At 64.4% G+C, this 88,751-nt stretch carries 62 protein-coding genes; 18 read left to right on the top strand and 44 right to left on the bottom strand.

Going from position 1 to position 88,751, the window contains the following annotated elements; translation table 11 throughout:
* Position 1 precedes the first annotated feature (1 nt).
* From glgA to F759_RS0114790, 4 genes are all read left to right on the top strand, one after another.
* Positions 2–1,462 (top strand): glycogen synthase GlgA, encoded by a 1,461-nt coding sequence (glgA, locus tag F759_RS0114775; RefSeq protein WP_027800533.1) that lies wholly within the window; start codon positions 2–4, stop codon positions 1,460–1,462.
* 345 nt (positions 1,463–1,807) lie between these two features.
* On the top strand, positions 1,808–2,674 hold the full coding sequence (pdxY, locus tag F759_RS0114780; protein ID WP_027800534.1) for a pyridoxal kinase PdxY: 867 nt from the start codon (positions 1,808–1,810) through the stop codon (positions 2,672–2,674).
* A gap of 170 nt (positions 2,675–2,844) precedes the next feature.
* Positions 2,845–3,306 carry a hypothetical protein gene (locus F759_RS0114785; RefSeq protein ID WP_027800535.1) on the top strand — a complete coding sequence of 154 codons (462 nt, stop codon included), beginning with the start codon at positions 2,845–2,847 and terminating at the stop codon, positions 3,304–3,306.
* Positions 3,307–3,751: 445 nt separating this feature from the next.
* A complete protein-coding gene (locus F759_RS0114790; RefSeq protein ID WP_027800536.1) occupies positions 3,752–4,903 on the top strand; it encodes a branched-chain amino acid ABC transporter substrate-binding protein in 1,152 nt (383 codons plus the stop codon).
* 6 nt (positions 4,904–4,909) lie between these two features.
* Here the strand turns inward: F759_RS0114790 and F759_RS0114795 are convergent, their stop codons facing one another.
* Together F759_RS0114795 and F759_RS0114800 are read right to left on the bottom strand one after the other, a co-directional pair.
* Entirely contained in the window at positions 4,910–6,838 is a 1,929-nt protein-coding gene (locus F759_RS0114795) for a DUF3857 domain-containing transglutaminase family protein (RefSeq protein WP_027800537.1), read from the bottom strand.
* Positions 6,839–7,025: 187 nt separating this feature from the next.
* Positions 7,026–7,691, bottom strand: a complete 666-nt coding sequence (locus F759_RS0114800; protein ID WP_027800538.1) for a hypothetical protein — start codon at positions 7,689–7,691, stop codon at positions 7,026–7,028.
* A gap of 311 nt (positions 7,692–8,002) precedes the next feature.
* Between F759_RS0114800 and F759_RS43320 the strand changes: the two genes are divergently transcribed.
* Complete coding sequence (locus F759_RS43320) at positions 8,003–8,140, top strand: hypothetical protein (protein ID WP_167334025.1); 138 nt, start codon at positions 8,003–8,005, stop codon at positions 8,138–8,140.
* Positions 8,141–8,449: 309 nt separating this feature from the next.
* On the opposite strand, the gene hutG is transcribed toward F759_RS43320, so the two are convergent.
* The 8 genes from hutG to F759_RS0114845 all read right to left on the bottom strand — a co-directional run bounded on the left by hutG (position 8,450) and on the right by F759_RS0114845 (position 18,010).
* The gene (hutG, locus tag F759_RS0114810) at positions 8,450–9,262 is read right to left on the bottom strand and encodes an N-formylglutamate deformylase (protein ID WP_027800539.1); all 813 of its coding nucleotides are present in this window, start codon (positions 9,260–9,262) and stop codon (positions 8,450–8,452) included.
* A 72-nt stretch (positions 9,263–9,334) separates the two neighbouring features.
* Positions 9,335–10,732: a formimidoylglutamate deiminase gene (locus F759_RS0114815; protein WP_027800540.1), complete on the bottom strand. Its 1,398-nt coding sequence runs from the start codon at positions 10,730–10,732 to the stop codon at positions 9,335–9,337.
* Positions 10,733–10,747: 15 nt separating this feature from the next.
* A complete protein-coding gene (gene hutI, locus F759_RS0114820; RefSeq protein ID WP_027800541.1) occupies positions 10,748–11,977 on the bottom strand; it encodes an imidazolonepropionase in 1,230 nt (409 codons plus the stop codon).
* Between the two features lie 85 nt (positions 11,978–12,062).
* The gene (locus tag F759_RS37775) at positions 12,063–12,734 is read right to left on the bottom strand and encodes a HutD/Ves family protein (protein WP_036024427.1); all 672 of its coding nucleotides are present in this window, start codon (positions 12,732–12,734) and stop codon (positions 12,063–12,065) included.
* 2 nt (positions 12,735–12,736) lie between these two features.
* Entirely contained in the window at positions 12,737–14,425 is a 1,689-nt protein-coding gene (gene hutU / locus F759_RS0114830) for a urocanate hydratase (protein WP_027800542.1), read from the bottom strand.
* Between the two features lie 64 nt (positions 14,426–14,489).
* Positions 14,490–15,185 (bottom strand): histidine utilization repressor, encoded by a 696-nt coding sequence (gene hutC / locus F759_RS0114835; RefSeq protein ID WP_027800543.1) that lies wholly within the window; start codon positions 15,183–15,185, stop codon positions 14,490–14,492.
* A 22-nt stretch (positions 15,186–15,207) separates the two neighbouring features.
* Positions 15,208–16,731 carry a histidine ammonia-lyase gene (hutH, locus tag F759_RS0114840; protein WP_027800544.1) on the bottom strand — a complete coding sequence of 508 codons (1,524 nt, stop codon included), beginning with the start codon at positions 16,729–16,731 and terminating at the stop codon, positions 15,208–15,210.
* 358 nt (positions 16,732–17,089) lie between these two features.
* The gene (locus F759_RS0114845) at positions 17,090–18,010 is read right to left on the bottom strand and encodes a LysR family transcriptional regulator (protein ID WP_027800545.1); all 921 of its coding nucleotides are present in this window, start codon (positions 18,008–18,010) and stop codon (positions 17,090–17,092) included.
* A gap of 105 nt (positions 18,011–18,115) precedes the next feature.
* Between F759_RS0114845 and F759_RS0114850 the strand changes: the two genes are divergently transcribed.
* Both F759_RS0114850 and F759_RS0114855 read left to right on the top strand, forming a co-directional pair.
* Positions 18,116–19,027, top strand: a complete 912-nt coding sequence (locus F759_RS0114850) for an NAD-dependent epimerase/dehydratase family protein (protein ID WP_027800546.1) — start codon at positions 18,116–18,118, stop codon at positions 19,025–19,027.
* Between the two features lie 128 nt (positions 19,028–19,155).
* Positions 19,156–19,338 carry a hypothetical protein gene (locus F759_RS0114855; protein WP_020069888.1) on the top strand — a complete coding sequence of 61 codons (183 nt, stop codon included), beginning with the start codon at positions 19,156–19,158 and terminating at the stop codon, positions 19,336–19,338.
* 47 nt (positions 19,339–19,385) lie between these two features.
* On the opposite strand, the gene F759_RS0114860 is transcribed toward F759_RS0114855, so the two are convergent.
* The 3 genes from F759_RS0114860 to F759_RS0114870 all read right to left on the bottom strand — a co-directional run bounded on the left by F759_RS0114860 (position 19,386) and on the right by F759_RS0114870 (position 22,306).
* On the bottom strand, positions 19,386–20,168 hold the full coding sequence (locus tag F759_RS0114860; RefSeq protein WP_051377275.1) for a DUF899 domain-containing protein: 783 nt from the start codon (positions 20,166–20,168) through the stop codon (positions 19,386–19,388).
* A gap of 76 nt (positions 20,169–20,244) precedes the next feature.
* Positions 20,245–20,673 carry an ArsR/SmtB family transcription factor gene (locus F759_RS37780; RefSeq protein ID WP_036024440.1) on the bottom strand — a complete coding sequence of 143 codons (429 nt, stop codon included), beginning with the start codon at positions 20,671–20,673 and terminating at the stop codon, positions 20,245–20,247.
* Positions 20,674–20,923: 250 nt separating this feature from the next.
* Entirely contained in the window at positions 20,924–22,306 is a 1,383-nt protein-coding gene (locus F759_RS0114870) for an NCS2 family permease (protein WP_027800548.1), read from the bottom strand.
* A 463-nt stretch (positions 22,307–22,769) separates the two neighbouring features.
* Here F759_RS0114870 and F759_RS0114875 point away from each other — a divergent pair, with 463 nt between their 5' ends.
* On the top strand, positions 22,770–23,735 hold the full coding sequence (locus F759_RS0114875) for a PRC-barrel domain-containing protein (RefSeq protein ID WP_027800549.1): 966 nt from the start codon (positions 22,770–22,772) through the stop codon (positions 23,733–23,735).
* A complete protein-coding gene (locus F759_RS0114880; protein ID WP_027800550.1) occupies positions 23,732–24,988 on the top strand; it encodes an MFS transporter in 1,257 nt (418 codons plus the stop codon). The genes F759_RS0114875 and F759_RS0114880 overlap by 4 nt, the downstream gene beginning before the upstream one ends.
* A 132-nt stretch (positions 24,989–25,120) precedes the next feature.
* On the opposite strand, the gene F759_RS0114885 is transcribed toward F759_RS0114880, so the two are convergent.
* Complete coding sequence (locus tag F759_RS0114885) at positions 25,121–26,014, bottom strand: LysR family transcriptional regulator ArgP (protein ID WP_027800551.1); 894 nt, start codon at positions 26,012–26,014, stop codon at positions 25,121–25,123.
* A 97-nt stretch (positions 26,015–26,111) separates the two neighbouring features.
* Between F759_RS0114885 and F759_RS0114890 the strand changes: the two genes are divergently transcribed.
* Both F759_RS0114890 and F759_RS40870 read left to right on the top strand, forming a co-directional pair.
* Positions 26,112–26,732 (top strand): LysE/ArgO family amino acid transporter, encoded by a 621-nt coding sequence (locus tag F759_RS0114890; protein WP_027800552.1) that lies wholly within the window; start codon positions 26,112–26,114, stop codon positions 26,730–26,732.
* A gap of 403 nt (positions 26,733–27,135) precedes the next feature.
* Positions 27,136–27,297, top strand: coding sequence for a DUF1328 domain-containing protein (locus F759_RS40870; RefSeq protein WP_006051149.1), 162 nt, complete (start codon positions 27,136–27,138; stop codon positions 27,295–27,297).
* 204 nt (positions 27,298–27,501) lie between these two features.
* Here F759_RS40870 and F759_RS0114900 read toward each other — a convergent pair whose 3' ends face one another.
* A complete protein-coding gene (locus F759_RS0114900) occupies positions 27,502–28,425 on the bottom strand; it encodes a LysR substrate-binding domain-containing protein (protein WP_209440487.1) in 924 nt (307 codons plus the stop codon).
* 77 nt (positions 28,426–28,502) lie between these two features.
* Here F759_RS0114900 and F759_RS0114905 point away from each other — a divergent pair, with 77 nt between their 5' ends.
* Positions 28,503–29,393 carry an EamA family transporter gene (locus F759_RS0114905; protein WP_027800554.1) on the top strand — a complete coding sequence of 297 codons (891 nt, stop codon included), beginning with the start codon at positions 28,503–28,505 and terminating at the stop codon, positions 29,391–29,393.
* A gap of 195 nt (positions 29,394–29,588) precedes the next feature.
* Here the strand turns inward: F759_RS0114905 and rfbC are convergent, their stop codons facing one another.
* The 7 genes from rfbC to F759_RS0114940 all read right to left on the bottom strand — a co-directional run bounded on the left by rfbC (position 29,589) and on the right by F759_RS0114940 (position 42,225).
* The gene (gene rfbC, locus F759_RS0114910) at positions 29,589–30,140 is read right to left on the bottom strand and encodes a dTDP-4-dehydrorhamnose 3,5-epimerase (protein ID WP_027800555.1); all 552 of its coding nucleotides are present in this window, start codon (positions 30,138–30,140) and stop codon (positions 29,589–29,591) included.
* 100 nt (positions 30,141–30,240) lie between these two features.
* Positions 30,241–31,236: a GlxA family transcriptional regulator gene (locus F759_RS0114915; RefSeq protein WP_027800556.1), complete on the bottom strand. Its 996-nt coding sequence runs from the start codon at positions 31,234–31,236 to the stop codon at positions 30,241–30,243.
* Positions 31,237–31,933: 697 nt separating this feature from the next.
* A complete protein-coding gene (locus F759_RS0114920) occupies positions 31,934–33,295 on the bottom strand; it encodes a metallopeptidase TldD-related protein (RefSeq protein ID WP_027800557.1) in 1,362 nt (453 codons plus the stop codon).
* A complete protein-coding gene (locus F759_RS0114925) occupies positions 33,295–34,731 on the bottom strand; it encodes a TldD/PmbA family protein (RefSeq protein WP_027800558.1) in 1,437 nt (478 codons plus the stop codon). Before F759_RS0114925 ends, F759_RS0114920 begins: the two co-directional genes overlap by 1 nt.
* 59 nt (positions 34,732–34,790) lie before the next feature.
* Complete coding sequence (gene uvrA / locus F759_RS0114930; RefSeq protein ID WP_036024443.1) at positions 34,791–40,706, bottom strand: excinuclease ABC subunit UvrA; 5,916 nt, start codon at positions 40,704–40,706, stop codon at positions 34,791–34,793.
* A 226-nt stretch (positions 40,707–40,932) separates the two neighbouring features.
* Positions 40,933–41,250, bottom strand: coding sequence for a single-stranded DNA-binding protein (locus tag F759_RS0114935; RefSeq protein ID WP_027800560.1), 318 nt, complete (start codon positions 41,248–41,250; stop codon positions 40,933–40,935).
* 78 nt (positions 41,251–41,328) lie between these two features.
* Positions 41,329–42,225: a LysR family transcriptional regulator gene (locus F759_RS0114940; protein ID WP_027800561.1), complete on the bottom strand. Its 897-nt coding sequence runs from the start codon at positions 42,223–42,225 to the stop codon at positions 41,329–41,331.
* Positions 42,226–42,344: 119 nt separating this feature from the next.
* Here F759_RS0114940 and F759_RS0114945 point away from each other — a divergent pair, with 119 nt between their 5' ends.
* Complete coding sequence (locus tag F759_RS0114945; RefSeq protein WP_027800562.1) at positions 42,345–43,088, top strand: SDR family oxidoreductase; 744 nt, start codon at positions 42,345–42,347, stop codon at positions 43,086–43,088.
* A 114-nt stretch (positions 43,089–43,202) separates the two neighbouring features.
* On the opposite strand, the gene F759_RS0114950 is transcribed toward F759_RS0114945, so the two are convergent.
* The 3 genes from F759_RS0114950 to F759_RS0114960 all read right to left on the bottom strand — a co-directional run bounded on the left by F759_RS0114950 (position 43,203) and on the right by F759_RS0114960 (position 46,650).
* On the bottom strand, positions 43,203–44,228 hold the full coding sequence (locus F759_RS0114950) for an aldo/keto reductase (protein WP_027800563.1): 1,026 nt from the start codon (positions 44,226–44,228) through the stop codon (positions 43,203–43,205).
* 40 nt (positions 44,229–44,268) lie between these two features.
* A complete protein-coding gene (locus F759_RS0114955; protein WP_027800564.1) occupies positions 44,269–46,020 on the bottom strand; it encodes a tetratricopeptide repeat protein in 1,752 nt (583 codons plus the stop codon).
* A gap of 66 nt (positions 46,021–46,086) precedes the next feature.
* The gene (locus F759_RS0114960) at positions 46,087–46,650 is read right to left on the bottom strand and encodes a DUF4142 domain-containing protein (protein ID WP_027800565.1); all 564 of its coding nucleotides are present in this window, start codon (positions 46,648–46,650) and stop codon (positions 46,087–46,089) included.
* Between the two features lie 385 nt (positions 46,651–47,035).
* Here F759_RS0114960 and F759_RS0114965 point away from each other — a divergent pair, with 385 nt between their 5' ends.
* Positions 47,036–48,010, top strand: a complete 975-nt coding sequence (locus tag F759_RS0114965) for a chemotaxis protein CheV (RefSeq protein ID WP_027800566.1) — start codon at positions 47,036–47,038, stop codon at positions 48,008–48,010.
* Between the two features lie 39 nt (positions 48,011–48,049).
* Here the strand turns inward: F759_RS0114965 and F759_RS0114970 are convergent, their stop codons facing one another.
* The 3 genes from F759_RS0114970 to F759_RS0114980 form a co-directional block, all read right to left on the bottom strand.
* Entirely contained in the window at positions 48,050–49,144 is a 1,095-nt protein-coding gene (locus F759_RS0114970) for an asparaginase (protein WP_027800567.1), read from the bottom strand.
* A gap of 98 nt (positions 49,145–49,242) precedes the next feature.
* A complete protein-coding gene (locus F759_RS0114975) occupies positions 49,243–49,887 on the bottom strand; it encodes a pyridoxamine 5'-phosphate oxidase family protein (protein ID WP_027800568.1) in 645 nt (214 codons plus the stop codon).
* Positions 49,888–50,027: 140 nt separating this feature from the next.
* Positions 50,028–51,308, bottom strand: coding sequence for an MFS transporter (locus tag F759_RS0114980; RefSeq protein WP_027800569.1), 1,281 nt, complete (start codon positions 51,306–51,308; stop codon positions 50,028–50,030).
* 258 nt (positions 51,309–51,566) lie between these two features.
* On the opposite strand from F759_RS0114980, the gene F759_RS0114985 reads away from it, so the two are divergent.
* On the top strand, positions 51,567–53,729 hold the full coding sequence (locus tag F759_RS0114985) for a TonB-dependent siderophore receptor (protein WP_051377278.1): 2,163 nt from the start codon (positions 51,567–51,569) through the stop codon (positions 53,727–53,729).
* A 113-nt stretch (positions 53,730–53,842) separates the two neighbouring features.
* Here the strand turns inward: F759_RS0114985 and fhuB are convergent, their stop codons facing one another.
* From fhuB to F759_RS0115045, 12 genes are all read right to left on the bottom strand, one after another.
* A complete protein-coding gene (gene fhuB / locus F759_RS0114990; protein ID WP_027800571.1) occupies positions 53,843–55,837 on the bottom strand; it encodes a Fe(3+)-hydroxamate ABC transporter permease FhuB in 1,995 nt (664 codons plus the stop codon).
* On the bottom strand, positions 55,834–56,793 hold the full coding sequence (locus F759_RS0114995) for an ABC transporter substrate-binding protein (RefSeq protein ID WP_027800572.1): 960 nt from the start codon (positions 56,791–56,793) through the stop codon (positions 55,834–55,836). The genes fhuB and F759_RS0114995 overlap by 4 nt, the downstream gene beginning before the upstream one ends.
* Before the next feature lie 46 nt (positions 56,794–56,839).
* Complete coding sequence (locus tag F759_RS0115000; RefSeq protein ID WP_027800573.1) at positions 56,840–59,029, bottom strand: TonB-dependent siderophore receptor; 2,190 nt, start codon at positions 59,027–59,029, stop codon at positions 56,840–56,842.
* Between the two features lie 208 nt (positions 59,030–59,237).
* A complete protein-coding gene (locus F759_RS45150; RefSeq protein ID WP_084534267.1) occupies positions 59,238–61,313 on the bottom strand; it encodes a condensation domain-containing protein in 2,076 nt (691 codons plus the stop codon).
* Positions 61,292–70,534 carry a non-ribosomal peptide synthetase gene (locus tag F759_RS37785; RefSeq protein ID WP_051377280.1) on the bottom strand — a complete coding sequence of 3,081 codons (9,243 nt, stop codon included), beginning with the start codon at positions 70,532–70,534 and terminating at the stop codon, positions 61,292–61,294. Before F759_RS37785 ends, F759_RS45150 begins: the two co-directional genes overlap by 22 nt.
* 93 nt (positions 70,535–70,627) lie before the next feature.
* Positions 70,628–74,263, bottom strand: coding sequence for a condensation domain-containing protein (locus tag F759_RS44065; RefSeq protein WP_244438827.1), 3,636 nt, complete (start codon positions 74,261–74,263; stop codon positions 70,628–70,630).
* 627 nt (positions 74,264–74,890) lie between these two features.
* Positions 74,891–75,709: an ATP-binding cassette domain-containing protein gene (locus F759_RS0115020; protein ID WP_027800574.1), complete on the bottom strand. Its 819-nt coding sequence runs from the start codon at positions 75,707–75,709 to the stop codon at positions 74,891–74,893.
* A gap of 17 nt (positions 75,710–75,726) precedes the next feature.
* Positions 75,727–77,373, bottom strand: a complete 1,647-nt coding sequence (locus F759_RS0115025) for a cyclic peptide export ABC transporter (RefSeq protein ID WP_027800575.1) — start codon at positions 77,371–77,373, stop codon at positions 75,727–75,729.
* Positions 77,374–77,475: 102 nt separating this feature from the next.
* Positions 77,476–78,378 carry a YqcI/YcgG family protein gene (locus F759_RS0115030; protein ID WP_027800576.1) on the bottom strand — a complete coding sequence of 301 codons (903 nt, stop codon included), beginning with the start codon at positions 78,376–78,378 and terminating at the stop codon, positions 77,476–77,478.
* 170 nt (positions 78,379–78,548) lie between these two features.
* Positions 78,549–79,985, bottom strand: a complete 1,437-nt coding sequence (locus F759_RS0115035; protein ID WP_036024462.1) for a cupin domain-containing protein — start codon at positions 79,983–79,985, stop codon at positions 78,549–78,551.
* Positions 79,986–80,072: 87 nt separating this feature from the next.
* Entirely contained in the window at positions 80,073–80,933 is an 861-nt protein-coding gene (locus F759_RS0115040) for a thioesterase II family protein (protein WP_027800578.1), read from the bottom strand.
* A gap of 18 nt (positions 80,934–80,951) precedes the next feature.
* Positions 80,952–81,185: an MbtH family protein gene (locus tag F759_RS0115045; RefSeq protein WP_027800579.1), complete on the bottom strand. Its 234-nt coding sequence runs from the start codon at positions 81,183–81,185 to the stop codon at positions 80,952–80,954.
* Positions 81,186–81,664: 479 nt separating this feature from the next.
* Between F759_RS0115045 and F759_RS0115050 the strand changes: the two genes are divergently transcribed.
* Positions 81,665–82,288: a nitroreductase family protein gene (locus tag F759_RS0115050; protein WP_027800580.1), complete on the top strand. Its 624-nt coding sequence runs from the start codon at positions 81,665–81,667 to the stop codon at positions 82,286–82,288.
* Positions 82,289–82,358: 70 nt separating this feature from the next.
* On the opposite strand, the gene F759_RS0115055 is transcribed toward F759_RS0115050, so the two are convergent.
* Complete coding sequence (locus F759_RS0115055; protein ID WP_027800581.1) at positions 82,359–83,708, bottom strand: sensor histidine kinase; 1,350 nt, start codon at positions 83,706–83,708, stop codon at positions 82,359–82,361.
* Entirely contained in the window at positions 83,705–84,418 is a 714-nt protein-coding gene (locus F759_RS0115060) for a response regulator (protein WP_027800582.1), read from the bottom strand. Before F759_RS0115060 ends, F759_RS0115055 begins: the two co-directional genes overlap by 4 nt.
* Positions 84,419–84,581: 163 nt before the next feature.
* Between F759_RS0115060 and F759_RS0115065 the strand changes: the two genes are divergently transcribed.
* Complete coding sequence (locus tag F759_RS0115065; protein ID WP_244438828.1) at positions 84,582–85,469, top strand: MipA/OmpV family protein; 888 nt, start codon at positions 84,582–84,584, stop codon at positions 85,467–85,469.
* Positions 85,470–85,582: 113 nt separating this feature from the next.
* On the top strand, positions 85,583–85,927 hold the full coding sequence (locus F759_RS0115070; RefSeq protein WP_027800584.1) for a hypothetical protein: 345 nt from the start codon (positions 85,583–85,585) through the stop codon (positions 85,925–85,927).
* Between the two features lie 43 nt (positions 85,928–85,970).
* On the opposite strand, the gene F759_RS0115075 is transcribed toward F759_RS0115070, so the two are convergent.
* Both F759_RS0115075 and F759_RS0115080 read right to left on the bottom strand, forming a co-directional pair.
* Positions 85,971–86,816, bottom strand: coding sequence for a helix-turn-helix domain-containing protein (locus F759_RS0115075; protein WP_027800585.1), 846 nt, complete (start codon positions 86,814–86,816; stop codon positions 85,971–85,973).
* Between the two features lie 37 nt (positions 86,817–86,853).
* Positions 86,854–87,411 (bottom strand): carboxymuconolactone decarboxylase family protein, encoded by a 558-nt coding sequence (locus F759_RS0115080; protein ID WP_027800586.1) that lies wholly within the window; start codon positions 87,409–87,411, stop codon positions 86,854–86,856.
* Positions 87,412–88,751: the final 1,340 nt, after the last annotated feature.

Here is an 88,751-nt window from a genome sequence, read left to right on the forward strand (position 1 = left end):
TATGACGATTCGCGCCCTGCACGTCGCAAGCGAGCTGTATCCCCTCCTGAAAACGGGCGGTCTCGCCGACGTCGTGGGCGCGTTGCCGTCCGCGCTGGTCGAGCGCGGCGCCGACGTCCGCGTGCTGTTGCCCGGCTTTCCGGCAGTAGCCGCCGGTTTGCGCGACGTGCATCCAGTCGCGCAACTGGGCCGCCGTTTCGATGCGCCTCACGTCACGCTCGAACAAGGCACGCTGCCGTCGAACGGCCTTATCGTCTACATGATCCGCGCGGCCACGCTGTACGACCGGCCCGGCAATCCTTATCTGAACGACGAGCATGTGCCGTATGGCGACAACGCGCAGCGTTTTGCGCTGCTCGGCTGGGTCGCCGCGCAACTGGCGCAGCAGCTCGACCCGGCGTGGTCGCCGCAGATCGTCCATGCGCACGACTGGCATGCGGGACTCGCCGCCGCCTATCTGAAAGCGGCCGAACGGCAGCTTGGCCGCGCCCCCGCGCGCAGCGTCTTCACTGTGCACAACCTCGCGTATCAGGGTGTTTTTCCGGCGCATCAGTTCGGTCAGCTTGGGCTGCCCGACGATTTTTTCAGCATGTATGGCGTCGAATTCTATGGACAGCTTTCGTTTCTGAAGGCGGGGCTTTACTACAGCGACCGCATCACCACCGTAAGCCCCACCTATGCCCGCGAAATCCAGACGCTCGCGCAAGGCGGCGGACTCGACGCACTGCTGCGCAGCCGCTCGCACGACCTGAGCGGCATCCTGAATGGCGTCGACTATACGGTGTGGAACCCGGCGAGCGACGCGCTGCTCGAAAGCCGCTACACCGCCACCCGGCTCGCCGGCAAACTGGCGTGTAAGGAGGCGTTGCAAAAACGCTTCGGCCTCGCGCAGAATAGCGACGCGCTGCTGTTCGGCGTGGTGAGCCGCCTCACCGAGCAGAAGGGCCTCGACCTGCTGCTCGAAACCGTGCCGGAGATTGTCAAGCGCGGTGGTCAACTCATCGTGTTCGGCACCGGCGACCCGGCGCTCGAAAACGGCCTGAAACGCGTCGCGCAGACGCATCCCGAATCGGTCGCCGTGGAACTCGGCTTCGACGAAAAGCTCGCGCATACGATCATCGCGGGCAGCGACGTGGTCGCGGTGCCGTCGCGCTTCGAGCCCTGCGGGCTGACGCAGCTTTACGCACTCGCCTACGGTTCGTTGCCGCTCGTGCATTGCGTGGGCGGTCTCGCGGACACCGTGGTGGACGCATCGCTTGAAAATCTCGCCGAGGACCTCGCCACCGGTTTCGTCTTCGAGCACTTCCAGCCGCGCGGCCTCGCCGCGGCGATCCGCCGCGCCTTCGCGCTCTATGGCCGCCGCACGGAATGGAAAGCGACGCAGCGGCGCGCAATGCGCCAGGACTTCGGCTGGGGCGCGTCGGCGGACCGCTATCTCGCGCTGTATCGCGAGCTTGCCTGACCGCTGAGCCGTCGGGAAACCGCGAGCTTGTCCGAATCGTAAGCCGTCGTGAACCGCGGCCTGCGTGAACCCCACGCTGTCCGATCACCGCCGGGCGCGGCACATCCCGGTGCAAACCGTGCGCGCCGAGCATCCCGGGTGATGGTTCGGCGCAACAGCACGGGGACGGATCAACTGCCTTGCGGCAAACTCATGTATTGTTTCCTGACGATGCAGACCGTGCATTCTTCTTGCAAGGTCTGAAGCAGTCCTGCGCGCGAGGCATTCGGCTCATGTCGAAACACAATCGCGGCGCATCCCTCCCGTTTTCACCGACCGCGCACGAACGGCTGCGCGAGCCATACCATGACGAAGAACGTTCTGAGCATTCAGTCACATGTCGTTTTCGGGCACGCCGGCAACAGCGCCGCCGTGTTCCCGATGCGTCGACTTGGCGTGAATGTGTGGCCGCTGAACACGGTGCAGTTCTCGAACCACACGCAGTACGGCCATTGGACCGGCACCGCCATCAACGCCGCGCAGATGGAAGAACTCGCCGAAGGCATCGGCGCAATTGGCATGCTGCCGCGCTGCGACGCCGTGCTTTCCGGCTATCTCGGCACGTCGGAGCAGGCGCAGTCGGTACTGGAAATCGTCAAGGCAGTAAAGGCCGCGAATCCGCGCGCCTGGTACTTTTGCGATCCGGTGATGGGCGCCGCGAGCGGCCGCAAGGTCGAGCCGGGTATCCAGGAATTTCTCGTGAATACCATGCCGGAGATGGCCGACGCGATGGCGCCGAACCATACCGAATTGCAGCGGCTCGTCGGCCGCGAGATCGAGACGCTCGAAGAAGCCGTCGCCGCGTGCCGCGAGATCATCGCGCGCGGACCGAAGCTCGTGCTGGTCAAACATCTGCTTGACCGCAATAGTCCCGCTGACCGTTTCAACATGCTGGTCGTCACCGAACGCGAGGCGTGGATGGGCCAGCGTCCGCTCTATCCGTTCGCGCGGCAGCCGGTTGGCGTCGGCGACCTGACGAGCGCGGTGTTCGTCGCGCGCACGCTGCTCGGCGATACGATTCGCGCGGCGTTCGAGCACACGCTCGCGGCCGTCAACGCGGTCGTCAAGATGACCTGGCAAGCCGGCCGCTACGAGCTCGAACTGGTGGCCGCGCAAAACGAAATCGCGCAGCCGCGCGAGTGGTTCGACGCGTGGGTGGCCGAGACCACCTAGCCGCCGCGTTCGGCGCGGCCGGCAATGCTGCTGGCCGGCCGTGCGCCGCATGGAAACTTGTCGGCCAGCCGCTCGTCCTATAATGCGTGCCGCGTGCGCGAAGCAACACCTCACGCACGCGGCAACTTTCTCAGGCATCCGGCATTCAGCATTCAGCAGACGAGGCATCGATGGACGGTTATATCCGCAGCGAGCGGGAAGAGTATTTCGAACAGTTGTGCATCAGCGTCGATGCAGACGAAGTGCACGAACAGGAAGCCATCGAGTTCTTCGAGAACCAGTTCGACCAGCCTGACTTCGACCCCACGCAGTGGCTCGACATCGCGCTCTACTACTCGCCCGCGGTGGCGCGCGGCATCATCGACATGGTGACGCCCGACGACAAGGCGCGCAGCAACATCGCCGAAGTGATCGCCGACAACCTCGATATTTCCTATGGCGAGGACGAGTGTCAGCAGTTTGCCGAGACGATCGAGTTCGCGCTGAACAACGGCGTGCCGGTGGACCTCGACGTCGTGCTCGACGGCTGCCAGCGCGCGATCGACGATCTCGACACGTGGGCCGACGACGAAACCAAGGCGCCGCTTCTGCGTCTGCGCGAAGAAGTATTGCGTCAGCAAGGCGAGCGCTAGGACCCGGCGCATCGCTGGGCGCGCAAGCACTGCGCTTGCGTTTCGCGTTTGCGCTTGCCTTTGCGTTTGTGAGGCGCTTACCGCCATTCCCCTGCCGCAAACACGCGGCTCGATACCCGCGCGTGTTTAAACATCTCCCCAAGCGTCTCTTCGACGTTTCTTAAGCATATGCGGTAATCCGCATCCCCGCCCCGCCATCAGGCGCGCCGCCCGCCCACGCGCGCGCGGCTTATGCCGAAATCCTCATCCAAAGCGCCGCGAACTGCCAAGACGCCGGCATATTGGCTTTCTATATTCGCGCCACATGACCGGCATGCAAACGCGAGTGCGCGTATTCCAGCATTGTGTATCGCGAGCCATCGTCCTTAGTCTCTTGATGCACGCCGGACCCGCGTCATAGCCTTGCCGCTTTCATAACCTGGAACTGTCGAAGTAAGGAGAGACCATGAGTTTTAACAACACGCTCAAACCGCTTGCTTTGTTCGTTGGCGCCATGATCGCAGCCGCGCCGCTCGCCAGTTTCGCCGACGACCTGCCGGTCAAGATCGGTTTCGCCGCGCCGATGACGGGCGCCAACGCCGGCTACGGCAAGGATCTGGAGAACGGCGTGCGGCTCGCCATCGAGGAAGCCAACGCGCAGAAGATCAAGATCGGCGATAAGGTCGCCCCATTCCAGATCGTCTCGCAGGACGACCAGGCGGACCCGCGCATCGGCGTGCAGGTCGCGCAGAAGCTGGTCGACGCGGGCGTTTCGGTGGTGGTCGGCCACTTCAACTCGGGCACGACGATTCCCGCCTCGCAGGTGTATGAGCAGGCCGGCATTCCGGTGATCGACCCGGCAGCGACCAATCCGATCATTACCGGCCGCGGCTTCGCGAACACCTTCATGGTGATCTCCACAGACGCGCAAAACGCCGGCAACGCGGGCGTCTATGCAGTCGAAGTGACGAAGGCCAAGCGCATCGCCATCATCGACGACCGCACCGCCTTCGGTCAGGGCGAAGCCGACGAGTTCGAGAAGGCCGTGAAGGCGCATGGCGGCAACATCGTCGCGCGCGAGTACACCGACAATCACGCGGTCGACTTCAGCACGCAGATCACCAAGATCAAGGCGGCGAACGCGGACCTGATTTTCTTCGGCGGGCTCGACACCCAGGCCGCGGGCTTCGCGCGGCGCATGAAGCAACTCGGCGTGACGGCGCAACTGGTGGGCGGCGGCGGCGTCGAGGACCCCGAGTTCATCAAACTTGCGGGCGATGCAGCCGAAGGCGTGATGGCCTGGGAATACGGCCGCCCGCTCGCGCAACTGCCGGGCGGAAAGGACTTCTCCGCGAAGTTCAAGAAACGCTTCGGCGGCGACATCCTGTCATATGCGCCGTTCGGTTACGACGGAGCGTGGGCCGCCATCAAGGCGATGCAGCAGGCCAAATCGACTTCGCCCAACGATTACCGGCCGGTTCTCAAGGCGATCGACTTCGAAGGCGTGACCGGCAAGATTTCCTTCGACAACACAGGCGCGCTGAAAAGCGGCGCATCGACGCTGTACCAGGTCAAGAACGGAGCGTGGGTTCCGATCGTGACCAAGAGCGGGTCCTAAGCGGCGCTACTTCGCGCTCGGGGCTCTCGCAGCCCTCGTCATGCTCGCGGCCTTGACGACGATTTGCGCGTCGAGGTCGCGCTCGATCCGCACGAGATCGTCTTTCATCGCGGCGAACTCTTGTGCGGAGCACATCTGGTGTCCGAAGGCGGCATGCAAATGCCGCCTGATCTGTAGCACACGCGCCGCGGAGTCGAACACATAGTGCGACGAGAAGGTCATAAACCGGTTCTGCACGTCGGTATCGATGGGCGTGTCGGTCAGCTGGACAAAGCGCGGCAGCGTGATTTCCAGTGTCTCGTCGAAGTCCCCGCCGATGCACGCCCACGGCTGCGTACGCACCGGCTCGGCGAGCCACGCCTGGACCTGCGAGCCCATGCCGCCGGAGAAGCTCGTGAATGCCGGCATTGCCGTGGTGCCGTCGGTCCACACGAAGTGCTCGATCTTGCCTTGCACCGACGTCGCGAACGGCCCATCTGTTACCGCCACGTCTGCGGTACGCAACTGCGCGGTGCCATGCAGGCCGGTCTGCAACAGACGGCTGCCGGCAATCTGTTGCGTACGCTGGCGCGACGCGCGTCGAAAGATGTTGCGTTCGATCTCGGCGGTAAAGCCCGCGTCCTCCACGCGATACGCGTAATCCGCAGTACCGTTTTCATCGACGTCGATCTGCACGCGCGCGCGCCGCTCGCGCGATTGCGTGGCCGGCGTGCGCGACAGCACGCCTTCGCCGACCAGCAGAACCGGTCTGTCCATCACCGCCACAGGCAGGTAGCCGAAGCCCACGCCGCCCGCCGTCGTGTCCGCGTACAGCGATAGATCAGGAATCCAGACAATCGCGTGATTGATCGCGCTCGCGCCGTAGCCAGGCACGTCCGGCAAGCTGTAGTAAGGCCCGAGATTGAGCAGCACGGCCTCACTGCGAATACCGACGGCGGCCAGCAGAGCGCTGTAGAGCGCGACGTGATCCTTGCAGTCGCCATAACGATTGCGCAGGATGTCGGCCGCCTTGTGCGGAATCGCCGCCGTCTCGCCCAGAAAGAGCGCGACGTAGCGGATATTCATGCGCACCCAGTCGTACAGCATGTGCGCCTTGTCGCGCGGATCGGCGGCACGCGCGGTGAGCGACTGCGCAAGCCGCACGATTGCCGGATCGTCGAAGGTGACATCGGTTGCCGGCCCGCGATAACGCGCGGCGAAGCTCGCAAAGTCGGGCACGGTGGACACCATCAGACGGTCGCCCCAATTCGCGTAGCCGACCGCGCCCGCTTCGAGCCGCGCATACGGCCCGTGCCGGTAGTCGAATTCATAGCGTGTGCGGCCGTTCGCCGTGACCGGCGGCAACGCGGTGTAGCCGCGCGCATCGGCATAAAGCGGCACGTCGGCGGGAAGATCGAAAATCAGGCGCTGTTCCTCGACGGGTTCGCGTGTGGGTTCCACGAGATATGCGAAGGTGCCCGCCTGCAAGGGCTTTGCGCGCGTCTTGCGAAACGTGAGGTGCACGCGTGAACCGGGCTCGACGCCGGGAAAAATCACGGTGCGCAATACGCCGTCCTGGAAGCTCGGCGCACCCGCCGAGCGCGGCTCCTGGATGTCGCGGATCGCTTCGGGACCGACCACGTGTGTCGCGCCGTCGGGATCGATCGTCTCGGCTGCGAGCAATTGCACCTGCTCGATGTCCTTGTTGAACCACACGTAACGTTGCGCGATGTCGTCGACGCCGCTCGTCGTATTCGCGCGCAACACGCTGTCGTCGTGTTCCTCGATGGACCCGTCTTTCTGGATCGTGAAGAGATGGACGTCACGCTCCATCGTGTAGGGCGCGCGCTCGTCGCCGGATGAGTTCGAGGGTGTCTCGTCGGCGAAAGCGATGGCGGCTGTCGCGCTTAACGCAAGCGCGGCGGCAATCTTCAGGGATGCCGTGTAACGCATCATGAATAATGTTGTCGGCGCGGCGCGCACCGTGATTGCGCGGCGCATATGAGTTGCCGTGATTGCATTCGCTGCGAAGTGCCGGCCTGTGCGTCGTTCGTGCCCCTTGCGTCCTCTGCGCCCTTTGCGTCCTTCGTGGCGTTGCTGCCGTTCGAGCGCTGTGCGCCCTTCCTGCCGCTCACGTCGCTCATCAATCGCCTTCACCGATCTGCCCGAGCAAAGCCTGCAGTCTCTCGACATGCCTTAGCAGCAAATGCCGATGCTTCTCGATCTGTTCGAGCCGCCCGGCGAGATCGGCCTGGATCGGATCGTCGGAATCGGCGGCGGCGATCACGTCTTCCACCTTCGATCGCAACGATGCGAGTTCAACCGGCGCATGAACGAGATGCCGCTCGAAACGCCGGACCTCGTGGACCGCCAACTCACGGACCTTGCGAAAATACGCCTGGCGTCGATGCGCTTCTGCGTCGACGCTCTCGTCCTCGATACGTTTAGCAGGCGACGTCTGGCCAAAAATCGGCTCGGGCGGCCGCAGCACGGTTTTCTTTCGCACGGGATGCGCGGTGCCGCGAAAACGCGCGAGCGGCTGTTCGTTGTCGATCGCCTCGCGCGCGTTGGCCGGAATGTCCGCTTCGGTGTGGGGCGTGTTCATCCAGCCATTCGGCAAACCCGTCACGGCTTCGATGCCGCGCACGAACTCCTCGCTGAATTCGCGTTGGCCCGACAACATCAGCTTCAGATAGCTCGCGGAAAAAGTCATCATGCGTGCGAGGCGACTGGCCGCGCCCACCTCGCGCGTCAACAGCACGAGATTCGCGCGCCAGACCGGGAGCAGCAATTCGTCGGAATCTTCCATCGCTGGGTCTTCCATCTTTTGCCCGATGTAAAGACAACGCCGTTGCGAGCGTCATCGTTTTGAAAGGGTAGCTGTTGCATGGCCTCGCTGGCAAGCGGCGTGCGCGACCCGCGCCCGACCGTATGCGTCGAATTTACACGCATCGCTGAACCTCAATGCACAAGGCGTTTTGCGCCCGTCGTCGCGCTGTTCGACAGCTTGCATCGCACCGGCGTTCCTCCGCCACCCGCGTCGATGTGGCATGCTTGCAAATCGTGCGGCATACGTCGTACTGCATCACGAATTTCCCAACACTGATTAGGGGTTTTGTAATGAAGAAAATCGTTCTGGCTATTGCCGCAGCCGTCGCTGCCCTCAGCGCAATCGCGCCCGCACAAGCTTATGAGCATCACCATCCGGTGTGCCATAAGGTGCGTGTGCATCATCACTGGGAACGCCACTGCCGCTGATCGTTACCTCGCATCGAGGATAACGACGGCCGCCGCGAACGCCGTGCGTCGCGTGCATCGCAAAGCCCCGCTACGTGCGGGGCTTTTTTCATCGACGGGTCGGCATGACGCGGGCAAATGCGCCGGATACCGGCGCCATGACGCTATACGTTGTGCGCGAAAGGCGCGGCGCGCAATTGCGGACACACGCTGTTACACCTTTGCGGTCTGGACCGACGCGGCAAGGCCGTGCGCGAATTACGCCAGCGCCGTGAACCGCGTGGAAACGAGGCGAGAGATGCGGGGAACCGAAGCGTTGCGGGACCGCGTTCAACAGGCCCTGACGCGCTCCAGCGCCGTCGCGACCAGTTGCTCCAGCAACGGTTCAATCATCGCGGCAAGCGCTTGATCGTATGCATACGGCGGCTGTTCCTGCATGTAGGTGATCTGCGACAACTCCAGCTGCACAGCATGCACGCATTGCGAAGGCTGACCATATTGCCGCGTGATGTAGCCGCCCTTGAAGCGGCCATTGGCGACAGCTGAATAGCCGCCGTGCCGCTCGACCACAGCCGCCAGTTCCTCGCCCAAACCCGCCACCGCACTTGCGCCATTCGACGTGCCGAAATTGAAATCCGGCAAGCGTCCTTCGAAGAAACGCGGCACATGCGACCGGATCGAATGCGCCTCCCATAGCAGCACGTTTCCGTGCTGAGCTTTGAGCGCGGCAAGTTCGCCCGACAGAGCGCCGTGATACGGCATCCAGTAAGCGTCGCGGCGGCGGGCCACTTCGGCCTCGTCCGGCAGACGGCCTTCGAGGTACAACGGCTCCTTGTCGAAGGTATCGACGGGCAAGAGTCCTGTTGTGTCCTGCCCCGGATAGAGGTTCGCTCCGTCGGGCGGACGGTTCAGGTCGATCACATAGCGTGCATAAGTGGGCGCGAGAATCGACGCGCCCATGCGCTTCGCGAACGCATAGAGCCGGTCGAGGTGCCAGTCGCAATCGTCGGTACGAAATGCCGCGGGCGTCATCGTCGCGGCAATATCGGCGGGAATCTGGGTGCCCAGATGCGGAATGGAGATCAGCAGCGGCAGGCTTCCTCGATGCAGCGTGAAAACCGGCGGAGTATTCGGAGCAGTCATGTCAGTCCTCTTTCAAAGGATCTTTGCAGCGAGAGATGCACGCGACGTGCGTAAGGCGCTGCATGCTTCACGTCATTTGAACAGTTCGGCGAGCGCCACGCGATAGCGCGCGTAAGCGCCCTCTTCGTCGCGATGCCGGCGATTGTCGACCACCTTGTCGCCGCCCGCGTACACGTCGCGAATCGGCGTCTCACCGTGCTCGCAGAATACAACACCGGAAAGCCACGCGTTCGGCGCATGTTCGGCAATGCTCGCATGGTCCGGGTCGAGCACCAGCCAATCCGCGCGATGCCCCGCTTGCAATGCCCCCGTCGCCCGACCCGTGGCTCGCGCGCCGCCTTCGAGCGCCGCGTCGAAAAGACGGTCTGCCACATACGGCGTTTGCGCGGACGCCAGCACGTTGCGTTGCCGGCGCGTCAAACGCTGCCCATATTCGAGCAGGCGCAATTCGGCGCGCCAGTCGACGCCGATATGGCTGTCCGACCCGAGGCCGATACGCCCTTGCGCGTCGAGATATTCATGTGCGGGGAAAATGCCGTCGCCAAGATTCGCCTCGGTGGTCAGACACAAACCCGCGACCGCACCGCTCTTCGCGAGCGCAAGCGTCTCGTTCGCATCGACATGCGTGGCGTGCACGAGGCACCACCGGCTGTCGACGTCGAAACGATCGAGCAACCATTGAACCGGACGCGCGCCCTCCGTTTCCATGCACGCGTCGACTTCGGCGGTCTGTTCGGCGATATGGATGTGAACCGGCGCGCTGTCGTCCAGTCCGCCAAGCAGTTCGCACAACGATCGTTCGGAGACGGCGCGCAGCGAGTGCGGCGCTACCCCGTAGCGCAGCGCCGCGCTTTCGGGCCGCGCGGCGCGCAATGCGGCGAGCAGTTCGAGCAGGCTATCGGGCGTGTTGACGAAGCGCCGCTGGTCGTCGCGCGGTGCACGCGCGCCAAAGCCGCTGTACTGATACAGCACCGGCAGCATCGTCATGCCGATGCCGCTCGCCGATGCCGCATCCACCGCGCGTTGCGCGAGTTCCGCCGGATTGCCGTAGCGGCCGCCGTCCGGCATGTGATGCACGTAATGGAACTCGCACACCGACGTATAGCCCGCCTTCAGCATCTCGATGTAAAGCCATTGCGCGACGCTTGCCAATCCCTCGGGTGTGATACGCGCGGCAAAGCGATACATCAGATCGCGCCAGCTCCAGAAGTTATCGGCGGCGCCTGTACCGGAGGCCGCGCGATATTCGGTAAGACCGGCCATCGCGCGCTGAAACGCATGCGAGTGAAGATTCGGCATGCCAGGCAATATTGGGCCCGCGGCTGTGGCTACGGACGCGGACACGTCTCGCGTGTCGGGCCTGACCGCGGTCAGTGTGCCTTTAACGTCCCATTCCAGCAGCACGTCGCGGCGCCAGCCGTCGGGCAAGTACGCATGCTCGGCGAGTAGCGATTGTTTTGCTTGTGTCATCTCTCAGGTCCTGGCTCAATTCGCGCCGCGTATCGAAGGGCGATAAACAGTCTCGCCCGCGCGCACGACCCGCGCACACAACGGACGCCCGATCCAATAAGTCAATTCCGCCAGCGAATCGACTGACCATACCGCGAAGTCAGCCGCGCGGCCCGCTTCGAGCGAGCCGTGCCGGTCCGCCTTGCCGAGCGCGCGCGCCGCATGCGACGTCACTCCCTTCAGCACTTCGGGTACGGTCATGCGGAATAGCGTGGTCGCCATGTTCATCATCAGCAGCAACGAGGTGGTGGGCGACGTACCTGGATTGCTGTCGGTGGAAATTGCAATCGGCACCTCGTAACGCCGCAGTAAATCGAGCGGCGGTAGCTGCGTCTCGCGAATGAAGTAATACGCACCTGGCAGCAACACGGCCACCGTGCCTGCTTTTTTCATTGCGGCGACGCCGGCTTCGTCGAGAAACTCCAGGTGATCAGCGGACAGCGCGCGATGGCGCGCGGCAAGCGCCGTGCCGCCGCCGTTGGACAACTGCTCCGCGTGCATTTTTACCGGCAGCTTGTGGCGCGCGGCCGCATTGAACACGCGCTCGCTTTGTTCGAGCGAAAAGCCGATACGCTCGCAGAACACATCGACAGCATCGACAAGGCCTTCGTCTGCGAGTGCGGGCAGCATGGTGTTACAGACTTCGTCGATATACGCGTCGGCGCGGCCCGCGAATTCGGGCGGCAACGCGTGCGCGCCGAGGAAGGTCGTATAGACCGTCACTGGATAACGCTCGCCCAACTGGCGCGCGACGCGCAGCATCTTGCGCTCGGCCTGCAGATTGAGCCCGTAACCGGATTTGATTTCTACAGCCGTCACACCTTCGCGAAGCAACGGTTCGAGCCGCGCGGCGGATTGGCGGAACAACTCTTCTTCGCTCGCAGCACGCGTCGCGCGCACCGTGGACACGATGCCGCCGCCCTGCCGCGCAATCTCTTCATAGCTGACGCCCGCGAGGCGCTGCGCGAATTCATCGGCGCGCTGCCCGCCGTACACGAGATGCGTATGGCAATCGACGAGCCCCGGCGTCACCCACGCGCCGTGCAAATCTTCGCGCGGCCATGCAGCGTATTCAGCGGGTAATTCGGCAGCCGCGCCGAGCCATACGATCTTGCCGTCTTCGACGGCTATCGCGGCATCGGCCAGCGTATGTTGTGGATCGCCCTGAGGGCACAGTTTCAGTTGATGCCAGACGGTTTGCTTCATCGCGTGCTCTTTGCAGCTTGTTGCGTGTCTGTGGAGGTTCGCGTGCGCGCGTTGTTGTGCGGCCAGGCGTGCACGTGAATCGTCGTCATCGTCGGGCGGCGTAGCGGATGCTGATTGCGAGCAGCGCGCCCGTGCCTTCCACCTTGCATGGCAAAGCATTCGGCGTATCGATGCGCAACGCGTCGCCAGTTTGCAGCCATTGCTCGGGCGCGTTGCCCAACGTGACGGCAAGCGGGCCGTTCGCGCAGTAGAGCAGCGCCACGTCGGCGGACAACGTGCGTTCGTGCCGCGCTGCATGCGGTGCTATGTGTCCGGCCGCGCGCCACACTTCGAGCTCGCCTTGCGCCGACTCGCGATGCACCATCAAGTTGAAGTCGCGCGTTGCGCCGTCGACAAGCCGCGCGTCGATCGGCGCCTCGCCATTGAAGCGCGCGATATCGAGCGGCCGTGTCAACGCGTGTGTCTTGACCGTATCGTCGCACTGGGCTTCGTCGAGCAACATGCCCGCGCCGGACAACAGCACGAGCGTGCGATCGATCCCAGCAAATCGCGAGAACGGTCCCGCTTGCGCGACGTCGGCCACACTCACGCGCCATATGAACGTATCGAGCGCTGCGTGCGCAGGAAACGCCGCGACTTCGCGTGTGACGCCGCCGCCGTTTTTCCACGGCGCGGCTACGAGCTCCGCACCACGGATCAATGTAACGGCGCCCGTTGAGCCGACCGTAACAGCGCCTGTGCTGAGCGCAAACGTCATGCTCAACGGCCCAGCATCGGCAGATTGAGGCCCGCCTCGCGCGCCGTTTGCTGCGCGAGTTCATAGCCCGCATCCGCGTGACGCATCACACCCGTCGCCGGGTCGTTGAACAACACACGGCCGAGGCGTTCCTTCGCGGCATCTGTACCGTCCGCGACGATCACGACCCCCGCATGCTGACTGAAGCCCATGCCGACTCCGCCGCCATGATGGAGCGACACCCACGACGCGCCGCCTGCCGTATTCAGCAACGCGTTCAGCAACGGCCAGTCGCTCACGGCGTCGGAGCCGTCCTTCATCGACTCGGTTTCGCGATTCGGGCTCGCCACCGAACCAGTGTCGAGGTGATCGCGGCCGATTACGATCGGCGCCTTCAGCTCACCGTTCTTCACCATCTCGTTGAAAGCCTGGCCCAAGCGGTAACGATCCTTCACGCCAACCCAGCAGATACGCGCGGGCAAGCCCTGGAATGCAATGCGTTCGCGCGCCATGTCGAGCCAGTTATGCAGATGCGGATCGTCGGGAATCAGCTCCTTGACCTTCGCGTCCGTCTTGTAGATGTCCTCGGGATCGCCCGAGAGCGCGACCCAACGGAACGGCCCCTTGCCTTCGCAGAAGAGCGGACGGATATACGCCGGCACGAAGCCCGGAAAATCGAACGCGTTTTCCACGCCCATTTCGAGCGCCATCTGCCGAATGTTATTGCCGTAGTCGAGCGTGGCCGCGCCGCGCTGTTGCAACGTCAGCATCGCTCGCACCTGTTCGGCCATCGACTGCTTCGCCGGCGTGACGATCGAATCCGGCGCGGTCTTTTGACGCTCGCGCCAGTCTTCCAGCTTCCAGCCTTGCGGCAGGTAGCCGTGAATCGGATCGTGCGCGCTCGTCTGATCGGTCACGCAGTCCGGCGTGATGCCGCGCGTCACGCACTCGGCGAACACGTCGGCGGCATTCCCGAGCAAACCGATCGACACCGCGCGGCCCGCCTGCTTCGCTTCTTCGAGCATGGCAAGCGCTTCGTCGAGCGTCTTCGCTTTCTTGTCGACGTAACGCGTCTTCAGACGGAAGTCGATGCGCGTCTCGTCGCATTCGACGGCGATCATCGAGAAGCCGGCCATCGTCGCGGCGAGCGGCTGCGCGCCGCCCATGCCGCCCAAACCGCCCGTCAGAATCCAGCGGCCCGCCGGATCGCCATTGAAATGCTGGTTAGCCACCGAGAAAAACGTTTCATACGTGCCCTGCACGATGCCCTGGCTGCCGATGTAGATCCAGCTGCCCGCCGTCATCTGCCCGTACATCATCAGACCCTTGCGATCGAGTTCGTGGAAGTGTTCCCACGTCGCCCAATGCGGGACCAGGTTCGAATTCGCGAGCAGCACGCGCGGCGCGTCGGGATGCGTGCGGAACACGCCGACCGGCTTGCCCGATTGAATCAGCAGCGTCTCGTCTTCGTTCAGGTCCTTAAGCGAAGTGAGAATCTGATCGAAACAATCCCAGTTGCGCGCCGCGCGGCCAATGCCGCCATAAACCACGAGCGCATGCGGATGCTCCGCTACTTCGGGGTCCAGATTATTCTGAATCATCCGGTAGGCGGCTTCCGCGATCCAGGTCTTGCAGGTCTTCCCGGCGCCGCGCGGCGCACGGATCGTGCGAGTGGGATCGAGACGCGGGTCGATGTGTTTCGGGTTGTTCATGGTGGCCCTCGGAATGCCTGAAGATTGAGCGGAATAGGTCGGGGAAGAATCGGGAAAAGCGGGATCAGAAATGTCCAGTGAAGCGGTAACGGCTGCCCGGATGCCAGAGATTCGCGATCGACGCAACTTGGCTTTGCGACCACGTCCGCCGATGCAGCACGAGGCAAGGCTCCAGTTCGTCCAGCGTCAGAAGCTCGCGGGTGTCGCCGTCCGCGGCCAATGCCTCGATGCGGTACTCCACACGCTGCAACGGCGCAACCCGCACCAGGTACTGATTCGGCGTCGTGTTCGTGAAGTCCTGCGACGCATACTCGGGTGCGACAACCGGATTGACCCAGCGCTCCTCGAGTTGCACCGGCTCGTCGTTTTCGAAATGCAGCACGCGCGAATGAAATATCGGACTACCCGCGCTCACCTGCATTTCTTCGGCGAGCACCGCATCGGCGATGCTCGCGCCGATATGCAGCACCTTCGCCTGATAGCGATGACCGCGCGCGACGATCTCGTCGGAAATGCTGCGGATCGCCACCAGCGTCGATTCGTACTTGGGACGCGCCACGAAGGTGCCTGAACCCTGCACACGCGTGAGCACCTGCTCCGAGGTCAGCTCGCGCAACGCGCGGTTCACCGTCATGCGCGCGACGTTGAATTCGCGCGCAAGCTCGTTTTCGGAGGGCACCTGGTCGCCTTCGCCCCATTCGCCCGCATGAATGCGCGCGAGGATGAAGTCCTTGATGCCCTGATAGGCCGGTGCGTTCATTGGCTGCTGCCTCGCTGTCCGCTTACTGTTCGGACACGAAAGAGAACGGGCTCAGCTTCGCAATCGTGCCGTTCTGCACGAGACGCGTAACGGCCGCGATGTCCGGCGCGAAGTAGTGATCGAGTTCGTAATGCGCGACGTCCTTGCGCACCACGTCCATCACTTTCTGCAAGCTCGGGCTCGTCTTGTGCGGCGCGCGCAGATCGACACCTTGCGCGGCGGCGAGCAATTCGATCGACAGAATGTTGGCCGTGTTCTCCGCAATGTCACCAAGCTTGCGCGCGGCGAACGTCGCCATCGAAACGTGATCTTCCTGGTTTGCGGACGTGGGCAACGAATCGACGGAAGCCGGATGCGCGAGCGTTTTGTTTTCGGATGCCAGTGCGGCAGCCGTCACGTGAGCGATCATGAAACCGGAGTTCACGCCGCCGTCGCGTACGAGGAACGGCGGCAGGCCCGACAGCGTCGCGTCGATCAGCAACGCGATGCGGCGTTCGGCCAACGCGCCGATTTCCGCGGCGGCGAGCGCGAGATTGTCGGCGGCGAACGCGACGGGCTCCGCATGGAAATTGCCGCCGGACAGCACTTCGCCGGTGTCGGGGAAAATCAGCGGATTGTCGGAGACGGCGTTGGCTTCCAGCAGCAGCACGTCGGCGGCATGGCGCATCTGATCGAGACACGCGCCCATCACTTGCGGCTGGCAACGCAGGCTGTACGGGTCCTGCACCTTGTCGCAGTCCGCATGCGAGACGTTGATGCCCGAGCCTTGCAGCAGCGAGCGGTAAGCCGCCGCGGCGTCGATCTGGCCTTGATGGCCGCGCAGTTCGTGAATGCGCGCGTCGAATGGCTTGACCGAACCGGCCGCCGCATCGACCGACAATGCCCCGGCGACGAGCGCTGTGCGGTACAGATCTTCGATTGCGAACATGTTGTACAGCGCGAGCGCTGTCGACGCCTGCGTGCCGTTCAGCAGCGCGAGACCCTCCTTCGCTTGCAGCGTGAGCGGCTTCAGGCCGACGAGCGCGAGACCTTCGGTGGCCGGCAGGCGTTCGCCCTTCGCGAACACTTCACCGACGCCGAGCAAGACCGCCGACATATGCGCGAGCGGCGCGAGGTCGCCCGATGCGCCGACCGAACCCTTCACTGGAATGACCGGCAGTACGTCGGCGTTGTACAGCGTGATCAGCGCTTCCATGACTTCGCGGCGAATGCCCGAATGACCGCGGCCGAGGCTCGACAATTTCAACGCGATCAACAGACGCACGACCGGGCGCGACATCGGCTCGCCCACGCCCACCGCATGCGACAGCACCAGATTGCGTTGCAGCAGTTCGAGCTGGTCGTGCGGAATATGCGTGCTGGCAAGACGCCCAAAGCCCGTGTTGATGCCATAGGCCGGCTCGCCCTTCGCGGCAATGTCCGCCACGGCTTTTGCGCATGCGTCGATCGCAGCGTGGCTCGCGGGATCGAGTTGTAGCGGCACGTGTTCACGCGCGATCTGGCGCAGTTGCGGGAGAGTCAGGTGGCCGGGCTTCAGAGTCATCATGGTTGTTGTCCTGTCTATACAATTTGAGAGAAGTCTAGCCGCGCCGCCTTGTATATACAACTTGTTTTTAATGCTCCGGAGCCCAGGGCTTTCCACTAATGCGTCATGCGTCGGCTTCGGGAGCCGGTCGGCCATTTGCTGGCAGCGGGATAGGAGATCGAGGCCAGCGGAGCCAATGCGGCTCGTCAACAGCAAACTTGTATATACACGCCCAGAATCCAGGCCGCTATGTGGGCAAAAAAATGGTCTGGATTCATCGGCGGGCTATAGAAACATCCGCGCATAACGCAAGAAGCCCGCGAACTCTTGCAAGCCGCGGGCTTCCGTCAACAGCGGGTGACTTCGACCTCGATACGGGCTAGAGGCGCACGCGCGCCGCGATGAAATCCAGAAAGCACCGCACGCGCCCCGCCAGCGACGCACTCTGGTAATACACGGCGCTGACCGGCTGACGCTCGTCGAGCAGCACGTTGCCGAGAATCGGCACCAGGCGTCCGTCGCGGATGTCGGCGGCGATCATGAAATCCGCAAGACATGCGATGCCCCAGCCCGACAACGCCAGTTGCCGTAACGTTTCTCCGCTCGATGCCGCGATCGACGGCTCGATTTTCAACGGCTCGGCTTTACCTTTACCGTTGCCGTTGCCTTTACCCTTGCCTCGCTCGCGCAACGGCCAGCGATTCAGATGCTCGGGCGCGGTGAAGCCGATCATGCGATGCGCGCGCAACGCGTCGACCGATTTCGGCTCGCCGTGCTCAGCCAGATATGCGGGACTCGCGACCACCCGCAGTGTGCTGCTGCCCAATGTGCAGGCATGCAGCGTGGAGTCCTGCAACGCACCGATCCGGATGGCGATATCCACTTTGTGCTCGAGCAGATCGACGATGCGCTCGTTGCTGGTCAATTCCAGACGGATCTCCGGATACAGCTCGGAAAACGCCGTCATGTACGGAGCGATGCAGTGAAGCATGAACGGCGACGCCGCATCGACGCGCAAGCGCCCTGAAGGCCGTCGGCGTCCTCGCGTAACGGATTCCTCGGCTTCTTCCATCGCATCGAGAATGGCGCGGGCGCGCTGCAGGAAGCCCTCGCCCTCTTCGGTCAGCTGCAAACGGCGCGTCGTGCGCCGCACCAGCGCGGTGTCGAGCTTCGTTTCGAGGCGCGTGAGCGCGCGGCTCACGCCCGACACCGTCTGCCCGAGCTTCTCGGCTGCCGCCGTGATCGAACCGCTGTCGATCACGCTGACGAACACCAGCAACTCGTCTGTGGAGGTTTTCATTGTTGATTTCAAATCAAGATTGATTTGAGACTAACACGCTTTTTGCGAGAATCAAGACGATGGATACTGCTTGCCTGTCATCGTGTTTCCACTCGGGAGAAGGTCTTGGAGATTTTCATTACAGGCGCAAGCGGTTTTATCGGCGGTTCCATTGCGGCGCATCTCGTGCGCGCCGGTCATCAGGTCCGCGGTCTGATCCGCAAGCCCGAACATCGCGACGAACTGAAGCGGCTTGGCATCGAGCCTGTTATCGGCACGCTCGACGACCGCGCGTTGCTGATCGCCGAAGCGCAAGCCGCCGACGCCGTCATCAACGCGGCCAGCAGCGATCACGAAGGCGCGGTGAGCGCGCTGATCGAAGGACTCTCCGGCTCGGGCAAGCCGTTCCTGCACACGAGCGGTTCGAGTATCGTCGGCGACGCGTCCGGCGGCGAAGCGGCAGAAGCTCGCATCTACCGTGAAGATGCGTTGCCGGAGCCCACCGCGGATAAAGCCGCGCGCGTCGCGATCGACCGCCAGGTGCTGGAAGCCGCGCAGCAGAATATCCGCTCTGCCGTGCTGTGCAATACGCTGATCTACGGCCACGGCGCGGTGGCGGGCAGCGCGAGCGTGCAATTGCCGCGGCTAGTACGGCAGGCGCAGAAGAGCGGCGTGGTGCGCCATGTCGGCAGCGGCGGCAACACGTGGTCGAACGTGCATATCGACGATGTCGCCGAACTCTATCGGCTCGCGCTGGAGAAAAGCCCGGCGGGCACGTTCTATTTTGTGGAGAGCGGCGAGGCGTCGTTCCGCGAGATGAGCGCGGCCATTGCTCGCGCGATGAAGCTCGGCGAGCCGCAAGACTGGCCGCTCGAAGAAGCGCAAAAGGAATGGGGCTACGAAATGGCCTCGTACGGGCTCGGTTCGAATAGCCGCGTACGCGGCGAACGCGCGCGCAAGCTGTTGGGCTGGCAGCCGAAGCGTACGTCCGTGATCGACTGGATCGAGCGCGACATGACGTCCGGGCAGGCGGCGTAGCTGGGGCTTCATCCGTAATTTGTGTAAGCGTCGGCGTTGCAAATCCGTAAGCTCGGCTCGATAGAATCCCGCTCACCTGACCCGCGCGGTTCATGATTCGAACCGCACACGAGCCCGGATTTTTATCGATGACCTTGGCGTTGAATTTCGACTGGCTGACCAACCTGCTGGCGATTCTGTTCGTCGTAGCGTGCCTTTACGATGCACGCTACGACGAATACGGCACGTTGACTCTATCAGCGGCCTTGATGGGTCTCGCCGTGATGGCGATCGAGCTATTCCTCAAGCCCGCGTTCGATATGGCGCTGTAAGCGCGCGACGCTCGCGCTCGCACCTTCGTTGTCACCCTCGTTGCGATTCACGAACCGCAAGCGGCACAACCGCCGCCCTGCGCGTTCTCTTCGCTCTCTTCATAGCGGTCGTGGTGCTTGACCCAGTCCGCGAGACTGCTCGTTTCATTGCGGCCTTTCGGCGTAACGTCCAGATGCGCGTACGTGTTGATGAAGCGCTCGTCGCCGCGCCCGTAGCAGGAATAGGTGTGATACACGTCGCCGTTCGCGTCTTTATAGAAGACGCTGTGGCCATGTTGTTCGTCGATGCCGACGTCCTGCTCGGTGAAGTTATAGAAAGCCTTCTTGCTCGCCAATTGTTCGGGCGTAAATGACACGTGATAGTCGAAATTGAAATCGCTTCCGTTTGACGACACCCACGGGAAGGTCCAGCCCATGCGTTTTTTAAAGGCCTCGATCTTTGGTAGCGGCGCAAGCGAGACCGTCACATAAGACACATCGTGATGTTCCAGGTGCGCGACGATACCGACCATGTGATCCGACAGGAACGAGCAGCCGACACAGCCCTCTTCCCAATCCGCTCCCAGCATGAAGTGGTAAACGATCAACTGGCTGCGCCCGCCGAATAGATCGGCAAGTGTCTTGCGGCCCTGCGGCGTATCGAATACATACGTCTTATCCACCTTCACCCACGGCAGCTCGCGGCGTTTGCGGGCGAGTTCGTCTCCGGCACGCATGTGGGCTTTTTCTTCCACCAGCAGCGCCCTGCTTGCCTCCAGCCATTCCTGCCGCGAGCCAATCCGGTGTTGCGGGTCGAGTTGCGATTGCGTTGGTGATTGCGTCGGTTCCATCTGCGTCTCCTTCACAGTGATATGCACGGCATATGCGACTCATCGACGAATCGCGCCAGGCGAACGTGGCTGCGCGTCATGAACCGCGCCGCTTTCTCGCGGACGGGGAAGACTTGCGCGGCCGGGGTGTCGACAGTGCAGCGACGCGCGCGGCCGGCTTTTGTACCCGCGGCGCTTTGTCTTCTTCTTCGACGAAAGCAGCCAGACGATCGAGCGATTCGGACCAGAAGCGCTGATAGCGGCCGAGCCACGCCATTGCTTCTTCCATCGGTTGCGGGGAAAGGCGGCAGGCGACCGTGCGGCCGTTCTTGCTGCGCGTGATAAGGCCGGCACCCGAGAGAACGTCGAGGTGCTTCATCACCGCGGGCAAGGACATCGCGAACGGCTCGGCGAGTTCACTCACCGACAGTTCGGTTTCCGACAGACGCGCGAGCAGCGCACGCCGCGTGGGGTCGGCCAACGCGGCAAAAGTGCGATCGAGTATCGTTTCATTAAACTTAACCATGAGGTTAAGTTTAGGAGCGAACGCTCGAATGTCAAGGACAGGTAGGCAGTTTTCGCGAAGCGCGGCAAACATGCGCACGCACAGAACAAAAAGAAACGCGGCGCGTCGCAAATAGATCGTTGCAACACAGCGCGTCAGGGGGAGAACAACCGGCTGCGGTTCGAGCGGCGGCACGTGGACGATACTGCGTCGTTCTCGCGTTAGAACAAAAACGAGCAGGCCGCGAGCACGCCGCTGCCTGCTGAAAAAATCAGATCGCCCAGCCGCCGAGATAGAACCCGACCAGCACAATCGCAATCGCCACTGTGCCCACGTTGAGCTTGCGGTATTCGCCGCTTACTACGCGGCCGATGACGAGCGTCGCGAAACCGAGCATGATGCCGGTCACGATATTCGCCGTGAGCACGATGAACACCGCGCACATGAGACCCGACATTGCGTCGACCATGTCGTCCATATGCAGCTTGCTGACGTTCGACAGCATCAGCAGCCCGACATACATCAGCGCGGGCGCGGTTGCATACGAAGGCACGAGGCCGGCGAGCGGCGAGAAGAACATCACGCCGAGGAACAGCAGGCCCACCACCGCGGCCGCCATGCCGGTTTTCGCGCCGGCCGCCACGCCGACCGTCGATTCGATATACGCCGCAGCCGGCGCGCCGCCGAGCAGACCCGAGAAAATCGAACTGACCGAGTCGGCCGTCAGCGCGCGGCCACCGTTGATGATGCGGCCGTTTTCGTCGAGCTGGCCCGCTTGCCCGGCCACCGCGCGGATCGTGCCGGTCGCGTCGAACACGGCGGTCATCACGAGGGCGAGCACGCTCGGCAACACCGCCATCGACAACGCGCCCTTGATGTCCATCGCGCCGATCAGCGACTCGTGTCCCGGCGCGCTCAGCGACGGCACCGCGAATACGCCATGAAACGAGACGGCCGGATCGACGAGCAGCGCAATCGCGGAAATTGCGACGATCACGATCAGGATCGAGCCCGGCACGCGGCGGCGCACGAGCCCGAAGATCGCCGCGAGCCCCGCTACCGACATCAGCGCCGGCAAGGCCGTGATATTGCCGAGCGAGACCGGCAAACCGGCGCCCGGATTCTTCACGACGAGACCCACGTCGTTGGCGGCGATCAGCAATAGAAACAAGCCGATGCCGATGCCCGTGCCGTGCGCGATGCCCGTCGGAAGATTGCGCAGAATCCACGAACGCACGCCCGTCACCGAAATCGCGGTGAACACGACACCCATCAGGAACACAGCGCCGAGCGCGACAGTCGGATGCAAGCCCTTGCCGAGCACGAGACCGAACGCCGTGAACGCGGTCAACGAAATAGCGCAGCCGATCGCAATCGGCAGGCGCGCCCACACGCCCATCAGCAGCGAACCGAACGCGGTGGTGAGGCACACGGCGACGAATACGGCGCTCGTGTCGAAGCCCGCTTTGCCGAACATCCCCGGCACGACGAACACGGAATAGACCATCGCGAGAAAGGTCGTGATGCCCGCGACGATCTCCTGGCGCTGCGAACTGCCGCGCGAGGAAATTTCGAAGTAGCGGTCGAGAAAGCCCTTGGTGTCGAATGATTCGGCGCCGGCTTCGGAAAGCGGCTGGGCGTGGGGTTCCATCATGATGAGTGCCTCCTTTATCAGCATGCTGAAACGGCCGTCGAAGTGGCCGTCATCAGGTTCGTCTCGTTGCGTAGGCTTAAGGTGTGCCGCGCGCTTGTTCTCGTTTCTGTCTCGAAATGTAGGGCAACACAAATATATCTCCCATCGCATGAATGGCATGCCGGGCATGTCGCGACTCTTATATCGTTTAAGCGACGGCGAAGCCGCCCCGTCATCCGCGCGTATACACCTAGCGCTCGTCACGCTTCGTCATCGCGCCATGAAAGCGCTTTGAGAGCTTTCCGCAAGCTGCCGTACGCCGAGCCGTGCGCCGGGTCGGGTCCGGCGCGGCACGAAGCGTGCTTGGCGCCTACCCGTCACACGGCCCTCAAAACGGGACCGCCCGACGTCGCGGGTTAAACTCTGGGCCGTACTGTCTAACCGCGGCGCTCTATCGCCGCACCGGTTCATGGAGTTCTCCCTGATGAGTGGCGGCTTTTCGCTTCCTGCCTGGCGTCATACGATTCTCGCGACGTTCGCGCTGCTGGCGCTTCTTGCACTGTCCGGCTGCAGCAGCCTGCTGTGGGGAACGCAGCAGGCGCCGATCGTCGAGGCCACGGTCATGCCGGTCGAAGCCGCGAGCGCACCGGTGGCTGCTTCCGCGCCCGAGCCCGTCGAGACCGAAGCCGCCGAGCCCGAGCAGCCGAAGAAGCCGAAGAAGCCCGTCGTCAAGCCGCACAAGGTCGAGCCGCCGCCGCCCGTCGTCGCGGCGCCGCCGCCTCCACCGCCTCCCCCGCCGCTAATCGTGCTGCGCACGATCGGGCGCAACGACGCGCACACGCTGCTCGACAGCGAGGTGCAGAAACCCGACGGCAAAGTGGTCGGCCGGGCGGTCGACATGATCGCGGATGCAAGCGGCAAGCCGCGCGAAGTCGTGGTGAATCTGCAAGGCTTCCTGGGTGTCGGCGATCGCAAGGTCAACTTCGCGTGGAACGCGTTCCGCTTCACGCCGACCGCGAAGACCGCGCCGATCACATTGAATCCGTCGGCGACGCCGGTGAATCCCGCGAAGGCGAATGCCGCGATGCAATTGCCGTTGATCGACGCGACGGTCGAGCGTTCGAACGGCGCAAAGGTCGGCCGCGTGATCGACGTGCTGATCGACGTCAATGCGCAGCCGCAGGCGGTCGTGCTGGACGTCAACGGCATGGTGAGCACTGAGCGGCGCACGATTGCGGCCAACTGGTCGGCGCTGCGTTTCGTCGCGAAAGACAAGGAACTGCATCCTCAAATCGATCTGAGCGATGCGCAGATCAACGCGACGCCGCCATACGCGAGCGACAAACCTATTCGCGCCGTGTCCCCCGCTCCACCCGCGCCCGCCGCCGCTGCGGCGCCTGCCTCCGCGGCGACAGCCACGGCGGGTTCGAACGCACGGGCGGTCCGATGACAGGCCGCACTCTGGTTACGGCGCGCAGCCTGCGCGCGCTCGATTGGCTGAACTTCTTCGTCGCCAACGTGCAAACGGGTTTTGGACCGTTCATCGCGTCGTATCTCGCGTCGCATAAGTGGACCCAGGGCGAGATCGGCATGGCGCTGTCGGTCGGCACGATCAGCGCGATGGTGAGTCAGGTGCCGGGCGGCGCCGCTGTCGACGCGTTGCGCAACAAGAAAGGCGCGGCCGCGTGGGCAATCATCGCGATTATCCTGAGCGCGGTGTTGCTGGCAGCAAGTCCGACGGTGCTACCGGTGATCGCCGCCGAGGTTTTTCACGGCTTCGCCAGTTGCATGCTGACGCCGGCGCTCGCGGCCATCTCGTTCGCGCTCGTCGGACGTGCGAATCTCGGCGACCGGCTCGGGCGCAATGCGCGCTGGGCGTCGATCGGCAGCGCCGTCGCGGCCGGGCTGATGGGCGTATTCGGCGAATACTATTCGCCGCGCGCGGTGTTCTGGCTGACAGCCGGACTCGCCGTGCCCGCGCTGTTCGCATTGGCGATGATCCAGCGCACCGACACCATCCAGTTGCCGAAAGCCGCGCCGACGCCGGAGCAGATCGAGCGGCGCGAAAGCCTGCGCGAGTTGCTGCGCGATAAACGCATGCTGCTGTTCGCCGCTTGCATCGTGTTGTTCCACTTGTCGAACGCGGCGATGCTCAATCTCGCCGCGGGCGAAGTGACCGCCGGCATGGGCGACAACGTGCAACTCGTGATCGCCGCGTGCATCATCGTGCCGCAAGCGATCGTCGCGATGATGTCGCCGTGGGTCGGCCGTTCCGCCGAGCGTTGGGGACGCAGACCGATCCTGCTGCTGGGTTTCTCCGCGTTGCCGATTCGCGCGCTGCTGTTCGCCGGAATCAGCAGCCCTTATCTGCTCGTGCCCGTGCAGATGCTCGACGGTTTGAGCGCGGCTGTGTTCGGCGTGATGCTGCCTTTGATCGCTGCGGACGTGGCCGGCGGTAAGGGGCGCTATAACCTGTGCATCGGCTTGTTCGGGCTCGCGGCCGGCATCGGCGCGACGTTGAGCACGACGGCGGCCGGCTTCGTCGCCGATCACTTTGGTAATGGGATCGCGTTTTTCGGACTCGCTGCTGCGGGGGCGCTCGCTGTATTGCTGGTGTGGGCGGCGATGCCGGAGACGCGCGATGCGGCTGCGGCAGAAGACGGCGCGCCGGTGGCGGACGGGGGTGGGTCGGCGGTCAGGTAAATCGCGGTTGCTGTGCCTGCGGCGCCGGTTTGCACCGCAGGCAAACGAGACTGCCTGATCGATCGGGTTGCTGCCTGGCGACCATTCAAAACCGCACGCACGGCCCCGCCCGCGACGCCGCCGCAAACCCGCCTAATCCAGAAACTCAGCGGCGCGCTTGCGCAGCACCGCGCTGAAATCGTCTAGCCAGCCAATCGACAGACGCCAGCTCTGCCAGTAAAGATCGACGTCGATATGCTTGCCCGGCGCCATCTCCACAAGCTCGCCGCTCGTTAGATGCGACGCGATCATGCGCTCAGGGCACATGCCCCAGCCAAGTCCCGTCACGCATGCGCGCAAAAATCCGGCGACGTGCGGAATCCAGTGCAACGGAGGATCGACCTCCGCTCGCGTGATGCGGCGCATGAAGCGTTTTTGCAACTGGTCCTTCGGATTGAAATCCACGCACGGCGTGCGCCGCAAACTGTCGCGCGTGACGCCGTCCGCGAAATGACGCGCGAAAAACGCCGGCGAACAGACCGCGAGATAACGCATGCGCCCAAGACGCGTCGAGCGGCAGCCTTGCACCGGCTCGGCCTGCGTGGTCACCGCGCCCTGCACGCTGCCGTCGCGAATGCGCTGCGCGGTGTGATCCTGGTCGTCGATCACCAGATCCAGCAGCATTTGACGCTCGGCGCAAAACGGTGCGACGGCGTCGATGAACCACGTGCCCACGCTGTCGTCATTGACCGCCACGCGCAGCGTCGGCCACGCTTCGACGAGTCCGCCCGGTAGTGCAGGCACGCGGCCGGTCAATTCCGCTTCGAGCAACTGCACGCGTTCGGTATGGCGGCACAGCAACGCGCCAGAAGTTGTCGCAATGCACGGCTGGCCGCGCTTGACGAGCACACTGCCTACTCGCTCCTCCAGCAGCTTCACTCTCTGCGACACCGCGGAGGGCGTTACATTCAGTTCGCTGGCCGCGCGGTCGAACGAGCCATGGCGCACGACGGCGGCGAGCGCGTCGAGCAACGCGTAATCGAGCATTAACGATCCTTAATGGGCGTTAGATAAATTAGCTTCTCTTATGAGACGCAGAACCGCAGACTAGCCGTGTTCGCCTCTCCCGTCTACTGGATCGACTATGAACTGGCTGTCTTTTTCTCACGGCGCGGCGTTGTGCGCGTCGCTGATCGTGACCATCGGTGCGCAGAACGCGTTCGTGCTGCGGCAAGGCATCATGCGCTCGCACGTCGGCAAGATCGTCGCACTGTGCGCGCTGTCGGACTGCATTCTGATTAGCGCAGGCGTCGGCGGCGCATCGGTTCTGATCGAACGCTATCCGGTTTTCGTGCACGTCATGCTGTATGTGGGGCTCGCCTATCTCGCGTGGTTCGGCATCAACGCGCTGCGCCGCGCGGTGCGGCCCGGCCATGCGGTGATGGAGGCCGGCGCAAACCAGGCCGCGCCGTCCGCGCAACGCGCGACGCCGATCGTACTGATGACACTCGCCTTCACGTGGCTCAATCCGCACGTGTATCTCGACACTTTCCTGCTGGTGGGCACCGCGGGCGCACGCGAGCCTGACGGCGCGCGCGCGGCGTTCGCAATCGGCGCGATGACGGTGAGTTGCATCTGGTTTATCGGGCTCGGATACGGCGCGCGCGCTCTTGCGCCGCTGTTTCGCCGGACGAGCGCGTGGCGCGTGCTGGATGGCGCGATCGGCAGCATGGTGTTGTTGCTGGCCGTCACCCAGTTGCGGTGAGTGAGCCGCAATTACACACTTGCACACACTTGCGCAATGATTCTCACCCGGCGCTCGGCGGGCCGCGCCGCAAGAGCGGTTGCACCGTTTGTGCGCGCGTGGAGGTCTCGTCGAAACGTCCGGCGAGACCTCTAGCAAGATCGACGGTTCACGCGTAGCAGGCAGGCAAACAATGCCTCGTTGCAGCAAGCCGACATCCGTGCGCACCGGGCCACCCCGGGCCGCTCGTGGCGTATCCCACGTATTGCACGCATATATGAAGATGAGCCGCGGACAACGTCCGCCGCCGATGGGCACAGCTATTGCTCAACTTGGCTCGCCGGCAGATCGCTCGCTCAGGCACGTATGTCCGGCGCGAGTCGCCGTTCAACTTCAATCCAGCAATTCATCGGTGGGAGGCCTCATGCTTCGATACGCTGCAATCTTCTTCGTCATCGCTATCATCGCCGCGGTGTTCGGCTTTGGCGGCATCGCCGCGGGCGCGACGGAGATCGCCAAGGTGCTGTTCTTCATCTTCGTGGTGATTTTCCTCGTCACCTTGCTGATGGGCGTGATGCGGCGCTGATCACCGCATCGACTGTGTAAGCGGAGGAATACCCGCCCCGGCGGGCGTGCCGGCGACCGGTTGCAATACCTGCCACGGTGTATTGCAATAGTTGCCGCTCCCGCCGGGGCTTCCCCGCAACGCAACACGCAATGCTCATCCGCGTGCTGAGAGTTCTCCAACGCAACGCCCCTGCGCTTCTCTGCACCGGCATCCATATCCGCATCATTCGACAGACGGCACGCGCGGCTCGCTATCGCGCAAGCCTAGATGCAACTCCTCGCAGAGAAAAACCTGCAACGTCTGCACGGCCGCATCCTGCGCACCCGGAACCTCGCGCATGAAAAGGCCGAAGTCCGCAGCGGGCGCATCGGGCAAGCCATCGGCGTGACCGAGAATCCTCATGGAGTCCGAACGAATATTACCTTCCAGCAATACCGACACACCGAGCCCGGCTTCGACCGCTGACTGAACCGCCGGCAAACTCGTGCTCGTGCAGACGATGCGCCAGCCGATGCCCGCGCGGCGCAGCGCCATCAACACATGCTGTTGCCACAGACACGCACCGCCGAACGCGACGACGGGCAAGGCCGCGCCCGCTTCGCGCACATAGCCGCGTGCGCCGACCCAGAACAACGGTTGAGTCCATGTGAGCAAAGGCGTGCTGTCGACCAACGCGGGATCGGCGACGACCACATCGAGGCCGCCGTCCGCGAGCCGCTTCGACAAGATGGCGCTGCTGTCCACGACGATTTCCAGCGCAACCCGCGGATACGCAATCGAAAAGCGCCGCAACGCGCGCGGCAAACGACCGACAGCGATGTCCTCGAGCATGCCGAGCCGCACTGTGCCCGACACCTGCCCCGCGCTCAATGCGCGCCGCGCATCGGCGCCCGCGCCGAGAATCGCGTGCGCATAGGGCAACAGCAAATGGCCGGCCTCGGTGAGTTGTACGCCGCGCGGCGAGCGATCGAGCAGGCGCTGGCCAAGGTCTTCTTCGAGACGGCGCAGCTGCATGCTCACCGCTGCCTGCGTGCGTGCGAGGCGGCTCGCGGCCACGCCCACCGCACCTGTCTCCGCGACGGTGACAAAGGCGCGAAGCAGACTGCTGTCGAGGTCACGGGTCATCACGATTGTTGAAGTGGACATAAGAAATATCAACTTATCTTAGTAGCGCCGGAGCCGATAAGATAGCGTGAACATTCCTACGGTGACGCCAAAACACGATGCAGGACACGACGATCAAGTGCGCAGCCAACCCCGACCCCGCCACGGCACAACCTGCGGGCGCCGCAGCCGGTGCAGCGTTGCTGTGCGTGCTGTCCATGTCGAGCGTGCAATTCGGCGCCGCGCTTTCCGAACCGACAATGGCGGTCTACGGCTCGCTCAGTACCACGTGGCTGCGTTTGAGTTGGGCCGCGCTCGTCCTCGCCGTGCTGGTTCGCCCGCGCTTTCTCAGCTACTCGCGCGCGCATTGGTTCGCCGCGGGCGCCCTCGGGGCCGCGATGGCCGGCATGACGTTGTGCTTTTTTGCGGCGCTTCAACGCATTCCGCTAGGTCTCGCGGTGGCCATCGACTTTCTCGGGCCGCTTACGGTGGCAACGCTGGCCGTGCGCCGCGCACGCGCGCTGCTGTGGCCCGCGCTGGCGATTGCCGGCGTCGTGCTGCTCTCGCGCGATCGCGCTGGTTGGGTGGGCGAACCGCTCGGCGTCCTGCTCGCGTTTGCAGCGGCTTGCGGCTGGGGCAGCTATATCGTGCTGATGAAAAAGACCGGCAAGCTGTTTCCCGGACTGGAAGGCCTGTCGGTCTCGCTGATCGCCGCCGCACTCGTCGCCACGCCTTTTGGTCTGGCGGAGAGCGGCATGCAGTTGGCAGCGGGCCAGCTCGCGGCAACCGCAGGCCTCGCGATCCTGGTTCCTTTATTGCCGTACGCGCTCGAGATGGTGGCGCTGCGTCATATGCCGGCGAGTTCGTTCGGTATCCTGATGAGTGTCGAGCCAGCCATCGGCGCGGTGGCCGGCTTCATCGTATTGCATCAGCCGATGGGCATTTTGCAGATCGCGGGCACTTTGCTCGTGGTCGCCGCGAGTGTCGGCGCGGTGGTGGCCGCGCGTTAGTGAAGGTGCGCTGGTGAGGGTGCGCCAGTGAGGATACGTTTAGTGAAGCCGCGTTAGTCACAGCGCGATGGGGATATGACCGGATAATAGCGCCGGCGGCAGCGTCAACGGCACTCACTAGAAGCGCGAGGCAACAGCGGGGCATTGACGATGCACCCAGCGAAACACGACGCCGACGCAACAACGCCCGCGTAGCTAAGGCATGTTCTCGGCTTCGTACAAACGCCGCCCGGCGGCATCTTTCGCGCCGACGATCGGCTCGAAATCAATCGGCCATTCAATACCGATGTCCGGATCGCTCCACAAGATGCAGCGCTCCAGTTCGGGAAACCAGTACTCGGTCGTCTTCCACAAACACTCGGCGACGTCGGAGAGCACGACGAAGCCATGCGCGAAGCCGGGCGGCACCCACACCTGCCGATGGTTTTCGGCGCTCAGGTAAGCGCCGCACCACTTGCCGAAGTTCGGCGAATTGAGCCGTACGTCCACTGCGACGTCGAATATCTCGCCGGCCACGACGTGCATGAGCCGGCCTTGCGGACGCTGCACCTGATAGTGCAATCCGCGCAGCACCCCATGCACCGCACGCAGATGCCGGTCTTGCACGAAGTCGAAACCACGCGCGACGTCGTCGATGAACTCGTCCGCGGCAAAGCTCTCGTAACAGAAACCGAATTCGTCGCTAAACACCTCGGGCTCGATGAGTTTCACTTCCGGCAGTGCCGTCGCCAACACCTGGTTGCCCATGCCACTCTGCCCGTAAAAAACTGCTCGACAAAGAACGGGTGCCGCCGCGCGCTCGCGTGGCGGTGCTGAGGCGCGCCTGCCCTACAGGCGCGATTGAGTATCACAGCTCGGAGGAAGCGAGGCGGCTACGGGCGCGATATTCCGTTGGGGAGAGCGCCATGCGCTTGCGGAAGATCTTCGCGAGGCGGTCGCCATTGCCGGTGCCGCTGCGCCGCGCGATCTTGTCGACGGGCAATTCGGTTTCGGTCAGAAAGTTGCACGCAATGCGCAGCCGCACCTGCAACAGGTAGTCCGACGGCGTGACGTGCATTTCATGCTTGAAGCGCCGCAGGAAGTTGCGCTCGCTCATGGCGGCGACCTGGGCGGCGTCGGCCACCGACACCGGACGGTCACAGTTCGCTTCCATCCAGCGCGCCGCCGCACGGATTTTCTCGGCGACGCTCAGCGTGCCGCCCTCGGCCGGCAACGGAACCCACGTCGCGGCCATGCCCGGCATCACGCGTTCGGCGACGCTGCGCGCGAGCTCGGCGCCGAGATCCCGCTTGATGAACATCAGCGCGCTGCGGGCGCAGTCGTTGCGGTCGTTGGACGCGCTAAGAATGGCGTCCGCCCCGCCCCGACCGTAGCGGCCGATTTGCAGCGCCTCCGGGTCGCCGGGATTGGCGGCTTCCAGCACGAGCCGCCCTTCACCGATGGTTTCGATCGCACGAGTGCGCGCTTGCACCGAGCGCAGCCAGGCGAGCAGCCGCTGGTCGCGGGCCGCCTCGTGCGCGCCGTGCCCGCCGGCAACGAAGAGGACGTCGAAGCCGGTCCCAAAGCGCGTGTCGATGCGGTCGGTCCAGATGCGCGCGGCCGATGAGCTAGGCACGCTGCCGCCGTCGAGCGACAGGAACTGCACTTCATACGGCGGCTCTTCACCTGGCCGCGTGCCGGACAGTTCGTTCGCGGTCTGGAACATTTCGACGACCGTGCCGGGACCCAGCAACCAGAAACCGTCGAACAGCAAAACACCAATTCGCCGCGCCGCGGTACGAACGTTGACAGTGGGCGTATGTAACCAGGTAACCCTCGCAGAATCGACGTGGATGTGAGACATGGCCTTCCTCAAAATGTCTACGTGGTTGGACGAGGACGCGCGTTAGTCCGACGATATGGATGAATTGATATTAGCGATTCAACATCGGCAAACGCCGCTCACGGATTATTAGCGATGTTATCCGAATGAATCGCGTTAGTAAATTTGAAACGATGTAAATAGACCGACTATAAAAAGTATGAAGAAAAGCATTCTCATTTGATGCAAGTAATAAGTAGCGGCGCATGGATAGACAGCGGCAAAAGATACCGCATGCACACATGCGCTCCGGGGCGCGCCCGCAGCCGCTGGGCGTGTACGGCCCAGCTCCCTGCGGGCTATCATGCGACATGCATTGACACACTTGCGTCTTCCATTTTTGCGACGCTCAAAACGTTTCAAACCTGAACACCTGATTGCCTTGCGATGGCGCTTTGAATTCCATTTGTTATTCGCAAATAGGGAATTGGCGCCATAGCTATTGGTGATTAGCCAGCCGCGAATCTAATAGAGAGATTATCTGTTTATGCGACTCTATTACCGATGCTAAAAATGTTTCATTTCTGAAACATGGATCGTTGATTGATATGAATAAAAGCCGCCGAATCGAGCCGGCGCCTTTTAGTCAGACGATTAATGTGCCACGAGCTATTGCATTGTGGCAATGCACAAAAACCGCCGCGCGGCCCGCGTTAAGCAGCGAGCCGTGTGGCGGCCTTTAAAGCGTCAACTCAAACGCTTTCGCGAGGATGCCGGGCAATTGCATGCCACCTGTCGCGCGCTCTCCCCAAGTACCGTCGCTCAGCAGCAATTCGGCCTGCGCGCCGATTTGCTCCAGCTCGCTGCCGAGCAGGCGATAGAGGCTGTCGTCGAAACGCATGGCTTCGAGCGGCGCGGCGATCTGCCCGTCTTCGACCCAGAAGGTCGCAAAGCGCGTCATGCCGGTGAGACGGCAATTCATCCGGTCGGAGAAGTTCACGTACCACAAATTGCCGATGTAAAGACCGGTGCCGATCCGCGCGAGAATCTCGCCGTCGGCCAGATCGCCGGGCTGCATTGCGAGCGACGTCGGTGCTTCTTCGGCGAGCGCACCGTTCGGCGTCAAGCCATATTCGCGCGCGCTGCGCGCATTGGTCAATTGCCCGGCGCTGCGCCCGGCATCGATCAGCGCAACGCTCTCACGCAAGTAACCATCATCGTTGAAGCTTGGTGTAATGCCGAGCCCAAGTTCCTCGCTGAGCGTCACGCGAGCATCGAGCGCTATTTCGCCCGCGTGCAGCTTGTACAACTCGCTGCGCGAACTGGCCTGCGCGCGAGCCGAAAAGCCTCGCCATGCTGTGACGCCCAACAGTTCAGCAAGCGCGGCCGGTGCGAGCCACGCTCGATAATGCCCGGGCGCGAGCGCACGCGGCGCGCGAGCAAGCACCGCGAGACGCGTGGCGGCCTCTTCGACCTTGCCCGCAAAGATGGCATCGCTCCAGTCGTCGCCGGCATAGGTTGTCTTGATAGCGCGACCGCTGGGGTCGTACAGCGACCAGCTGAAATTGAAATTGTCGACTTCATACCAGCCGCGGCTGCCGCGCGTGGATGCGAAGCCGCGCACGATCGTGCCGCCCGCATAAAAGCCCACGAAATCGAGGCCGCGCGCGCATTGCGCGACGACGCGCGATAAGCCGTGCGGATCGGGCAACCTGCCCGAACGCTGCGTGGCACGCTGCCATGCCGAGGTGTCGAAGAGCAAATGCGGATCGTCGGCGGCATTGCGCAGACCTTCGCGCAGCGTGGCAAGCGCGGCGCTCACTTCGTCGATGTCGTGTTGCAGATCGCCGCACACGGTCAGCGTGGAATATGCCTGACGCGCGCCGTCGATCAGACGCAAGGTCAGCTTGCCCTGCGAGACGGTGCCGCTTTGCCGCACCTTACCCGCGTTGAAGCGGACGAAGTCGGATTGCTCGCCGGCAAACGAACTGAGCGTGGTTTCTCCGCCTTGCTGAAGACGCTCGATCGCATCGGCGAGCGACGTGAAGTGCCGCTGCCAGTCCACGGCATGCGTGACGCGCGATGACATGAAGTGGCTCATCATGCGCCTCCGAACACGTCGACATTGCTGAACACGCAAGCCGGCGACGCGTGGCCCACGCGAATGATCTGCGCCGGCTCTCCCTTGCCGCACATCGACGTGCCATACACTTCGCGCGTTGCCGCGTTGCCGACCGCGCTCAGGCTGCGCCAGAAGTTCGCGGAAATGCCGCGATAGTTCGGCTGCTTGACGATTTGCGTGAGCTTGCCGTTTTCGATCAGCTGCCCGAATTCGCAGCCGAACTGGAACTTGTTGCGATGATCGTCGATCGACCAGGACGTGTTCGTGCGCATCAGAATGCCGCGTTCGATGTTGCCGATCATCTCGTCCAGTGAACTGCCGCCGGGCTCGATGTTCAGATTCGCCATGCGGTCGATCGGCGGCCGATTCCAGTTCGACGCGCGCGAATTCGCCACGCCCGGCATGCCCGCGCGTTGCTGCGAAAGCGCGCCGCCAAGCGGTCGTTCCAGAACGCCGTTGCGGATCAGATATTCCTTGTGCGCTTCGGTGCCGTCGTCGTCGAATGCGTAGGCTGCGGCTTCTTCGCGCAACTCCGGGTCGAAAGTCACGTTCAGCAGTTCGGAACCGTAGCAATACGAACCGAACATCTCCGGCTTCACGAAACTCCAGCCCGCGAAATTGCGCTCATCGCCGAGAATGCGGTCCAATTCCAGCGGATGACCGATCGACTCGTGAATCTGCAGCATCATCTGATCGGGCATCAGCAGCAGATCGCGCTTACCCGACGGGCAGTTCGGCGCTGCCAGCAATTGCAGCGCCTCGACGGCCACACGCGCACCCGAGCCGTCGAAGTTAAAGCGCGCGAGCACGTCCATGCCGCCCTGCCCGAGCGTGCCGTAATTTCCACCGAGCGTGCGCACCTGAGTGTCGCCGTTCGCATGCGCGGCCACGCTCAGTTGCGGCATCACGAAACGGAACCGCTGATCGATACGCACACCGTCGCCCGTCATGTAAAGCTGGTCGGTGTGGATGATCTGCACGGCGGCCACGCGCTCGACGACGCGCGAATCCAGATTCGCGGCCGCGCATTCGGCGCTCAGCCGGTCGATCCATTCGGCGCGGCCCGGCAGCGCGTGTTGCGCATTCGGCGATACATACTCGCCGCTCGCCGAAGGACGAGCCACTTCGCGATGATCGATCAACGACAATGCGGCGCTCGCCTCGGCGCGTGCCGTGGCGAGATCGAGCGCCTGTTGTAAGCCGGCCGCCGACAGATTCGCCGTCGCCGCGTAGCCGGCTCCCGCGCCGACCCACGCGATCAGCATCGCGCCGCGATCGCGCACCGTGCGCAGCGGCTGCGCGATGTCGTTGCGAACCTCGTGATCGTCGATCCGTTCATCGACGATGCGCAGCGACCAGAATGCCGCGCGGCTCGTAAGCGACCGGGCGGCCTGCGCCCAGCGTTCGTCAATCATTCAGGCTCCGTAGGGTTTGCTAGCTTGCGGGTTTTCTTCAAATATTTCCGTCGTATTCGCTACCCGTTGGTGCCTTCGCCCGCTTCTATGGGTGCCGCGCCAGCGCCACCATTTGCCGTACGGTCGAGCACAGGCTTTAACGCTGTGCCAGTGTGGCTCGCGTGAATCTGGACGATCCCTTCGGGGTCCGTAGCAGCGACGATCGTTCCGCCGCCCACGCCACCTTCGGGACCGAGGTCGATGATCCAGTCCGCCTCGGCGATCACATCGAGATCGTGCTCGATCACGACGACGCTATGGCCGCCGTCGGCGAGACGATGCAGCACACGAATCAACTTCGCGACGTCGGCCATATGCAGCCCGACAGTGGGCTCGTCGAGCACATACAAGGTATGCGGCGGTTTTTGGCCGCGCCGCGTAATGTCGTCGCGCACCTTGCTCAACTCCGTGACGAGTTTGATACGCTGCGCCTCGCCGCCGGATAACGTAGGCGACGGCTGGCCAAGCGTGAGGTAACCGAGCCCCACGTCCTTCATCAACTGCAACGGATGCGCAATGTTCGAGATCGGCGCAAAGAACTCGACAGCCTCGTCGATTTCCATGATGAGCACGTCACCGATATTCTTGCCGCGCCATGTGACCGCCAACGTTTCAGGATTGAAGCGCTGCCCGTGGCAAACGTCGCAAGGCACCTTTACATCCGGCAGAAAGCTCATGCCGATGGTGCGGACACCCTGCCCTTCGCAAGCCGGGCAGCGACCCTCGCCGGTATTGAACGAGAAGCGCGATGCCGTGTAGCCCCGCGCGCGCGCTTCGAGCGTGCCGGCAAACAGCTTGCGAATCGCGTCCCACACGCCGATATACGTCGCGGGACATGAGCGCGGCGTCTTGCCGATTGGTGTCTGATCGACTTCGAGCACGCGGTCAATGCTTTCCCAACCGGTGATCGAGTCGCACCCCTGCCAGGCATGCGTGACGTTGAGCGGCGCACGGGGCGCCGTGCGCGCAAGCACGCTCGAACGACGGTTCGCGGCGGGCTTCTCTTCTGCCGCTGCTCGCGCGCGACGCGTAGCCGGCGACGACAGCACCGAGCGCCCAACCGCGTCGAGCAAGTTGGCCATTAGCACGTCACGCGCGAGCGTGGACTTGCCCGAGCCACTGACGCCCGTCACCGCGACGAGCCGCGACAGCGGAATGCCCACCGTCACGTTGCGCAGATTATGCAGCTTGCCGCCGTGCACGGTCAGCCAGTTCTCCGGCACCGCCGCCGCGCGTTTGCCTGGCGCCACGACTTTGCGGCGCGGCTGCAACGGATGCATGATCGGCGTGGCGAGGAACTGACCGGTCAGCGATTCTGGCTGCGCGGACAGATCGGCCACGCTGCCCTGCGCGATCAGCGTACCGCCGCGCTTGCCGGCGCCCGGCCCGATGTCGATGATGTGATCGGCCCGCCGGATCGTGTCTTCGTCGTGCTCGACGACCACGAGCGTGTTGCCCTTGTCGCCGAGCTTGCGCAGCGCGTTCAGCAGGATCTGATTGTCGCGCGGATGCAGGCCGATGGTCGGTTCGTCAAGCACATAGCAGACGCCTTGCAGGTTGCTGCCCAGTTGCGCGGCGAGGCGTATGCGCTGCGCCTCGCCGCCCGACAGACTCGGCGCCGCGCGGTCGAGGCTCAGGTAACCGAGCCCGACTTCTTCGAGAAACTGCAAACGGCTGCCGATTTCGCTGATCACATCACGCGCAATCTCTGCGTCGCGGCCTGTCATCTGCAAACCGTCGATCCACGCGCGCGTGTCCGAGACGGTCCATTGCGCGACGTCGGTTATCGCGTGAGCGTCGAACGTGACCGCGCGCGCGGTCGGATTCAGACGTGTGCCCACGCAATCCGGACACGGTTCGTCGACAAGCCCTTCGGGCTCCTGCTCCTCCGACGGCAAACTCTGTTCGCGGCCTCGATTGTCGTCGACCACGACCGTGTCGTCGTACGCGGCGCGTTGTTCGCGCGTGAGCGCGAGCCCTGTGCCGACGCAGGTCGTGCACCAGCCGTGCTTACTGTTGTACGAGAACATGCGCGGATCGAGCTCGGGATAGCTCGTACCGCACACCGGGCAGGCCCGCTTGGTGGACAGCACCTTCACTGCGCCGAGCTTCGCGGTAGGCAGCCCGCCGTTGATTGCGTCATGCAGGCCGTCGAGCGGCGCGAGCAGATGCATCACGCCCTTGCCGACTTCCAGCGTCTGATCGAGCGCGTGACGCAGTTGCGCCTCGTTGTCCGCCGACACGATTGTGTCCGCGACCGGCAATTCAATGGTGTGCTCGCGGAAGCGGTCGAGCTTCGGCCACGGATCCACCGGCACGAATTCGCCGTCCACCCGCAGATGCGTATTGCCGCGCGCCTTCGCCCATTTCGCGAGATCGGTGTACACGCCCTTGCGGTTGACCACGAGCGGCGCGAGGAACCCGACATGCTGGCCCTTATGGTCGCGCAGCAATTGCGCCGCGATCGACTCGACACTTTGCGACGTAACCGGCGTGCCGTCATGAATGCAATGCTGCAAACCGAGCTTCACATACAGCAGGCGGAGAAAGTGCCACACCTCGGAGGTGGTCGCCACGGTACTCTTGCGGCCGCCGCGCGACAGACGCTGTTCGATCGCAACCGTCGGCGGGATGCCGTACACGGCGTCGACCTCGGGCCGCCCGGCGGGTTGCACGATGGATCGCGCGTACGCATTGAGCGATTCCAGATAACGGCGCTGCCCTTCGTGGAAAAGAATGTCGAACGCGAGCGTGGATTTGCCCGAACCCGACACACCAGTGATGACATTGAACTTGCCGTGCGGAATGTCGACGTCGAGCGCTTTCAGGTTGTGCTCGCGCGCATTGACGATGCGCACGACATCTTCGCCCTCGATCGCCCGACGCGCGCGCGCAGCGCTCAGCGCCTTCTGCAACGGAATGCCTTGTGTGGCCGCTGCGTCAGGCTTCGCCGCCGCGCTCATCGCGCGGTCGTATTGCAACAGCGCTTCGCCGGTATGCGATTCAGGGCAGCGCTTGACGTCTTCCGGCGTGCCGGCGCACAGCACGCGGCCACCGCCGTCGCCGCCTTCTGGACCGAGGTCGATGATCCAGTCGGCTGCGCGAATCACGTCGAGATTGTGTTCGATAACGATCAGCGAATGGCCGCTTGCCAGGAGCTTGCCGAACGCCTGCATCAGCTTGGCGATGTCGTCGAAGTGCAGGCCGGTGGTCGGCTCGTCGAACATGAAAAGCCGTTTGGCGACTGCCTGCTTCGCGCCGCGCGCACTGCGCGCCTGCGCCGATTCCGCAAGAAAGCCCGCGAGCTTGAGCCGCTGTGCTTCGCCGCCCGACAACGTGGGCACCGGCTGACCGAGTTTCACATACTCCAGGCCCACGTCGACGATGGGCTGTAGCACGCGCAATACTTCGGCGTCCTTCGCGAAGAACGCAGCGGCCTCGCTGACGGTCAGTTCCAATACGTCTGCAATGCTCAACGCACGCGCGGGTTCGCCGCGCTCGATCTTCACTTCGAGCAGTTCCGCACGATAACGACGGCCGTCGCAGTCCGGACAGCGCAAATACACGTCGCTCAGGAACTGCATTTCGATATGTTCGAAGCCCGAGCCGCCGCAAGTCGGGCAACGCCCGTCGCCCGAGTTGAAGCTGAACATGCCCGGCCCATAGCCGCGTTGCTGTGCAAGCGGCGCCTTCGCGAACAGTTTGCGGATTTCGTCGAACGCGCCCACGTAGCTGGCCGGATTCGAGCGCGCGGTTTTGCCGATCGGCGACTGGTCGACGAACACGACGTCGGTCACCTGGTCCGCGCCGGTCAGACTCCGGAATGCACCGGGCGACTCGGTGGCAAGACCGAAGTGCCGTGCCATAGCCGGGTACAACACGTCTTGCAGCAACGTGGATTTGCCCGAGCCCGATACGCCTGTCACGCAGACGAGCCGCTGCAACGGAATGTCCACCGTGACGTCGCGCAGATTATGTTCGGTCGCGCCTTCGAGCACGATGCGCGGGGTGCTCGCCTCCACCGGGCGCTGCGACCAGTGCGCCGCGTCTGCCACGTGCCGGCGGCCACCGAGGTACTCGCCCGTCAGCGTGCCGGATGAGCGGATCGCCTCGGGCACGCCGTCGTAAATGATCGAACCGCCGCGCTCGCCCGGTCCCGGGCCCATGTCGATCAGACGATCCGCCGCCAGCATGACCGACGGATCGTGCTCGACCACCACCAGCGTATTACCCGCGTCCCGCAGACGGTGCATGGCCTCGACGATCCGGTTCAGATCGCGCGGATGCAGGCCGATGCTCGGCTCGTCGAGCACGAACAGCGTTTTCGTGAGCGAGGTGCCGAGCGCCGTTGTGAGATTGATCCGCTGCACTTCGCCGCCCGACAGAGTGCGGCTTTGGCGGTCAAGCGTCAGATAACCGAGCCCGACGTCGCACAGATATTTGAGGCGCGTGCGCACTTCAGCGAGCAGCAGCTTGAGCGCGTCGTCCAGCAAGGCGCTCGGCAAGCTGATTTCGTCGAAGAAGCGGCGGATGCGCTCGATCGGCATCAGCATCAGGTCGTGTAGGGTGAGACCGGGCAGCGCTTCCAGTTGCGCACGGTTCCATTCCACGCCGCGCGGCATGAAGCGCTGCGCGGGCGCCAGCACTTCATCGGCATTCGCCTTGCTGCCGAGGCGCCACAATAGCGATTCGGTTTTCAGGCGCGCGCCGCCGCAGGTTTCGCATGGCGTATAGCTGCGGTACTTCGACAGCAGCACGCGAATATGCATCTTGTACGCCTTCGATTCGAGATATTCGAAGAAGCGTTTCACGCCGTACCAATGGCTTTGCCACTTGCCGTTCCAGTCGGGCGAACCGTTGATGACCCAGTCGCGCTCCGCGTCCGTCAGTTCGCCCCACGGCGTGCCGCGGCGAATTCCGGCCTTCGCTGCATAGCGCATCAGATCGTCCTGACACTCCTTCCATGCCGGCGTTTGCATCGGCTTGATTGCGCCGTCGCTCAGCGTCTTGCGCGCGTCCGGGATCACGAGACCGAGATCGACGCCGATCACGCGGCCGAATCCACGGCAGACCTCGCACGCGCCGTAGGCCGAGTTGAACGAGAACAGCGCCGGTTGTGGGTCCGCGTAACGCAGATCGCTCTCCGGGCTATGCAGCCCTGTGGAGAAGCGCCAGATGTGCGGCTCGGGCGGCTGCGCTTCCGGCGCTTGCGGCACTTCCGGAGCGCTCGGCAGCACATAAATATTGACGCGCCCGCCGCCGCGCTTGAGCGACGCTTCGATCGCTTCGATCACCCGCTGCTTGTCGGCCTGGCGCAGGCGGAAACGGTCCGCGACGACATCCAGCAGCTTGCGCTTGCCGGTAGGCGAATCGACCTCGCGCTGCGCCTGCACGCGCGTATAGCCGCTTGCCGAAAGCCACTGCTCGACTTCCTGCTCCGACGCGGACTCCGGCAATTCGACCGGAAACGTAACGACGAGCCGGGGATCGTCCTGCTCCGTGCGCGCCAGCAGATCGGCGTAGATCGTCTCAGGCGTGTCGTGGCGGACCTGGCGCGCCGTCTTGCGGTCGAACAGCTCAGCCGCGCGCGCGTAGAGCAGCTTCAGGTGGTCGTTGAGCTCCGTCATGGTGCCGACGGTGGAGCGCGAACTGCGCACCGGATTGGTCTGGTCGATCGCGATGGCGGGCGGCACGCCGTCGACCCGGTCGACTTGCGGCCGGTCCATGCGATCCAGGAACTGCCGCGCGTAGGCGCTAAAGGTTTCGACGTAACGCCGCTGCCCTTCTGCGTAGAGCGTGTCGAACACGAGGCTCGACTTGCCGGAGCCAGACGGGCCGGTGACGACCGTCATTTCGCCGGTTTTCACGTCGAGATCGACGTTCTTCAGGTTGTGCTGGCGCGCGCCGCGAATCTTGATGATGCCGTTGGATGACAATTTTTCGACCGTCTGAATGAGTGGGCCACCTCTCACGGACGCCTCGCGACCGCGCAAGTTCAGTGCGAGCGGGCGGCGAGGAACTCACGCCGCGGCCCGCTTGCAGTTGAACACTATACTGTATATTTATACAGTTTTCCACGACGTGCATTCGCTGCATGTGTCGCACGTCAGACGGCAGCGGCGCCTCGCGTGGCGAGCGCCGTGCCGCGCGCCATTTGAGGCGTCAGGCGTCGCTTTCCTTGCGCCCTTCATAGGCTGTCAGAAGCTTGTGGGCGACCATGTCGACGGCCGGTTTGACAAGACCGTTCTTGTCCGTCCACACCTTGGGCGTGAGCGCCCCGCTCAACGCGATGCTGTCCGCATCGCTCAAGGCGAGCAGCGCGGTTTGCACGTCGCTGTCGAATGCAATGACGTTGACGAAAATCGTGTCGCCGTCATTGGTGGCCGCGCGCACCTTGCAGGTCACGAAGCGCGTGCCGTTTTGCCCCGTGCGAAGCTGCGCCTCGCCATATAAGCGCCCGCTCACCAGTCCATCGATCATTTGCTGCTCCGTTGATTGCAGATAACGCACACGATGTGCGGCGCATATGATCCCACGAGAGCGCGCGCCGCCGCGCATTCACGCGCTGCCCGCCGCCTCGAAGATATCGCGCAGCCATTGCGCGAACACGCGCACGCGCGACGACAGTTGCCGATTCTGCGGATACAGCACGGACACCGGCATCGGCGGCGGCGGGAAGTCGGCGAGAATGATCTTCAGACGCCCGGTCGCCAGTTCGTCCGCCACGCGGTAGCGCGGCACCTGGACAATACCTAGCCCGGCCACCGCCGAGCCTGTGTAGAGTTCGACGCCCGTCACGGACACCGCGCCGGGCAGGAGCATCGGCATAACGCGGCCTTCGACGCTGAACTCCAGCGGCACCGGTTTGCCCGTCGCGCTCGACACATAGTTGACCGCGCGGTGCGTGCCGAGCGCCGACGGATCGGCGGGCTCACCATATTTGTTCAGATAGGCCGGGCTTGCCACTGTCACTTGCGGCAGTTGCGCGACGCGGCGCGCCACCATCGACGAATCTTGCAGGTTGCCGGCTCGCAGCACGCAGTCGATGCCTTCGCGCACCAGGTCGACCAGACGGTCGTCTTCGCCGATTGTCAGCTCGATGCCGGGGTGGCGTGCGAGGAACGCCGGCAGCGCCGGCACCACGAAGTGCCGCGCGAGCGTGCCTTGCAGATTCACGCGCAACAGCCCCTTGGGCGCGAGGTTGGAGAACGAGCCCTCGGCGTCTTCCATATCGGCGATGAGCCGCACGCAGCGCCCGTAATACGCCTGCCCGTCGGGCGTCAGGCGAACCGTGCGCGTGGTGCGCTCGAGCAGCCGCGCGCCGAGCCGCTCCTCCATACGCTTGACGAGGTTCGTGACGGTCGCGCGCGGAATCTGCAAGTCGTCGGACGCGCGCGTGAAGCTTTGCCGCTCGGCGACCCGCACGAAAACACGCATTTCCTCGAAACGGTCCATAGGCAACGCACCTATTGTTAAAGCGAATGGAATGATGATGGCCACTCTAACCCGATTATCTCGAAGCCGAAAGCGTCCATCATTCAGTTACCCACTCAATACCGAAAAGGAAACGCACCATGAACACCGTCAGAAACGCTCAAATCGCTATCGTTACCGGCGCATCGCGCGGCATTGGCGCCGCCATTGCACGACGCCTGTCGAACGACGGTTTTGCCGTCGTCGTCAACTACGCATCGAGTTCCAATGAAGCCGATGCGCTCGTCGCCGAGCTCAACGCGGCGGACGGCCGGGCAATCGCGGTGAAGGCCGATGTGTCGAAAGCCGGCGACGTGCGCCGCATGTTCGATACCGCCGAGCAGCAACTGGGCAAAGTGGATGTGCTGGTCAACAACGCCGGCGTGATCAAGCCGACGCCGCTTGCCGACACCAGCGACGAACTGTACGACCGCACATTCGACATCAACGTGCGGGGCACCTTCAACACGTTGCGCGAAGCGGCGGGCCGCATGAACGACGGTGGACGCATCGTCAATTTTTCGAGCACGACCGTCGCGCTGAACATGCCCGGCTACGCGATCTACAGTGCGAGCAAGGCTGCGGTGGAAACGTTCACGCACGTGTTCGCGAAGGAACTGCGCGGGCGCAACATCACGGTGAACGCGGTGGCGCCGGGTCCGGTTGCGACGGCGCTGTTTTTCGACGGCAAGACCGACGAGCAGATCCAGCACTTCGCGAAGATGCCGCCGCTGGAACGCCTCGGGCAACCGGGAGACATTGCGTCGGTGGTGGCTTTCCTCGCGAGCCCGGAAGCCGGCTGGGTCAACGGTCAGGTACTGCGGGCGAACGGCGGGCTGGCTTGACGTGGTTGACGCGAATCTGGGCCGCTCTGTGAGGGATCGGGTCGATTCCGGCCCGATCCGACGCGATAAAAAGCCGCCTGACTAACGCCTCACGACGCGCTGCGAGTTGCGCGCTTACACCGCTTTTGGATTGCGCTCAGCGAACCCTTCCTGATGCCAGTACGGATAAGCCTGCCGCACGGCGCTCGCGGCGTCGAGCCTCGCGACCTGCTCGGGCGTCAGATTCCAGCCGACCGCGCCGAGGTTTTGCCGCAGTTGCTCCTCATTGCGAGCGCCGATCAGCACGGTCGACACCGTCGGACGCTGCAACAGCCAGTTCAGTGCAATCTGCGGCACCGTCTTGCCGGTTTCGACAGCGATCTCGTCGATCGCGTCCAGCACGCGGTACAGATATTCTTCCGGCACCGGCGGGCCCATGTCGGCGGTCTTGTGCAAGCGGCTCGTGTCCGGCAACGGCTGGCCGCGCTTGATCTTGCCGGTTAGACGTCCCCAGCCGAGCGGGCTCCACACCACCGCGCCCACGCCCTGATCGACGCCGAGCGGCATCAGCTCCCACTCGTAATCGCGCCCGACGAGCGAGTAGTACGTCTGGTTCGCGACATAGCGCGGATAGCCATAGCGGTCCGCCGTGTCCAGCGACTTCATCAGATGCCAGCCTGAAAAGTTCGACACGCCGGTGTAGCGGATCTTGCCGGCGCGCACCAGGTCGTCGAGCGTGGACAGCACTTCTGCTACCGGCGTTCTGGCGTCGAAACCATGCAGTTGAAAAAGATCGATGTAATCGGTTTGCAAGCGCTTGAGCGCGGCGTCGACGGCCTGAATCAGATGAAAGCGCGACGAGCCGACGTTGTTCGGACCGTCGTCGAAACGGAAGGTCGCCTTGGTCGAGATGATCGCTTTGTCGCGCTTGCCTTTCAGCGCTTCACCGAGCACCGACTCCGAAGCGCCGCGCGAATAGATGTCGGCGGTATCGAACATCGTCACGCCTGCATCGAGGCAGATGTCGATCAGACGCCGCGCTTCATCGACGTCGGTCGAGCCCCACGCCTGAAAAAATTCGCCCTTGCCGCCGAACGTGCCCGTGCCGAAACTCAGCACCGGCACCTTGAAACCGGATGCACCCAGATGTCTGTATTCCATTGATGAATCTCCGTGGCATAGCCGTCGTTGAAACGGAGGTTCAGTCTACGCCGGTCAGTGCGAACGCGTGGTCGGCGAGCGCAGCGCGCACCGTCTGCATCACACTGTCCCAATCGCCGAGCGCGGGTTGCCTGAAGAGCCTCGCGCGCGGATACCAGGGCGTGTCGCTGCGTTCGAGCATCCAGCGCCAGCAGGTGTCGAAGCGGTTCAGAATCCACACCGGCCGGTCGAGCGCGCCGGCCAGATGTACCGTGGATGTGTCGACGGAAATCACCAGATCGAGGTTTGAGACGAGCGCGGCCGTATCGGCGAAATCGTTCAGTTCGGCGGTGTAGTCCACGACGTGCGCGGCCCATTCGCTGGCAGGCAATTGTTGCGCCGCCGGTCCTTTTTGCAGGCTGAAGAATTGCACATTGGGGACGTTCGGCACGTTCGCCACCTTGGGGACGTCGAGAAGCGGCGCGAAGCGCGCGAGCGCGACCGAACGGCGCGCGTCGTTCTTGCGAAGCTCCGCCACGTGCGGCCGGTTGCCGCCCGCCCACACGAGGCCGACCTTGAGCCGGCCCTGCGCGTCTTTATCGATACGATTGCGCCATTCGCGAGCCGCCACCGGCTCCGGAAAAAGATAAGGCGTGGCTGACGGAATGCTGCCCACGTCTGTCCTGAACGCGAGCGGCAAGCTCAATAGCGGACAGTGGCAGTCGAACGGCGGCAGCGGCTCGCCCGCCTCGACGATCTGATCGACGCCCTCAAGTGTGGACATCAGCCGCCGCAATTCAGGCTGCACTTCGAGTATGACTTTGGCGCCGAGCCTCGCAACCATCGCCGCATAACGGCAAAACTGTAGCGTGTCGCCAAGTCCTTGCTCGGCGTGCAGCAGAATCGTCTTGCCCGCGAGCGAAAAGTCGCCGAGCCAAAGCGGTTGCGCAACGACGCGCCGGCTCGCCTTGATGCGGCTGCGCTCCCAGCGCCATTCGTATTTGCGCCAGCCGGCTTCGAGCTGCCCCATTTGCAGCAGACACAGCGATTCATTCCAATGCGTCTCGGCGGCCTCGGGATCCAGCGCGAGCGCGCGCTGATAACTTGCAAGCGCCTGCGTATGCCGGCCCTGGTCGATCTGGGTGAGGCCAAGGTTGTTCCATGCATCGACGAAACCCGGTGCCAGCTCGAGCGCGCGCTGGTAGCTGCGCTCGGCCTCTTGCGGCTCGTTCATGTCGGAGAGCGCATTGCCGCGATTGCTCCACGCTTGTGCGTAACCAGGCTGCAACGCGAGCGCGCGATCGCAGCTGGCGAGCGCATCGGCGGGACGGCCCAGGTCGCGCAGCACGCATGCACGATTGTTCCAGGCCTGCGCGAAATCGGCGGCGAGCGCAATCGCGCGGTCGAAACTCGCCAGCGCGACGAGCGGCTGATCGAGGCCCGCTTGCGCATTGCCGCGGTTGTTCAAGGCGTCGGGAAATTGCGGCTGCAAGGCGAGCGCGCGATTGGCACTCGCCAACGCTTCGTCGAAACGATGCAGCGCATTCAGCGCGTACGCCAGATTGGAATGGACTGCGGCCTGCTTCGGGTTGACCGCGAGCGCCCTGGTGAGCAGATCGACGCCCTCTGCGACGCGGCCGGATTGCAGCGCCAACGCACCCAGCAGTTGCAGCGCGTCGAAATGACGAGGCTTGAGTTCCAGAATCTCGCGATAGAGTTCCTGCGCCTCGGCGAGTGCGCCGTTCTGCTGAAGCGCGACGGCCTGCCGAAGCATATGGTCGAGCTGTTGCGGCAAACTGGCAGGCTTCTTCATGCGATGAGTCCGGAAAAACGCGCGCCGCACCGCTCTCTTCTGGCGAGGCCGCACGCGTGCACTGCTTTACTGCGCCGCCACCGACAGATGCTTGCGTTTGGCCAGTTCCTGCGCCATCGCGTAATGCTTCTGAATGGTCGGCAGCGCCATTTTCGCCGCGTCCTTCAACTGCGGATCGCGGCCCGAAGCGATTTCCGCCTGGAACGCCGACAGCGCCTTCTGCTCGCCGGCGAGTGCGACCTGTTCGATATAAGCCTTGTCGAACTCGGCGCCACGCAGATTGTTGATGCTCGCGAGCACGGCGGTGTCGGGGTCGTTCTTCGGCACGTCGACGCCGCGCGGGCTCGCCGCGCGCAGCGCGTCCGAGATCTTAGCGTTATCGGTCGAGACGCGCTCGGCAAATGCCTTGACGTCGCGGTCCGTGGAACGCGACGTGGCGATGCGCGCGGCATCGCGTTGGGTGGCGACGGCCTTGGTGCCGTCGGAGATGAACGTCTGGTCGGCGGCATGCAGACGGCCCGCGTCCGGCGCGGCGGCGGCCGGCGTCGTCTGGGCGCTGGCCGCCGTGGCGACGAGCAGCAGGCTGGCCATTGAGGCGCTGGCAATAGTGACGAGAGGCAAGCGGATCATACGTTCTCCTTGGATTGAAAGCGAAACGGCAACGATGCGGGGCCTGGCGCTGCGTCGGGCTTTGGCTTTGGCTCGCCTTCGGCTCGCAAAGCCGGCTCCCAAGCCCCCGCGAGCGCCGCGTGGCGCCACCCTTCATCGCCGGGGAAAATTCTAGAAGCCATGCCACGCGCCGTGTGATACGACGCTGTCGCTTGTGTAACGTTAGGTAACCCTCACACGAATACGCCGCCTCGTGCACGAGATCGAGCGGCTCACCCAGGGATTGCCAGCAGAAATCCGACGAAGCGCTGAATTTTTCGGCAGCCGCGCCGATAACAAAAAGTAAGAGGCGCGTCCGCATCAATCACGCAGCGCGCGCCACGCACCGCAATCCTGGAGAGATTCGATGGCAGCAGATAACCGCGCGCACGACGAACGCAGCAACCTGACGAGTTCCAACAAATTCGAACTGCTGCTGTATCGGCTGGGTTCCGTTCCCGGCAGTGACGCGCACGAGCTTTACGGCATCAACGTGTTCAAGGTTCGCGAGATTTCGACGATGCCGCCGGTCACGCCGATCGCCGGTTCGTCGCCGTATGTGATGGGCGCGGTCGACATTCGCGGCCAGATCATCCCCGTGATCGACTTGCCGCGGCTGATGGGCTGCGAGCCCACGCGCGGCCTGAACATCCTGCTCGTGACCGAATTCGCGCGCTCCACCCAGGCGTTCGCGGTCGAGGAAGTCGACGACATCGTGCGTCTCGAATGGAATCAGGTGCTTTCCGCGGAAGGGGCGGCGGGCGGCAATCTGGTGACGAGCATTGCGCGCATCGACGGCAATACGGGCGATTCGCGGCTCGCGCAGGTGATCGACGTCGAACAGGTGTTGCGCGATGTGTTCCCGTCGCAGCATCCGAGCGTGGACCCGGCGTCCGTTGGAGACGCGCTCGGCATTCGCCCGGGCGCGAAGATTCTCGCCGCCGACGACTCCGGCTTCGCCCGCAAATTGATCGAACAGGCGTTGACCGCGATCGGCGCGGAATACGTGATGGCGAAGACCGGCGAAGAGGCCTGGCAAACCTTGCAGCAGGTCGCGCATGAAGCGCAGGCGAACGGCTCGCGCGTCAAGGACAGCATCGCGCTCGTTCTGACCGACCTCGAAATGCCCGAGATGGACGGGTTCATGCTGACTCGCCACATCAAGGCCGACGAGCGGACTCGCGACATTCCGGTGATCATCCATTCGTCGTTGACGGGCGCGGCCAACGAGGCGCATGTGAAGAACGCCGGCGCGAACGGCTATGTCGCGAAGTTTGCCGCAGGCGAGCTGGCGAACGCAATCCGCGCCGCGCTGATGTCTTCCGCGGAAGCCGCGGCCTGACGATAGTGCATGGCGGCCGCGCGCTCGCTCGCGCGGATTCTACTGAGACGCGGCGAGCGCAATGGAAAAGGAGAGCCGGCTCGTCGCGACGCCCATCGTGTTCAGCATTCGCGGCGCATGGAAAGAGTCGAGCTTCGCGCGCTGCGCCGCGGTTCCGATATCGAGTTGCGCCAGCACTTCGGCAACCACCGCGTAAAGAACGCCGACATTGCCGTCTTCTATTTTCACCGCGATGCCGAGCGCGCCTTGCGCGCCCATCTTCGCCGTGTGCGCCGCCGTCTGGGTCGACGCGCGCACGCCAATCGCATAACTGCCGTCCGCGCCCACTTTACCGACGAGCGCACTGTCGAACGCGTTCATCAACGTTGTGCAGAAACGCCCCTCGCCTGCGACGAGTTCCGGATAAGCCGTCATCGCGCGGTAGATGCGCGCGAGCGCCGCTGTCCGCAGTGCGGGCACTGAACCGGACAATGCCGAGGACACATCGTCCTGCGCGGCGGCCAGCTTCATGAACAGGCGTGCGAGACGATCGAGTGGAAAGGCGGGCGTGGGCAGATTGCAACCGTCGATGGCCCATTGCACGCCATCGTCCGGCAGATCGCAGACGTCGGCGACCGTATGCTTCACGCGAATCTGCAACGGATGCTCCGGCTGTTCGTAGCCGCCAAGCGCCGCGCCGATCGAACGCGCGCCGGCCAGCATGCCTGCGTGCTTGCCCGAGCAATTGCTGCATACGGCGCCCGGTTTGAAATCGCGTTTGATCCAGTCGACGTACACCGCATCGGATAGTGGCGGATGACCACCGCAGCGCAAGTCCGTTTCGCTCGCCTGCGCTTTCGCCAACATGTGCCGCGCACGCTCGATGTGACGCGGCTCGCTGCTATGCGAGCCGCACATCAGTGCGAGGTCGGCTTCGTCGAAACCGAAGCGCTCCAGTGCGCCCGTTTCGAGCACCGCCAGCGCTTGCGCGGGCTTCGCGGCGGAGCGCGCCAACGTGACGCGCGACGGGTCACCGAACGAATACAACAGGCGGCCATTCGAATCGGCCACCGCCACATGCGCGCGGTGCGTGTTCTCTACCGAATCGCCGCGATAGACGGTCGCCGCAATCGGCCCGGCCGTGTGCAAAGTCATGCCCTTTCTCCTCGTGATCGCGCGAATCGTTGCGCCGGCAATCCAGCGTCGCGATCGCATCATGATAGCGGCTATGACTCGCCTCGGATCACGCTCGATCACACACCTGGGGCAGCCGGGAGGCGCTTGAATTGCGCCACTTGCGCTTCCAGTTCCTGGATGCGCTCATCGCGTTCCTGCAACGCGGCGGCCACGTCCGCGGCCTCGAAACGTTGCGGAATATGCTGCGGGCAATTGACGTCCCACGCATGCACGCTCATCACGACCACGCGTTCGCCGCGCGCCTTGTAACCCTCGGGCATCAGCTTCGCAAGCAGCGCGGGATCGTCGTCGATCACGCGCGCGTCGCCCCATATCTTGATGCGCCGGCGATGCGCATAGTCGACGAGAAAAAGATGCGCCTTCGGGTTGTCCGCAAGGTTGCCCGCCGTGATGTACTGTCGATTGCCGGCGAAGTCGGCGAAAGCGATGGTGTGATCGTCGAGCACACGCAGAAACCCCGCCGGGCCGCCGCGATGCTGGATATACGGCTGCCCTTGCGCGCTCGCTGTGGCAAAGAACACGCTCGTCTGCTGCTCGATGAAACGCGCGACATCGGGCGTCAGGCGCGTCTGCCAGCCGTGCTCTTCTTCCATGCGCGCATAGGCGTCGCGCGAACCGTTGCGGCTTTGCAATGACTTGACGGTGGGCGTAAAAGCGATGTCGCTCGGAAAAGCGTGCGGCTGCGGGTCGAGGCGTGTCATGAAGCGGCTCCTTCGCGGGCGGTCCCGCAGGTAACGCGCTCAACCTTAACCGTTCGAGCCTTCAGCGAGAAGCCGGCTGGAACGAGAACCGGGTTTTCATCAATCGAGAATAGCGCGCAGCGTGAGCCTGGGCGCGCCGCTCATACGCTCGGCACCAGTTCCTCTTCGCGTTCGAGCGAACGCGTATTCCCCAGTTCGGGGAAGAGCTTCATCCACAGCAAGGCGACCGTGATCGTCGCGATGCCGCCTACCAGTACGGCCGTTCGTGCGCCCCACCAGCCGGCTGTCACGCCGGATTCGAATTCGCCCAACTGATTCGACGTCCCAATGAAAAGCGAATTGACGGCGCTCACCCGTCCGAGCATTTCATCCGGCGTGCGAAGCTGCACGAGCGACAGACGCACGACCACGCTGATGGTGTCCGACGCACCCAGGACCATCAACGCGAGCAGCGAAACGATGAACTGATGCGACATGCCGAAGACGAGCGTGGCTACTCCGAACGCGACCACGCCGCCGAACATGGCCGCGCCGGGCCGGTTGCGCAGCGGGAAATGCGCGAGCCAGATCGTCCCCGCGAGCGCGCCGATGGCCGTGCCCGAGCGCAACAGGCCAAGCCCGAGCGGCCCCGTATGCAGAACGTCTCGCGCGAACACCGGCAACAACGCGGTCGCACCGCCGAATAGCACGGCGAACAGATCAAGCGATAGCGCCCCGAGTATGACCGGCTCCTTGCGAATAAACGCGATGCCGGAGAACACCGATTCGAGCGTGACAGGTGCGCGGCTCGCTGGCTTCGCGCGCAGCGGAATGGCCCACACGGCCGTGGCCGCGGCGGCGAAAGACAGCGTGCACGCGAGATATGCGGCGCCCGGACCGATGCCGTAAAGCAGCCCGCCGAGCGCGGGACCGGCGATCTGCGCAGTCTGGTTCGCCGAGGTGGCCCACGCGGTCGCCCTCGGCAATTGCGCGCGGGGCACAACGCCCGGCAGCAGCGAAGCGACCGCCGGCGATTCGAACGCGCGCGCCGCGCCCACGCATGCGGCCAGCGCATAGATGACCGGCGCGCTGATCCATCCGCCAAAGGTGCCGCACGCGAACAGCAACGCCGCGACGCTTTCGAGGCTCTGGCAGATGGCCGCGATGCGCCGGCGATCGTAGCGGTCCGCAAAGTGGCCCACTACGAGCGTGAGCAGGAACATCGGCAGGAATTGAGCGAGACCGACGAGGCCGAGTGCGAACGCACTGTGCGTGAGCGCGTAGATGTGCCATCCCATCGCAACGGCGAGCATCTGGAAAGACAGCGACGAGAGGATGCGCGTGCACCAGAAGCGTTGAAACGCAGGTTGCTTCGGCAGGCTGACGGCGGAGGGATTGGCGGAGTCGCTGGGATCGTTTGAATCGGCGGGAACGGGAGGCATCGAGGTCGTGGGAGTTTGATGTGACCGGGCGTGGGCGGCAGCTAGTTTAGAGCAAGCGTGTCCGTTTTGCTGGCGCGCGCCGTCAACGCCGCTGCGCAAGCAAAGCCGGACCTGCGCAGCCGCACTACCACTGTCGCAATGGTTTCAATTGATAATCATTCTCATTTACATTATCCTCTCGCATCCTTAATATGAACCGACGCCGCGAGGCATTCCGGACCGCTCGGGTGCGGGGATGCCGCGTCGTCCGAACCATCCATGCGCTTCGTGAAAACCTCCGCGCCGCCCGGCCGTTATCGCCGTTCCGGCATCCGTTTGCCTCTGTCGATGTTGATGTACATCGCGACCGCGCCCGCCGCAATGGCCGCCGCTTCGTCCGATGCTGCAAGCGCCCAGCCCACCGCTTCGACGGAATTGCCGGCGGTCGCCGTGCAAGCGGCCCCGCTCGCGGACCCGACCGCCGGCTATCGTCCGCACACGAGCCAAACGGCGAGCGGCATCGCGACAAAGATTCGCGACATTCCGCAGTCCGTCGCCGTGGTCAGTTCAACTGTGATGCAGGACCAGCAGGCGCGCACACTCGACGACGTACTGAGCAACGTGAGCGGCGTCACGCAGACCAACACGCTCGGCGGAACGCGCGACGCGTTCATCAAGCGAGGCTTCGGTTCGAACGACGACGGCTCGATTCTCGTCGACGGCGTTCGAGCGCCGATCCTGCACAACTATCTGGCGACGATCGACCGCGTCGAAGTTCTCAAGGGCCCCGCTTCGCTGCTGTACGGCATTCAGGAGCCGGGCGGCGTCATCAACCTGATCACGCGCAAACCGGAGGACACGTTCCACGGCTCCGTGTCGGCGAACTATACGAGCCATCGCGGCAGCGGGGCCGGCTTCGACCTGACCGGGCCCATCGGCCAGCCCGGGCAGGTCGCGGGCGGCACACTCGCCTTCCGCCTGACCGGCGAGTACAACACGGCTCGCTACTGGCGCAGCTTCGGACGTCAGCGCGACTCCCTGATCGCGCCGTCGCTATCGTGGCACGACGCGAACACCTCGATCGACGTGAGCTACCAGTACGTCGACTACACGACGCCGTTCGACCGCGGCACCGTGCTGGTCAATGGTCATCTCGACGATGCACTGCGCTTCACCCGCTATGAAGAAGCGTGGGCCCAAAGCTCCGGCGAGCAGGAGACGCTGCGCGCGAAGATCGAGCACCGCTTCTCCGACGAATGGCGTGTGCGCGCAACTTACGGATGGAGCCGCGATCGCTACGACCAGTACCTCACGCGCGCGACGGCGTTCAACAGCACGACCGGCATCATGAGCCGCTCGTCAGATGCGAACCTCCAGCGCAACGATTCCGACGAGATTGCCACCGTCGGCGCAATCGGCAATCTGAAACTCGCAGGCATGCGTCACGAGTTGTACGTGGGCGGCGAGTATGAGCGCCAGCGCAGCTTCCGCGGCGACACGATTCGTGGCAAGGCGGTGTCCGGCTTCGATCTGTTTGATCCCGTCTATGGAACGCTCGGCACGGGCGGCACACCGAGTGCGACGCAAAGCGACAGCCTGTCGAAAGTCCACACCTATTCCGTCGTCACCCAGGATACGGTTCATCTGACCGACAGGCTGATCGCTGTGGGCGGCGTGCGCTGGGAGAACTGGCAGCAACTGTCAGGCGTGGGCCGTCCGTTCGTGATCGCCGATCAGTCGCATGGGCAAGTGTGGCTACCGCAATTCGGCCTCGTGTATCGGCTGACGCCGGCGCTTTCCGCCTACGCCAACTTCAGCAAGTCGTTCGTGCCGAACGTCGCCACGCAAGTGAGCGAGCCGCTCGCGCCGGAGCGCGGGCGCGTCTATGAAACAGGCCTGAAGTTCGACGCGCACGGCATCACCGGCACACTCGCGGTTTATCAGATCGACAAACAGAATGTCGCGGTGACGGTCGGCGATACGACAGAAACGGTGGGCAGCGCGAGATCGCGCGGAATTGAACTGGACGTTGCTGGACGGCTCACGCAGCATGTCAGCGTGATCGGCAGCTATGCATACACGAACGCGACGGATCGCGACGACGGCACGCGCCTCGCGAATGCGGCACGTCATACGGGCAGCGTCTTCGCCGTGTACGACACGATGCTGCCGTATCTGCCGGGGCAATGGCGCTTTGGCGGCGGCGCGCGACTCGTGAGCAAGCGGCCAGGCGATACGGCGAACAGCTTCACGCTGCCGGGTTATGTCGTCGCCGATCTGTTCGCCGCCTATGACACGAAGATCGGCAAGATTCCGACGCATGTGCAGCTGAACGTGAAGAACGTGCTCGACAAAACGTACTATCCGTCGAGCAATAGCAATCTGATCATCGCGGTCGGCGAGTCGCGGCTGGTGATGTTGAATACGACGTTTTCGTTCTAAAACGGCGTAGTCGCGATCCAGAGGGCCGGATATTCACGCTCGTCCCGCGCGCGGAAGCTGGGGAGTCATCGGTTCGCCGACTTCTCGCAAGGTTTGCAGACCGAATTAACAGATCAACGACGCAGCAACCACATCAGATAAGGCCCGCCCAGCAGCGTCGCAATCACGCCGGCCGGCATCTGCTGCGGGAAGATCATGTTGCGCCCGAGCCAGTCCGACAGCACCATCAGCAAGCCGCCGATGAGCGCCGCAACGAGCATCTGCGAGCGCGCGCGCGGAAAGCCGAGCAGACGCGCGAGATGAGGCGCCATCAAGCCGACGAACGACATCGGACCGATCACGACCGTCGCGCCCGCCGTCAGAATCGCGGCGACCACGAGCAGCAGCAGCCGCGCGCGTTGTGCGCCCACGCCGAGCGCATTCGCGACGTTGGCGCCGAGCGGCAGAATCTCCAGCCAGCGCGCGCCGAGATACGCGACGAGCACAGCAGCAACCGTACACAGGCCAACGGCGATGGCCGTCGCGGGCACGATCAGGTAAGTCGAGCCGTACTGCAGCGGACGCAGCAGGTTCGCATAGGCGCCGCCGCTCGCCGTCGCGAGCATCACGACCGCCTGCGAGAACGCGCTGATTGCAATGCCCGCGAGCAACACGTGTTCCGGCGCAAAACCGCTGCGGCGGCCGAGCGCGACGATCGTCAGCAGGCAGACCAGTGCGCCCGCCGACGAACCCGCGAGCAGCACAGGCGTCGACGGCACCGTGGCGACGACGGCGGCCACCAGCATCCCGAGCATCGCGCCGCCGCTGACGCCGAGCAGATCCGGGCTCGCCATCGGATTGCCGGTGACCCGCTGCAGGATCGTCCCCGCAAGCGCGACCATCACGCCGGCGCCGAGCGACGCCACGAGCCGCGGCACACGCCAGAACCACAGGTCGCGCCATTGCTGCGCGTCCATCCATTGCCAGCCGTGCAGCGTGAGCGAAAAACACAGCGACACGACAACCCCAGCGAGCAGCAACCCGCCGAGCAGCAGCACGGCTACGGGTAACGCGCGGCGCGGCATCGCGCTGTCCGTCGATGCGGGACGCGGCGCCTCGATGTGCACGCGGCGCAACATCCACAGCAGCAGCGGACCACCGCAGAGCGCCACCGCGGCGCCCGTCGGCAGCAGTTCGCCGAGCACGCCCGGTAGACTCTGCACAGCCTGATCGGCAATTGCCAGCAACAGCGCGCCGACGAGCGGCGCCCACAGCAACTGGTCGCGCAGCCGGCGCGCGCCCATCAGGCGCGCGAGCACCGGCCCGCCGAGCCCAATGAAGCCGATCACGCCGACCGCGCTCTCCACGAACGCGCTCAGGATCACGGCGATGCCAAGCGCGACCGGCCGCGTCCATGCGAGCGACATGCCGAGCTGGCTTGCGCTGCCGTCGTCGACAGAAAACAGCGTGAGCGGCCGCACCAGCAGCGCCGCGGCAAGTCCGCAGGCGAGCACCCGCGGCAGCAGCCAGACGACGCTCGCCCAGCCGTTCTGCACGAGCGACCCGCCGCCCCAGACGAACACGGATGCGAGCGAGCGCTCGAACACAATCGTTAGGAGAACGGATAGCGCGCCGCAATACAGATTCACGATCATCCCCGCCAACACGATCGATACGGCGGCGAAGCCCTTGCGCCAGGTCATCGCCACGGTCGCCAGCATCGCGAGCGCGGCGCCCGTCAACGCAACCGTGAAGCGCATGTCGGCCACCAGCGCGGGCGCGATGACGGCGGCTATCGTTAGTGCAAGATAGGCGCCCGCCGACACGCCGAGCGTGAGCGGCTCTGCAAGCGGATTGCGCAGCACCTGCTGGAACACGACGCCGGCAAGCGACAACGCAGCACCGGCTATCAGCGCGATGGCGACGCGCGGCAGCCAGCCATAACGCACGACGAGCTGCGGCAGCGTCGCGTCGGCGCCGGATAGTACGACGCCCGGCCATTGCGCGACAGGTAGCCGCGCCGACAGCGTGCGATAAACGAGCCACGCGGCGAGCATCAGCAGCAGCACGGGCAGCCGCCACGCGCGAGGCGCGGCAAAGGCGGCGACGGTCGCCGTCGAGCGGTTCATGCGGTCACTCCTTGCAGCGCTTTCGCGAGGCTATCGGCGAAACGCATCGACGCAACGATACCGCCGAGCGCCGGCAGCGGGCCGATGTGCTGCACCCGATGCTGCCTGACGAACGGCAGCGCGCCCCATAGCGGGCTTCGCGCAAGTTGCGCAGCCACGCCCGGCGGCACGCCGATAGCGACGACTTGCGCATCGGTATGTCTCGCGAGCGCGCCCAGGTCCGCTTCGGTCATGCCTTGCGGATCGGCGAGGCCCTGCCACGCGTTGTCGATTTGAAGCGCGTCGAGCACCCCGCCGAACAGGCTGTTTCTGCCGAACACGGCGATATGCCGGTCGTCGATTGGACGTAGCAAATAGAGCGGGCGTCCGGTCGCGCGAAAACCCGCGAGACGCGCGGACGCGTCGGCGAGCACGGCGTCGGCGCGCGCGAAGAGCGCATCGGCCGCGGCGTCGCAGCCGAGCGCGCCGGCAAGCTTGCGGGTCGCGGTATGAACCGCCGGATAAACGTCGATGCCGGGGCCGAACAGTTGCACCGTCAGCGTCGGCGCGATCCGTTCCAGCAACGCACGCAGCGGCGCGTGCCATGACGTGATGACGATGAGCTCGGGCTTGAGCGCCTCGAGCACCTCGAAATTGGGCTGGTACAGCAAGCCTGTGTCGACGACCGAAGGCGGCAACGCCGGAACGCCGTCGAGCTTCGCATACCACGAGGGACGCGCAACGCCGACGGGTACTACCCCGAGCGACAGCACGACTTCCGTCAGCGGCCAGTCGAGCACGACGACGCGCGCAGCCGGACTTGCAGGCGAGCCAGCAGCCACACTCGCGACCGTGCGCCCTGCCAAACCGACGGCCGCCGCGCGCGCGAACGGCGCGCCCGATGCCGCCAGCGCCGCCGCGCCGAAACCCGCGAGCGCAAGGCGCCGCTTGCCGCTAAAGCTCATACCCGCCGTCATGACGACACGTGCCGCCAGCCATCCGCGCAGCCCTTCGTCATTGCCGTCACCATTGGTAGCGCGCCGTTCCGAGCACCGTACGCGTCGCACCCCAGTAACAAACAGCCGCTGTCGTGCAGTACGAGATGTACTCGCGGTCGAACACGTTGTTCAGATTGAGCGACAGGCGCCAGTTCTGGATGTCGTAATGCGCGCCCAGGTCGACGAGCACACGCCCCGGCACCGTGAACGTATTGGCTGCATCGCCCGCAGAACTGCTCATATAGCGCACGCCCGAGCCAAGGCCGAAGTTGCGCAGCGGTCCGCGGTGGAACGTGTAATCCGCCCACAACGAGGCCGTGTTGCGAGGCGCGATCGTCGGACGCTTGCCAAGGCTGGCAGCCGTCGTGGTGTTCGTCACTTCCTGGTTCAGATAGGTGTACGACGCGATCACCTTCACGTCCGCGGTGATGTTTGCGTGCGCTTCCAGTTCGACGCCGCGCGAGCGGATCTGCCCGGTCTGTAGCGCGCTGCCCGGATGGTTTGGATCGGTCACCTGCACGTTGTCCTGCGTCAGCGTAAACGCGGCCAGCGAGAAGAAGCCGTCGAACCAGTTCGGCTGATAACGCACGCCGGCTTCGACCTGCCGTCCCTTGGTCGGCGAGAACGGAGCACCGGAATACGTTGCGCCGAGCACCGGCTGGAACGAACGCGAGTAGCTGATGTACGGTGCAATGCCGTTCTCGAATTCATACGCGAGCCCGGCACGCCAGGTGAACGCGTGATCGTTCGAGTGGTAGGTCGTGCCGGCTCCGGTAGTGAGCAGCGTGGTCTGCTGGTTGCCGCCCGTCCAGTCCTCACGCACCCCGAAGGTCAGCACCCAGTTGCGCCAGCGCGCCTCGTCCTGCGCATACACGCCGACGGTGCTCAGCGAATAATCGAGGCGCGTGTTGGCCTGCTGCGTCGGCAGCGACGAGAAGTTCGGGTTGTACAGATCGACCGTGCCGAGGACGGAGTTGCCTTCAGTGTCGCCGAGCATGGTCCGCTGATAGTCGAGGCCGAACAGCAATGTGTGCTGCACCGGGCCCGTCGTCACCTTGGCCTGCGCGTGAGTGTCGACCTGGAACTGCGTGTAGTGCTCGTTGTCGACGTTGCCCCACATCGACACCGTACGCTTGTCGGCGCCGAGCGCGCTCGTTACCGACGTCTGGTAATAATGCTGATCGATATGCAGATAGCGCAGATTCTGCGACACGCTGACTTTGTCGTTGATCGCGTGATCGAACTGATAACCGAACCAGTATTGCGTGCGGTGCATGCCGTCGCGGTCGGGATCGCCGAAATATTTATCCGGGCCGAGCCGTCCGTTCGGATTACTGAAGAGTGTCGCGCCTGCCGGAACGGGGTTAAAAAGGCCACCGTTCGGATCGCGCTGAAAGCTGCCTTGCAGCGTGAAAGTGGTGTCCCGGTTCGGGCGGATCGTGACCGAAGGCGCGATGGCGAGCCGCTGGTCCTTGATCTGGCTGACCTGCGTCTCCGCAGTGCGGGCCACGCCCGTCAGACGGTACAACACGGTGCCGTTCTTGTCGACGGGACCGCTCAGATCGAAACCCAACTGATAGTTGTTGTGGTTGCCGATCTGCATCATCACCTCGTGATACGGCTGCTCCATCGGCAGCTTGCTCACGTAGTTGACGAGACCGCCCGGGCTGCCTTGCCCGTACAGCACCGAGGCCGGACCATGCAGCACTTCCATGCGCTCCATGAAATACGGGTCGATGCGCGGTGTCGCAAAGCGCGGCGACTGGTACAGATGCAGGCCGTCCAGATACGAGTCGAGCGCGAAACCGCGGCCGTAGAGCTGGTCGAAACGAATGTCGGTGCCGTCCTGCGAATAGACGCCCGGCGTATAGCGCAGCGCCTGGTCGACGGTCTGCGCGCCCTGGTCGTCCATCTGCTGACGCGTGATGACGGACACGCTCTGCGGATTCGTCAGCAACGAGGAATCCGTCTTGGTTCCAGTCATCGAACGTTTGGCGACGTAGCCGACGCCCCCCTGTGGGTCGTCAGCAGAACTGCGCACCTGAACCGCAGGCAATTCATTCGAGGCATCGGTGCCCGAGGCAGCGGCCGGCGACTCCTGCGCATGCGCGCCAAAGCCGGCGAGACCTAACATCGACGCGACGTAAATCGGGCGCAAGTGCGGCAAGCCGCGCTCCCCCAGAGAACCGCATTTCGCTGCCTGCTTTACCTTCATTCTTCTTGTTCCCCTTTCTTGTATCCCCGAGTCAGGAGCGGCGTGCGTGCGACGCTCCTGGTGCCCGGTGATTCTCTCAAGACGGGATATTAATGTAAATAATAATCGTTCGCATTCAGCATTTTTAATCTGTGGGAACGTCAGACACAGGCGCTAGCCGGACGCGCATGCAATGTGCGCCCGCCCACTGATGCGCCACGCGACCCACTCAGGACTCGCCGCGCGACAGAGCTGACGGCTCGCCGTCGCGTTGTGGCAGCGACTGCGCGAACCACTGCGCAAGCTGAGTCGCGAGGAGCGGATGGTGGACGATGCTCGAGTGAGTCGCGTCGATGTCAAACTCGTGCAGCCGGCTGCGTGTGCGCTCCGCCCACGCCATCCTGCGTCGCGGGTCGGCGATGCGCAGCGCGCGCCACACGTGCAGATCGCAGCCGACGCGCGGCAGCGCATGCCGGGACATCAACTGCGCGTGCATGGCGTCGGCGGCGAGCGCGTCGCCGAGCAGCGACGGCCCGGCCGCAGCGAGCAGAGCCAATTCGGGCGCCGCCACGCGACCCTCGTCGACGACGGCCTGCGCACCGTCCTCGCGATGCGTCGCCGTATCGACGATACCGACGAACGACACGCGCGCGCCGCGCCGCTCGAAATGGTCCGCGAGAGCGATCGCGAGCCGTCCGCCGAACGACCATCCGAGCAGCGCGTAGTCGCCGTGCGGCTGGAGCGCTTCGATGCACTGGGCGTAGTGCGCGGCGAGCGCCTCGAAGGTGTCGCCTTGCCACGGTATGCCGCGCACCGCCGGCGCCTGTATCGCGATCACGCTCACACGGCCGTTGAGCGCTTGCGCTAGCGTGCGGTATTCGCCGACCATGCCGTAGCCCGGATGCAGACAGAACAGCGTGGCCGGCGCACCGAGCGCGTTCAACAGCACGGCCGGCGACTGCGCGACGCGGGCGGGAGCATTCCCATTCTGCGGGCGGCGGCGCGCGAACCAACCAGCGAGCGCGTCGGCGGGCGGCACCGGCAGGCTGAATTCGTAGACGGCGCGCGCAGTCCAGCTTGCGGCGACTGGATCGTGCCGCGCGCGCGTCGCGAGCGACTCTGGAACCGCGCGGCGCGAATCGGTCGTCTCTGGCTGCGGCGTGGCGGTGCGCAAATGGTCGAGCAGTTGGCCAAGGGCGGACTCGAACGATGCGAGGAGTTTTTCGGCAAGCGCATCCGGTACGAATTGCGGGGCGTAGCCCCAGCTCAACGTCAGCGAGTCGCCTGCAATCCAGCCATTGATGTCCAGCGCCCGGTCGGGAAGCCGTGCGCGAGGCGCGATGGCGTCGCCTGACGATTCGGTCGCGAAGGCGAAACGGCCTGCGTCGTCGAACGTTTGATCGAAGCGGCCCAGGTAGTTGAAGCCGATCTCGGGGATTGGCAGCGCTCGCAGCGTCGAGCGGCTGACTGCGTCGGCGCAGCAGGCCAGCAGCCCCCAGCCGAGGCCGCGCAGCGGCACGCCGGCCAGACGCTCGTGCACGCCCCGTAGCGTGTCGGCGGAACGCGTGCCACGCGGCAACGCGAGTGGATACTGGGTCGTAAACCAGCCGACAGTGCGGCTCAGGTCGGCACCGTCGATCACGTCCTCGCGGCCGTGGCCTTCGAGTTCGACCAGCACTTCGTCGCGCAAAGTCATATCGCCGATGGTGCGCACGAGCGCGGCCAGCAGTACTTCGTCGACACGCATGCGGTAAGCGCGCGGCGCTTCGCGAAGCAACGCGGTGGTCAGTTCGGGTGATAGTTTTTTTTGCAGCGTCTTTTGCGGTTGGGGATGCGGACGGAGTGCGGGGAAGAGCGGGCCGGCGCGCAATGCGGGCGCGTCGAGCGCGGTTTGCCACCACGCGAGTTCGGCGACGCGTTCCGATGATTCGGCATACCGATGAAGCGCGCGCACCCAGGCGCGCCATGACATCGACGGCGCGGGCAGTGTGATGCGCTCACCGCGCTCGGCCTGATCGTAGGCCGTTTGCAGTTCTTCGAGCAGCACGCGCCAGGATACGCCGTCCACCGACAGGTGATGAATCGCGATCAGCACGCGCGTCTCCTGCGGCGTCTCGAAGTGGCCTACGCGCCAGAGCGGGCCGTGTTCGATGTCCAGGCTCGACTGGATGCGTTCGCAGGCGGCTCGCAGCCCGGACAGTGATGCGAGCTTTTCGTGCTGGACGATGGGTGGGTTGCGGCTGTGCGATGGTTGGGATGTCTGTGTGGTTTCTGGTGTCTGTGTCAGGTGTGATGGGGGTGACAGGTTTGAGGCTTCTGAGGCTTCTGAGGCTTCTGAGGCTTCTGAGGCTTCTGAGGCTTCTGAGGCTTCGGAAGGTTGCGACGCTTGCGCTGCGTGAGCCGCTGCTCCCGCTTGGGCCGCACCTGTGTCCATCCACCCGTCTCCCTCACGAACCGCAGACGCAGCGCGTCGTGCCGCGCCTCCAGCGCCGCCACCGCGCGCTCCAGCGCCGACGGCACGAGCCGCCCCTTCACCTTCAGCAGCACCGCCTGGTTCCAGTGCGATTCCCCGTGCGGATAGCGCTCGAAGAACAGCCGCTGGATCGGCGTCAAGGCCAGCGCCGCACCGTCGTCCGGCGCCTGCGCGAGGCCCGCATCGAGCCGCTGTGCGCGCTGCGCGAGACCCCCCACCGTCGGATGCTCGAACACCTGCCGCGGCGTGAGCCGCCAGCCCGCCTCGCGGGCTCGCGCGATGATCTGCAGGCTCTGGATCGAGTCGCCGCCCGCCTCGAAGAAGTTGTCCGTCACCCCCAGATCGTCGCGCCCGAGCACGGCCGCCCAGATCGACAGCAGCGCCGATTCCACTCCGTTCGACGGCGCCACGCGCTCGCGCACGCCCGCCTGCGGCGCCGGCAGCGATGCACGGTCGAGCTTGCCGTTGCGCATCCACGGCAGTCGCGCGAGCACCGTCACCGACGAGGGCACCATGTAGCCCGGCAGCTTCTGTTCGACTTCGCGTTGCAGACGCGCCGGGTCAAGAGGCCGCACGGCCGCTGCATCGGCTTCTGCCGCCACATACGCCGCGAGCCGCTGCTTCTGCCCGTCGCCCACCACGATCACCGCCGCCTCGCGCACGCCCTCGCACTGGCGCAGCACCGCCTCGATCTCGCCCAGCTCGATGCGCTGGCCGCGCAGCTTCACCTGCTGGTCCAGCCGTCCGAGGAACTCCACCGTGCCGTCCGCGCGCACCCGGCACAGGTCGCCGCTGCGGTACATGCGCGCGCCCGGCGCGCCGTAGGGGTCCGGCACGAACCGCTCCGCCGTCAGCCCCGCCCGTCCCGGATACCCGCGCGCCACCGTCGGCCCGCCGATGCACAACTCGCCGAGCCCGCCCACCGGCGCCTCGTCGCCGAACGCGTCGAGCACGCGTGCCGTGCGGCCCGGATACGGATGCCCGATCGGCACGCTCACCTGCCGTGCGTCGTCGGCTCCGGTGCGGCGGTACAGCGCCGCCACCGTCGTCTCGGTCGGCCCATACAGGTTATCGAGCCGGATATCCGCAAGCGGTCCCTCGCGCCAGCGCGCGAGCGCATCGCCCGGCAGCGCCTCGCCGCCGACCGTCACCTGACGCAGCGCGAGCTGCGCGCGCGGCGGCGCATGACGCTGCCACTGCTGCCACAGCGCGCTCGGAATCCGCGCGAACGTCACGCGCCGCTTCACCAGCCGCTCATTCAGGCTTTGCAGGTCCCACGGCTGAACCCCACGCATTTCGATCGTCGCGCCGCGCAGCAGCGCGGGCAGGGTCTCGTGCAGCGCGACGTCGAAGTTGATCGTCGATGAGTGCAGCACGGTGTCGTCGGCGCCGATGGCGTAGGTCGCGAGGAAGTCCTGCAGGTGCGTCCACAGTGCGCCGTGGCTGACGCCGACGCCCTTCGGGCGGCCGGTCGAGCCCGAGGTGTAGAGCACGTAGGCGAGCTGGTCTGGATGCAGGGGGGCCTCGGGGTAGTTGACCGTGCCCGCATCCGCCCGAGCCGCCAGCATCGCGTCCGTCTGCGCAACCCGCTCCGCATCCAACGCGACATCAACCACCTCACACCCCGTCAGCACCTCCGCCACCTGCTTCGCGCTCGCGCTATCGGCAACCACCTGCACGATGCCCGCGTCCTGAATCATCTGTGCGAGACGCGCGGCCGGATACTCCGGGTCCAGCGGCACGAACGCCCCGCCCGAGCGGATGACGCCCAGCAGTGCCGCAATCAGCGCCGGACCGCGCGTCACGCACAACCCCACGCGCCGCTCCGCGCCGACGCCGCGCACGACGAGCCGCGCAGCCAGCGCCGCCGACCATGCATCCAGTTGCGCATACGTGAGCGAGTCGTCTTCGCAGCGCAGCGCAGTTGCATGCGGCGTGCGCTTCGCCTGAGCCGCGAGCGCCACGCCGAGCGATTCGAACCGGTAACGATGCAACGGCGCGACTTCATGCAACGCAGGCAGCATCACGGATCCAACCCGCCGCTCCGCGCCATCCGCCATCTGTGCCAGCACCGCTTCGTACTGCGATGCAATTCGCTCGACGGTCTCGCGATCGATTCGCTCACCGTTCCACGCCCATTCGAGTGAAAGCGTGTGCGCGCGTGGGATGATGGCGAGCGCGAGCGGGTAATGCGTCGGATCGACGGAATCCACTGACTCCACCTTAAGACTCGCGTCGCCATTGCGCGCGGCATCGACGGGATAGTTTTCGAACACGACGATGCTGTCGAACAGCGCGTCCCCACTCCGTCCGGTCCACTGCTGCACACGCGCGAGCGGCGTGTGCTCGTAGTGACGCAACTCCGCGAGCTCGCCTTGCAGCCAGCGCAGCCATGCGCCGAGGTCCGCGCTCGCGTCCACGTCGACGCACACCGGCAGCGTATTGATGAAAAGTCCCAGCATCCTCTCGACGCCCGGCAGATGCGCCGGCCGTCCCGCGAACGCCGTACCGTAGGCAACGCCGCGCCGATGTCCGTAGCGCGCGAGCAGCATCGCCCACGCGCCCTGCATCAGCGTATTGAGCGTGATCTCGTGACGACGCGCCGTTGCCTGCAACCGCGCGACGAGCGCTTCGTCGAGAGCGTGGCGCCGCGCATGGGCGCCCGGCTCTGCCGCGCGCGGCTCGCCGAGACTTGCAGTGAGCGTCGCCGGATCGTCGGCGCGCGCGGCCCATGCACGCCACCATGTCTCGGTCGCCGGATCGTCGGCCGCCTCGCGAACCCACTCGACGTAACGGCGATACGGCGGCGCCGCTTCGAACGTCGCGGCCGCGCCGTTGGTCCGCATCCGATAGTCGCGCAGAATTTCGGCGAACAGCAGCGAAACGCTCCAGCCGTCGAGCAAAAGATGATGATGCGTCCACACGAGGTCGGCGGTATGCGCGTCGCGAATGAAGAGCGCGATGCGCATGAGCGGCGCGGCGTCCGGCGCGATGCCGTCGGCGAGATCGCGCGCACGCCAGTCGGCGAGGCGCGCGTCGTAGTCCGGTGCGGCCGACCAGTCGTGCGTCTCAAACGGCAACGCGATGCGGCGATGGACAATCTGCATCCCTGCGTCACCGTGTTGCCACGCGAAACGCGTACGCAAAATCCCGTGACGGTCGAGCGCGGCCTGCCACGCCGCGTGCATCGCGGCGACGTCGAGCGCGCCGGACAGCGTCGCGCGCATCTGGTTGAGATACGCGCGCTGCCCTGCCTCCGCCAGCGTGTGATAGAGCAAGCCACTTTGCAGCGGCGTGGCCGGGTAGACGTCCTCGATGTGCTCAGGCGTGAGGCCGAGCGCGCGCCATAGATCGGACGAGGTAGATACGCTTGTGGAAGCGTACGGTTGGATGGCAGCGGGCGATGTGGATGTCGAAGCCGATGCCGAAGTCGGGGTCAAAGCCGATGCCGGTGCCGAGGCTGGTGATCTCCATGTCAACGCGGCGGATGCGGACACCGGTCGGGCCGCGTATGCAAGCTGTTGCACGGTCGGCGCCTCGAACACCATGCGCGGCGTCATCTGCAAGCCAGCATCGCGTGCCTTCGCGACGATTTGCAGACTCAAAATCGAGTCGCCGCCGATCACGAAGAAATTGTCGGTCACGCCGATATCGTCGCGCCGCAAGACAGCGCGCCAGACGGCAAGCAATGCGGCCTCCGCGGGCGTCGACGCGACGACGGCCTGCGCAGCGTTCGCTACCGTCTCGGGCCCGGGCAGTGCCCGACGGTCGAGCTTGCCGTTCGGCGTCAGCGGAAAGCGTTCAAGCTCCACATACGACGACGGCACCATGTGCCCCGGCAGACGCGCGGCAAGCCATGTCTGCCAGCGCCCGACATCGCCCGTATTCGCCTCGTCGCGCAGCACCACGTACGCGATGAGACGCCGGTCACGGCTGTCGTTTGCCTTGTCGTTTGCCTTGTCGTTTGCCTTGTCGTTTGCCTTGTCGTTTGCGGTGTCGTTTGCGCTGTCGTTCGCGGTGTCGTTTGCCCTGTCGTTTGCCTGATCGTCCGCGTTGCCACTCCCACTTCTGCCCCTATCGCTCCCGCTACCCCACACCACCACCGCCGCATCGCGCACCTCCGGATGCGCCAGCAACGCCGCCTGAATCTCGCCCGGTTCAATCCGGAAACCGCGGACCTTCACCTGATCGTCGTTACGGCCCAGATATTCGAAGTCTCCATCCGTAAGCCGTCGCGCGAGGTCACCCGAGCGGTACAGACGCGCGCCCGGCACCCCATACGGGTCCGGCACGAAGCGTTGCGCGCTCAGACCGGCGCGTCCCAGATAGCCGCGCGCGAGCCCCGCGCCGCCCACATGCAGCTCGCCCACCGCGCCCACCGGCACACGGTTCAGGTCCGCGTCCAGCACGTGCAGCGTCAGGTCATCGAGCGGCGCGCCGATCACACTGCGCGTCTCGCGCAACGCCGCCTCGTCCAGCGCGCGGTGCGTCACGTGCACCGTCGTTTCGGTGATGCCGTACATGTTCACGAGCGCCGGCAGCACACCCTTGCGGCGCGCGCCCTCCGCCCACCGCGCGAGCGACGCCGGCTCCAGACGCTCGCCGCCGAAGATCACCGCGCGCAGCGATTCGAGCATGTTGCCGTCATCGGCCTGCGTCAGTTGCATGAACGCCGACGGCGTCTGGTTCAGCACCGTCACCCGTTCCCTGCGCAGCAGCGCATGAAATGCCGCCGGTTCGCGTGCGCTCCAGTGCGGCACGATCACGAGCCGCGCGCCATGCACCAGCGCGCCGAAAATCTCCCATACGGAGAAGTCGAACGCGTATGAATGGAACAGCGTCCAGACGTCCTGCGCGTCGAATCCAAAGTGGGACTGCGTGGCGTCGAAAAGACGCGCGACGTTCTCATGCGTGACGCCCACGCCCTTCGGCACACCCGTCGAGCCCGACGTGTAGATCACGTATGCAAGCTGATGCGGATGCGGATGCAAATCGGCACTGCCCGCATCGTCGACAGACACCCTATCCCGCAGCGCCACCGCATCCACCGTGGGCCGCGAGCCGAACAGCGCCGCATGCTGCGCGAGGCTCGGCGCATCGGTCACGATCAGCCGCAGCTGCGAATCATCGACGATATGCGCGAGGCGCCCAGCCGGATACGACGGATCGAGCGGCACATAAGCCGCGCCCGCGCGCAGCACACCGAGCAGCGACGCCACGAGCGCTGCGGAGCGCTGCATCGCGACGCCCACGCGCACTTCCGCCGTCGCCCCAAGCTGCCGCAATTCACGTACGATCGCGCACGACCACGCATCGAGTTGCGCATACGTCACCTGTTCATCGCCATCGACCAGCGCGACCGCTGCGGGACGCGCATGCGCCTGCGCGGCAATTCGCGCCGTCACCCGCTCGTAGGCGAACGCGGCCGGCAGACGCGGCGTCGCAAATGGCGTAGCGTCGTCGGTTGCCAGATCGCGCAGCCGCACGTGCGCGTCGTTGCCTTCGACGAGCGCAGTTGCGAGGCAGTCCAGCATCCGCTCGAAACAATCCGCGACGCAAGTGACGCCGTCTTCGGATACGCGCTTCGCATGCCGGTGCCACTCGAACCTTAGCGCGTCGCTGCTTCCCACATGACGCGGGGCGACGACCAGCATCAGCGGCAAATGGCTGCGGTTGTGTGCCTCGACGGCGCGTACGCGCGGAACGTCGCCGATCGCACCGAGTGCGTCGTCGAGCGGATAGTTTTCGAACACGACGAGGCTGTCGAACAACTCATCGACGCTCGCGTTCGCCCATTGCTGCAAGCTGGCTAGCGGCGTGTGCTCGACGTCGCGCAGCTCCGCGTTATGCCGCTGTAGCGCGGCGAGCCACAAGCGCACCGTCGCACCCGATTCGACATCGACCCACAACGGCAAGCTGTTGATGAAGAGGCCGACAATCGATTGCGCATCCGGCAGATCGACTGGACGGCCGGACACCGTCGTGCCGAACGTCACTTGCGTGCGGCCCGAGAAACGCGCGAGCACGAGCGCCCACGCTGCTTGTACGAGCGTGTTCAGCGTGACCTGCGCGCGGCGCGCGGCGCGCTGCAACCGCGCGTGACACTCACCGTCGAGCTCGCGGACCAGCGCTTGTGCCACTGCCCCATCGGCGCCATTTTCGGGCGACGGTCGCAACGCACTGCCGAGCGCGTCGGCGAGGCGCGCCGGTTCTGAGCGCGTCGCGAGCCGAGCGCGCCAGAACGCAGCGGTATCGGGTTGGCAGTGCAGCCAGCGAACATAATCGACGTAAGGTGTAGCCGGCGACATATCAGCGACGCCGCCCGCCGCGAGCGCCGCATACGCGCGCGCCACTTCGCTCACGACCTGCGCGGTGCTCCAGCCATCCGTCAACGCATGATGGTGAGTCCACAACAGATCGTGCGCGCCGTCGGGACGCTCGAAGATGTCGACGCGCATCAGCGGCGCAACGCCCGCCTCGAAGCCGCGCGCGACGATCGCCTCGCGCGCCGCCTTGTATGTCGCGTCGTATGTCGCGTCGTATTGCTCACCCGCCGGTGCCGCCGCGATAGGCGCAGCAGGCGCAGCCGGCACAACAGGTTCATTACGCGCATGCAGTTCGCACGGCATGCGCACGCGCCGCTCGACGATCTGCAACGGCTCCGCGCCGGCCGGCCACACGAACCGCGTGCGCAGAACCGGATGGCGCGCGATCACCGCGTCCCACGCGGCGCGCATCGTGTCGATGTGAAGCGCGTCGATCGTTAGACGCAATTGCGACACGTACATGCCCGGCTCGCCGTCGAGCATGCCGTGGAAAAGCAGACCCTGCTGCATCGGCGTGGCCGGATAGACCACCTCTACTGTGTCGCGGGAAACACCGGCTTGGGCGAACCAGAAATCGTCTTCGGCAGGTTGCGTCGTGTGCGGAGGTTTTGCGGCGGCGTGTGTCGTTCGTTGAGTCGCGCTTGCCCCTGGGCCTGTCGGCTCGCCTATCCCCGCGCTCCTCTTCCCGTCCGACCGGGCGCTCATCGCGACGCCCGTGTCCCCGCCAGCCCCCGCGCCCCCTCTCGCCGATGCCACCGCCATTGGAGCCGCGACGCGCGCCGCCGCTTCGATCGTCGGGTGGTCGAACATCTGTTTCGGCGTGAGCTTGAGTCCCGCGCCGCGCGCCTTCGCGATGATTTGCAGGCTGAGGATCGAGTCGCCGCCGATTTCGAAGTAGTTGTCCGTCACCCCGATGTCATCCCGCTTGAGCACCAGCTTCCAGATTCCGATGAGCGTATGTTCCGCCTCATTGCGCGGCTCGACACGCGCGGCGGCCGCCGTGTCCTCCTGCTGCGGCGCCGGCAATGCGGCACGGTCGATCTTGCCGTTCGCGGTGAATGGCAACGCGGCCAGCACCTGAAGCGACGACGGCACCATGTAGTCCGGCAATTCTGCAGCGAGACGCGCACGGATCGCACCGACGTCGAGCGGTTCGGCGGCACTCAGGTACGCGACGAGGCGCGGCGCGGCGCCGTCGCTATCCGCATACGCGATCACGATTGCGTCGCGCACGCCGTCCTCGGCGCGCAGGAGCGCGGCGATCTCTTCCGGCTCGACGCGAAAGCCGCGGATCTTCACCTGGTCGTCGAGTCGGCCGAGGAACGCGAATTCGCCGTCCGGCAGACGACGGCTTCTGTCGCCCGTCCGGTAAAGCCGCGCGCCGTCGCCGTCGGGATCAGGCACGAAGCGCTCAGCCGTCAGTGAAGGCCGGTTCAGATAGCCGTGGGCGACGCTCGGTCCGCCGATGCATAGCTCGCCGGCCGCACCTTTGGGCACCGTATTACCGTCGGCATCGACGATGCGCGCCTCGACGTGCGAGAGCGGCTTGCCGAGCGGCAGCGTCGCCGCGCGACTTTGCGCGCCGGCGCGTGCGAGCACGCCGACCGCCGTCTCGGTCGGCCCGTAGTGATTGATCAACTGGCATTCGGGCCGCAGCGTCGCGATGCGCTCTGCAAGACGCGTCGGCGCGGGCTCGCCTCCAAGCGCGACGCAACGGCGCGGCAGCACCCATTCGGCTGATTGCGCCTGCAACAGCGCGTCGAGGTGACTCGGCACGATTTTCAGCAAGTCGACCGAATGCGCATGCATGTAGGCGGCGAAGGCGTCCGGGTCGGCGGCAACATCGGCGTCGATCAGATGCAGGGTCCAGCCGTGCCACAGCGCGCCGAACAGTGACGTGTGGCCGAGGTCGGCAGCGGGCGTCGACAGATACGCGGCGCTCGAGACACCCTTGGGCAACCGCTCGGAGACGCCGCGCAAATAGGCGGCGAGCGACGCGTGGCTGAGCACGACGCCCTTTGGCCGTCCGGTGGAGCCCGAGGTATAGATCACGTAGGCGGGCCAGATGAGGAGGCTGTCCTCGGACTGCGGATCAGCCAATCTGTGATGAAGGGTTTTGCTGCTAAGGTTGACGGTTGCTTTTGTGGCGTTGGTGGCGTTGGTCGCGTTGGTCGCGTTGGTCGCGTTGGCGGCGTCGCGCAACTCGTGCGGATTGAGCGTTGTCACGCCGTCGGGCAGCCAACTGGGACCGGTTGTCTTGATTGCGGCGCTGACCGCGTTGACTACGTTGGTGTGGTCTTTCGCGTTGGCGGTGTGAGCGGCATTGTCCATCGCACCTTCAACGCTCGCACCCATCACAGCATCCCGCGCTTCACCTCGCACCGCTGCGCCCGTGACCACCACGCGCGCGCCGCAGTCCTCGTCCTGCCAGCGCAGCCGCGCTTGCGGCAGCATGGGATCGAGCGGCACATAACACGCCCGCACCCGCCAGACGGCGAGAATCGTCGCGACGAGCGCCGCGCAGCGCGGCAAAGCGAGCACGACTCGATCGCCTGGCCGCACGCCCTCGTCGATGAGCGCATCAGCGAGCCGGCCGGACCACGCCCACAAATCACGCCAGGCCAATGGCCCCGTGCTATCGACGAGTGCAACGGCGTCCGGCCGTTCGATGGCGAACCGCGCGACGCGGGCGGGCAAAAAATCGGTGTCGAAATGAATGGCTTGCATGGTGTCCGTGTGTGATCCAGGTGTCTCGCGCCCGCGCGGGCAAGCGCGAGGTCGATGCATCAATGTGATGTCAATATGCCGACGGCGGCACGCTCAGAGCGCGAAAGTCCCGGCGACGGGCGCAATGCCGTCGACCGCCTCATCGTCGTTGAGGTTGAATTCGCCGATCGCGCGCTGCGGGGCGTCGACGATCTGTTCGAGCAAACCGACGTAGTGCTGCGCGAACTGCGCGACGAACGCGTCGTCGTAAAGTTCGGCCGCGTACGCGAACACGCAGCGCAGACCTGCCGCGTCCTGGCGATATACGTCGAGCGCTAGTTCGAAACGTGCGTCGCTCGCGTCGGCGTCTACCAGCGCGCAACGCACGCCGTCGAGATCGAGCCCGGTGTCGAACTCCTCATGCAGGACGAGCTTGATCTGCGCAAGCGGATTGCCGCCTGCGCGCCGCGCGGACTGCAACGCGGCCACGACGCGCTCAAACGACACGTCCGCGTTGGCCTGTGCGTCGATGCTGTCGTCGCGTACCTCGCGCAGCAGCGTCGCAAATGGCTTCGCACCCTTCACCGACGCACGCATCGCGAGCGTGTTGACGAAGAAGCCGATCAGTTCCTCCGTTTCGAGCCGGTCACGGCCAGCGACGGGCACCGCAATCGCCACGTCCTGCGCGCCGGTATAACGCGACAGCAATGCCGCGAACGCGGCAAGCAGCACCATGAACAGCGTGGCGTTCTCCCCCCGCGCGAGCGTCTCGAGACGGCTCTCGAGCGCAGCCGGGATATTCGCGCCGATGCGCGCGGCGCGAGGCCCATAGGCGCCACCGCGTTCGTTCATGGTCGGCAGATCGAGCAGAGCGTCATAGCCCGCTAGACGACCGCGCCAGTAGTCGAGTTGCGCGTCGAGTTGCGTGCTGCCGTCGCCGCTGCCGTCGCGGGGAAAGCGCGCACGTTGCCATGCGGCGTAGTCGGCGTATTGGATCGCCGGGGCCGGCAACTCGGGCGTGACGCCGCGCCGTGCCGCGCGATAGCCAGCCGCAAAATCGCGCAGCAGCAGATTGATCGACCAGCCGTCGCAGACGATGTGATGCATGACGAAATGCAGCACATACTGTTCAGAACCGCGAATAAACAGCGTCGCGCGAAAGAGCGGGCCGAGCGTCAGATCGAAAGGCTCGCGAGCGCGTTGGCGCAACTGCGCGTCGAAGTCGTCGGCGGTGAGGCCGTGCGCGTCGACGGTTTCCCAGCGCCAGGCATCGGCAGTCTCAGCGACCGGTGCGATCAGTTGACGCGGCGCGTCGCCGGTATCGGCAAAGCGCGTGCGCAGCATCTCGTGGCGGCGTACCAGCGCATCGAGCGCGGCTTTGACGGCGTGGGCATCGAGCGGGCCGGTCAGCGAGAGTGCAGCCGAAATGTTGTAGGCCGGGCTGTCCGGATCGAGTTGCCACAGCATCCATAGGCGCTCCTGCGGTAGCGATAGCGGCGCCTCGCCGCGCTCGCTCCCGGCGCGACGCGTGAGGGTCGCAACGGGGGCCGCCGCGTTGGATGGCACCGCCGAGCGCGCATCGAGCGCCGCGGCAAAGCTCGCGAGCGTCGGGTGGCTGAATAGCAGACCGACCGGCACGTCGCGCCCCAGTTGCACGCGCAGCCGCGACGCGACCTTCGCCGCCAGCAGCGAACGGCCGCCGAGCGCGAAGAAATCGTCCGACGCGCACGGCGTCGGCACGTCGAGCACTTCGCTCCACACCTGTGCGGTGGTTTGTGCGGTGGGTTGCATAGTGGCCTTCACAATGATCTGTGCGACGTCCTGTCCGGTGTCCTGTCCGGTGACCTGTGCGGTGGTCTGCGCGATGTTCTGCCCGGTGGTGTGCACAATGCCCTGCGCCGTGGCGTTCACATTGGCCTGCGCGATGTCCTGTCCGGTGGCCTGCATAGTGGTCCGCACGATGGTCTGCCCGGTGGCCTGCGCGGTGTCCTGCGCCGTGGTGTTGACATTGACCTGCGCATTTGCCTGCCCGTTGGTTTGAGCAACGCCCTGCGCCGTCAGCTTTAGCGTGTCGTCGCCATAATCGGCTGACCTGACCGCGCCCATCGCGACCGCCCCCGTTACCTTGGCTCGCGGCCACTCGAACCTCGCGTCGCGCGCCGCAAACGGCGCGAGCGCGCCGCTTTGCCACGCGGCCACGCATGCGCTGCGCTGAAGTTTCCCGCTCGACGTACGCGGCAGATCGCCGGGTTCGAGCAACAGAATCAACGTGGCTTCGTACTGGAACGCGTCGCCGAGCGCGGCGGCGATCGCGGCGAAGATGGTCTCGGGCGCCGCCTGCCGTGCCCTGCCGCGTGGCACTTCGGCGGCAATTCCGATGGCCTCGGCGCCGTCGGCCGCTTCAACCGGGAACGCTGTGACGCGGCCCCGCCGCAGCCATTCGACGCGATCCGCCAGCACGGTCTCGAGATCCTGCGGATACACGTTCTCGCCGCGCAGCACGATCAGGTCCTTCCGGCGTCCGCAGAAGAAGAACTGGCCGCGCTCGACGAAACCCAGATCGCCTGTGCGCAGCCAATGCCCGGAAAAACCGGGTGCGTCGTCGAGAAATACGGCAGCGCTCGCCTCGCGATTGCGCCAGTAACCGTGCGTGATGCTCGGGCCGCTGCACCATACTTCGCCGACGTGTCCATCCGGCAAGCGCTCGCACGTCGTCGGGTCGACGATGGCGAGCGCATGGCCCAACGCGGTCACACCGCAGCCGACCACGGTCTTGTTGTCGCTGCCGCCGTCGCTTTCGTTGCCGTTACCGTCCGCGACTCGCAATGCGACCGGCGCGCGCCGCGCGAGCGCCGATGCCGAGAAGCGCGTCTCGGGCGCGCCCGTGCCCACCTCGACGCCCGTGAAAAACAGCGTCGCTTCGGCGAGCCCGTAGCACGCGTACATCGCGCGTGGATCGAGGCCGTGCGTGCGGAAGCGCGCGGCGAAACCATCGAGGGTGGCCTGGCGAATAGGCTCGGAGCCGCAGAACGCGACACGCAGCGACGACAGATCGAGTCCCGCGAGTTGCGCATCGCGCACGCGGTCGGTGCACAGGCGATAGGCGAAGTCCGGGCCGCCCGTTACGGTCGCGCGTTCGCGCGCGATGCCCGCGAGCCAGCGCGCCGGGCGTTCGAGAAAATGCAGCGGCGAAATCAGCGTGACCTGAAATCCGCACAAGAGCGGCATCAGCACGCTGCCGATCAGCCCCATGTCGTGATAGAGCGGCAGCCAGGAGAACATGCGATCACCGACGCGGCAACCCATGCCACGCGACATCGCGCTAACGTTCGCGCATACATTCGCATGACTAACCATTACACCTTTCGGCGATGAGGTCGATCCAGATGTGTACTGCAGAAACGAAATCGCATCGGGCTGCGCGCTGTCGATGCAAAAGCCGTCATCATCGACGCCGTCGTCCCTGTTGGCGGCGTCGGGCGACAGCAGTATCGCGCCGCGCAGGTCAAGCTCGGCGCCCGCGTCGACAAGCGACGCATGCGATGCGTGATCGAGCACCGCGATGCGTGCCATGCAATCGCCCGACATCCGCCGTAACCGTTCGAGATGTCCGCTTTGCAGCGCTTCGGGCGGATACGCGGGAACCGCTATCATCCCCGCGTACTGGCAGACGAAGAACGACACCACGTAATCCAGTCCGCTTTGCAGCATCAGCAGCACGCGATCGTTGGGTGCGCCGTGTCTGCGCAACGCAGTCGCGAGACGCCGGGCGCGCACGTCGAGCGACGCGTAGGTCAGCTCGCGCGTCCGCCTCGCCGTCTGCGAGGAATCGCACCGCCAATTGATTGGGCCGCTCGCCGACGTGCAGTTTCATCACCGAGACGAGGTCGTTTGCGGGCGCCACCGCCCAGTTCGCGGTATCGGGCGCCGCGTCGGCCATCGCTCTGTTAAGCGTTGCCGCGTGAGCCGTTGTGCTGGCCGTTGTGCTGGCCGCCGTATTAACTGCGGCATTGCCGATCGTATTGGCCGTCGTATTCGCCGAAGTAGTACCCGCCGCGCGACCCACCCTGCTGGCTACCGCATTTTCCTCACCAGCCACACCCGCCGCACGAATGCCCACGCCATCCTGGCGCTGCGTATTGGTAACAGACATCCTCGCCTCCCGAGATATGCCGCGCGCCGCGCGGCCGTCATCGCCATGCACCACATCAGCGCGGCGCACAGAGACCGTCGCCGTCGCATGCTTGCGCCGGCGGCGTGAATTTCGTCATTGCGGGGAAGCAAGGCGTCTCTTGCGAACGCCGTTATCCGTTGCCGATCATGCGACGCGGGCCGCCTCGCATCATAACGATGCGAGGGCCGACACGCGCAGGCCGGTCAATACGCGAAACTGATTGGCGTGCCGCCGCGCGGATGCGCGACCGTACCCATTGGCACGCCGTAAATCGCGCCGAGCGTCTTTTCGTCGATCAACTCCGGCGCGGTGCCGCTTGCGAGCAGGCGGCCGCCCTTCAGCGCGATCAGGTCGTCGCAGAAACGCGCTGCCATATTGACGTCGTGCAGCACGACCACCACCCCTAAACCGCGCTGCTGACTCAGCGTGCGCACGAGATCGAGCACTTCGATCTGATGCGCGATATCGAGCGCGGAGATCGGCTCGTCGAGCAGCAAGCACCGGCTGTCCTGCGCGACCAGCATCGCGATCCATGCTCGCTGCCGCTCGCCGCCCGATAGGTTGTCCACAGCGCGATCCGCGAAACGCGTGATGTCGGTGAGCTCCATCGCCTCATCAACCTTCTCGCCGTCGACGCCCGTAAAGCGCCCGAGCGCCCCATGCCACGGATAGCGGCCGAGCGCCACCAGTTCGCGCACTGTCATGCCGCTCGCGGCGGGCTGCTGCTGGGGAAGATAGGCCGCCTGCCGGGCAAACTCGCGATTCTCCCAGTCGCGCAACGGGCGGCCCGCGAAACGCAGCGCGCCCGCCGTCGGCGACTGTTGACGCGCTAGCAGTTTGAGCAGCGTCGATTTGCCCGATCCGTTGTGACCGATCAGGCCGCACACGCGTCCTTTCGGCAGCGTGAGCGCGAGCGGATGCAACAGCACGCGCTCGCCGATGCAAAACGACACGCCGTCAAGTTCGTACATCGGCTCGCCGTGCGCGACGCCCGCGGAAATAACGGATGGATTGCCATTCATGTGCGTTGACATCCTGATCAGTTATAAGCGGACGTGAGGGTCGCCGCGTGCGCGGCGCCGGAGGCGTCCTCGACTATCTGGCCGAAATCGAGCTTGACGAAGCGCTCGGCGAGATGGAAATAGCGGTCGTCGTGCGTGATGACGAGCACGGTCTTGCCCTTCGCTTTCAGCTCGGGCAGCAGGCGCTTATAGAACACGTCCTTGAAGAGCGGGTCCTGATCCGCGGCCCATTCGTCGAACACATAGAACGGCCGGTCCTCGAGATACGCGACGACGAGCGCGAGCCGCTTGCGCTGCCCTTGAGAGAGATCCAGCGTCGAAAACTTGCCGTCCTTCACGCTGACCTTGTGATCGAGTTGAAGGTCGACGAGCAGTTGCTGCGCGAGCGCGTCGAGTCCATCGGTGTGCATGCCGAGCAGCGTGTCGAACAAAAAGAAGTCGCTGAACACGACAGAGAAATGCTGACGGTAAGCATCGCGCCGCGCTTCGTCGATGGGCTCGCCGTTCAGCAGCACGCGTCCGCTCTCCGGCACATACAGACCGACCAGCATCTTCGCGAGCGTGGTCTTGCCGCTGCCGTTGCCGCCGATCAGATAGACGAGTTCGCCGCGCCGGAACGTGAGATTGACTGGCCCGAGGGTGAACACCTCGTTTTCCTTCTCGCGGAAGTAGCGGTGCGTGGCACCGTCGAGCGCAATGGTGTCGAACGATGCGGCAACGGGCGGCTCGAGCATGACTTCACGCGGCAGTTCAGCGTTGACCTGCTCGATGCGTTCGAGCGCAACGCGCGCCGAGCTGAGGCTCGGAATCGCGGAGAGCACCGCTTCTATCGGCATGATCATGTAGACGAACACGATCGCATAACCCGACATCACGTGCGGATCGACCTTGATATAACGCGCGAATACGAACAGCGTGAGCCCGATGAACGCGAACAGAATGAAGTTGCCCCAACTCGACGCAGCCGCGTACAGCATATAGCCGCGGGTTCGCTGCACACGCACCGCCTCGACGTTGCTTGCGAGCGTGTCTTCAACGAACGCGTGCTTGCGGGCGCGATGCAGCTTCAGTTCCTTCGCGCCGTCGAAGAGCGCGCGGAAGTGCTTGACCAGATCGTCCTCGCGTTTGCGCGAGGCGCGCAGATGAAACATTGCGCGGTTGTGCGCGTAGCGAAAGCCCGCCATCCCCAATACGATGGTCACGATCCCGACCAGCAGAATCGGCCACGACATATAGCCGAGATACGTGAGACAGCCGACTATCACCGCGCTTTGCATCGCGAGCGACGGCAGGCTTACGAAAAACACCACGATGGTGTCGAGATCCTGCGTGAGCACCGCAAGCGATTTCGCCGCGCCCTGCTTTTCCAGGTGGGCAAACGCGGCATCTCCGATCCGACGAATCGTGCGCATGCGCAGCGTCGCCTTCGCCTGCTGGCCGAGCCACATGAACAGCGACTGCGCAAGAGCGCGCATTGCCAGCACCCCGAGGCCGACCGCGAGGAATTGCCAGCCGAGGCGAGCGAGCCCGTCCGGCGTCGCGACGAGCGCCTGGTTGATGAGCGCGAGCAGCGCGGCATTGCCGAGGCCGCCGAGCACGCTCGCGACGAGCGCCGCGGCGATCATCCAACGCGACTTGCTGACCAGTTGCAAAAGTACCGACATGAATCTCCTTTTCGTTGCAGCGTGAGAGCAAGAGGACCGCGAGCCGGCTCATGCCAGCGAATGCCGTGAGCGTCACGCAGATATCCTCGCGCGCCGGCCGCGTCAGTTATCGGTGCCTCGCGCAGCGTCTCCATGCGCGAAGGTTCTTTCGTGTTCGTTGCGCGCGTCGTGCGGTGCCACGTGACGGCGCGCCTGCGCGGACTGCGCGTCGGCCGCCGACATCTCGCGCGCCTGCGCGCGGCGTTTCAGGAACGGGCAGCGCTCCTCGATGGGCGCGTTGGCGTCGTCGAGAAAGTACTGCTTCCATTCGAGATTGCCGGGGTCGCCATAAAAGCCGAGATCGGGATGCGCGGGGATCTCGTCCCATGTTTCGAGACGCTTGCGCACCTGACTGCGAGCCTCACGGCCAATCACCTTGTTCGTGATGGTATCGACAAACACCGAACGCGGCTGAAACAGCAGCACCATGCCTGGACCCAGGTTGCGGCTATGGCGTGCGCGAAACGACGGGCACGCGCACACGACGAACATCTGCACGCCCGCATACGAGAACTCCCATGCCTCGTCCATCGGGTCGGGCTGCTGGTCGGCCGCCGGATCTGGATCGACGTCGTGCAACCGTTGCAGAATGCCCCAGAAGAATGTTCGGTAGGCATCGTGCGTAAGCGGTTGCCGGTCCGGCTCGAAAAATACCGCGATGTTGTTTCTCCTGTACTCGGGCTGCACGGCAAACTCCGCGAAGGTCTGCATCGTCGCGGGCAAATCGCGCAGATCGCGGCCGTTGACGAACGAGTAGAACATCTCGCCGCGCCGCTCCGCCATCGTGCCGAAAAAGCACGGATATGCCGGGTCGAGCACCTGCTCGCGCAGCGTTGCATACGAAGCGTCCAGCCACGCGGGCGCGGACACCGCCGCGCCCTTCGCCCTGCCGGCAATGATCCGGCTCTTCCAGTCGCCAACCTCGAATCGATCGGCCTCTGCGATAGCACTGTTGCCTGCTTGCATCGTTCGCTCTCTCTCCCTGACCCACAGTTGTGCGCGTCGAACGCGCGAGGCATCCCAGACCGCTGGCCGGGACGTCGATGCTGCTGTCGTGGGGGAAGAGGCGCATTTGTTGTCGATCTTTGCCGTTAGCGCCCGCATCGTGCTGCCGATTCGTTGTCGATCTCGTGCTATCAGGTCGAGGCCGCCATCGGTAGATCGAGCTCGGCGACGAGAGCCTCGACCCACTCGTCGGGAATGATCGGCTGGTGGTACGTGCATTCATCGGATACGACCGTCGAGCCGTGCAAACGGCCATCGGGAATCAGCACCATATCGCCTTTGTGCATCGAGAGCTGCATGCCGACGTTGCCCCAGAACAGCATGTCGCCCTCCTCGATCGTGACAAGACGGTGATCGTTGTGGACGTGCGTTGTGGAACACATTTCATGCGGCTCGACAAACGTCTCGCGGTCGATGCCGGGACACTCGGCGTCGATACGCGAACTGATGCGATGCGCAAAGGCCATGTAGTCGCGAATCGACGACAGCCAGCGCAACTGCTCGCCGAGATCCCAGCGCCCGCGCTCCGCGAGCCGCTGGCCTGCGACGATGCCCTGCACGCACTGAGCGCGCGCCGCGTCGCCGAAGCTGTCAACCATGCGCTGCAGCGCACGCGCGCAGCGCTGCTCCAGTGCCGCTTTCAACGCGACGGCATCCGCGGGGCCACGGCCGGCCGGTTGCAGATGGGCGCAAGCGCGTTCAAGCGCGAGACCGAACGCGAGCCATTCAGCCTCGGCCGCGAAGGCCGCGCCGACCAGGCCGAATGCGCGGTCGGGACGGCGTGCCAGTGCATACAGCAGATTGCATTTCGCGATGCTCGTCGGCAGATAGAACTGCCAGTAGGCGTGCTGCCTGCGCGCGATACAGCTTGCCGCGGCGACCCGCTCGAAGAGCGCGTCGTCAGGCAACTGGCGATGAAGACTCGGGCGCTCGTCGGGCGCAAGCATGTCGAAGAATCCACTTGCGCCGGCTCGCGCGAGCGCGCGGCGCTTCGATACCGCCAGCGCCCAGCGCTGCACCATGATGAAACGCAGCCCTTCGTCGAGGTAGTCGTTGCGCATGAGCCGCTCAAACGTGGCGCTCCAGAATGCGAGTTCCTCATCGACGATATGCGTCAAGCGCGCGCTTGCGGCGTCGATGCCCTCGCTCGTATCGACGTCCTTCGCCAGGTATTCGAACGCGTAGGCTTCGAGAAACGGCGCGATCTGCGCTCCGAGCACGCGCGTGTCTTCCCGATAGAAATCGGCAAAGCGTTGCCAGTCGGCCGGCTCGCTGCTTGCCGGCGCGCGCGCGACGTCGAGCTCGTAGATCGACATCAGCGTGCGCCCGGACGCGAGCGCCGGAAGACGGCTTACGTTGTGCTGGCGCACGGGCTTCATGAACTTGAGAAAATCGAAGTCCTCGGGACGCAACGGGCGGCGATGAAAGTCGTCGTCGAGCAGCAGTTCCTCGACAGTCGCGCTGCGAAACGGCTCGGCCGCCGCGAACTGTTTGATCAGCGCGACGTAGCGCTCGCTTTGGCCAACGAACGGCGAGAAATCGAAGATCGGCAGCGAAGCCTGGCTCATGATCATTCGGTCCTTATCCGGGTTGCCTCAGTACTGCGAGTGATGGTTACGAAGCGCACGGCGCGAGCTATTCACGCAACGGTTCCGTCATGCCGCGACGCCTTGCATGCTGTGCACGCCTCGCGCCTGTTGCGCTCGCTGCGCATGCTCAGCGAGCGCTTTGGCAACGACTGCGAGTACCGCTTCGCGCGCCGTGTCGATGAAGAAATGCCCGCCGTCGAACCAGTGAACCGCGCATACGCCACGCGTCTGCTCAGCCCAGGCATCGACATCCGTATGGGCGGCCGTGGCAGGATCGTCGCGGCCGACGAACACGTCGATCGGACAGTCCAGCGCGGCCGACATGCTCCGCACTCCTGCGGCCGGCGAGCCATGTAACATCGCGGCGCCCGCAGCGGCCCGCGCCGCGATATGTGCCGGATGCGCGCCGCACAGATGAAAGTCGGCGCGCAGCAGCGGCAACATGAAGTCGACGAAATCCGCGTCGTCAAGTAGTTCGGCAGGCGTGCCGCCGCGTTCGCGCAGACACGCAATCATTTCGTCATGCGAACAATCCAGCCAATGCGCTTCGTGATTGCGGCGCACGGGCGATATCGTGGCCGACGCCCCGAACCAGACCGGAGCGCGCTTGCCGCGCTCGCGCAGCGCGTGCATCAGTTCAAGGCCCACGAGCGAGCCCATGCTGTGGCCGAACAACGCAAACGGAGCGCCGCTGTCGATTAGTGCGAGGAGTTCATCCGCGAGTTGGGCGATGAGCGCGGGCCATTCGGTGTGCGGCGGCGTGGACCGGCGCATACCGTGGCCAGGCAGTTCGAGCGTGCGCACCTGCACGAATGACGGCAGCCGATGCTGCCAGTCCCGATAGAGCGCGACGCTGCCGCCCGCGTGCGCGAGACACACGAGCGTGAGCGCGTTCGACGCGTGCGGCGGACGATTCGACGGGGTCATCTGTTGGACGCCCGCGGATCACGCATCGATGACGCCTTCGGCCGCCGCGCTCTCGGCCATCGCCTGCCGCAAGCTCAGCGGACGCATGTCAGTCCAGACTTCGTCGATCCATTGCAGGCATTCGTCCTTTTTTCCCGACTTGCCCGCTTCGCGCCAGCCGGCGGGGATCGCTTTGTAGTCCGGCCAGATCGAATACTGTTCCTCATGATTTACAACGACAACGAAGTTGCTGTTTTCGTCACCCCAGCTCATCGCGGCTCCCGAATGAAGTTGTGTGCGTCTGTTTGATTGATGAAAGCGCCGCGCTGCTCTTCCGCGCAATGCGCCGCCGATTGCCTTGGTTACCTCGATTCGCCTGCCATTCGACATGCATCTAAATGCGAATCATTTCCATTAAAATCTACTCGCCGGCTGCGACGCATGTCAAGCTCTCTCTCGCTTCGATTCAGCGCCGAGGTGCTACCGCTGCCCGATGTGTTGTCACCGAATTCCGGGCGGGGCTGTTTAGGGCAAGCACCCCTGCTCACAGCGCTATGCGAACGGGTTATTGACGGCCCATTCATGCGCCGGGCACTGCCCCGAAATCAACCTACGGTCGACGAAGCGGACGTGCGCAGCAATCGAAACGCAGCTTAAGCTAAAAGCTTTCATCAGACAAGCAAATAAGAATCATTTGCATTATCGCGCGTTTATGGCGATCATCTATCGGATAGAAACTCGAGCCGACCGTCATGGACACCTCGCAGATCCGCCGCAGCGACCACACTGCTTCGCCGCCGCAACAAGCGTTCTTTGACACGCTGCTCTCGCGGCAGTCGTACTGGCCGTTGGCCGCGCCGGCGCCCAGCGGTACCGAGCTAGCCCTGATCTTCGATGCCGCGATGCGAGCGCCGGATCATGGAGCGCTGCGTCCGTGGCGCTTCGTGCTGATTCGCGACGACGCGCGCGCCGATTTCGGCGATGTTCTGGTCGATATCGCGGCGCGACGCGATCCGGCAACGCCCCGCGCGGAGCACGAGCATCGCCGGCAACTCGCGTACACGGCGCCGCTCGTGATCGTGATCGCCGCGGCGCCGTCTGCGGACTCGCGCATTCCGGAATCCGAACAATTGCTTGCGGTCGGCGCGGCCGCGATGAACATGCTCAATGCGATTCACGCGCTCGGTTACGGCGGCTTCTGGGCAACGGGCGCCGACGCGTACGACGCAAACCTGCGAGCCGCGCTCGACTTCGAGCCGTCCGAGCGCGTGCTGGGTTTTCTGTTTGTCGGAACACCGAGATCTCGCGAGCATCCGGTGGTGCGGCCACCGCATTCAATCTACGTGCGTGAGTGGTTAGGGCGCGCGTCTGTTTGAAGGTATTCGGCCAGGCAGCTGAGCGAGGTCTCGATAAAACGGTGCTCGACTTCGTGCCGACAGGCGGCAATCACGACACGAGCGGCAATGTCACGCACACTTCCAACCCGCCGCATTCGCCGTTGCGAAGCGCGATATCGCCGCCATGAGCGCGGATCACGGCTCGCGCGGATGTCAGCCCGAGACCCATGCCGCCTGTGCTGCGGTTTCTCGATTGCTCAAGGCGAAAGAACGGCGCAAATACCTGTTCGAGCGCGTGAGCCGGAATGCCGGCGCCGCGGTCGCTGACCGTGAAAACCATATGCGTCTCGCAACAGTTTAGTTGCAACTCAGCGCTATGGCCGTATTTGAGCGCATTGTCGACGAGGTTCATGCAGGCGCGCCGCAACGACGATGGCCGCCCGTTGAATGGCAGGCGATCGGGACCGGTGTACGAAACAGGCTGCCGCTGATCGCTATAGTCGTCGGTGATGGTGCGCAGTAGTCCGGCGAAGTCGAAAACCGTGGCCTCTTCGTCCTTGTAGTCGTCCCGGAAGAAAGACAGGGCCGAGTCCGCCATCGCCTGCAAGTCGTCGACATCGCGAAAGAGACGCGCCCGTTGATCGTCGTCTTCGATGAACTCTGCGCGAAGCCGGATCTTTGTGAGCGGGGTACGCAAATCATGCGACATCGCGGCGAGCATCATCGTCCGGTCCTCGATGAACTTGCGCAATTGCGCCTGCAGCGAGTTGAACGCCGCAATCGCCGCGCGTAGTTCTCGCGGCCCGCTTTCGCGTACCGGACCCGCGCGCGGATCGCCACCGATCCGGCGAAGCTCCTGCGCGAACTGCCTGATCGGCTTGGAAAGGAAATAGGTGGCCAGGACGGAGGCCGCAAGAATCGACAGTGCCACACATCCCAATGCGACGGCAACCTGCGAGGGTTGCAACAGCCCCCAGTCGCGATGCGTGGCGATAAAAACCACCCAGCTGCTATCGCGCAACTCGACAGCCAGAAAGTAGGCATGCGGATGGGCAGCGCGATCGAACGTGATTGCGCGAGAGAGCGGATCGTCGGAGCTGAAAAACAGCCGGCGACGCTGGCGGCCTTCTGTCAAAAACCACCTGGCCATATCCGAATTTGCATCGAGGGGTTGCTCCGCTGCGAGGCGACGGGCGACCTGCGAAGCGGCCGGATACCATGCGCCCTTACTCGATTCAATCTGCACTGCGCCCGCCAGTCGCGCGCGCTCGGCCGCCGACGCTGCATCGATCATGCGCACCGTGTCGTCCGCCCGATCGAGCAACGCGGTCTCGGTCGGTGTCGGACCTGCAAGGTGGTTAAAGAGCACACTGAGAACGAGCACGCCGATAATAGCCGCGCCGACCGTAAGCGCGATCCGCCACGCGATCGTATCCGGCGGACGGAGACCGGCCCTCATCCGCGTCGAACCATCGGAGTGAACATATAGCCGCCGCCTCGGACCGTGCGAATAACGGAAGGCGTATCCGGGCCGGCGTCGAGTTTTCTGCGCAAACGGCCCACCTGCACGTCGATGCTTCGATCGTAGACTTCATGCGACGAGCCGCGCGCGAGATCGAGCAATTGATCGCGCGTCAGTACTCGTTGAGCATGCTCGGCAAACACGAGCAGAAGATCGAACTCGCTACTGGAAAGAATAGTCAGCGTATGATCCGCGGAACGCAGTTCGCGCCGCGCAATATCCAGACGCCAGCCCGCAAACGAAAGTACTGGCCTCGTGGCCGTACCCGCGACTGCGGCCTCCGCCTGCGTCGTTCTACGCAGTACGGCCTTGACTCGCGCGAGCAGTTCGCGTGCATCGAATGGTTTGACCAGGTAGTCGTCAGCGCCCATTTCCAGGCCCACGATCCGATCGACATGGTCGGCCACCGCAGTGAGCATGATCACCGGCACTTTCGATGCCGCGCGTATCCGCCTGCACAGGCTAAAGCCGTCTTCGCCCGGCAGCATGACATCCAGAATCACGATGTCGACGTGCTGAACCTCCAGCGCCGCAAAAAGGCTCTGGCCGTCGGTCGCAATGCTCACTTCGTGGCCGTGCTTGCGAAAAAATCCGGTCAGCAAGGACCTGATGTCCTCTTCGTCGTCGACCACCAGTACGTGCGGCATATAAGTCATTCCCAATGCTAACCTGAGGCGGCTTACCGCTTGATGTCAGCCGTTCGTCGTCAATATTTCAGCGCGGACACATTGTATCGACGCGGAAAAATAACGCACATCATGCCGTTGAATCTCCTGAGTAATCTCGGGCTCCCCGACTGGAGGTTCGTGAATGGCAATGTCATCGAAATCGGCGCATGGCGAAGGCGCCTGTGTCTCAAAGTTTTTGCAGACCGCATCGGCAGCTATCGCGAGAAAAGACCGGCAGCGCAAATACCGGATGCTGTTGGCCACCGCCTCGCTTTTTTTGAGTGCCGGTATCGTTCGCGCGCAGAACGTGAACAATCCCGAAGGCTCCGGCTTCACGGTCCTGAGCAAGGCGACCAATGTGACCCATTGGGGACTCGGCGCCGGTGTGGGAATCGAGCCATCGCCGTACAAAGGCGACAGCGCGCGCATCACGCCGATTCCGCTCTTCTACGTCGATAACAAATGGATCAGCGCGTTTGCTACGACGCTCGATCTCAAGGTCGGCCAATGGAACGATGTCAGCTTGGCGTTGCGTGGCCGAGTCGGCATTCTCGAAGGCTATAAGGCATCGGACGCGCCGATTCTGAACGGCATGCAGAACCGCGACAGCGTCACGTTCTGGTATGGCCCGGCGCTCGGATGGCATTCGGGATTCGGTACGCTGACGGCGAGCTATCTGATCGGCGGAAACAAGGGACAGCAGGCCGCCGTTGAATTCAGAAAGACGTTCGAATCCGGGAAATGGACGATCGAGCCGCATGCCGACGCGAAGTGGCTGAACAGCAAATACGTCGACTACTACTATGGCGTGATGCAATCAGAGGCGCGAGCCGGACGGCCTGCGTATGACGGGAAATCCACAGTGAACGCCACGATTGGAACACGGGTTGCTTACCAGATGACGCAGCATCAGTCGGTGAGCCTCGATTTGCAGGTAACGCATCTCGGCAGCGCAATCTCCGATAGTCCGCTCATCGGCAAGCGCTTCATTCCCGCAGCCCGCCTCGGCTACATCTATCAGTTCAAGTGAACCAGGCACGTTGCGCGGATCGGACGCTTCATGCGGCTCGATCGCCAGTATCCCAATGCGGCCTTTCCGATAGCGGGCCGCAATTCGCTCGTACAATTAGAAGGAGCAATCCGATGCTGTTTGGCGTATCTAGCACCCGGCCGACCTCGTGGACGGAGCCTCACGATTGCGCGGAAAGCGGCTCCGCGACCGGGCAGAATGCTATTGGCCGGACTATGCAGACAAAGGGGATCGTTGGGTCGTCTGCCCGTCAGGATGTTCTCGCGGGCTGGAGAACCTGCGGTTCTGATCCGAATGAACGACGTCCGTTGCGCTGCCGGGACTTCATCGAGATCACGGATGTGACGGCAGCGATCCAACAGAACATCCTGCTTCGCAAGAAGCTTCGCGAAGCGCGGCAGGAAGTGGACATTCTGATTGAGGCATTGGAATACGCGAGGCGAATCAGCGCCGCATGATGTAGACAGACGAGTAACGCGGCGCCCCATCGGCAGAATCGGTTCAGTGCCCTTTCGAATGCACGGCGAGCAATTCGCGGTGGCGTGCTTCGGTTTCGTCGTCGGCGGGGAACATGCATTCGAGGCGGAGTTCCTGTGTCACAACGCTCTGCGGTGCACCAACGGTCGTCACCATCGAGAAATATCGAAGGACGACGCCATCGCTGATGAAATCCATTGGAATGACGGGCATCGTGGGCGCGGCGGGCGGCCCGTAATGTGTCTTCCAGTCGCGCGGCACGTCTGGGTACGCAAACAGTTCGTCGAGCAGACGCCGGGTGCCGGCGTCGACCATGTGACCGACCGATTCTCGATACACACGTTGCAGCAAGCATCGCGAAACGGTGTCCCAATCGGCCACGAATGGCCGCATCCCCTGCGGATCGAAGATCAGATGCAGCATGTTGCGCGGACCTTCACGCGCGGCCATGTCGATGAAACAGTCGAAGAAGCGCGGCGCTGCGTCGTTGGTCATCAGAACGTTCCAGTGGCGATCCATCACGATCGCGGGAAACGGCTCATGCTGGCGAACGACTCGTTCGAGCGCGCGGATGACGCTGTGCATCTCCTGTGCGTTCCACGGCGCCTCTGAATACAAGGGCGCGTAGCCCGCCGCGAGCAGCAGGGCATTGCGCTCGCGCAGCGGCACATCGAGCGTCTGTGCAAGCGTCAGCAACGTGTCCCGTCCAGGCACGCTACGCCCGCTTTCGATGAAACTGATCTGACGCTGCGAGATGCCGGCCTCGAGCGATAGTTCAAGCTGACTCACACCACGCACGTCCCGCCAATAGCGCAGCAGATCACCGAGTTCGACCGGCGGCGCTTTCGGATCGGGGCGGGTGGCATTCATCGAATTTTCCCAATTTACGTGGACGGACAATGATGACTCATGGTGCGGGCGCATGCCAGGCGAACTCCTCGAACTGCGCTTCGAGCGGCGGGTGCGTGACGCTGCTCGCGTAGTTCGTCATCGTCGATGCAGCCACCACGGCAATCACCTCGAGTATCTGCTCGGCGCTGAACCCGGCTTCCAGGAAGCGTTTCTTGTCAGGTTCGGCCAGGCGGCCGCGCTTTTCTATCAGCGTGCGAGCCAATGCCGAACACGCGGCCAATCCGGCGTCGTTCGGCAACACACCGTGCCGGATCGCGTCGACATCGGCAGGCCGCACGCCCTCCTTCAACGCGAGCGCCGTATGAAACGCGACCGGCCATTCGCTTGCGTTCGCCACCGCATTGGTCAGCAACAGCGTCTGAATCTGCGGCTCGGTCAGACTGCTCGCATGCACGCGCTCGAACAAGCCGATGAAACCGTTGATCAACGTCGGCGATACGGCCATCTTTGCGGCGATGTTCGGGATCATGCCGAACGCCTGTTGCAGTTGCTGAAGCACGGGCTTTGATTGCGCGGGAGCCGATTCGATCGTGTAAAGAGGATAGCTGGACATGGTATCTCCGTGGCCGTGAGCGCGACCGGAATGGAAGCGCGACAGCCGAAGAGTAGGCGCGGTCGTTCGTTACGCCAACTACATCGGATGTAATCGACGCTGCGAAGCACGGGCGGCGTGGTGCGAAATCGTAATGCGGCACGAGCGGGGATCGGGCCGCGTCCTGCCTTGCTGTATCGCGCGCTCGTGGCCGGCCTGAACGGATTGGTGAAGATCGTCCCGAGAGGAACAACGGCCGCCGCGAGGCGAATTTTGCGCAAACGACGTCTACCGCGTCGCGCAACGCGGTAGACGCCCATACGAGCGTCGCTCAGGAGACCATGATTCAGTGCGGGGCGACTTGCCAGCTGAGAACGGGGTGGGAGGCTCCGGGCAGCGTCACCCACACGCCGTTCGGGCCGAAGTCCCAGCCGGAAAAACTTTTCGGGTCGCTCATCTGAGCGGTAGTGAGCCCGTTCGATGCCGGCAGATTGCCGCCGCTCGACGGTTGACCCGTCGTCTGGATGTCCCAGTAAACGTCGCCGCCAAGATCGCCGCAGCCGGCGCAGATACCTCCTGCTCTCCCCGACGCTGCGACCACCCTTCCGGACGCAAACGACTGCGTGATCGTGCCGGTGTTCCCAACGAACGAGCCGACGAGTCCTCCCGCTGAACCGTGCGAGCTAAGTCCGGAGACCGGACCGGTGGCATACGACTCGGTGATCGTCCCTTTGTTACCGACAACCAGCCCGCCGGCAGCGCCATCCGCCGTAACGGTCGCGCTACTGCCCGATCGCGCGATCAACCCGAAGTTGGTCGCGACGAGCCCGGCGAACTCGTTGCCAAGGTTTCCCGATGCAATGGCCCCGGATGTAAACACGTTGGCAATCGTTCCGTGATTTTCAATGGCCAGTATCGCGGCCCCGTTAGGGAAGTAAAAAAGCGCCTGGCCGACGTTCGCGTTGACGTTCAGGTCGCGCACGACGCCGTTTGGACCGATATCGCCAAACACCGCGACGTAGGTCGGCAAAAGGTTTGAGATCGTATGCCACATACCGTCGAACTGCCCGGTGAACGACGTGCCGGCAGCGAAACCAAGCGTCTGGAACGTGGAATTGCCAGCGTCGAGGTCTTTGCCTAACGCGTAGTTGCCGGCAAGATTGTTCTCNATCTTCTGAAGGTCGGTGAGCGAGTTGACGAGCTGGTAGCCGGTTATCTGCGTCACGAGACCGCTGTACAGCGGCGCGAGCCAGGCCGGGTTAGCGACAAGCGTGCCTGCGCTAAAGCCGCCGTTCATATCGTAAAGCGCGCTGACGATGCCTGTGCTCTTCGACCAGTCGATCGTGCCGCCGTTGATTACG

Source organism: Paraburkholderia dilworthii (assembly GCF_000472525.1).
Lineage (GTDB): Bacteria > Pseudomonadota > Gammaproteobacteria > Burkholderiales > Burkholderiaceae > Paraburkholderia > Paraburkholderia dilworthii.

Bases quoted from the DNA above. Each gene is read 5' to 3' on its own strand.
- F759_RS0115070 (WP_027800584.1), top strand. From the start codon at position 85,583: ATGCTGTTTGGCGTATCTAGCACCCGGCCGACCTCGTGGACGGAGCCT.
- F759_RS0114960 (WP_027800565.1), bottom strand. From the start codon at position 46,650: ATGATCCGCTTGCCTCTCGTCACTATTGCCAGCGCCTCAATGGCCAGC.
- hutC (WP_027800543.1), bottom strand. From the start codon at position 15,185: ATGAACGCACCGGCCTATCAGGGCATCAAGGACTTCATCCTCGCGCGC.
- hutG (WP_027800539.1), bottom strand. From the start codon at position 9,262: ATGACTGCTCCGAATACTCCGCCGGTTTTCACGCTGCATCGAGGAAGC.
- F759_RS0114950 (WP_027800563.1), bottom strand. From the start codon at position 44,228: ATGGAATACAGACATCTGGGTGCATCCGGTTTCAAGGTGCCGGTGCTG.
- F759_RS0114900 (WP_209440487.1), bottom strand. From the start codon at position 28,425: ATGTCCACTTCAACAATCGTGATGACCCGTGACCTCGACAGCAGTCTG.
- F759_RS0114915 (WP_027800556.1), bottom strand. From the start codon at position 31,236: ATGTCTCACATCCACGTCGATTCTGCGAGGGTTACCTGGTTACATACG.
- F759_RS0114800 (WP_027800538.1), bottom strand. From the start codon at position 7,691: ATGGAAGATTCCGACGAATTGCTGCTCCCGGTCTGGCGCGCGAATCTC.
- F759_RS0115080 (WP_027800586.1), bottom strand. From the start codon at position 87,411: ATGTCCAGCTATCCTCTTTACACGATCGAATCGGCTCCCGCGCAATCA.
- F759_RS43320 (WP_167334025.1), top strand. From the start codon at position 8,003: ATGAAGAAAATCGTTCTGGCTATTGCCGCAGCCGTCGCTGCCCTCAGC.
- F759_RS0114885 (WP_027800551.1), bottom strand. From the start codon at position 26,014: ATGCTCGATTACGCGTTGCTCGACGCGCTCGCCGCCGTCGTGCGCCAT.
- F759_RS0114875 (WP_027800549.1), top strand. From the start codon at position 22,770: ATGAGTGGCGGCTTTTCGCTTCCTGCCTGGCGTCATACGATTCTCGCG.
- F759_RS0114785 (WP_027800535.1), top strand. From the start codon at position 2,845: ATGGACGGTTATATCCGCAGCGAGCGGGAAGAGTATTTCGAACAGTTG.
- F759_RS0114940 (WP_027800561.1), bottom strand. From the start codon at position 42,225: ATGGACCGTTTCGAGGAAATGCGTGTTTTCGTGCGGGTCGCCGAGCGG.
- F759_RS40870 (WP_006051149.1), top strand. From the start codon at position 27,136: ATGCTTCGATACGCTGCAATCTTCTTCGTCATCGCTATCATCGCCGCG.
- F759_RS0115000 (WP_027800573.1), bottom strand. From the start codon at position 59,029: ATGAAGGTAAAGCAGGCAGCGAAATGCGGTTCTCTGGGGGAGCGCGGC.
- F759_RS0115025 (WP_027800575.1), bottom strand. From the start codon at position 77,373: ATGTCGGTACTTTTGCAACTGGTCAGCAAGTCGCGTTGGATGATCGCC.
- F759_RS0114975 (WP_027800568.1), bottom strand. From the start codon at position 49,887: ATGACACGCCTCGACCCGCAGCCGCACGCTTTTCCGAGCGACATCGCT.
- F759_RS0114905 (WP_027800554.1), top strand. From the start codon at position 28,503: ATGCAGGACACGACGATCAAGTGCGCAGCCAACCCCGACCCCGCCACG.
- F759_RS37775 (WP_036024427.1), bottom strand. From the start codon at position 12,734: ATGACGTTTGCGCTCAGCACAGGCGCTGTTACGGTCGGCTCAACGGGC.
- F759_RS0114855 (WP_020069888.1), top strand. From the start codon at position 19,156: ATGACCTTGGCGTTGAATTTCGACTGGCTGACCAACCTGCTGGCGATT.
- F759_RS0114995 (WP_027800572.1), bottom strand. From the start codon at position 56,793: ATGACGGCGGGTATGAGCTTTAGCGGCAAGCGGCGCCTTGCGCTCGCG.
- F759_RS0115060 (WP_027800582.1), bottom strand. From the start codon at position 84,418: ATGCCGCACGTACTGGTGGTCGACGACGAAGAGGACATCAGGTCCTTG.
- hutI (WP_027800541.1), bottom strand. From the start codon at position 11,977: ATGAAGCAAACCGTCTGGCATCAACTGAAACTGTGCCCTCAGGGCGAT.
- F759_RS0114935 (WP_027800560.1), bottom strand. From the start codon at position 41,250: ATGATCGATGGACTGGTGAGCGGGCGCTTATATGGCGAGGCGCAGCTT.
- F759_RS0114945 (WP_027800562.1), top strand. From the start codon at position 42,345: ATGAACACCGTCAGAAACGCTCAAATCGCTATCGTTACCGGCGCATCG.
- F759_RS0114980 (WP_027800569.1), bottom strand. From the start codon at position 51,308: ATGCCTCCCGTTCCCGCCGATTCAAACGATCCCAGCGACTCCGCCAAT.
- F759_RS0115020 (WP_027800574.1), bottom strand. From the start codon at position 75,709: ATGAATGGCAATCCATCCGTTATTTCCGCGGGCGTCGCGCACGGCGAG.
- F759_RS0114985 (WP_051377278.1), top strand. From the start codon at position 51,567: ATGCGCTTCGTGAAAACCTCCGCGCCGCCCGGCCGTTATCGCCGTTCC.
- F759_RS0115045 (WP_027800579.1), bottom strand. From the start codon at position 81,185: ATGAGCTGGGGTGACGAAAACAGCAACTTCGTTGTCGTTGTAAATCAT.
- F759_RS0114870 (WP_027800548.1), bottom strand. From the start codon at position 22,306: ATGATGGAACCCCACGCCCAGCCGCTTTCCGAAGCCGGCGCCGAATCA.
- F759_RS0115040 (WP_027800578.1), bottom strand. From the start codon at position 80,933: ATGACCCCGTCGAATCGTCCGCCGCACGCGTCGAACGCGCTCACGCTC.
- hutU (WP_027800542.1), bottom strand. From the start codon at position 14,425: ATGAACAACCCGAAACACATCGACCCGCGTCTCGATCCCACTCGCACG.
- F759_RS0114890 (WP_027800552.1), top strand. From the start codon at position 26,112: ATGAACTGGCTGTCTTTTTCTCACGGCGCGGCGTTGTGCGCGTCGCTG.
- fhuB (WP_027800571.1), bottom strand. From the start codon at position 55,837: ATGAACCGCTCGACGGCGACCGTCGCCGCCTTTGCCGCGCCTCGCGCG.
- F759_RS0114860 (WP_051377275.1), bottom strand. From the start codon at position 20,168: ATGGAACCGACGCAATCACCAACGCAATCGCAACTCGACCCGCAACAC.
- rfbC (WP_027800555.1), bottom strand. From the start codon at position 30,140: ATGGGCAACCAGGTGTTGGCGACGGCACTGCCGGAAGTGAAACTCATC.
- F759_RS0114965 (WP_027800566.1), top strand. From the start codon at position 47,036: ATGGCAGCAGATAACCGCGCGCACGACGAACGCAGCAACCTGACGAGT.
- F759_RS0114795 (WP_027800537.1), bottom strand. From the start codon at position 6,838: ATGATGCGTTACACGGCATCCCTGAAGATTGCCGCCGCGCTTGCGTTA.
- F759_RS0114815 (WP_027800540.1), bottom strand. From the start codon at position 10,732: ATGACACAAGCAAAACAATCGCTACTCGCCGAGCATGCGTACTTGCCC.
- F759_RS0114880 (WP_027800550.1), top strand. From the start codon at position 23,732: ATGACAGGCCGCACTCTGGTTACGGCGCGCAGCCTGCGCGCGCTCGAT.
- F759_RS0114790 (WP_027800536.1), top strand. From the start codon at position 3,752: ATGAGTTTTAACAACACGCTCAAACCGCTTGCTTTGTTCGTTGGCGCC.
- F759_RS37780 (WP_036024440.1), bottom strand. From the start codon at position 20,673: ATGGTTAAGTTTAATGAAACGATACTCGATCGCACTTTTGCCGCGTTG.
- F759_RS0115055 (WP_027800581.1), bottom strand. From the start codon at position 83,708: ATGAGGGCCGGTCTCCGTCCGCCGGATACGATCGCGTGGCGGATCGCG.
- F759_RS0114925 (WP_027800558.1), bottom strand. From the start codon at position 34,731: ATGATTGACGAACGCTGGGCGCAGGCCGCCCGGTCGCTTACGAGCCGC.
- pdxY (WP_027800534.1), top strand. From the start codon at position 1,808: ATGACGAAGAACGTTCTGAGCATTCAGTCACATGTCGTTTTCGGGCAC.
- F759_RS0114920 (WP_027800557.1), bottom strand. From the start codon at position 33,295: ATGAGCCACTTCATGTCATCGCGCGTCACGCATGCCGTGGACTGGCAG.
- F759_RS37785 (WP_051377280.1), bottom strand. From the start codon at position 70,534: ATGCAAGCCATTCATTTCGACACCGATTTTTTGCCCGCCCGCGTCGCG.
- hutH (WP_027800544.1), bottom strand. From the start codon at position 16,731: ATGATGACTCTGAAGCCCGGCCACCTGACTCTCCCGCAACTGCGCCAG.
- F759_RS0115065 (WP_244438828.1), top strand. From the start codon at position 84,582: ATGGCAATGTCATCGAAATCGGCGCATGGCGAAGGCGCCTGTGTCTCA.
- F759_RS0115035 (WP_036024462.1), bottom strand. From the start codon at position 79,985: ATGAGCCAGGCTTCGCTGCCGATCTTCGATTTCTCGCCGTTCGTTGGC.
- F759_RS0114845 (WP_027800545.1), bottom strand. From the start codon at position 18,010: ATGAAAACCTCCACAGACGAGTTGCTGGTGTTCGTCAGCGTGATCGAC.
- F759_RS0114970 (WP_027800567.1), bottom strand. From the start codon at position 49,144: ATGACTTTGCACACGGCCGGGCCGATTGCGGCGACCGTCTATCGCGGC.
- F759_RS0114955 (WP_027800564.1), bottom strand. From the start codon at position 46,020: ATGAAGAAGCCTGCCAGTTTGCCGCAACAGCTCGACCATATGCTTCGG.
- glgA (WP_027800533.1), top strand. From the start codon at position 2: ATGACGATTCGCGCCCTGCACGTCGCAAGCGAGCTGTATCCCCTCCTG.
- F759_RS0115075 (WP_027800585.1), bottom strand. From the start codon at position 86,816: ATGAATGCCACCCGCCCCGATCCGAAAGCGCCGCCGGTCGAACTCGGT.
- F759_RS0115030 (WP_027800576.1), bottom strand. From the start codon at position 78,378: ATGCAAGCAGGCAACAGTGCTATCGCAGAGGCCGATCGATTCGAGGTT.
- F759_RS0115050 (WP_027800580.1), top strand. From the start codon at position 81,665: ATGGACACCTCGCAGATCCGCCGCAGCGACCACACTGCTTCGCCGCCG.